This window comes from Pedobacter vanadiisoli, from assembly GCF_042684385.1.
Lineage (GTDB): Bacteria > Bacteroidota > Bacteroidia > Sphingobacteriales > Sphingobacteriaceae > Pedobacter > Pedobacter vanadiisoli.
In genome coordinates this window covers 230,687-346,029 of record NZ_JBHULL010000003.1, presented here as the reverse complement: position 1 = coordinate 346,029, position 115,343 = coordinate 230,687, and the positions used below count along the sequence as shown (strand labels likewise).

Genomic DNA, 115,343 nt, shown 5'->3' with positions numbered 1-115,343 from the left:
CGGTCTAACACCTCTTTTACTGTTTCTTCGTTGTTGTGATCGATAATTATGCTATAAGGATCAAGGCCATGTTCGAGGGCGATATCCATACTACGCTGCGTACCTTTTTTCTTATCGCGGTGTGGCGTATGTACCTGTACGGGCAAACCGGCTTCTTTGGCAAGTTCGAGCTGTAACCTGTAGTATTTCTCTTCAGCAGCGGTCTGGTCGTCAAAACCGATTTCGCCTATACCTACCACACCTTCTTTATAAATAAACAGGGGCAGGATCTCCATTACCTGCTCGGCAAGGCTTTCGTTATTGGCCTCTCTTGAATTAAGCCCAATGGTACAATAATGTTTAATACCGAACTGCGAGGAACGGAAACGCTCCCAACCAACCAAACTGCTGTAATAATCTCTGAAACTGTCCAAACCGGTACGTGGCTGCCCCAGCCAGAATGCAGGTTCTATTAACCCAACAACGCCGGCATCGGCCATGGCCTGATAATCGTCCGTAGTTCTGGAGGTCATGTGCACATGCGGATCAAAAAATTTCAGCCCTTTTACAGCGCTGATATCGAAAGCCTCTGGCTCCCCCATTGTTACTTTGTCTCTTGCTATTGAGCTACTACAACACATATCTTTATCTTAAATTTTATAGGTTAAATTGAATTCCAGTTTAAGCTTCCATCAGCCAGGGCCAATTTCAGTTCAGGAAAAGTATTGATAAAATCCTTTGCCTCTGGGTAATCTGATCCGGAAACGGCTAATGCAATGGCACGCTGTTCAGTCTGATCATAATGTTGCAGACCGGTCTTGAGGTCTTCAAAAATTTCGGCGTTGATAAATTTAGTCACCAGGCGCCACAACTGTGGATTTACCTCCCTGCCTGCAGCCCAGCGCTCTTTGGCATAATCTACCAGTGTTAAAGCCAGTTGAAGATTGGCACGCTCATCCAGGCCCACAATAAGTTCAATATTTTTTTCGGTGAAGAATGCCTTTAAAACAAGCTGGTTCCAGGCCGCCTCATCGAGGTTTGCCGCAGCGTATGGATTATTTTCCATAATGGCTTCGAGTACAGAACCAATATTGCTCCTGATCCCTTCAGCACAGCGCTTTACCCAAATTTCGGGATGAGCTAAAAATGGCAGTGCCGAATATAACGCTACAGCCTCGTTCACCTCAGCCGACAGAAATAAACGCTCAATGTTTGAAAATAACAGTTCTTTATCGCCCGGATTTAAATTAGACAGCAACCACACACGGCTAAACCTGTCTGTGGTCCAGTTACTGATGTAACCAAAGCCTGCTGTATCCAGCGCTTTTTGCTGATCTTCGGTAATTGCAACCGGCAATTTGCCTGTTTTACGGGGCAACATCACAAATACTTTGCCCAACTGTACCCATTGATCATGAGATTGTATAAAATCTTCCAGCCACTTATCTGCATCTGGGCTTATATTGTTTTTAACTACAGACCCCATTATTTCTTTTACCGCCTTCATATTACTACCGCTCATAGATAAAATTGCCTAAATGCACTTACGCGGTAATACCCGCAGAAACAAAATAATTGATCAGGAGCGCACCTGCAATAATCAACAGGCCAAAGAATTCGCGTGTTTGCTCAATGTAGGGCTTAGTTGCCTGCATGCTCTGCACCAGGCTTTCGCGCCTGTACTTGGTAATCCAATCGCGCACACCATCTTTTGCAAAGAAAAGGATAACCGCATAGATCAAGTAGAAAGCAGTTAAAAACAGGTAAGCAAAGGGATAAAATTTACCTGCTGCCGCTAATCCGCAGCATATTGCAGCACTTAAATAGATAGATACCCATAAAAAAGCATCATTATCGTTAAGGTTCACATAAGCAAAACCCAAAAATGAGATACAGAAAATAATGTTAAGAATAATTAAAAGCATTTTGAGTTATTTGATTTAAAATAAGCAAATCGATTACCCGATTTTTTCATCGAAAAACAAAGTTATTTAAACTGAATGCTTTTTTTGCTTAAAATATGTAAATTATATGCTGCTATAAATTTTTTATTTGATTAAAAACAGTCCTAAAAAAAACACATAAACAATTCATTTTCAAAAATTTAAACATAAAAAATGGCGATTTATTGTTCAGCAGGTACAAAACTATTTTTTCGCATCCACTCGTAGCAGCTTATAAACCAGCTATCTTTATTCTCTGCATCATAAATACCAAAGCCATGGCCACCCGTTTGCAGGATATGCATTTCACTTTTAACCTTTGCTTTTAGCAAGGCATCAAAAAACTGCAGGCTGTTTTTCACCGGGATTACATCATCGTCGGCTGCGTGAACCAAAAACGTTGGTGGCGTAACCTTACTTACAGACTTATTGGTGCTGTATAATCCCAGTATTTGTGGAGCAGGATTCTTTCCTATTAAATTTTCCCGGGTGCGTGGTATATCCGGATCATAAATAATAACCGGGTAAAGCAAAATCATAAAATCGGGCCGGAGCGGGGTATTTTCTTTATTATCGATTACTACCCTGTTTAACTGGGTGCCCGCCGTTGATACCAGATGACCGCCTGCCGATAGTCCCATCATTCCTATCCTGTTTGGATTTATATTCCATTCGCTGGCCCTCTGTCGTACCGTTTTAATCGCCGTTTGGGCATCCTGCAAGGGGCCGATTGTTTTGTCAATCATAATTCTATCGCTGGGCAGGCGGTATTTCACAACAAAGGCAGCTACCCCCAGCGCATTAAATGCCCTGGCTATTTCAATGCATTTTTTTGGTGCTAAAACAAAATAGCCACCACCGGCAAAAATGATTACAGCCGTTCCATTGGCTTTATTTTTAGCAGGGAGATAGGCCTGCATGGTGGGTATACTTACATTTTTAATCAAACCACTGCTATCAGTTTCTTCCCTATAATCAACAGGGGTTTTCTTTGAATTTGGCACCTGTGCCTGGTAAAGCGGAATGGTAAGATCCTGGGCATAACAAAATGACACCGATAAAATAGAAAAGAAAAAAATTAAAACACGGTTCATGTAAAAGGGCTTAGATTTATAACTGGATAAAATTAAGCCCTGCTTAACCGGAAACATGTGCAGAAATGCGCTATTTACCGATGCATTTTTCTGAACATTAAAGGTTGCAGACCATAAGCAGATTTAAAGGCCCTGCAAAAAGCACTCTCGTTTCCGAACCCGCTGCCCCAGGTTATTTCGTGAATGGGTTGATCTGTATTTTTAAGCAAATCGACAGCCTGTTTTAGTTTTATCCGGATCAGGTATTGGTGTGGCGTAACCTTAAATACAGATTTAAACTGCCTGATGAGCTGGGGAACTGATAAACAAGCCATACTGCTCAATAATTTTAAATCAGGCTTTTCCGTAAAAGTTGAATGGAGAAAATCTTTCGCAATACACAAGCGCCGGTAAATTTCGATTTTTGAGGATGGTTTTATGGCCTGCACCTCCGCTATTTTTTTTGTATCAGATTTGAGGGTACTGATCAGGTACCTGAGTAAAAAAAACAGCTGTTCTTCCGCACCATCATCGTAACCATTATTTTCGAGCTGGGAGATAAGCGTTAGCAGTTGCAACTGTAATTCCGGGGCGGTATCATTCAACGTCTGAAAAAACTCAGGTTGCTTGTTATTATTGTAAAATGGGTTGTCCAGTAATTCTGTTTCAGTTTTTAAGGTATCATCAAATACCCGGGCAGCAAAATCTTTCTGAAAAAAAACCGATAGCCCCCTTACTTTATCGTGGGTATCAATCTTGCACGAATAATTCTGTTCATCATTTAACATCAGGAACTGTCCCGGCCTGATGGCCAACCGGCGGTTATTTACCCCGTACCATTCCTCTCCTTTTAATATCGTTTTGAACGAAAGGCAACCTACATGGTCATTGCAAAAACTGTAACTGCTCAGCGTATTGAAAACAACATTATGGATTTTAAATCTCCCGAAATGAAGATCCTCATCAAAATCAGGACTGGAATGGTCTGGTAACGAAGTTAAATACATCTAATGATAATATTTGTATGGTTAAGGTTATCGCAGCATCATAACTGTTTCACTAAAATGATCATTTCTTTTTTAAGCAAAAACTGCTATGAATGATTTCCTGTTTCCTTCGTCATCCGCGTATACAAAATAAGCAGCAAGAAAGCTAAAATACTAAAAGTTGATTCAATAATTAACCACTTTGAACCGAAACTACCCAAAGGCCCATCTGCCCAAATGGTTACCAACCTTGAAATGGCATAAGCAGCCCAAAAGAGCAGCAGAAAAAAAAGTGCCTTCGCGATATCGTTCAACAAAAGGTAAACCAGTAAAAAGGCAATCAGTAAACCAATCCCTCCATATATCCCCCTTATAGAGCTTATGGCATCTGTATTAGGTAGCTGAGTAGATACTAAATTCATAGTGGCCTGTGGGTTCCAAAACGATAAGATACTTACATATGCCAAACTTAGGATCGAGAAACCGATGTAAGCCCGGCTACAGGCTTTAATCATTTTTTGTGCATTCATCATCAGTATTTTTAATGGTTAAAATGCAAAGGTGTTTGGTTTTTTATAATTAAATCTTGATCGAAGTCAAGTTTTTTTCAAACGCGACAAAGTTTCGGCGCTCATTCTCAGGTAATTTGCAATGTATTTAAGTGGAATCTGCTGAAAAAGCTGTGGACTTCTGCTCAAAACCCTGTTATAGCGTTCTATTGGTGAACTTGTTAAAATATCAATTTCACGTTCAAGTTGTTGCACAACAAGATTTTCTAAAATTTTGGTCCAAAAGAGCTGATTTTTTTCAACTTTCAAAAAATCATCGATTTGCTGCTTCGTTATCACCCTTATTACCGTTTTCTTAATGGCCTGGATAAAATAAGCTGAAGGTTTACCGGTTAAAAAAGAATCCATTGAAACAATTAAATTATCCTGGTAACCAAACCTGATCACCTGTTCTTCATCATTATCCAAAACATATAACCGTAAACTCCCGCTTTCGATATAATACACATTGGTATCAATATTTCCTTTTTCGCTTAAAAAACCGTTTCTGTTAATGGTAATGGTTTTCTCTAAAAGGTCAACAAATTCTTTCATTTTATTCTTCTATTTGGATACAATGTCTTTTTTACAGGCAATTTAAAACGCAGGGCTAGACTCTAATTTTCAAAAACAAGCTTCAAAATATTGGCCAGCACAGGGTTATGATCATCAGCACGCCAATTGATTAATATATCGGTTTTAAAGGGAAGCGGGATAAAGCGCAGTCCGGGGCTTTGATGGTGCATATAAGAATCGGGCAGAATGGCAATTCCCAAACCTTTGCGCACCAATGCGATAATTGTTGAGCCGAATTCTGAATGCAGAAATACATCCGGAACAAACTGGTACGATTTAAAAAGGGCCTGGATAATCTCGCTATAACTACTCCCCTCGTCTTTTGCAGGCAGGATGAATTTCTGCTGTTTTAAGCTTTCAGTTGATAAATCATCGAAACCTTTAAATGGATGATCTAACGGAACCACGAGCGCCAGATGATCAGAATATATCTTTTTTGACCTGATGCCCGGTTCGCTGTTGATATCGCGGGTAATGGCGAGATCTATTTTATAATTTTTCAGGAATTGCAGTTGATTTTCGTACAAAACCTGCACCAGCTTGATCTGCAGCTGTGGGAATGCTGCTGTAATCTTCGCTAAAAGATCAGGCATGAGCGATGCAGATATAGAATCAGGATGTGCAATGGTAACCGTTCCGCGCTCGCCCAGGTGAAGCTGTTTGGCAAACCGGTGGATGTATTCGATTTCATTTAACTCCACTTCCCATTTTTCTTTTAAAAATTTACCTGCAGGGGTGAGTTTTACATTCCGTTTATTACGTTCGAAAAGCTGTAAACCCAGCTCATTTTCGAGCGACTGTATCTGCCGGCTAAGGGCTGATTGTGTGATACTTACCTTCTCAGCCGTTTTCCAGTAATGAAGCTGCTCAGATAAGGCTAAAAAATACTTGATGCGCTGAAGATCCATTAATGCAAAATACGCATTAATAAATGAAATAATAGCATTTTAAATCATTTAATAACTCATTACATTCGCACCATGGAGCAGATCACAATCAAAAGGGTAAATATTACCGGTATCAAAAAACTTCAGGAAATTGGGATATCCACATTTTTTGAAGCTTTTTCCGAAGTAAATACAGAACAAAACATGAGCAATTACCTCGAAAACAGTTTTTCAGAACAAAAGCTGAAAAGCGAACTGAACAACAGCGATTCTCAATTTTATTTTGCCCTGGTAAATGGAAATGTGGTAGGCTATCTAAAAATCAATTTTGGCGAAGCACAAAATGAAAAAATGGACAACGCACTCGAAATCGAGCGGATTTATGTGCTAAAAACCTTCCACGGTAAAGGAGTGGCGCAAAGCCTCTATCAAAAAGCAATTGATATCGCTTACGAAATTCGGGTTGAAAATATCTGGTTAGGCGTTTGGGAACAAAATTACAGGGCTTTAAGGTTTTATGAGAAAAACGGTTTTACAGCCTTTGGCAAACATTCATTCTGGCTCGGTAACGACGAACAAACCGATCTGTTGATGAAAAAAGAGTTGACTAATACAAACGAATTAAAAGTATCATAATGGAAAAAAGAACACTTTTCCTGGTTTTACTCATCCTCGGTACTGCTTTTTGGGGCATTTCCTTTCCGGTTACCAAACTGGCCATTGGCCAGGGGCAGCCACTTTTATTTTTATGCTATCGCTTCTTTCTGGCCACATTGGTTTTATCGGCAGTTTTCTGGAAACATGTAAAGAAATTTCATACTACCGCTATAAAAGCAGGTGCAGGCCTGGCCATCCCCCTTGTGCTGGGCATTTACCTGCAGACCCTCGGCATTACGCATACTTCGGCATCTCAATGCTCATTTGTGGCAGGAATAACCGTGGTAATGATTCCGGTAATCAAACTTATTATTTACCGGAAAGCCGCAGCACTCAAAATATGGATCGCGGCATGCACTGCGCTTATTGGTCTTTTTATCATATCGGTTACCAACGCATTGAGTATTGGTATCGGCGACTTGTACACCATTATTGGTGCCTTTTGTTTCGCAATATATTTAATTCAGGTTGAAAAAGAATCGAAAGCCGGCAATATTGTACCCACCATTGTACCCATGTTTGCCACCTGCGCCATATTAACCTTTTTACTGGCCGCATTTCAGAACAATACGGTATGGATACCACAGCAGCAAACCTTTTGGCTGGGTATTATTTTCTGTGCCTTATTTTCGACAGCCTACATGTATACCATATCCAACATTGCCCAAAAATACATCAGTGCCGAAAGGGTATCGATCATTTATCTTTTCGAGCCGGTTTTTGGCGCCTTTGCAGCACATTTTATATTGGGAGAGGAAATTACATCAAGGTTATTAATTGGTGGCGGGATGATATTTTTGGCCACACTGATCGCTGAACTCAGGTGGAAAATGCCAAATCAAATCGCAATATCAAACCTGTCAAAGTGGAAAAAGGATCAAGGCTAATTTTTGAAGCCACCTAAATGATCAATATATTAGTGCAATGGAACCTATTGTACTGGACCGATCGCAGGCACGGAAAATCATTTTACAAGCAGCCGGACTTTCAAAGAAAGCGCAGTTCGGAATGGGAATCGACGCCGTTTACAAAGTAATTGACCATTTGGGCTATGTACAGTTAGATACCAACTATGTGGTAGAACGTGCCCACCATCATGCCTTGTTTGCACGCGTTCCCGATTATCAAACAGAATGGCTCGCGCAACTTACCGAACAGGGCGATATTTTTGAATACTTTACCGCTGATGCCGGCTTTATGCCTATGCACGATTTTCGCTTTTCCTTACCGGTTAAAAAGGCATTTGCAACACGCGATACTCCCTTAACGAAAAGAGAAGCTGACCTGATGAATCAGATTTTAGACCAGGTGGAACGTGATGGAGCCGTAAGGGTTGGAGATTTTGAGAACGACCGTGTAGAGGCAAGTTCGGGCTGGTGGGACTGGCGGCCGGCCAAAGTTGCACTGGAAAGGCTTTATCTGGAGGGTAAACTGGTGATCAGCCGGAACAGTGCTTTTCAGAAAGTTTATCACCTGCCATTAGATAGGGTACCTCAAGATATTGATCAGACCATGCCCACAGACGAAGCTTATGCAGGTTATATTATTAACCGTACACTCGGGGCTTTGGGAATTTGCTCTCTAAAAGAAATGGCATGGCGTTCGCGCCGTGTAAAAGGGAATCTGGTAAAAAAGGAGCTGGAGAAAATGATTCAGGCCGGCCAGGTTAAGCCTGTAATTGTTGATGGTGTAAAGGGCCCATTGTATATGCGTGCTGATACAAATCCTCATGTGCATATAGAAGACGATGTTTTCATTCTTTCCCCTTTCGATACGCTTAATGTATTCCGTTCGCGTTTAAAAGATTTCTTCGACTTCGATTACCAGATAGAATGTTTTGTTCCGGCCCCAAAGCGGAAATTTGGTTATTTTTCACTCCCCATCCTGGCAGGAGAAAAATTTATTGCCAGAATGGATGCCAAAGCAGATCGGAAACAAAAAATACTGATTATTCATAACCTCCATTTTGAGCCTGTTGAAATTGACGATAAAACCATTGATAAATTGGTATCCGAACTAAAAGCGTTTATCCTGTTTAACAAATGCAGGCACGTACAATTTAAAAAAACCAATCATAACAATTTGCTGGCATTGATTAGCAAAGAGTTTCATTAACCATAAACCCTATCCTGATTGCTCCCCCGAATGTTGGGGCAAGCTGTCAATCCCTCCCATCAATGGCCACTTTGGTTAGATGGCCGGGGCGGTGCAATTTAAAATCAATACCCCTTGTCACATTCATTTTTTTTGTGCGTCTATTTGATCACGGAATAGATTTTTTATCTAAATTAAACCTGTTGATAAGCCCTTGGCCCGATATGAAAAAAGCAATTATTACCGCGCTGTTTGCACTGATCAGTGCCGCCTGTTTTTCGCAAACGTTATCAAAAACAGATTTTATGGAAGACCTGGAGTTTCTAAAAAAAACCTTACCGGTTAAGCATACCAATCTTTTTGCCAAAATAGACAGTAACCAATTTAAAAATAAGGTCGATCAGGTATCCATCAGGTCGAACGGGTTTGACAGGAACCGCTTTATTGTCGAGCTCTTCAGGCTAACCAAATCCATTGGCGATGAGCATACTTTTATAGAAGTAAATTTCACCAAAGTTTTGCCTATCCAATTCGGGCTTTTTAAAGAGGGTTTATTCGTTGTAGGCATCGACCCGGCAAACAGCCCGGTATTGAACAGTAAATTAGAAAGCATAAACGGACACCCGGTTAACGACATATTGGCCCGTTTCAAAGAAATTATCCAGGATGAAAACCCTATGTATTTTAACGACCGGCTTTTGCAATACCTTAACAACCCGGTATTGTTAAATGGCTTAGCGCTGATCAGTAGCGATTCTACCGCAACATTTACCTTAAGCAACGCCGCTGGCCAGCTACAAAATATTAAGCTTAAAGCCGTTGCCGGCAAAGATGCCACAAAACTTAACCTGGCACAATCAGGCAATAACCTGCTCTCGCATAAAAAGAGCAGCAATTACTGGTTCGATTACCAAGCAGATACAAAAACCCTCTATTTTAATTATAGCGACTGTAGCGAACACGCATCCTATCCCTTTGCAAAATTTGCCGGAGAACTTTTCGCAGTGATCGACAAACAAAAACCCAATAAAATTATACTCGATCTGCGCAGCAACAGTGGAGGAAATTCTGCCATTTTAAATCCTTTCATTGAGAAAATAGCGGCCAGTTATTTAAATAAAAAAGGCAAATTTTATGTACTCATTGGCACGCATACTTTTTCATCAACCGTAATGAACGCCGTAAGGATCAAGAGAAATACCACTGCTATCCTGGTGGGTCAGCCCAGCAGTGGTAATATTAACGGGTATGGCGAAGTAAGGGGCTTTGCATTGCCAAAATCGAAGATTATTGTGGCCTATTCTACCCGGTACTGGGAAAACTGGAAAGGGAAAAAAGGTCCCTTAAAGCCCGATACCTATGTGGAGTATTCGATTAAAAACTATGTGAAAGGAAAAGATGAAGCCCTGGCGCAGGCAGATAAAAGCTTTGGGTTATTGAAACAATAATTTTTTAGTCTTTCCTTAACTTGGTATTTATCGGGTTTCAAAAACCAAAATCATGATCGCTTCCTCAGCGAATTTCATCATCCTATCCTCATCAAAGGCAAGACTGAATAATCGCGAGCTTATTATGTTATTAATCATTCCCATTTCTTAAATTTGATTAACATAAACCAAACCGATGGCGATTAATCCTTTTTCAAAACCACATAGTGCACAAAACGTTACCGATTACCCGAATAACAATACTTATTTTCTGGTTTGGAATTTCAGGGAAGAGGCCGGTCCGGTAACAATCAAATCAGTTTTTCAGGGCATATGTGCCCTGGTGATTAACCTTAACAATTCTGCATTAAACCGCTTTCCCGATTCAAAGGCCAGCTGCGTAATGGGCATAGGATACGATGCCTGGCTGCAGCTTGACCTGCCCCGGCCCCTGCCCAAAGAATTAAAGCGGTTTGAGCCGGTAACCGGCAGCAAACACTCGGCAGTAAGCACCAAAGGCGACCTGCACTTCCATATCAGGGCAGATAACAAAAGCCTTGCTTACGATATGGCTGCTGCCATTTCTGAATTGATGAGCCCTGTTGCCGATGGCGTAGTAGAGGTTCAGGGTTTTCGTTATTGGGATAGCAGGTCTGTTTTAGGGTTTGTAGATGGTACCGAAAATCCGCATGGTGCAGACCGCGATCGTTTTGCCATTATTGGCGGCGAAGATCCCTCCTACCAGGGCGGAAGCTACCTCTTCGTGCAACAATACATCCATAACCTCAGGGCCTGGAAATCGCTTCCGGTAGAAGAACAGGAAAAGGTAATTGGCCGCTCTAAAGAGCAGGATATTGAAATGAGCGACGAGCTAAAGCCCAAAAACGCGCATATTGCCCTGGCCAATGTTGGCGACGATTTTAAGGTGGTGAGAGATAATATGCCTTTCGGAAATGTGGCCACCAATGAGATGGGCACCTATTTTATCTGTTATGCCAGCACTTTCAGCACGGTAGAGAAAATGCTCAACAATATGTTTATTGGCAACCCGGAAGGAAATTACGACCGTATACTGGATTTTAGCACCGCGAAAACAGGTTCGCTGTTTTTTGCCCCGAGTTTGGAGCTGCTTGATGAATTTGGAGGTTGATGTAATGCCGGCCCGGCAAGGCTTTGTAAATATTAAGGGGAAAAGATTGATAATCGCTTTCAGCTATTTAATACCTATTCCACTGGTTATCACATTAATGTTTTCGGAAAGAACTGCTATTGTAATGTGAAAACATTAAACCAGGATCTTCCTGATGGGTTTCAGGTGATGGAAGAAAGTTAGCTTTCTCCAAAAGTTTAATCGAATGGTGGTTTTCTTGATGGGTAAACGCCACTATTTTTTGAAATTTCAACCACTGAAAAGCATAAGTGATCACTTCCTGGATGGCTTCTGTCATAATTCCTTGCTTTTGGAATTCTGGCATAAGCTCGTAGCCAATTTCGCCACTATTTTTTTCATCCGAAAAGTTAAAAAGGCAAATGGTCCCTACAAATGTTCTGGTTTTCGTTAGGGTAATGGCCCAATAAATGGAATTGTTTTTTTGAATATGCTCGTTAACCTTGTTGATAAAATTGGTTGCGTCTTCAATGGTCTTGCTCGGCTCTCTTGCAAGATATTTGTTGATTTCCGGATCAGAACGCAAAGCTAAAATATCCTGCTGGTCATCAGCTGACAACTGCCTAAGGGTAAGCCTTTCTGTTGTTAAAACGGGGAAAGGGGTAAAATTTCTTTTGATCATGCGGTTTGCTATTTTTCAGGTTGTTGGCATCACTAACTGGCTGCTCACTCAAATATAGTCGAAAGCCTGAGATTTATGAACCTATTACCCTGTTATTTACCTTTTGTACTGCTAAAAGGGAATAGGAATCGCACCAAAAAGTTAAATGGCTGCCGATTCCATTTTCAAAGTAACAGCCTATTCCGCTGTAAACCGGTTCCTGAAAGATACCTCCCTAATGAGCCGGACAAGATAGTTGCTCCAAAAATCACTTTATACTGACAAACTGCAATTGGCTGAGCAGAAATAAGAATTAGATTTGCTTTATGAAAGCGATCCTCCTGCACAAATTTGGCCAACCTGAAGAACTACAGTTTAGTGAGATAGAGAAACCCGTTATTAATAATGATCAGGTATTGATTAAGGTAATTGCTGCAGGTATAAACCCTGTTGATGCAAAAATCAGGTCGGGCTTACACCGGTCATCTAAAAGTTTACAGCTACCAGCCATTTTAGGAAAAGATGTAAGCGGCATAATTGAACAGGTAGGCAGTAATGCATCGGAATTTAAAATTGGTGATGAAATTTTCGGAATAGTAAATGGCAGTTACGCAGCATATACAACAGCAAGCCCTGAAACTATCGTAAAAAAACCAGCTCATATTTCATTCTATGAGGCAGCCGCTATACCGACTGCCGGATTAACGGCTTATCAGGCCGTTCACGAGCAATTAAAGATCAAATCGGGTCAAAAAGTATTAATACAGTCTGCTGCCGGGGGCGTTGGTCATCTGACTGTACAATTTGCTAAATTTGCCGGCGCTTATGTTTATGGAACGGCATCTGCTAAAAATGCTGCTTTCCTTTCGGAACTGGGTGTTGATGAAATCATCAATTATAAAGAACAGCAATTTGAAGAAATTGCTACTGAACTGGATGCAGTGATGGATACCATGGGCGGAGAAATACTTTACCGTGCCATCAAAATTGTTAAACCGGGTGGTAAGGTGGTATGCCTGCCTTCATCCACCAAAGACGATCCGATTGCCTTAAGGATGGCTGAAGAACGGAATATTGAATTAATATGGCCAATGATGCAGCCCAGCAAAGAACAATTGCAGTTATTTGCCACCTGGCTTGAAAAGGAAAAGTTAAGGGTTAAAGTAGAAAAAGTTTTTTCATTAAAAGATATTGTTAGCGCCCACAAGACCATTGAGTCACGCAGTGTTAATGGAAAAATTGTTGTCAAAGTATCCTAAGCTTGCTTCTACCTGGTGTATTGTATACAAGTATACCTAAAGCTCAATGTTTTCTAGATCTGTAAAAGCATTCCAATCCCGATCGCGATGTTGATAAAAAGTGTATACCAAGTAAAAAAATAGAAATTAACATCGAAATCAGGAAACATCACTGTAAAGTTATAGACGGATAAAACCTGCAAAAAATGTAATATTTTCCAGCAGTGTATCTTCAGATCAGAAGAGTTAAAGCATAATCTGCTAATCTCCTGTAATTGTAAAGTTTGACAGGGACTTTGAACAAGACTGAATAGCATACAAGGCCGGTTGTACCGATCAGTAGGAATACTTTCAATATTTAAAGCGCTCTTGATTGCTTATAGCACCTATAATTGAGGGTTTGGAGCGAAGGGGTTCATTTAAAAACCACATAAAAATTGTTCAGGTTCATAAACAGGATTTTGACCAGATTATGTTAGAACAAAAAAGCTGGCAGATGTGAAAGTAAGTACTTCTGATTTTTTACAGTTCTGTTTGGCCTTATAACCAGCCCGGCAATTTTTAAACCACAGGGCTTATTACAATTAACTTTTTATCGAATAAAAACTATACTACCTACCTGGAATTAGTTGTTTAAGCTGAATATCAAACTTATTTCTATATTCATTATGGCCTTCATCATAGTAGTTAATTAGAATTGAAAACTTCAATTCCTTATCAAGAAGAAAGCATGTACTACTATAACCTAATCTTGCAATGTCTAAACAACATTGTAGTGCAGATTTCGAATTAGTCAAATACATCCCACAATAATACACATCATCAGAGTATAAATAACAATAATCAGAATCTGCAGTTGAAAATGCTTTTGTCAATAACTCTGAATCAAAAACCGTAATATTATCCGGAAGAATTTCAGTTTGTTCTTGAATTTCCGGGAATACCTCCCTAACTCTGTTTATTAAGCTATCAGATTTCTCTAAATTAATGTACTCTGGATTGTCTAAGCCATTAGAAATAAACATGTCATCATATTGTTTTTGCAAAAACTTTCCTTTGGTTTTTCTTTTTAAGAAATCTAATCTGTTATTTATCATAATAATTTTATCAATATGCTTGGACTTGGGCTCGTGGTTAAATATAAGGCTAAGCCCTATCAATTTTCATCAAAATTCGATAATGTTTTATTAACTGTTAATGTGGTTTTTATTATCTTGGCACTCAAATTACATATCTCACTAATGCTTTCATTTCGTCGGTTTAATAATGCCCGCCCAAGCATTTTGCTCCATACATTTTGTTTATTCTTTTTATTGATATGCGGAGTGGCCTGCAAAAAAGCAGCAGTACCCATCCCTATCCCACCGGTTGTTGATAATCTCCCAAAGGCTAAGGACATAACCGCTGTAAGCATCGATCAGATTAACTTTATAGTATCTTATACCTTGGACTTCACTACCTCTGCAACCGGGGTTACCTATGCTACAGATTCTATTTCGCTGGTAAAAAATGCCGGTACCGATGTAAGTAGTTTCGTCAATAAATTATCATATCTGACAAAAATTGAGTTAAAGGCTTATCCTACCAACAATAAGGTTTGGTATCAGGTATATTTTTTTAACAGCAGTGGTACCAAGGTATATTCAAAAATTTATCGCCACGAATTCTCCCTCTGGCAGTTACAGAATAAATATATTGTAAACGGACTTGCCATTGATAATAACCACTCAAAAGACGGACTAGTTACTTATGACCAAACTCCTTACACAGGTTTAGACAATTCGTTAACCGTATCTATTTACCTGTCGGGCTATGATTATAAGGGCTACAAGGCAAAGATTAACGGCATTAATGCCCCTTAGGCAAATTTATAGACAGCTGGGGCGTTACTGAAATTAAAAAACTTGTGTTCGATGTGCCTGAAAATATTCCGATAGGTAATGCCAAATTTGAACTGTACAACTACAACAAGCTGGTATACAGTGCCGATGTTGTAGTAGTAAATGGTGGTTTATTAAGCAAGGTATTGCACCCCATAGGCAACAACCAGCGCGGCGATTATATTGTTCACAATAACGAACTTTACACTTATGTTAACAGATGGGTAGGATCTGGTACCGAACAACCACAATTTCATAAATGGTCGCCAGCTACCTATACCTGGACCAAACTTCCTAACCCGCCAGAAACCCGGTATTCTGAATACAATGGCGGCCAAAGCATAAATGGACTCATTTATTTTTGTCCGAATGTAAGAGATTATGGTAATAACTATCCCTTTTTATATGAAGAATGGCTATGGACATTTAACCCAGCTAATAATGTATGGAAAAAGACTATTCTATCTAGTAACAGCCCATCAAACCGAACAAAAATTGATGAAGAATTTTTAGGTTGTTTTGCCCATGGCGGCAAATTATATTGCCTTTTAAGCTATAAATCTTACGGCACTGATTATTACGAAATGCATGTTTATGATCCGGCAGATAACAGTTGGAAGAAGTTTATAGATTTACCAAACGACAAGGGCTCAATTACGGTTTACAAAACGGTTGTTAATAACGGCAAAGCTTATTTGTTGGTATCTAAGAGGGTGAGCTCGCCATATTCGGGTACAGTAACTAAAAATCAGTTCTTTGAAATGGATATGAATGCCAAAACTTTAATACCTAGGAACTGGATTACCGATCCAGGCAAAAACTGGGTTATTATTAATGATGATGAGTTTGCCGTTGCTGCGCCGAATTTAGCCAGTTACAGGGGAAAAATATATGTATATGGCGGAGGCAATACCATTTTTAGTTCTATTTATTCTTCTGTTTTTGCTGTTTATGATCCTGATACCAATACCTGGAGCAACGTAAGCGGTTATAGCTATTACACAGGTTGGGTAAGCAATAATTATGGTTACTTCGGAACAATAAACGACAAATTATATGTTGGCTTTGGTTACGACCGGCAGTACATTGAGTCTGCTGCGCTCTATAATGTAGTTATTAAATAGGCTTCTTTGTAACTTATTGATTAAATAATTGATAATAAGAACATATTCTGGTCTTAGCGAGACGCTAAGACCAGATGGGGATTACTCAACTCACCAAACTACATTCTCAGGTCTACGAGGCAATCAAAGCCAGGTTTCTTAAACTTGAACTCCTACAGAAGTAATAAAGCCCGGCAATTTTTAACCGCCGGGCTTTGTTATGTTAGTTACATTTCCGTCTTAGCGAGACGCTAAGACAAGTTAGGGATTTATGCCAGATCAGGAATTCTAGACTAAAATGGCTATTTATAGCAATGATTCTTCATTAATAAAAAAATCACTAATTAAATTATTTAGTCTATCATTTTTATAACGTTCAGAATTTTGTCTATTTATGATTACTATTCCACTATACTCTGTTTCTAAAATATCAAAACCATATTTCAGTCCATTTTTTGTAATAATTGTTAAATCAAAATAACCAAAGTTAGATTTTGTATTTACCTCACCATCAGCATGTTTAAGACTATTTATTTCACTGACAACTAATTTAAATTGGTCCTCATTTAAAGAAATACGCTGTCTTAAATATTTTTTATGCGTCTTATTTATGATTTCTATATTACTAACCTCACTCCCTTTTAGAGGAATTACTTTGATTTTAGTACAGGAAACATAGGTTGCAACAATTATAAATACAGCTATTAATCTAATTATCATGGTGTATAAAATTCTACTGCTTTACTCGGTATTAGTTTGGAATTTGAAAAATTATATGTAGATCCTGCTGGGAGAAATTTAGGTGATTGAGATATGCCAAAAGCCATGCCTTCATATAAAACCTTTGGGGAACTGAACGGATTAAGATGATATTTTCCATCAGCATATGATGTTATTTTTTGAAGTGATGTCACACCTACTCCTATAGTTGTACCTTGTGATTTACCTTCAAAAGAATATTTATTTAATGGAGTCTTACCAAAAATAACTCCTTCTGATATCCCAGCTGATGCGTCAATTCCAATATTTTTATCTGTATTTTCATATGCATGCCATCCTTTATCTTCGCCCTCTTTAATGTTAACAAACGACAAACTTTTTCCGAAACCAATACCCGCTGTAACATCACCTCCAATCGTAAATACTCTTGCATCTCCCAACTTCGGGTCTATTTTCCCGTCCAATAAAGATGCATCTATAGTTAATGGACCCGAAGGTTCTTTCCTAATTACATCGTTTGATGGAGCAGGTATTGAAGTATATATATTTACATTAACTTCTTTAGTCTTTATTATCATTAGTTTAGTATCATCCCTAGTGGATTGGTCTTTTCCCCAAATAATTATATCTTTTCCTTCCATCCCATCAGGATCTACAAACCTTATCGGATTATTAAAACCATAGTTATAAGATGAATACCTCCGCATCTTTTCTGCCAGCGGATCCACTACATTCCATCTGCCAATTATTGGATCATAGAGCCTTGCCCCATAATCATACTGCCCCAACTCTTCCTGCAACTCCTTACCATTGTAAAGGTACTTATTTGTATTCGAATTTGGAACGCCCATTTTCCTTAAACCAAAAGCATAATAGTCATCACGCTGTAGCACTTCCAGCTGGTTGGTTGTCGGGTTTTGGTAAAAGGTAACCCGAACGTTGCCTAAATGATCAGATAGGTTATACTCGTAACTGTAGCTGCTGCCGCTCTTACGGGCTAAGCCTTCTTCAGTCTGAATAAAATCGATGCTGTTGTTGGTATACTGGATACCATCTATATAATTAGTGGTGGTACCACCTGCCTGTTTTTGCAGTTTTTCGCCAGCAGCATTATAAGTATAGGTTAAATTCTGGCTTCCACTTACCGTTTGCGGCAGGTTAAGGAAGTTGTATCCCAGGGTGATGTCCTTCTGGCTATCGCTGGTGAGGTTGCCATTAGCATCGTAACCATAATTACTGTTGGTAAAACCACTGATGGCTGTCAACCTGTTGCCATTGTAACCGGTATAATTATTCGTACCAAAATTATCGCGGGTTAAACTGGTAATATTGCCCATTACATCGTAACTAATGGCCTCGCCCAGGTTGTTGCCTGCGGCGGCATTAGTTAAGCGGTTCAGCCTGTCGTATGTATAACTAAAGGTATTGGCCGTACCGTTGGTATAACCCTGGCCAGAGATATTGCCATTAAACTGAGGCAAGGTACCATCGTTGTATTTCAGTTCCATACTGAACTGATCGGAGGTACTATTCTTCATCCAGCCACGTTCGTTGTAGGCAAAGGTAGTGGCCTGGCTATCGTTGTGCAGGTTCTTTTTGCTCAGCTGCCCGATCTCATTGTACTCCAGGTGGCTCAATGCGATTTCCCCTTTATCGTTGATGTTCTCGAAAGTGGCGATCTTGCGGCCGGCATGGTCATACTCGTAGCGGTTGGCAATGGTGGTAACTACTCCACCTACCGTATGGGTACGCGTGCTTGCTTTCAGGCTGCCATCAAAATTCCAGGTATTGTCTACCACATCGGTACCATTCAGGTGGTTGTTGCTTTTGCTCTGCAGTATACGCCCTTCCAGGTCGTAATAGTTTACAGTAAGTAGCATCGTGCCTGTACCCAGGTTCTTTACTTTCGTGCCTGTCAGCAGGCCTTTAGTACGTGCTGCAGGACCCTGGCCTGTGCCGGGCTGGCCAAAGGTATTACCTACGAAATCATAATCGTCGTAGTAGTTCAGTACATAATAATCCCCGATACTACCCTGTGGAATGGCATCATTGCTGTAACCAATCTGTGCATTTGATGCATCAGGTTTTTCATAAGCAGCAGTTCCGTTTGCGATATCCTGAAAAGCCCCCCTATAATTGGTTCCCGACTGCCCGTTATGAAGATCATCAATATAACGCCCACTGATTACTATCCTGCCGAAAGCATCATATTTGGTAAAGTTCCATTCCTGTGGGCTTTTGTTTCGCTGGTTGGCATCCTGGCTCATCACCACCTGGTCGAGTTTGTTGTACACCATAAACTCCCAGCCCTTGCCCGGGATTTTCTTTTCTACCAGCCTTTTGCGTCCATCGTAATGGTAACCGTAGATAAACTGGTCGAAAACCGTTTGGCTTTCGTCAAAACTGTCCAGTGTGGCCTGCCCGTTTTCGTTCACTGCCGGTGGCAGTACATAACGCAGGTTACCCAAATCGTCATAAACGTAATAGGTACTCAGGCTTTTGTTATTGGTTTCCCATACCCGTTTCAGTACCACACGCCCTTCAAAATCCTTGAACTCATCGGTAGTACCGGTTTTTAAATCCGCAGGTACCCAGTTCTCATCCTTAAGAATGGTTTTATACAGTTTGCCCGGCTGGTAAACTCCGGCTGTTGCGCCATTGTCGGTACCGTTTATCGCCCACAGCTTTACCTCATTCTCGGCATTGGTGCCATAATCGCTTTTAAGCGTATGGCCGCTGTTAATTTGCCAGTCGGCACCAGGGGAACCCTGCTGCAATACACGGTTTAACGGAGAGGCTTCGAAAACCGTTTCAGCAAAGGGATAGGCGGTTGCTTTTACTCCTGCCGTAGGGCTGTTGTAAAAAGCCAGCTGATCAGCCAGTGCAGCTGTACGGAAACTGCCTGTAGTACCACCTTGCGCTGCATAAGGCTGGTACTTAAATTGTTCGCGGCCAAAGGCATCATAAGCCACAGGCTGTACAATATCTTTAAAACCCGGACTACCCTGTACCTGAACAGTCTGTAATGGCCTGCCCAGCCCATCAAAATACTGGATAGCCTGGTTTTCTTCGCATACATTGCGACTATTGCCCAGTGTGGCATCGGTTACCGGTTGTTTAAAAGTACGGGTAAGAATAAAATTCTGGTTGGTACTGGGGGTTGAAGACAACGGCTGGCAATTCACATAGCTCAAACCCGTGGTGAAAATCCGAACAGGCCCCATGGTATGGAAACCATCGGTCAGCGTGACGCTCGATGGTGCACTGATCTCGCTTTCGCCATTATACACAGACACCACTTTCTGGGCAGAAGAGCGGCCAGCAAGCAGCAGTAGCACTGCTGCAGCGGCACAGAAATATTTTAGATGTTGTTTCATGGAGCGCCTTAGTTTTTATAGTGGTAATCGGTCTGTTTTAAAATGTTACCGTTCTGGTCTTTTATTGCTTTCAAGCGCTGAAAAGTATCGTATTCGTAATAAGTCGTCATTCCCTTGGCATCGGTACTGCTGGTCATGCCAACCAATGGCTTGTAGGTATAACCGGTTATCGAAGCCTGAGGAAAAGACGACCTGAGTTGAGCCAGCAGGGCATTAACCTGGGCATCAGTTGGATTTGAAGCAGAAAGATTATCTACTGCTACCTGGCCTCCAAGCAGATTTACCACCGCCTGGTAATCACCATTTTTAATCTCTGCGATCATGTATCTACCTTTGTAACTCCATAGATAGACTGCATTGGTTCCCTGTACCGCTGATAGGTTCATTATATTTCCATAATGATCGTAATTATTGAAAGCAACCCGTTTTTCATACCTGCTGTCCATTTCGAAAGCAAACTGTCCTGGATTTTCAAAAGACATGCCAGAGGGCTTTCCTGAAAATTTAAAAGGGGCAGATCCAGAAATCCCGTTGGTATTCAATCTGTAGGTATTTCTCAAAAGTGCTTTCCCCCCGGGAAAATACTCATTGATTGACCCCCCGGCTATAGTTCTTCCAGAAGCGCCATCCACATAAGATACCTGTTCGATATTTACGGTAGTATTATTTTTCAGTTTCAGATCATCAATAAAGGGAGTACCAGCCGCATAATCGGCAGGATAGGTAAATGCAGAATAAACCGCCTTTCCGTCACTTCCAACCATTTTCTTTCGGGTCAGCTGGATATGCAAAGGATTATCGTAGTAATAAGACACAGAACTCACTACCGGTGGACCTGTACTGTTAAAAGTACTATCGGTTTCCGAGGTAAGATAGGACCAACTCGAATTTAGAAAATAATAGTCGGCCGCAAAGGTTGCAGGCCCACATGCAGTTGATGTACATGGGGGTGGGAAAAGAATGCCTATCTTCACACCTCTTATTGAAAATTCATTTGGTCCTTCACCAATAGTCTTTTTGTAGGTATTATCCTTTCTGGAAATCAGTTTCATCTTTTGTACCTGAGGATCGTAAGAATAGCTCTTAACAGTTTTGAGCAACCCATTCTGCCCATCGTTCATTATTCTGGGTGCAAAAGGGAACTTTACCCCCGTAATGTCAGGATCATTATACTCCTGGGTAGGCATGCCCTCATTGATATATTCATAACTTGTCATCCCATTGCCCTCTTTGGATGTATTGTAAACACTTACATAGTCATAAACTACGTTTCCACCCTGTATGGTACCCAGAGGGGCAACACTAGAAGAACTCTGTGTGTTGTACCTGCATTCCTGTGTTGAGGATTCTATAGATGAAGAATATCTCCAACTCTCATATTCCATTTTAGGCTGATAGATCAGTTTCCCACTAGAAACTGCGGGTGTAAGTTCGTGGGCATAAACATAGTTTTTACTAAACCCCATGCTACCGTTGCCAGGAACAAAATCTGTACGTTTTATCCTCAGTCCACCTGTTGGCTTATTCTCTGCCACCTGATTCAGTTTGTCATAAACCCAGTTGATCTGCACAAAATCGTCACTTAAATCAAATGGATCCGTCACATATGAAAACGTGAGTGTATAGTTGCCTGCTGGCAGGGTAGTATTAAAGGAAAGTGTGTTATTCGTACCAGTAAAAGTCTGCGAGTAACCGTTCGGTCCAGTAAGTGTTGCAAAATTACCGCCGCCGGTAATCTTCCATTTTGACTTGAAATCTCTGCCCGAAATAGGTATCTGAAAAGTAGTGACTGCATATTCCTGTGAAGATGGCATCGCATAATGGCTATTGCTTTCCACCGTACTCGAATTTCCGTAATAATGATAGGTATTAGCCTCCAGATCCAGCAAGGTATGGCCACCGGTAGGATAGATAATTTTTTTAAGCGACCCGGCCTTGATATATAACGGATTAGTTTCCCGGTCTGCCCCATCATAAAACCCCTTTGCAAGGTTCTTTGGAAGCAGTGTGGTATTCTCAATAGCCCCGTTGTAATAACCGCAATAGTCTTGGGCCAGACTCAGTCTGGCCGGCATCGGTGTCTGGTCATACTCAAGCCTGTAAGTTTCCTGCCCGTTTTTGGTCACGCTGTCCAGTTTTAGCCAATATTTCAACGAAGCATCCGTAGGGCTATCAGGAGAAGTGAAGTAACTATAGAACAGTTGATGGCGCTGCACATCCAATCCGCTTGAACTGATCAAAATCTCTGAAAGAGGTCTGTCGCCAGCCAGATCGAGTCGGTTGACGCTCGAATAATTGAAGTGCACATGTTGCCCATCTGAAACATAAATATCAGAAATCCTCTTACCGGCCACGTGAACCACACTTGTTGAGGTACAACGGGTATCAGTTGGACAATCAGAATTACCGGTAACCCGCACTGATCTGTTTTCAGATATTTGCCCCTTATAATCATAAATTTCGTCACTATAAACAAAATCAATCGTATCATTTGAGAGCGTTATTATCTTCGTAAGCACAGCCGTAAAGCTACTTTCAGGGAAGGAAGTACCTCCGCAGTTGCTGGTTAAGGTACTACTTGTTAACTCAAACTGTCCATATATGTAGGTGTTGCCTCTTTCATCAACTATTGTATAGGCATTCTGAGTTGTATTTGTGAATGAAGAAGGAGTTACCTTGATACATTGATAAGGCATTGTGTGGACATTTCTCTCCTGATCGAAAAAGAACTTTCCACTTTTCCCTGGCATTGAGAAATAAAAAAGATCAGGTTCGCTATCTATGAGGCCATCGGTAACACTTTTATTAAAATCGTATCTCGGATCTGATGTATAAACAGGTGTGGTTCCTAAACCAAAAAATGTCTTAATAAGACCAGTTTGAGGTGTTTTAGCTAAGGTATTTACCCAACCTATATTTGCTCCATAATCATTAACGCCGTTTATTGACTGGCTAACATTACCCATTCCGCTTAACGACCAGCCAAGCCCCGTATTGGGAGCAGGTTCATCAACCTTGATACCAGAAGAATGGTAATTCAGGCTAATAGGGATGCTTATATCCCGGAGCTTTATCTCATAAATGGGTATAGAAATATCGGGCACACCCGTATGCAATGATACCGGCATATCGATAAACTTATTGAACACAGAAACCTCAGGCCCTTGTGGAGTGAGTTTTGGCACAGGATCCGTTGACGTGGCCTGACCATATATACTGCCACAAAACACGACCATGCTAAAAAAAATTAAGAGTGAAATTCGGATATACATATAGAAAGAATATTAAATAAAATTCAATTTAAAATCTGGATCGAGATCGATGACTATCATCTACAAAAAACAACTTTGATTTAAAGATATTTAAGACTTTCGATCCGATGATAATAAGGACGAGAAAAGCCGAGAATAACCATTGCCCGGATATTACATATAGAGTCTATAGAAAGAATAGGAAGATTTAAGAAGAGGCGCATTTTCAGATAATTTATAAATCAAAGATATACTTAAATGTACAAACAATTAAAAAAAATTACATGAAAGGATTATTTTATTTGATATAACCAACACTTATTCGGTATTTGATAATTATTAAATAATACAGGCTAGGGTGATCAAAAACACTGATTTTAAACAAAAAAACCGCACTTTAAAATGTTCAAAGTGCGGTTGTACCCAGAAGCAGATTCGAACTGCCACGCCGTTGCCAGCGCCACCCCCTCAAGATGGTGCGTCTACCAATTTCGCCACCTGGGTTTATGCTGCAAATATATCATTTGAAATGAAAAAAAATGGGTATTTATAAAAATATTGAGATTTCGGATACATCTTTTTTACTTTTTAGACCATATGCTTATCATCCCGATAGCCATCGGGATAGATTCCTGCCCTGAACCACAATTAATTTTAGATTTCTGAAAAGTTTAAATCTCCAGTTTTAACCCGTCATAAGCCAGTCGGATGTGCTTGGGTAAATCTTTTTCTACCTCTGCGTGTTTGCCCAGGTTATGGCTGATGTGTGTAAGATAAGTCACTTCGGCACCGGCTTTTTCGGCAAAAGCAATGGCTTCGTCTAACGTGAAGTGCGAAATATGCGGCGCTTTCTGCAAAGCGTTAATGACCAAAATTTTAGAACCTTTTATTTTATCAAAACTTTCTTCTGATATGGTTTTAGCGTCGGTAATATAAGTAAAACTGCCTATCCTGTAACCCGTAATAGGAAGTAAATGGTGCATGATTTCAAAAGGAATAATGGTGCTTTCGCCAATTTTAAAATCTTCGCCATTGGTTACGGTATGAAGGTTAATCTGTGGTAAACCATGGTATTTAGTTTCGGCAAAAATGTAATAAAATTCCCTCTTAAGTGAGGCTTGTACCCTCTCTGTTGCATATACGTCAATTACCTTGTGCAAAAGGTAATTAAAGGGCCTGATATCGTCTAATCCGGCAATATGATCTTTATGTTCATGTGTAAACAAAACCGCATCCAGATCTTTTACCCCTTCACGCAGCAATTGATAACGGAAATCCGGACCGCTATCTACCACAATTGTTTTATCAGTGGTTTCTATTAAAATGGAAGTTCTTAAACGTTTGTCTTTTTTATCCGGCGATAAACAAACTTCACACCCACAAGCAATTACAGGAACGCCCTGCGATGTACCGGTACCTAAAAAAGTAACTTTCATCGGCTTAAATTTCCTTTCCTATACTTATAACTGCAGCGGTGTAACTTCATTAAAATAATTCGGTCTGTTGTAAGGATTGATAAAACTGCCTTTGTTTTTCTTCCAGCAGGTTTTCATCAGCGTTGGTCTGTTTCACCAAAGTAACCAACGCAGTTATTTTTCCTTCAAGGTTTGAAAATTTATTAACCACGATTACTTTATTATGTTCCAATAAACAAGAACCCGTTTTAAAGTTTCCTTTTTCGTAGCGCACCTTATAGCCCATTGCAAAAAGCAAGGCCTCTAGTTTCTCTAAAGTATGGTTTGTTAGTGGCAAAGACATTGGAACAAACTTAGATAAATCTGCGCAGCATTCATAAATCAGTTTGTAAAAAATATAGCTTTTTATGTTTTTGCTGTAGCCTTACCAAATAAAACATATTCAGTTATGGTTTTTCTTAAGTGAATTAAATTGCCTGAGGTGGTAATATGGAAGAAAAATGTAGTTATTAACGTGAGTTTTGGTATTAACTTCGCCATTGCGAACTGAAGAAGGGGGTTTACGAAGGAGTGAAACACCCACTAAGCGAGCTTGAATACTATTAAAACACTAAGCTACAGATGAAAAATCTTTTTGATGTTAAATTATATGATGGATTGCTTCGGCTCGCTCATATCCCGCCTCGCAATGACGGAATTACACACAACCACCTGATAATCAGAATCAAAACTTAATACGCCTTTAAAAAAATGCCTGGAGTGGTAGGAACAAAAAAAAGTTCAGCTGTTTCCAACTGAACCTTCCAAGTTTCATCCCGCCTAGGCGGTAATAACAATTATCTTAAATCTACCACCTCAACACCAGGATATTTTTTGGCATCGAAAGCAAAAGTAGTTTCTGGCACATTTACGTTAGGCGAGAAAGTTTTCACATTGTAAGTGTATTTGTTTCCGTTTTTATCAAACAATACCACGTTTGCAATCTGTTTAGCAGCTTTATCAATGCTTAAACGAACTTTGAAGATCGATTTTTTAGCATCAACAGGTGTTAAGTCGATCATTTCATAAGTTTTACCACCAACTTTCTCATCGCCGGTATAAACATATTTGAATCCTTTTTCGTAAACAGTGAAAATTTTAGCAGGATTAATGGCGTCGCCGCTGTTATCTACATTACTTACCTGCACTTCTTTGTCCTTTTTCAAATAAGTCCATTGGCTTTTACCATCACTAAACAGCTCCTGGTTGGTCATGGCCACTTTATATTTATTTGAGTTGGCTTTTACGTATAAAGTACCTTGCTGAGTTTCTTTTACTTTAGCTTTTGGATTATCCAAAGTGAAAGTAAAATCTGTTTTTACGATATTATACGATTTGTATTTTTTACTCACATCTGCTAAAATGGCTTTAGCTTTCGCATCAGTTTGAGCATAAGTTGAAGCGGTAAAAGCAACTACAACCATTAATGCTGAAATTAATTTCTTCATCTTTTCTTTTTTATTTTTCTTTGAAACGTTGGAGTGAATTATTGTTAAATGGTTTAATCTACTCCTGATTATCCATACCATTCAAGAATTGTTCCAAAGAATACTCATCGGGGTATAAAACTTCTCTGGCTTTACTTCCTTCAAACGGGCCAACAATACCTGCGGCCTCCAATTGGTCAATAATTCGCCCTGCCCTGTTGTAACCCAGTTTAAGTTTACGCTGTATCAATGAAGTTGAGCCCTGTTGATGCATCACAATAAGCCTTGCAGCATCCTCAAAGAACTTGTCGCGCTCGTTGGGGTCGAAATCGGCCTTGCTTCCCTCCCCTGCTTCATCTATATATTCTGGCAGCTGGTACGCATCGGCATAACCGCGCTGGTTACCGATATATTCTGAAATCCGGTCAACCTCGGGTGTATCAACGAAAGCACACTGTAGCCTGATTAAGTCGCTACCTGTAGATAAAAGCATATCGCCCCGACCTATTAACTGATCGGCACCGCCACTATCTAAAATGGTACGCGAATCGATTTTAGATAAAACCCTAAACGCTAACCTGGCCGGGAAATTGGCCTTAATGGTACCTGTAATAATATTTACGGATGGGCGCTGTGTAGCCAGAACCAAATGGATTCCGATTGCCCTGGCCAGCTGCGCCAAACGTGCTATCGGAGCCTCAACCTCTTTACCAGCTGTCATCATCAGGTCGGCAAACTCATCAACCACTAACACAATAAAAGGCAAAAAGCGGTGACCATTATTAGGGTTAAGCTTACGTTTGATAAATTTATCGTTGTATTCTTTTAAATTCCTTACCTGTGCATCTTTCAACAAATCGTAACGCTGATCCATTTCGATACAAAGTGAGTTTAAGGTATTGACCACCTTTTTGGTATCGGTAATAATGGCATCTGCCTCCCCAGGGAGTTTGGCTAAAAAGTGCCTTTCAATGCGGTTAAACAGGGTTAATTCTACCTTTTTCGGATCGACAAGTACAAATTTCAGCTGTGCCGGGTGTTTTTTAAACAACAGCGAAACCAAAATGGAATTAATACCAACTGATTTACCCTGCCCGGTTGCCCCAGCTACCAATAAGTGTGGCATTTTAGCCAAATCGGCAATAAAAACCTCGTTACTAATGGTTTTTCCGAGGGCAATTGGCAAATCCATGGTAGTCTGGCTCCATTTTTCAGTATTCAGGATGCTTCGCATAGGCACCATTTCAGGATGCTGGTTTGGCACCTCGATACCAATTGTACCTTTACCCGGCATTGGTGCAATAATACGTATGCCCAGCGCGGCCAATGAAAGCGCGATATCATCTTCTAAATTTTTAATTTTAGAAATCCTTACCCCCGGAGCAGGAATAATCTCGTAAAGGGTAACTGTAGGACCAATTGTAGCCTTAATCTTATCGATTTCGATATTATAATGATTAAGGGTTTCGACAATTTTATTCTTGTTGGCCTCCAGTTCTTCTGCATTAACTGAAATTTTATTGGTACCGTAATTTTCGAGCAAATCAACTGTAGGATACTTATAGCCTGATAAATCGAGCTTTTCATCATAATTACCAAACTGCTCAACCAGATCGTCTGATTTTTTCTCCTCTTCCGTTTTTTCGATGGTAAATGCAGGCTCTTTTTCGTCTTCTATTGGCGGCTCCACCACTAAAGGTGTAGCAGTTGCTGCTGCAGAAGCGATGGGCAGATTAGTAGCTAACGGTGATAATACAACAGGTGATACTTTTTCTTCCTCTTCTTTTTCTTCGAAACGGCTTGGCTGTAATATCACATTTTGTTGTTTACGCTCGTTATTTACCGGTTTATCCGATACGAGAGATTCAATTGACGATGAATGCTCATCGAAAGTCTTGTTTTTTATGGCTTGCTCCCTGATATCGTTTACATAATCGGGTGTTTCGTTATCCAGGTAAACCTCTTTTGCTTTACGTTCAGGGAATTTAAAATCGATGTTATAAGCAATGATCAAAATGGTTAATCCGGCAAATGCTATTAACCCGGCAACACCGGCAGCCCCAATTTGGGCACTTAACAATTTATTGCTCCAGTAACCAAACTCACCTTCCAGGTAATGTGGCGACTCTGACCAGAAACTGTGTGCAAAACCTAGGGTTAACGAAATAAAAAGTAAAAAGAAAAAGCTATAGCCCAGTGTTTTAGAAATAGAAAGGATTTTAACCTTAAACAATAAACGGTAGCCAATAATAAAAAAAGCCAGAACAAATAAAAAGGAAGCAATACCAAACCATTCGTAAATGAACTGATGTGATAACAATGCACCAAACTTACCCAACCAGTTTTGAACAACCGGGGTGGTAACTCCAGCAGTTTTTAACTCTTCGGATGTTTTAAACAGATTGCCCCAACCGCCATTTGCATCGATCACGTAACTCTGGTCATCCTGCCAGGTAAACAGGTACGATGTAAAGGCTATTAAAAAGTATAGGGATAAGATCACAAAAAACAGACCTACAATTTTAATTGCGCGGCCATCTGCCAGATCGAACCTTGGTAAAAATTCTCTTTTTTCTTTGGTCTGACGGCCCGATGAAGACCTGCCAGGTGCATTTTCAGCGCCTTTATCTCTGAATGTATTGGTTTTAAACTGGTTACCCCGTACCGACATTTTCTTTCCTAAATAATTTAATATAGAACAAACTTAGATAAAACTGAGCAGCATTAATAAAAAAAATAATCACAAATCGTGCCCATAAACAATTTTATATAATCTGCCTTAAATTAAATAAAAATATTCATCGGGCATTAAACCTTAAACAGAAATTATAGTCTATTATTTTAACAACACACAAGTTGTTACGTTTTGTCAAATGAAACGGATTTTGTTTTAGGTTTTATCCCGTTTTGCCTGGAGGGGCTAAACGGGATTTTTTTTAGTGTCCATAAATTATTTTTTTTATTAAATAAATCGTTCATTGTTGGTAATCCCTAATAATTACATTAATTAAGTTAGCTTTAGGCTCGGTATACTCGTAACGACACATTTACCTACACATATTGTCATCCTGGGGGATAATTTATTGTATAAAAATCAATATGATTGACAGCCCTCTCACGAGTCGTCATTTCGAGCGGAGTGCAACGCAGTCGAGAACCGCGAAGTGATCAGCGAAGCTAAATCTGTCTCTATAGCTTTCTCCATTTCGCTGCCGGCAAAATAGGCTGGCTCCAGTCGAAAGGACGATTCTTCTATAGGATCTGTCAATGGTAGCCTGTCGAAGTACCCTATTGATGACTTAATTGGTCAATATCATTTGAAAAGCAGGGTTCTATACACTTCGGTTACGATAGTCCCGCTATCGCTCCAAGTCCTCACTCATTTCTTCGCTCCGGGCTTTCCATTCTATCAGGTTTATTTAACCTGAGTCTGTAGTGCTTAGGGCTTAAATCTAATGGTTGCCAAGACAGTGGGTTTGCGTTACGGATTGTAAGGGTTCAGTACCGATCCTTCATCGGTACCGGAGCGAAGCGCAGCCCTGAAAAGCCCGGCCCTTTCCCGTTTTTCACGGGATTGGGTAACGCCCATATTATTTAATGGTTAACCAATGTTTAATGAACTCAGGTGAATAGCAGGTCTATATTATTTTGAAAAGCAGGGTTCTGTGCACTTCGGTTATAACAGTCCCGCTATCACTTCAAGTCCTCACTCGTACCTCGTTCCGGGCTTTTCGTTCTATCAGGTTTATTTTACTCAGGCCAGTAATGCTTAGGCTTTAAAATTAATTGCTGATTAAAAAAAATAGGTTTTGCGTTAGGGATTGTAAGGGTTCAGTACCGATCCTTCATCGGTACCGGAGCGAAGCGCAGCCCTGCAAAGCCTGCCCCCTTTCCCGTTTTTCACGGGATTGGGTAACGCCCAAATGAGTTAACAGCTTTCAGTTAGCAATTTTTGAACGGTTGCTCATTTTTTTTAGACATCACGTTTTTTTGACCTCTGAGGCCTTGGTAGATTGCCTTACACTAAATATATTTAGGTATTAAAGTTTACAATTTCTTAATTTTTGTTAATTTAAAGCGATTTTTGAAACAATATTATGAGCATAGCGCAACTCGAAGAGCAAATTGAGGCTGGAAATTTACAAGCAGTAAAAGAAATTTTAGTAGAAAATCCAAAATTGGCAAATTTGGATACTTCTCATCACATTTCGCCGTTATTATTGGCTTGTTACTACAAAAAGCAAGAAATAGCCGACTTAATAGCTGAGTTTACAGATCATTTAACCTTATTTGAAGCCTGTGCAGTTGGTAAATTCGATGCGGCTACCTTATCAATTTTTCAAAACCCGGAGCGCGTAAACGAATTTTCTGATGATGGATTTACACCATTGGGCCTAGCCTGCTATTTCGGGCATGAAGAATTAGCCCGTTTTTTGGTATTAAAAGGAGCAGATGTTAACCTGGCCTCAAAAAATGGTTTTAACGTATTTCCCATCCACTCGGCAGTTGCCGCCAATAATTTCAATATCACTAAAATGCTGTTAGATGCAGGTGCATACCCGAATGTTTGCCAGAAAGCAGGATTAGCACCTTTACACACTGCGGCACAATTGGGGAACATAGAATTGATTATTTTATTGCTGGAACATGGCGCAGAAGTATCTTTACGCATGGAAGGCGGAAAATTACCTGCAGATTTAGCCGCTGAAAAAGGTTTTAACGAAATTGCAGAGATTTTGAGAGACGATGATTAGTTAGCCTGGAGTCGTGAGTCTTTAGTCGAAAGTCTGATTTGTTAACCATTTTCCATCATCCATATTACCGCTTACATTATTCCCAGATCCTTAGCCGCATTCTTTTGATGTAAGTCCTGATATCGAGTACAACAGCTGCCAAAAAATAGAATAATATTGGAAAACCTACCGCTAAAAATGAAGAGTAAATAAAAAACAAACGAACCTTCGCTGTACTCATATTTAACTTGTTAGCCAAATAAGTAGAAACACCAAAACTCTGTTGTTCAAAATAGGTTATGATTCTTTGGAACATTTTAAGCTTATTTTAAAAATCTTAATAACAATACCACAAGATAAAATTATTGGAAACCGAATTCATAATTTGATTTCTTAACTCTAATTTAGGAATAATAATTGGTTATATTTTCAATAGCATAACGGTCTTAATTATCCCAGAACCAGTTTTTCAAAATCCTGTTTATCCTCATGTTTAATAAAAAGCGTTTGCTGCTCTTCCAGCCCCGAAAAATTCTCGACCAGTTCTGCTTTAAATCTATGGATATCAACATGTTTGTTTAAAATAACAGTCAGGGCATCGGCATTGCCCCTAACCTCAATAATCTGATCAGGATAGAGTTCTTTTAGCTCGTGAGGAAATTCCATAGTATAAAAACGGATTATAGGTTAGAAAGTTTTACCAGAAGTTAGAATCTGGTTAGGCCTGCTTTAAAATTTTAATTCCAATACCACAAGATAAGCATTTTTTCTCATTACAATATTGCTTTTTTAGCTGCAAAATTGCTTGCGAAGCAAACGCATGTCTGATTTTCACCCCTGCTCCCCTAAATTTATCAATAATTGCATTTTCTTCAGCCGGAAGGCTTTCGAGCAACTTTATGGCCCTGCTGATGTAAAAAGGAGTATCTGTATATTTACCATAAGCAAACAAAAATAAAGCAACCGTATTTAGCAGAATGTTATCTACCGAACCTTTACCGATCTGTATGTTTACACCGCTGGTTTCTTTTTTAAAATGATAATGTGTTTTCCAATAATCGTTTACAGGCAAATTTTCGAATAGGTTACGTAAATCATTAACTTCTTTAATCACCATAATTTTAGAAAAAAGATGATTTGCCTTTACAATCAGCGCGGCAAACTGTGCCAACCTAATTGTTGGAAAATTCTGTGGTCGCATACGCATAAATTTCCACACCGAAATTTCCATTGGCTCAATGCTATACTTCTTCCTGAGAAACGCGAATTCGGCTTTTAGCTTTTGGGGATATCCTTCATCAAACTGATCATTTAAAAATCCTGCCGCACCAAAAACAATGGCCTCAATTTGATGTGGGTTATCTTTATGTTTGGAATAGATATTCTGCGGAACTGCTTTTGTAATCAGTTCGAAAGGCAGTGCGTTAATTTTGAATCCAAAATTACGCGCCATAAAACGGTAGAAAGTCTCATCCCAATTGCCGTTTAGTTCGTTCAGGGTTTCAATAACTGCATTTGTTTTTTGCTCGAAACGCTCAATCAGGGTCCTGGCCAAAAAAGAATCAACTATTAATGAATCAACCGTTCCGATCTGGGCAATACAAGGAAAATCAGTAAGGGTAAGAAACAGGTTTTCGTATTTTTTAACCAGGTCAGGAGAAATGCGTTTTTTTAACTCGAGCACTGGCAATACGGTGCTGTCCATTCTTTTAATTTCGACATCATGTTCATAAACCACATGCAAAATCACATTCTCGTAAGCAGGGTCTTTCTGATGATTATGCTTTAGCCAATCTGACGATTTGAGGTGGATTTCTACATTGCCCGCCCAGGTGGTACCGTCGATTTCGATCTTCGCATGAAAAAAATCCGGTCCGGCGTTTTTATTGAGCAATCCCGGATTGATAACTTTTAAGCTTTCTCCCGCTACAGTTTGCAGCCCGTTATAATCAAACGACCTGAACTGCCATACATAATGAAGAAAATCTTCCGGAAAATTCATCCTTGAAGATAACGAATTTATTATTTCGCTACAACTAACTTATAAGTTTAAATCCTGTACTTCTTTGCAATAGTTATTAAAAACACAGGTAACCAAATAACGGTTCCCACTTTTTCAAATGCAAAATACCAGGTTGTTTTCTGACTAATATTAAAATGAATAGCCCACTACCGTGATGAGAAACAGCCTTCAGACCCCTGTAATGCTGCTTTTTCTCTATATTGCTTTCAATATTATCAATCAAGTAACACAATCTATAGCACTTTCACGGAAAGTAAAATAGTTTTCATAAAAAAGCATATATGTAGTTTTTTATACCAACCCTGCTTTAACCAAAATCTGTTCCATTTCCTGTTGCAGTTTTAAGGCTTCTTCCCTTGTCCTTTCGGCAAAATCTTCGCCCTGACCGGCGTAAATAATTCCTCTTGATGAGTTGATCAATAATCCGCATTGCGCATTTAACCCATATTTACATACTTCTTTCAAATCGCCCCCCTGCGCGCCAACACCAGGCACCAATAGGAAATGAGTTGGCGCCAGTTTACGTACATCGCCAAAAGCTGAACCACGGGTTGCACCTACCACATACATCATCTGCTCATCAGTTGCCCAGTTTTGTGAGGTTTTAATCACCTTCTCGAAAAGTTTATCGTCACCTATCTCCTGTAACTGAAAATCGGCATGACCACTGTTAGAAGTTAAAGCCAAGAGGATTACCCATTTACCCTTAAAATTTAAAAACGGCATGATCGAATCACTTCCCATATAAGGAGCTACCGTAACCGAATCAAAACTCATTTCTGATGATTCCGCATTAAAGAAAGTTTCGGCGTACATGGCAGAAGTATTACCGATATCGCCTCGTTTGGCATCGGCAATAGAAAAAATATCCTGTGGAATGTATTTCCAGGTTTCGATCAAAGTTTCCCAACCTTTTTTACCATAACACTCGTAAAAAGCGGTATTGGGTTTATAAGCCACACACAAATCGTGGGTTGCATCAATAATCTGTTTATTGAATTCCAAAACCGGATTTTCATATTTTAACAGGTGTTTTGGGATCTTATCTAATGAGGAATCCAATCCGACACATAAAAATGAACGTTTTTTTTGTATCTGCTCAAAAAGTTGTTGCTTTGTCATATATGGGCTTATTTGCTGCAAATATGAAGATTTTTAAGTTTTTTGAACGATAAAATAATACCCGCTTGAATTATTTTTATAAACATTTTAAACTTTTGCTTGCAGATTACGTTTCAAATACATAGAATTGCAACATAATTTCTCAACCGTTTATCTGAATATCCCAGAAAAATTTATCAAAATTTGTTTTTTGTTACCATTTTTTAGAAGCCAAAATTGCTTTTGTTCAGCTTATAAACAATTATGAAACACTTTGAACATTATCCCTAATGCACTCATTTATGTTTTATAGCCTAAGAACTTATACACAATAAAACCAGGCTTGCGCTAACACAAATATTTTTTAGGCCTGAGTAGATTTATAACAGAAAACATCCGTTATAAACAAATGAAAAATTTCTTGAAACATATATATTTAGAATGTTTAGTAAAACAGAATTAAATGATAAGCTCACAACAGAATTACGTGAGCTGGCAAAAAGCTATGGCATTGAAGGTGCCGACTCCCTAAGAAAAATCGACCTTGTTGAAGTACTGTTACACCAACAGGACATTATAAATGCCGCGAAATCCGGCGCTGACCCTTACAGCGAAATCGAACCCATTGTAAATACACCTGCTCCTAAAACCAAAGCTGCAAAAGCATCAAAAGCCGCGGCAGCAGCTTCAACAGCGGTGGCCGATCAGCCTGTTGCTGCCACAGCCGATAAACCGGTTAAAAAAAGAGCAAGGTTACCTAAAGATGAGACTGCAGTACCAATTGCAAGAAGAAAAGATACGGTAACGTTATTTGACGAAACTCAATATCAACAACAGCCAGAAAGGGTTATTGAAGCTGAAGAGAGTGTAAAACCTATATCGGCTTTAATAGAAGAAAGTGCAGAAGTACTTCCTGTTGCTCCAAAACAAAAACAAGAGCCAAAAGAAAAACAGGAAAAATCACAGCGCGATGAAAACCGCCAGCAAAAACAACCGGGCGGTGGCAACCACCACAAAAACGAAAACAGTTACTCTAACTTAGATTTCGATAACGTAATTACAAATGAAGGCGTTTTAGAAATTATGCCTGATGGCTACGGTTTCTTGCGTTCTGCAGATTACAACTACTTAACTTCTCCTGATGATATTTATGTATCTCAGTCTCAAATAAAACTTTTTGGATTAAAAACCGGCGATACCGTGAAAGGTAGTATCCGCCCACCAAAAGAAGGCGAAAAATATTTCCCATTGGTTCGCGTAGAAACCATTAATGGCAGAATTCCGGCTGAAGTTCGCGATCGCGTTCCTTTTGACTATTTAACTCCGCTTTTCCCAACCGAAAGATTAAACCTGTTTACGGATACGAATAATTATTCTACCCGTATTATGGATTTATTTACACCGATTGGTAAAGGACAGCGCGGTTTAATTGTTGCCCAGCCTAAAACGGGTAAAACCAATTTATTAAAAGAAGTGGCCAACGCAATTGCTAAAAACCACCCGGAAGTTTACCTGATTATCTTATTAATTGATGAGCGCCCGGAAGAGGTTACTGATATGGCGCGTAGCGTAAGGGCCGAGGTAATTGCCTCAACTTTTGACGAACCTGCTGAACGTCATGTTAAAATTGCCAATATAGTTTTAGAGAAATCGAAACGTTTGGTAGAAAGCGGACACGATGTAGTAATTCTTTTAGACTCGATTACACGTTTGGCCCGTGCATATAACACCACGGCACCGGCTTCGGGCAAAATATTATCAGGTGGTGTTGATGCCAACGCCCTGCATAAACCTAAACGTTTCTTCGGTGCGGCACGTAATATTGAAAACGGTGGTTCACTAACCATTTTAGCCACAGCATTAACTGATACAGGTTCTAAAATGGATGAGGTAATTTTCGAAGAATTTAAAGGAACCGGTAACATGGAGCTTCAGTTAGACCGTAAATTATCTAACAAACGTATTTTCCCTGCAATTGATATCACGGCATCAAGTACACGCCGCGACGATTTATTACACGACAGGGATACTTTACAGCGCGTATGGATTTTACGTAACCACCTTGCTGACATGAACAGTCAGGAGGCAATGGAATTTGTTCAATCTCAGATAAAAGGGACAAAAAGCAACGAAGAGTTCTTAATTTCGATGAACAGCTAAATTAAGGCTGAAAGGTAAAAGGCGTAAGGCTTAAGGCTTCCTATTTGGTGTCTTAAGTCTTACAGCTTTAAAGGTTTTATGCTAGATTTGCATCCAAAACCCTATACCTTAAACCCTACACCTTAAACCTTATGAAAAGGCATCTTCCTAATGCGATTACCTGTGCAAACCTTTTTTCTGGTTGTATTGGAATCGTTTTCGCGTTTAAAGGCAATTTAGAAACCGCAGCATATTTCGTTATTTTATCCGGAATATTCGATTTCTTTGATGGCATGGTAGCCCGTTTGTTAAATGTAAAATCGGCTATTGGGAAAGACCTCGATTCATTGGCTGATATGGTAAGTTTTGGATTTTTGCCGGGAGTACTGATGTTTCAATTGTTGAAATTAAGCGATTATCCTTCTGCCTATCTTCCCTATCTGGGCTTTTTAATTACCATTTTCTCGGCATTAAGATTGGCTAAGTTTAACAACGATGACCGCCAGACTGAAGATTTTATCGGCTTAAACACCCCAATGAACACCCTGTTTATCTGCTCGTTACCTTATATCGCAGCTGATTATCCTCAGGTAGTTTATTCAAGTATATTGCTCATTGGCATTACTGCCGTAACCTGTTTTCTGCTGGTAAGTGAAATCAGGATATTCTCTTTAAAATTCAGCAATCTTAGCTGGGCAAAAAACAGGATTAAATTTATCTTTCTTATTTTATCGGTTATACTGATTGCTTTTCTAAAATTTGCAGCAATACCCTTTGTTCTGGTATTGTATATTGCTTTATCTTTTCTTCATTTTAAGGGGGCAGCCTCCAATAATAAGATTTAGCTTTTTGCTACCTAAAGGATACGAGCCGGATGAACCTGCAATAAACTCGGTTAATTAAAGCTTTTTAACCTCAAGCGGGTCTTCAATATTCAGACAGATCGATAAAATTGTTTCTCCCAATACAGGATGTACCACATCAGGAGCAATCTCGGCTAAAGGTTCCATCACAAATTTCCTGTTTTGCATGTGTGGGTGAGGTACCTGAAGTTTATCAGGGATATCGATAATCTCATCGCCAAAAAGGATCAGATCGATATCAATTAACCTTTCGCCCCATTTGTCTTTTCTTACCCGGCCCAGTTCCTGCTCAATGCTTAACGCCTTGTCCAAAACTTCCAAAGCATTTAAATGCGTTTGCAAGGCCACTGCCTGGTTTAAAAACGCAGGCTGGTCGGTTTTGCCCCATGCAGCAGTTTCGTACAGTGATGAAACCGATGTTACCCTGCCTATTTTTTCGTCCAGCAGTTCAATAGCACGCTTTAAATTTTCTTCCCTGTCCCCTAAATTTCCACCCAGTAACAAATAAGCCGTACTGCACTCTAAAGCTTTATTAAGCATCATGTATTTTTATATCTTTACAGTACAAAATTAAAACATTTAAATGAGAGAATTCTTTAAGTATTTATTAGCCTCCATCCTGGGCTTTTTCGTATCGTTAATCATTGTATTTATTATCTGCCTGGTTGTTGTTTTTGGTTTAATTTCTTCTATTGATAGCGATAAGACAGTTACAGTATCTAATAATTCGGTATTATTTCTGAATTTAGACCAGGCTATAACCGAGCGTACGCCAAAAAATCCATTCGGAAGCCTGCCTATTGTTGGAAGTGAACAAAAAGACGGCATTGGTTTGAACGATTTTATCAAAGCCTTACAAAAAGCCAAAACAGACGATAATATTAAATGTATTTATCTCAACGTAAGCAGTCCGAATGCAGGTTATGCTACGTTGCGTGAAGTAAGAAACGCGCTGATCGATTTTAAAAAATCGCATAAAAAAATCATTGCCTACAGCGAAGTTTATACACAGGGTGCCTATTATATTGCTTCAGTGGCCGATAAAGTATACTTAAACCCGGAAGGCGCCTTAGAGTTTAAAGGTTTTAGCTCCGAACTGACCTTTTTTAAAGGTACTTTAGAAAAAGTTGGTGTAGAAATGCAGGTAATCCGCGTAGGAAACTATAAAAGTGCGGTTGAGCCCTTTATTTTAGATAAAATGAGCGATTATAACCGTAAACAGGTTACCGCTTACGTTGGTGGATTGTATAATACATTCCTTTCGGACATTGCACTGAGCAGAAACATCCAGAAAGATAGTCTTTATGCTATTGCCGATAACTATAAAGTTCAACAACCGCAGGATGCCGTAAATTTTAAAATGATTGATGCTTTAAAATATAAAGATGAGATTTTGGAAGAATTGAAAGGCTTATCGGGAAGAACCAGGGGTGAAAATATCCGCTCGGTTTCTATTAACGATTACGCAAAGAACAATACCGACACCGGTGAAGGAAAAGATAAGGTTGCCGTAATTTATGCCAACGGGGATATTAACGGAGGTGAAGGCTCTGATAACCAGATTGGTTCAGAACGAATCTCCAGGGCCATCAGAAAAGCCCGCTTAGATGACGATATCAAAGCGGTTGTACTCCGGGTAAATTCGCCAGGAGGCAGTGCATTGGCTTCAGATGTAATCTGGAGGGAAATCGTGTTAACCAAAAAAGAGAAACCGGTTATTGCATCTTTCGGTGATGTAGCCGCATCAGGCGGGTACTATATCGGCTGTGCTGCCGACAGCATCTTTGTTCAGCCCAATACCATTACCGGCTCCATTGGTGTGTTTGGTATTATCCCGAACTTTCAAAACTTAATGACCAATAAGCTGGGCATTACATTCGATGGTGTTAAAACCGGTAAATATGCAGATATTATGGCCACAAACCGCCCTATGACGGAAGGTGAAAGGTTTATTATCCAAAATGAATTAAATAGAATTTACAGTGGTTTTGTAAGCAGAGTGGCCGATGGCAGAAAGAAAAGCAAGGCTTATATAGACAGCATTGGCGGTGGCCATGTTTGGATCGGAACAGATGCTGTTCAGATTGGCCTCGCCGATAGGATCGGAAGTTTTAACGATGCCATTAAAGCAGCCGCTAAAAAAGCCAAATTAAAAAAATATAAGGTGGTAGAATACCCGGATGTAATTGATCCATGGAAATCGTTAATGGATGAAGGTACTGACAAGATTAAAACTTATTACACCAAACAGGAGCTGGGCGATAATTACTTCTTATACCAGCAAATGAAAAAGGTAATTGCCAGTTCAGGTATCCAGGCCAGAATGCCATTTGAAGCAGTAATTAAATAGTGATGTAAAAGGGAAAATGCATGATGGAATAATAGGATTTATTTAAAAAATTTGATGGTTTATCGTGAATAGCAATGGAGATTACCCCTATAAGCGATGAACCATCAAACTATAAACCCAATAACCATTCTACATTTTCCATGTTCCGTCTCTTCTATCTCGCTATTCAATCAATTTCCACTCCGGGTGTAAAGTAAGGTAAGTGGCATTAACCGGCACATTTACCGGATGTACCGTTAAAGAAATGCTTTTCCCTTTTAAAAATTCGAAACCGATCCCCTCTTTTTTGGCGTCATAAACCGTTACCGTGTCTTTATTTTCATTTAAATAGGTCGAAAGTTTTTGGATGTCTGGGAATTTCAGCTTAATATCTTTCAAAGTAGCACCAGTTGCCAAATCATCCTTTGTTTTAAACTTATTTGAGGTAATCCTGATCTGTTTTACATCCTTTACCTGCATACTGGTATCGCGATAAGAAGAATAAACAGCAATTTCATCCCGGTGTTTAGCCATCGGATCGCCACTGTACCAAATCCCCCAGGCCTTTCCCATCGCGGCATCTCCGGCGTCAGGTCTTCCAAGCTTTTGACCTACCTGTGCCATATCTTCGCCAAGGGCTATTTCGCCAACCGAACGGCCGGCTACAACCAAAAACCTTTCATCTGTGGTTTGTGCCACAGCAGAGGCCTTTCTTGTTACAGAATCAGCTTTATTTTCATCTGTTTTCTTTGGAGATTGACAAGCGAACAAACTTATACTTAATCCTAGTATGACTGTTTTAATAAATTTCATGGGTGTAAAACAACGCTTTAACAAAATTGTGTTCAGAAATTGATAAGCCTGATTAAAATTTGGGCCATTATTTCCTAATTTTATCCCTTATGGAAAACAAGACCATCGCCCGCACCTTGCGCCTTTTATCGCAGCTCATGGAACTTCATGAAGAAAATCCATTTAAGATTAAATCAGTTGCAAATGCCTATTTTAAAGTAGACAAACTGCCTTTCGCGTTAAAAGACAAACCCCTGGATGAGCTGGATAAAATTGAAGGCATTGGTAAAGGTTTGGCTTCCAAAATAATAGAACTTCTTCAAACCGGAGAATTACAGGAACTTAACGAAATACTCGAAAGAACACCTGAAGGCGTAGTTGAAATGCTGGCCATAAAAGGTATTGGTCCAAAAAAGATTTTCATTATTTGGCGAACGCTTGGGATAGAGAGCATTGGTGAACTCTATTACGCCTGTAACGAAAACCGCCTGATTGAAGCCAAGGGTTTCGGGTTGAAAACACAGGAAGAGATTAAAAATGCCATTGAATTTAAATTGGCTGCCAATGGCAGGTTTTTATATGCGCAGGTTGAAGGTTTTGCCAAAACGTTATTTACCCAACTTTCTGATTGGGCGGCAAATATTGATGGAAATGCACTTTTGGGCTTTGCTGGTCAATACCGCCGGGCATGCGAAATTATTGATGAACTTGAAATCGTAATAGGCACTGAAAATACTGATACCATAAAACAAAGTTTACCTGCTTTTGGAACACTTTCGCTCATCGAAGCAGAGAACTCCTTCATTTCTACCACTGAAGCTGGCCTCAGGATTAAAATCTATGTGGTAGAAAAATCATCTTTTTATTTGCAATGGTTCACATTAACCGGTAATACCGGACATGTTGAAAAAGTGCTGGCTTTAGCGGGTAACGGCCCTTTCGCAAATGAAGAAGAAATTTACACTAAGGCAGGATTGGCTTTTATCGACCCCGAACTGCGTGAAGATTTTGACGAAATTGAATTGGCCAAAGAAAATAAAATCCCAAAACTGATCCAATATGAAGATTTAAAAGGCAGTTTGCATAACCACTCTACCTGGAGCGATGGTGTACACACTTTAGAACAAATGGCCATATATTGCAAGGAGAACCTAAATCTTCAATATCTAGGAATCTGCGATCACTCTAAAACTGCAGTATATGCCAAGGGATTGAACGAACAGCGTGTTTTAGAGCAACACCTGGAAATAGACGAACTGAATAAAAAACTCGCGCCATTTAAAATTTTTAAAGGAATTGAAAGTGATATCCTGAGCGATGGTTCACTGGATTATCCTGAAGAGATTTTAAAAACCTTCGATTTTGTGGTGGCCTCGGTACACAGCAATTTACGCATGGACGAAGCCAAAGCAACGGCGCGTTTGTTAAAAGCCATCGAAAACCCATACACCACCATTTTGGGCCACCCTACCGGCCGTTTATTACTGAGCAGGGCTGGTTATCCGATTGATTATAAAAAAATTATCGATGCCTGTGCAGCCAACAGGGTAGTTATCGAAATCAATGCCAATCCCCTCCGTTTAGATCTAGACTGGCGCTGGCACCGGTATGCCCTCGAAAAAGGCGTTTTATTGTCGGTGAATCCCGATGCACACCGAACCGAGGGTTTCCACGACATGCATTATGGCATTTTAGTTGCCCGGAAAGGTGGCTTAAGTGCGGATAAATGTTTAAATGCTTTCTCTTTGGAAGAGATAACGGCTTATTTTGATAGCAAGAAGGGTTAGCAGTTAGCAAAAAACAGCGTTTATGTGATGTTGTTTTGAATTTTAACAAAAAATCTGTAACCCATTTTAATCTGCGCGATCGTTTAATCGGTGTAATCAAACTGTAAGAAATCTTTTAATATCTTTGCCCTATGATAAGTGAAATTGCCAACCGCATATTTAATGAAGTAATTACAGATTACCACAAATTTGACGACATTGACCATCCGGCTGAAAACCCATATGATGCCGAAAGTTTAGAGCATCTTTTTTATATTAAAAACTGGATCGATACCGCCCAGTGGCACATGGAAGATGTAGTACGTAATCCACAGATTGATCCTGTTGAAGGTTTGAGCTGGAAAAGACGCATCGATGCACAAAACCAGGTGCGTACCGATATGGTAGAGTTTATAGATGGCTATTTCTTAAATCTTTATAAAGACGTTAAGGCTTTACCTGATGCAAAAATCAATACTGAAAGTCCGGCGTGGGCAATTGACAGGCTTTCTATACTGGCATTAAAAATTTACCACATGCAGGAAGAAGCCGAACGTGAAAGCGCATCTGCTGAGCACCGTGCACAATGCCAAACTAAGCTTAACATACTGCTATCGCAGCGCGAAGATCTTTCAACCAGTATTGATGAGTTATTGGCCGATATTGAAGCCGGCAAAAAATACATGAAAGTATATAAACAAATGAAAATGTACAACGATCCGAGTTTAAATCCGGTATTGTATAACAAAGCATAAAGCCGAAAGCGAAATTCATGTCATCGAACCAAAAAATCATTGTTTTACGTTTTTCAGCAATGGGCGATGTAGCCATGGTGGCTTCGGTTTTACAGGAATTTTCAGAGCAAAACCCTGCAGTTGAGCTTATTATGGTAAGCAGGCCGGCTTTTAAACCGTTTTTTGATCATATTCCCCAACTCATCTTCCATCCCATACAGCCAAAAACAATCCATAAAGGAATAGTTGGTTTGTATAAACTTTACAGGGAGCTTTGCAACTACAAACCCAATGCCGTAGCAGATTTACACGATAATTTAAGAAGCAGGGCTATTGCTGCTTTTTTTCGTTTAGCGGGAACAAAAATAAGGCGGATAGATAAAGGAAGGGCCGAGAAAAAAGCATTAACACGCATCAACAAAAAGATTTTTAAACCCCTCAGAAAAACCGTTGAGCGTTATGCAGATGTTTTCCGCCAATTGGGTTTTAACATTACACTCAGCCATAAAATAAATAAGTCTCCCTTAGAGATTCCGGCAAAAGCACATCATTTGTTTACGAATAAAACTGCTAAAAAAGTAGGTATATCCCCTTTTGCACAGCACATTTATAAAGTATATGCTTTAGAAAAAATGGAGGAGGTAATTGCCTCATTAACAAGCCTGGGCTATGAGCTTTTTATATTTGGTGGAGGTGAAACAGAACAGGTAATTGCCGATAAATGGGCTAAAACCTACAAAACCACTTATAATTTAATTGGGACTTTTAACTTAACTGAAGAGCTTGCCATCATATCTAACCTGGATGTAATGTTGAGCATGGACTCGTCTGGTATGCATATGGCATCACTGGTTGGTGTTCCGGTGGTTTCGATATGGGGGCCAACCCATCCATATGCCGGCTTTCTGGGCTATGGGCAACAGGAAAGCGATTGCATCCAGATTGATCATCCGGCGAGGCCAAATTCTATTTATGGAAACAAACCTTGCCTCTGTGGTGTTGAAAACTGTATAGACTTAATTAAGCCGGAAACAATTGTAAATAAAATTAAAGAGAAACTAAATGGCTAAGCAGTTACTATTGGTCCGTCATGGAAAATCGGATTGGGGAAATTTAGATTTAAAAGATTTTGACCGCCCCTTAAATAAACGGGGGAAAGAAAATGCACCAGAAATGGCCGAAAGATTAATTAACCGTGGATTTAAATTCGATCTGATGGTGAGCAGTCCGGCAAAACGGGCTAAATCAACAGCGAAGTATTTTGCAGAGGCCTATAATATCGATCAGATCCAGTTCGAAGAATCTATTTATGAGGCCAATACTTCTGCTTTGCTTAAAGTGGTTAACTGCTTAAACGATTCGGCAGATAAAGTGGCAATGTTTGGTCATAATCCTGGTTTTACCGATTTTGCAAACGAGTTATGCGGCGCCGACATTTACAATATCCCAACTGCTGGTATGGTATTAATTTCTTTTCCTTTTGACTCCTGGCAAATGGTGAGCAAAGGAACCGGAGAACTGGTCTTTTTTGATTATCCAAAGAATAGTGATGAAGTTTAGATTTATTTTACTATTAACATTAAAGCTAACAGTTTAGTCATTTATTACGCAAATACAGTTTTACGTACGAATTGGTGCTAAAAAGGTTTTCCCGACAAGCACAACCCACAGTTAAACAAACCCGATGGGAACGAATGCCGATTTTTCTTCGGCAGTAGGGACAGCGGGACTGAATGGCCAAAGAACTACTGACAATCATTTCCAAAAAAATATCCCATCAATTTAAAATATCTTAAATCAGGCATGAATACCACGAATCAAATAATTTTATTACCTTTGACTACATAAAACGAAAATCTGGCAATAGACATTTCGGTGAATTCATAACCTCAACTCCTTTGGTTATTTCATAATTCGTATCGCCAGAAAAATTTACCCATTAATTTATCTGAACATGAGTTTTGACTATAATACTACACGTAGCCATCTAATTTTATCGGAGTATGGCCGTAACGTACAGAATATGGTAAAGTATATATGCGAATTACCAACCATTGAAGAACGTAATAAATATGCCCAGGCGGTAATAGACCTTATGGGATTTTTGCAACCACACTTACGTGATGTTGCCGATTTTAAACACAAGCTGTGGGATCACCTCCACATTATTTCGGGCTATAAAATCGATGTAGACAGCCCCTATCCAAAACCATTGGAAGAAAATGCCTTTATCAAACCGGAGCCATTGGCTTACCCTCAACAACGAATTACCTACAAACACTATGGTAAAACAGTTGAGAACCTGATTGAAAAAGCCATGCGCGAAGAAGATCCCGAAATTAAAAAGGCCATGGTGCAAAGCATTGCAAACTTTATGAAAATGGCCTACGTTACCTGGAATAAAGACAATGTGAGCGACGATACCATTATAAAAGACTTAAAATACCTTTCTGGCGGGTTATTATCGCTTGATGAAGGTGTTAATTTAGCCAAAGTTGAGTTTAGGGCTCAAAATTCGCGTCAAAACAATAATAATAACAATCGCGGCAGAAGCAACAACAATAACAACAACGGAAAAAACCGTCAAAATAACAACAATAACCGTCAACGTAACAACAACAATAAATCTAAATATTAATAACCATGCGTCATTCTGAACTTGGTTCAGAATCACTAAAATAGATGCTGAAATAAATTCAGCATGACGAAAGAGTTAGCAAAAGAAAAATATATGAACGCATTTGAAATAACAGGCGGAATTAAATTAAAAGGCGAAATTACCCCCCAGGGAGCCAAGAATGAGGCGTTACAGATTTTATCAGCTGTACTGCTTACCGAAAAGAAAATAACCATCAGCAATATTCCTGACATTAAGGATGTGAATAAACTGATTGAATTACTTGGTGATTTAGGGGTAACCATTGAGCGGATTAATAAAGATACCTATACTTTTGAAGCTAAAAATATTGATTTAAATTTCTTTGAATCGGATGCTTTTAAATCGAAAGGTGGTGGTTTACGCGGTTCGATTATGATTGTTGGCCCGCTGTTGGCCCGTTTTGGTAAAGCAGCAATCCCTAAACCAGGAGGGGATAAAATAGGGCGCAGAAGATTGGACACCCACTTTATCGGTTTTGAAAAATTAGGGGCCAAATTTGTTTATGACAATAAAAAAGCTTTCTTCAATGTTGATGCCACCAATTTACAGGGTGCCTATATCCTGTTGGATGAAGCATCTGTAACCGGAACGGCAAATATTGTAATGGCAGCGGTTTTGGCTAAGGGTACCACCACCATTTATAATGCAGCCTGCGAGCCTTATTTGCAGCAGCTTTGCAAAATGCTTAACCGCATGGGCGCTAAAATTTCGGGCATCGGCTCTAACCTTTTAACCATTGAGGGCGTTAAAGTTTTAGGTGGTACCGAGCATAGGATGTTGCCAGATATGATCGAAATCGGTTCTTTTATTGGGATGGCTGCCATGACGGAATCAGAAATCACCATTAAAAATGTTTGTTACGATGAGCTTGGTGTAATACCGGAAGTTTTCAAAAAACTGGGGATTAAATTAGAGCGTCGTGGCGATGATATCTATGTTCCTTCTCAAAAACATTACGAAATTGAAACTTTTATAGATGGTTCGATCTTAACCATAGCTGATGCTCCTTGGCCAGGTTTTACTCCTGACCTGCTGAGTATTGTTTTAGTAGTAGCCACACAAGCTAAAGGAAACGTGTTAATCCACCAGAAAATGTTCGAAAGCCGCTTATTTTTCGTGGATAAGCTGATTGATATGGGTGCGCAGATTATTCTTTGTGATCCGCACCGCGCTACGGTTAACGGCATTGATAAAAAATACAAACTTCGCGGGATTAGCATGACTTCTCCTGATATCAGGGCCGGTGTTTCCTTATTAATCGCAGCCTTATCAGCAGAAGGCAAATCGACCATTTATAACATCGAACAGATTGAACGCGGTTACCAGGATATCGATACCCGTTTACGTGCCTTGGGCGCGCAGATTAAGCGTGTAAATGCTGATGCGCCTAGTCATTAGCGGTTGAAGGTTTAGAGGCGGAAGGTAGAAGGTTTAAAAGCTGAAAAAGACCAAAGCTTAAAGACTAAAGCATAAAGCGAAACGCCAGCATAAAAATTAAGCTGGCGTTTTTATTTGTCACCATTGCGAGTATAAAGCAATCTCACGGTAAATTCGCAGGCTGAAAATCATCTTATCAGACTAATAGATATAAATAAAACGTCTGAGTGAAATATATTGGTATTTTTTTAGCCTTTCCCAGCAAAGTATGCCAATGGCACGATTAATAATATACCGATAATTAGCGGAATCCAGATTGGCTTGGCTCTGTATTTGGTATCCTTTCCTATACTTCTATTCCAAAAGAATTGATACATTATAATTACTCCCAACGCATTAATAATGAGAGAAATTCCCATTGACGGATGTGGAACAAATTCCATCAGATTAATTTGACCAAACGTAAATAACAATCCGAAAAAAATAGGTGTACCCCATCGTTTTCCAGCATTTTTCAGGTTAATTGCCAGCATTACAGAACCAAAAAGCACAGAAAAAAGAATTGAAAACACATAAATTGCCGTTTGAGAATAGTACTCCGGGGCATCAATATCTTTAACTACGTTTCTTTTCCAGCCTCTCAAACTGTCATAATTGGCACTCTCTTTTAACCTGATCTTCTCTTCTATCAACTCATCGATGCCTTCGGGTAATTCTGCATTTCTATTTTTTAATTCTGCAAGGGCTGCCCTTACTCCATCCGAAGTATGTTTATCTACGTGATCTAAATAATACCTTAATTGTTGATCTGTTTTAGTTGATAAGATTTCTTTGAGCGTTGTCATATTTATAAAAAGAATGGCCACAAGTTAACAACTTATGGCCATTCTAAAAATTTTACTGTTCAGCAATTTTACAGATCGAAAGCCTATCAGTCGGTATTACCTTGCTAATCGAGATTTAAGCGGTCGGGATTACAAATCCCGATCAACAATCAATAATTTACAAATCGTCATGCTGAATTTATTTTACAAGTAGAATAGCATTTCTAATTATCTTGTAGCTAGTGCGTGGTCAGCATCTTCCATGCGATAAGATCCTGAAACAAGTTTAGGAAGACGAGTGTGGAGCTTACAGCTTCCATCCCACATTTTCCACCTTACATCCCCCTACCCTGATATCGCATTAATAATATCATACTGAGTAATGATCTCGATCCTACCTGATTCATCTTCAACCAATACAGCAGAATTTTCTTTGTTAATCAATGAAGAAATTTTATCAATTGAGGTGTTCAAATCAACAAAAGGGAAAGTAGCGGTCATAATTTCTGAAATCGGTGCCGATTTTAAGCCAGGATTTTCGAGCAGTGCCGATAAAATATCACTTTCGGCAACCTTACCCACAATCATTCCCTGCTGGGTAACCGGAATTTGCGAAATATTCATCGATTTAATGGTATTGATCGCTTCCAATACCGTTTTTTGAGCATCTAAGGTTACTATTTCAGTGCTTTCCTTTTTAGCCAGGATTGATTTCGCTGTTAGTTTTTCATCTTGCAAGAACCCACGCTCGCGCAACCAGTCTTCATTGTACATTTTACCCATATAACGACTGCCGTGATCGTGAAAAATGACCACTACCACGTCTTCAGGCTTTAATTTATCTTTTAACTGAATTAAGCCGCCAATGGCAGCACCGGCAGAGTTGCCTACAAAAATCCCTTCTTTACGTGCAATATCGCGGGTCATTAATGCGGCATCTTTGTCAGTAACCTTTTCAAAGAGGTCGATTACATCAAAATTTACGTTTGCCGGAAGAAAATCCTCACCAATGCCTTCTGTGATATAAGGATAAATTTCATCCTTGTCAAATATGCCTGTTTCTTTATATTTTTTGAAAACCGAACCATAAGTATCAATTCCCCAAACCTTAATATTTGGATTTTTCTCTTTCAAATACTTCCCGGTTCCGGAAATGGTCCCGCCTGTACCAACACCCACCACCAAATGGGTAATTTTACCTTCTGTCTGTTCCCATATCTCAGGCCCGGTTTGTTCATAATGAGCCTGCGAGTTAGCTAAGTTATCATATTGATTAGGTTTCCATGAATTCGGAACCTCACGCTCTAAACGCGAAGAGACTGAATAATATGAACGGGGATCTTCGGGTTCAACGTTGGTCGGACAAACGATAACTTCCGCACCAAAGGCCCGTAAAGCATCTACCTTTTCTTTTGATTGTTTATCAGTTGTGGTAAAAATACATTTATAGCCTTTAATAATGGCTGCCATAGCCAAGCCCATACCTGTATTTCCTGATGTTCCTTCAATAATTGTTCCGCCTGGTTTTAACTTACCGCTCTTCTCGGCATCTTCGATCATTTTAACCGCCATACGGTCTTTAATTGAGTTACCTGGATTGGTCGTTTCTATTTTCGCCAGGATTGTTCCCGGAACTCCTTTTGTTATCGTATTTAATTTAACCAATGGCGTATTGCCAATGGTTTCTAAAATATTATTGTACCACATATTGCAAAATTAAGCAAAGGCATTAAGTATTTTATAAACTATATTTTATTTAAAACATAATTTTAAAAAATAAAAATTAAAAGAATTTAATTTCATAATCTATAACTATGATAGGCATTATAGATTGATTATTGGGCAAAATGCCATTTCAATAATAAGCCTGCGGTTCAGATCGGGTGCATCTGCATAGAGAAATCCGCGCATCAACACTGAACGTTTTCTCCTATGCCGTTGAAAAGGAAACATCCTGCGATAATTATGATTACATCAATTTATAAATTTTGCCCGGCAAAGAAACAATCATTCCCTGCATCTCTAATGTAAGGACCACAATAGCCAGTTTACTTTGTTGCATATTCAATTGAACACAAAGCTCATCTATAGACAGCTGACCGTTTTGCAATGCATCAACAACCCGTTGTTCGTTAGGGGTTAGACTAAGCTGCAAAGTAGTTTGCAGCTCTTTTTTCTTTTCTTTCACCTCGTCATCCCAACCCAGATAATAAATCAAATCGTGAGCATTATTTATTAATCCGGCCCTATTGGTCTTGATCAGGAAATTACAGCCTTCTGAAAAAACATCGTTGGTTCTACCTGGAAAGGCATATACATCTTTATGGTAAGAATTTGCAATTTCTGCAGTAATTAAGGCACCTCCTTTTATTGAGGCCTCAACAACAACGGTAGCATCTGCAATCCCCGCAATAATCCTGTTTCTTTGAGGAAAATTAGGCCTATCGGGATTGGTCAGGATTGGAAACTCAGTAAGTAGCCCCCCATTCAAAACCATTTTCTGAGCAACCGTTTTATGAATTTTTGGATACATTCGGTCTAATCCATGCCCAAGCACTCCAACGGTAGGAATATGATTTGCCAAACATTCTTTATGGGTTGTTACATCAATACCATAAGCCAGGCCACTAACGATCAGAACATTGTAAGGGGCTAAAACTTCGCACAGTTCTTTACAAAGGTTTTTTCCGTAACCTGTTGCATTTCTGGTCCCGACGATGCTGATGATACGCTGGTGGTTAAAGTCAACTGTACCCTTGGCATAAAGCAATATTGGCGAATCGACGCAATTCTTTAATCTTTTAGGATATTTTTCGTCTGAAAAAAACAATACTTCTATCCCGTGTTTTTCAATAAAATCCAATTCTTGCCTGGCCCTTAACAAAGCGTCGCTACTGCGGATGGCTTCAATTGTTTTCTCTCCAACACCCGGAATCTGCAAAAGCTGTTTTTTACCTGCCGAAAATATATCCTCGGCACTTCCACAATAAGCAAGAAGATTTTTGGCCGTTACAGGGCCAATAGATTTAATAAAAGTTAAGGCAATTTTATGTAGCGTGCTCATGGTCTGATAAGGTTAAATAAATGCGGGATGATTTATTTCCTTAAAGCAAGCTTAAAAATCGATATCGATTAAACTTTTTAATGGAATATGAATATTGTTTTTTAATTGTATATAACTCTCTGTTACTGCCCAAACCGTCGTATCGACACGTTTTGGCCCAATGGTAGTATTAAAAGTAATGACGGCTTTTGATTTAAATTCATTGCCCAGCCTTTGCGCTTTGTCGAGCTTGGTCTGCAGCTCACTGGAATGATCTTCCTTTGCATTAATGATATTCAAATAACTGATATGTTTTTTTTCTACAATTTCTATTGGCATGAGTCTCTTTAACGATTAATGTTTAACAAGCTTATCAATTTTTTATAAAAAAAGCAACCCTAACTTATTCGTTTTGTGTAATAATTATATAAAAAAGGCCAGATTCGAACTACAAATCTGGCCTTTTTGAAACTATATGAGCTAATTATTTAAATCTCGGCTTTCTGGTTTCAACCATCCCTTTAAATTCATGATCGAGCTTTTCGTTAGCGGCATCGATTTGTTGTCTGGCCATGCCCGAAGTGCTGCTAATCGTATTATCTTTAGCCAGTGCAGAGAAGTTGTTATTTGCAGAATAGTATAAAGCCTGGGCCAGCATTTTTTCTGATGGGTCGCCAAAATCTTTGGTTAAATCATCAGCAACATCTTTATCAACAGTCATGCCGGCAAAATAATCGCCTTGATCTAACTGGTTTTTGGTTTGAAACTGCGGAATATATAAATCGTTTTTATCAATACGTATAGAGAAGAAACCCACCGGTTTACCATAAGTGGTTTTACCAATTAATTTTACATCCACTACCGGTTTTAAATTATTGATTAATAACTCGCTGGCAGAAGCTGTACCACCGCTAACCAGAAAATAAACCCGGGTTAACCCGTTTAAACTACCACGTTTGGCAAAAGTTTCCTGGTTACCGGCAGCCATAGTAGGTTTATAAGAATAATCGAAATATGAATACAGCCTGGTTACACCATCATTGCCCTTGGCGTAAAATTTCTGGTTTTGTAAAATAGTAGCATTTCCATCCTGCATGGTTTTAGTCCAGTAGGTAGTGTACATAATTTTACCATTCTGGTTAGTTGGCGCAATTAAGTTTGTAAACAATTCAGAAGTAGCAACAGAACCACCACCGTTATACCTTAAATCGACCACCAGCTCGGTAACACCGTCGGTAGTAAATTTAGAAAAAGCAGCATCCAGCGCATTGGTAGCATTGGTGGTAAAACTGTTAAATACGATGTAACCCACTTTTTTTGTTCCAACGGTATAGGTGTTTTTATATAAAACAGGGTTAATATTATAACTGGCACGGTTAATTACAACATCCTGCGTAGTACCGTCTGGTTTTGCAAAAGTTAATGAAATGGATGGATTATTACCAAATATAGAAGCGTTTAAATTGGCAATATCGGTGCTGCTCGATCGGGAAGTACCACCACCATTTACTTTAATCAATTGGTAACCTCGCTTTAAGCCTTGTAAATCGGCCGGCGAGCCAGGGTAAACATATTTAACCCTTAGCAGGTCAGAGGAATCAAAATTAGCCGAAAAACCATAATCTTCACCATCTCCGCTAAGCTGGCTGGCTACAGATCCGTCATCAATAAAAGAATATTTATCTTTCCCCCCGGTACTGGCTAAAGCCTTAAATGCTGCAATAATGGCATTGTTAGAACTGTATTGTCTCGGGTTAAACGTATCGTAATTGGGCATGCCAGCATTCCAGAAATAGGTTTGTTTCGCATATAAAAAAATCGAATCTTTAGTTAGCAATGCCCGGTCGTTAGTTGGTGTTTGCAACAGGTTTGATTCTCCACTAATATTCGCATCAGGGTTGTTACTTGACTTTTTGCAAGATGTTGTAAGTCCAACCACAATAATTAAAGCACACCAAAATGCATTTTGCGGAATAAATTTTCTAAGCATATTTATTTGTAAATTTCTAATGAACCAATATACTGCAAATTAATTGATTTAGATTGTTGCTCATCAAATTTATTTGCACCAACAACTAACGCTTGGCTAACCAATAAATTGTTGTCGTTTAGTATGTTCTGAAAAATTTCTGCTTTAGATTGACCAAGTTCATCAACAAAATATACCCTAAGGTATTGTTCGAGTCCGTTCCACTCAGTTTGTTTAATTTTATTGAGCTGCTGTTCAGGATTACCAGCCGTTACAATGATTATTTGTTTACGATCGACCACAAGTTCCTGCATAAATTCGAGCATATTTTTATAAAGCAAAAGCTTTAAAGGCAAACGGGCATTTTGATGCAGGCGGTTGAAGTTATGCTCGTATTTGATATCAATACCGAACTGGCCCGCTGTTTTTTCAAAAAGCTTTTCTACCCCATTATTTTCGTACTCGGTACGCATAAACTCAAGGATGGATTGCGCACTTTTTTGCTCAGTGTATTCTATAAACTGGGCAAACAGGTAATAAACCTGCAGCAAATAATCTTTCTCAGGAAATAATACATCATCCAATTCAAAAATTACGATCTGCTTGTCTTTAACATATTGATTAGCATCCATATTAAATTGTAAAAAGTTTTAACTCATCATCGGCAACGTTGTATCCGAATACCCCGTTTAATTTTTCTTCGGTTCTGACAAAAATTTCCTTTCCACTCGCAAATACACATTCGCCAGCCACAAAAACAGCGAAATTTTGGAAAGTATTTTGTTCGTGATCCAGGTATTCTGCCATTAGACTGGCATCGGGCAATAAAACTTGGATGCCATATTCTCCAAAAAGCACCGCTGATTTAGCTATTGGTTCTACTTCATATTGATGTAGCGGGATAATGCAATCGATCCCCTCTGTAATACAAAAGTTTAATAAAATATGAGCGATACTGTCTTTATTTAATATCCCAAGCGACGAAAAGGCATAGTTTTCGGTAACTATCCCCGGCACGTCACCATAATCGGCCAGTAAAACAAAATGGCTTGGGAATGCTTTCATCAGCTTTAAGGCTTTTGCATTGTTTCCGCCGGTAATAAGTATTTTCAAAATTTAATGATTTGAATAAATAAGTTAATGAGTGATTGAATGACTTTTTCTGTTTCCTATAGTCATTTAATGCTTTAATCCTGACTTTTATACAATTAAACCATCTTTCATGCTCACCACGCGATCGCTGGTTTTTGCAAGGTGTTCATTGTGGGTAACAATTATAAAGGTTTGGTGGAAATTATCGCGCAAACTCACAAATAATTGGTGTAATCCTGCCGCATTTTCAGAGTCTAAATTTCCTGAAGGTTCATCGGCTAATATAATAGATGGATTATTGATCAGGGCCCTAGCAATAGCCACACGCTGCTGCTCTCCACCAGATAATTGATTAGGCTTGTGCTGTGCCCTATCTTTCAAACCAAAGAGATCTAAAAGTTCTAAAGCCCTGGTTTCAGCTTGTTTTTTACCCGTTTTCGCAATAAATGCAGGGATGCAAATGTTTTCGATTGCACTAAACTCAGGCAATAAATGATGAAACTGAAATACAAAACCAATATTCTGGTTCCTGAAAGCACTTAACAGGTCGCCGTTCAGTTTATTGATCGTGGTGCCCTTTAATTCGACTGTGCCATCATCTGGTTTATCCAATGTACCCAAAATATGCAGCAATGTACTTTTTCCGGCCCCTGACGGACCAATAATACTTACAATCTCCCCTTTTTGTACCTCAAAATTTACGCCTTTCAATATTTGCAGATTTCCGTACGATTTTCTTATTCCAGTGGCTTTTAGCATGGTTCAAATTTAGTAAAAAAGCTTAAAGACCAAAGCGGAAAGGCTAAAGCAGAAAGACTAAAGCACAAAGTAGAAAGACTAAAGACCAAAGCGGAAAGACCAAAGTAGAAAGACTAAAGTAGAAAGACTAAAGCATAAAGTAGAAAGGCTAAAGCTGTTTATCTCATCTTAATGCTTGATACCAATAAACCTTAAAAAAAATAAAATTTGCAATTATCATTTTCTTATTTAACTTTGAAAAACAAAGCACTTTTAAAATGAGCAATCAGGAAGAACAATTAAATGCCTTAAAAGATATCAGACAAATGATGGACAGGTCATCGAGATTTATTTCTCTGAGCGGTTTATCAGGCGTTTTCGCGGGTGTAATTGCTTTAATCGGCGCTTATTTTGCCCATGATGAAATTAATAAGTTTATTGATAAGCGTGGTTATAGTTATGGTGTTGATGGAGAAATGGACCTGGAATTTAACCTGATCAAACTGGGTATATTTGTTTTAATTATTGCTTTGGCCGGAGGAATTTTATTTACATACAGGAAAAGTCAGAAAAATAACCTACCCATCTGGGATAAAACTTCAAAATCACTTTTGGTTAACTTATTTATACCCTTGGCTGCCGGTGGCTTATTTATTATTGCTTTATTAATTAACCATCCGAACACCTATAGTATTATTGCGCCCAGCTGCCTCATTTTTTATGGCTTGGCACTGATCAATGCCAGTAAATTTACCTATAGCGATATCCGTTATTTAGGCTTTTGCGAAGTGGTACTAGGCTTAATCTGTATGTTTTATATAGGTTATGGCTTAATATTCTGGGCTTTTGGTTTTGGTGTTTTACACATTGTTTATGGTCTTTTAATGTATTTTAAATATGAGAGAGGTCAGTAAGGATGAAAAACCCGATAGCAGATTTAAATAAAATATTCGACAGCCGGATCAGGCTTGGCGTAATGTCAATGCTTGTAGTGAACGATGAAATTGGCTTTAACGACCTGAAACAGATGCTTGAACTGACCGATGGTAACCTGGCTTCACACCTGAATACTTTGGAACAGGCCGAGTTTATTAAGGTACACAAAGGTTTTATTGGCAGAAAAACCAGCACTACCTACTCTATTACTGCATTGGGCAAACAAGCTTTCAAAGCACATTTAGATGCACTTGAAAAAATGATTAGAAAGTTATAAACTATTTTTTTTGATTATTTACTTTGAAATTCAAAGCACTTTTAAGAATGAAATCATTTGAACTTTTACTTATTAAAATCGGGAAGAAAACCACACTGGTATCTTTTATAGGAGGAACCGCCTTATTCTTGGGCTTTTGCTTTTCCAGGGCAAGCTTTTTGATCGATTTTGGCTTTACATATCTTGTTACTGCCATTTTGATTAATCTATTCGTAATGCTTGCCCTAATTGTTTCCTGCTTCACTTATAAGTCGAACAGGGCATCTTCTGTATCAACCATATTTCTTCAACTCATCAATATCCCTATTGCCACCATGTATTTTTTAATTGTAATCACAATCACATCGTAAAATGAAAAATAAATCGAACCTCTTACTTCTTTCTGCCTTCTTAGGTGGTCTGCTGTTTACCTCTCTTTTTTGGGAAGAACGATTAGCTCTTAATTTACTGATCTATAGCGTTTACCTGTTGATCATTACTTTCATCAACCCCGATGTAGTAAAGAGCACCAAACTCAAAATCTATGGACTGGCTCACTTACTGGCTGCAGTGCTAGTGGTTATTAACAATTCCAATTTATCGGTGGCAACCTATTACATCAGTTTGTTGATATTTATAGGTTTTGCTCATCATCAACAGATCAGAACAGTTTTTACAGCCTTTGCAGCAGCAATATTACAGATCGTAACAGTACCATTTAATGCAATAAAACACTTAAGCCAAGTCAGCATCGGCAATGTGAGCCTTAGGCCCATTTTTACTTTGATTAAATATATTTTCATACCTATCATCATTGTAATCATATTTTCATGCCTGTATGCAGCTGCGAGTAATGTTTTTGCGCATTACGCAGAGACGATCTTAACCAACATCGGCGACTTTTTAGATCACATACTCCACTTCTTTTTTAAAGACTTGAGTTTTGGGCGCATCATGCATTTTTGCTTTGGATTGGTTTTAACAGGCGGTTTACTGCTTGCATTTTTTGATAAAGGCCTCGAAAAAGCAGAGCTGAAATGTAAAGAGCAATTGGTGCGGATCAGAAGAAGTGTAGGTCAGAAAACAATATGGTACAATATCGTACAAACATTTACCGGCAACCTGTTAACACGGAAAATGGCATTAAAAACTGAATATATCGTAGGTATTATTTCGTTTGCAGCACTTAACCTGTTATTACTTATGTTAAACACCATCGATATTACTACGCTATGGTTTGGCTACGAGCCTTCGGGTAATTTTTCGGGAGAACTGCATCAGGGCACAAATTCGTTGATCTTCAGCATTGTAATGGCCATGGCAGTAATACTCTATTATTTTAGGGGCAACTTAAACTTTTACCATAAAAGTAAAACGCTAAGGTTGTTGGCCTACGCCTGGATGTTTCAGAATTTTATACTGATCATATCGGTATTCATCCGTGACGGTTATTATATCGAATTTCATGGTTTAACACATAAAAGGATCGGCGTCCTGGTATTTGCCACCCTTTGTATCATTGGTTTGGCAACGGTTTATTTTAAAGTAGCCAAACAGAAAACGATATTTTATTTATTCAAAATGAACGGGAATATCTGGTTTGCACTGCTCCTTACCTTCAACATTGTTAATTGGGATATTTTTATTGTAAAATATAACCTGGCACACGAAACAGCTATTGCTTTAGATGCAGATTACCTACTCTCCCTATCCGAAAAAACACTCCCGACATTGGATAAAAACCGGAAAGCCTTATTATCACATTCTTTTGTTCCAAAAGGAGAGATCATTATCAGCTCAACCAACGATCAGATTTTAACCCGCCTGGATAACCGGATCGGTTATTTTAAGGAACGGTACAACAAATCAAGCTGGTTATCATGGAATTTACCCGATTGGAATACAGCTGAATATTTTGGATTGAATAAATAAACACAAAATGGAAAAAAGCATAAAATAACAGCAATGGCTTAGGCATTAATTGTCTTAGTTCCTTTTAAGCTATCAAAACCTTGTATAATTAACCTCTCCTCAATTCCAACTTCGGTTGAAGTTATTCTCCTGGTACAAATTGTACCGGGAGAATTAAATTTTAATTATTAATCAGTAAATTATATAAAATTATGAAAATTAGAGAAACATTAAATTCAGGCAAGTTCAGGATTATGGCTATTCTAATCTTAACTACAGGTATTTTGGCCATTCCTCTCATTGCCATGCAATTTACCCATGAAGTAAAGTGGAATTTAACCGATTTTATGGTAGCTGGCGCCCTGCTGTTAAGCACTGGTCTGGCCATAGAACTTGTTATCAGAAACTTAAAAACCGGCACCTTAAGAACCATAATATTACTGGTTATTCTATTGGTGCTATTCCTCATTTGGGCCGAGCTGGCTGTGGGGATCTTCGGTACCCCCTTTGCCGGTAGCTAGACTATTTTTTGCTGCTTTTCTTAAATCTGCCATTCTTGAGTTGCTTCCGTTTTGCTGATGGGAGCAACAAAAAGAAGCTTAACATTTCCGATTAACATAAAACGTTCATTTTCTGAAAAAATCGGCAAATGCTATTTGTTTAAAGGCTTTGAAATTGTAGCTTTGGGCAAATTTTGTAGCAAATGAACCCGATGCTGTTAAAACAATTGTTTTGACAGTAAAAGGCTCCATCTGACAGATAAAGAAAAAATATAAACAGATGAATATTCACGAATACCAGGGTAAACAAATATTAAAAAGTTTCGGTGTTAACGTTCAAGAAGGAATAGTTGCCGATACTCCTGAGCAAGCTGTTGAGGCCGCTAAAAAAATGAAAACCGATTATAACTCTGACTGGGTTGTAATTAAAGCGCAAATCCACGCTGGTGGTCGTGGTAAAGGTGGAGGTGTTAAATTGGCCAAAAACCTTGAAGAAGTTAAACAACGTGCTACCGATATCATCGGAATGCAACTGGTAACTCCTCAAACCGGACCAGAAGGTAAAAAAGTGAACAAAGTTTTAGTTGCTCAGGATGTTTACTATCCGGGTGCTTCTGAAACCAAAGAATTCTACATTTCAGTATTATTAGACCGCGCAAAAGGCCGCAACATCATTATGTATAGCACCGAGGGTGGTATGGATATTGAAGAAGTTGCTGAGCATACGCCACACCTGATCTTCAAAGAAGAAATCGATCCTAAAGTTGGCTTACAAGGTTTCCAGGCACGTAAAATTGCCTTTAACTTAGGTGTTAGCGGTAATGCGTTCAAAGAAATGGTAAAATTCGTTACTGCTTTATACAAAGCTTACGAAGCGACCGATTCTTCTATGTTCGAAATCAACCCGGTATTAAAAACTTCTGATGATAAAGTAATCGCAGTTGATGCTAAAGTAAATCTGGATGAGAATGGCTTATTCCGTCACCCGGATTATGCAGCTATGCGCGATGTTACTGAAGAGGATCCAATGGAAGTTGAAGCAAGTGCTTCTAACCTGAACTTTGTTAACCTTGATGGTAACGTAGGCTGTATGGTTAACGGTGCCGGTTTAGCAATGGCGACTATGGATATCATTAAATTAGCCGGTGGTGAACCTGCCAACTTCCTTGACGTGGGCGGAACTGCAAATGCACAAACGGTTAAAGCCGCTTTCAATATCATTTTGAAAGACCCTAACGTGAAAGCCATTTTAATCAACATTTTCGGTGGTATTGTACGTTGCGACCGTGTTGCTCAAGGTGTTATCGATGCTTACAAAGAAATCGGAAACATCCCTGTGCCAATTATCTGCCGTTTACAGGGTACAAATGCTGAAGAAGCTAAAAAATTAATTGATGAGTCTGGACTTAAAGTTTACTCTGCAATTGCTTTAAAAGAAGCAGCTGATTTAGTAACTAAAGTTTTGGCTGAACAAGCATAGGCTTAAGTTAAAAGTCGAAAGACCAAAGCAAAAAGCGTGTATCATATTTAAAACCTTTCAGTGCAAACTGGAAGGTTTTTTTATTCCCCTCTTTTCTAAATACAAGAAAAGTCGTTATCTCGACTGAAGCGCAGCGAAACGGAGAGATCTATCTCGACAGTTTTTTTGAAAATGAAAGGTCCAGTTTTTATGGCAGCCTCCTGCCCTGCTATCTCTTCAAGTCCTCACTTCGCTCCGGGCTTTCCGTTCTATCAGGTTTATTCAACAAAGGTTTGTGATTCTTTGGCTAATCAAAGTTTCCAGGTTCTAAAACCAGCGGGGTTATTCAGCGTAGGGTTTCAGAAAATCTGTTTGGCTTAAAACCTAACAACAATTAACTTAGGTGTACCAGGTGTCTAAGGTGGTCAATATTTTTTATAAGAAATATAAGATCCGTTGCTTCTTTTTAAACAACTACTGTCATGCTGAGGTAAGGCAACAAAATTTATGGTTGTTATCGAGAAATCGTCATCTCGACTGAAGCATGGCGAAACGGAGAGATCTATCTCGACAGTTTTTTTGAAAATGAAAGGTCCTGTTTTTATGGCAGCCTCCTGTCCTGCTATCTCTTCAAGTCCTCGCTCATGCTTCGCTCCGGGCTTTTCGTTCTATCAGGTTTATTTAACAAGGGCTTGTGGTTCTTGATGCCAGTAGAAACCTATCAGGTTTTAAAAATCTGATAGGTTTATTCAGTTCGGAATTCCAGGATATCTGCAGGCTGGCAATCTAAAACTGCACAAATTGCCTCTAAAGTCTCAAAACGGATCGCTTTTGCTTTACCTGTTTTTAAAATCGATAAATTAGACATGGTTATCCCTACCCGCTCGCTCAATTCGGTAAGCGACATTTTACGACGGGCAAGCATTACATCTAAATTTACGATTATAGGCATCTTGAATGGGTAAAATTAAAAATGTTTCAGTTAACTTAAATGGTTAAATCGTTTTCTTGTTTCAGTTTCCTTGAATACGAGAGCAGCTCATAAATTACAGTAAGAATGGCAATGAGCGAGATTACGTCTAAATTAATATGTCCTCCGGCCACCGGCTGATATTTAAATGCTTTATCCGTCAAATCTTCAACATAACCTTTAACCAGAAAAAAGCACAGAAATTTTAAAGCAAAAAATAAAATCGCACCTGCCCCTACAAATTGCCATAACCTGTTTTCAGTTAGGTTTTCAAGTTGTTTTGGCTTGTTGTAGGCTATAAATATAATTATGCCTCCAATAATGAGGTAAAAAGCGGCATAGGCTCCAACGCTATCAATTCCTTTATCTGATAAAATAACAGCCTGCTTTAAAGTCGGTTTAAATGAATAGGCACCCAATTGGCTATTGGTAAACTTAGCTTTGCCAATGATTTTTACTTGTTCTACGGCATTATTTTCAACTAGGTTAATGGAAAGTTGCCCGGCATTGTAATTACTTACAGCATCACTTAAATGATCGGCTAGAGATACCAGCGCAATAAAAATCAGGCTTACACCAGCATACCTGAAAATTTTTAAAAGCTTATTCATAAATGCGTTACAATAATAATGGATCAGAATAAATATTAGAGGGTATATCTTACTGACAGAAAATCGTGTTGCCTCCGGTAATCAAAAAATACAAACCTGTATTTCTTGATATAAAAACCCGGAAACGGAAAAACGTCATATTTATTCAATTATTTATGCTACAAGTATAAATTAAAATTATTATAAATCAAAATATATTTATTGTTTTACAATAATAAATAATTACAAAACAATAATTATAGTTAAGGAATGACAAATAATGCCAGGATTTTATTTGGAATGATTTTTGCTAGAACTAAAAGTATAAAAAACATGTGCAAACAGTAACATTTTCAGCATTTTATCCTTTCGGATTGCCATACAATTTCGTAACTTTGCACACTTCAATATTTAAAGAGCACACAAAACGTATAAATGAGACAACTCAAGATAACGCAATCCATTACCAACCGTGAAAGTCAGTCATTAGATAAATACCTACACGAAATTGGCAAAGTAGATTTAATAACGGCAGAAGAGGAAGTAATTTTAGCAAGGAAGATTCGTGAAGGTGATCAAGCTGCATTAGAGCGCTTAACTAAAACGAACTTGCGTTTCGTTGTATCTGTTGCAAAACAATATCAAAATCAGGGTTTAACTTTAGGAGACTTAATTAACGAGGGTAACCTGGGTTTAATTAAAGCAGCGAAACGTTTTGATGAGACCAAAGGTTTCAAATTCATTTCATATGCCGTTTGGTGGATTCGTCAGTCTATTTTGCAGGCAATTGCCGAGCAAAGCCGTATTGTTCGTTTACCTTTAAACCAGGTGGGTTCATTAAGCAAAATCAGTAAGGCTTTTTCTAAACTAGAGCAAGAATACGAACGTGAGCCTTCTCCGGAAGAACTGGCTGACATTTTAGAAACAACAGTGGATAAAATTTCAGACACACTGAGCAACTCAGGTCGTCACGTATCAATGGATGCCCCTTTTGTTCAAGGCGAAGAAAATACATTATTGGATGTACTTGAAAACCACGAGCCAAACACCGATAGCTCATTGATTAACGAATCACTATCAGAAGAAATTAAACGTTCTTTATCTACCTTAACGGAGAGAGAAAGAGAGATTATTGTTTTATTCTTCGGCCTGGGCTCCAATCACCCACTTTCTTTAGAAGAAATTGGTGAGAAATTTAATTTAACACGCGAGCGTGTACGCCAGATTAAAGATAAAGCCTTGCAACGCTTACGTCATACTTCAAGAAGCAAAATCTTAAAATCTTATTTAGGTTAAGAGATTGAATTTAATGAAACAAAAAAAGACCGGTTATTAGCCGGTCTTTTTTTGTTTTTATACAGCTCTTTTTTTCAGAAATAAAAGATCCTGAAACAAGTTCAGGATGACAGTTTTCCTATCTTAGAACAACAAGTGTTTAACCGTTAGGCCATTATTGATCAATTGCTTTAATGAATCAATACCGATACGTAAATGTGTTTCTACATATTTTTCGGTTACACTGCTATCGCTTTCTGCCGTTTTAACCCCCTCAGGGATCATCGGTTGATCTGAAACCAGAAGCAATGCCCCGGCAGGGATTTTATTGGCAAAAGCGGTAGTAAAAATGGTAGCGGTTTCCATATCTACTGCCATTGCACGTAATGTTTTCAAATATTTTTTAAATTCTTTATCGTGTTCCCAAACCCTACGGTTGGTGGTGTAACAGGTACCTGTCCAGTAATCTCTTCCATGATCGCGGATGGTGGTCGAAATTGCTTTTTGCAACGCGAAGGCCGGCAATGCTGGCACTTCTGCCGGCAGGTAATCGTTTGAGGTACCTTCTCCCCTAATGGCTGCAATCGGGAGGATTAAATCGCCTAATTGGTTTTTCTTTTTTAAACCGCCACATTTACCTAAAAAAAGTACAGCCTTAGGCTTAATAGCGGTTAATAAATCCATCATGGTTGCTGCCAACGGACTTCCCATACCAAAGTTGATAATGGTGATACCATTCGCGGTAACACTCTGCATAGGCTTATCAAGACCCATAATAGGTGCGTTATCATTCCACTCCGAAAACATGGAAACATATTTACTGAAATTGGTCAGCAGGATATAATCTCCAAACTGATCCAATGGCCGGCCGGTATAGCGCGGCAACCAGTTTTTTACAATTTCATCTTTAGATTTTAAACCTGTTTTAACAGGGCTTTCTACTTCCTTTATTTTTTTTGATTGCTCTACAACGGCTTCATCTTTTTTTATATCTTTTTCTTCATTCATATTCTTATTACTTTAAACATAGCGCTAAGCGCATGGCGTTAACAAATACTATATTACAAAAAATCCCTCCCGATTACGGGAAGGATTTGATTTTTTTTAAGCGGCCTTCAATTTTTTAAAGTCGGCCTTTTCAAATTTTTCTATCGCGTAATCGAGATTGATATGCAGTTCCTTGACATCCGTCTGCGTTGGTGTATCGAACATCGCATCCAGCATAATGGCCTCACAAATCGACCTTAAACCACGGGCACCCAGTTTATATTCCATTGCTTTATCCACAATGAAATCTAAAACATCTTCATCAAAAACAAGTTTCACATCTTCGTAAGCAAAAAGCTTAATGTATTGCTTAATCAACGAATTTTTAGGTGCGGTTAAAATGTTTCTTAAAGATTTTTTATCTAATGGGTTTAAATGGGAAAGAACAGGTATACGACCAATTAATTCCGGAATTAAACCAAAAGATTTCAGGTCCTGAGGTGTAATATACTTATAAAGATTTTTAAGATCTAATACGGTCTCATCTTTCTTTACTTTATAACCTACAGCCTGGGTCCTTAAACGGTTGGCAATTTTACGCTCTATACCATCAAAAGCACCGCCACAGATAAACAGGATATTGTTGGTATTTACCGGGATCATTTTCTGGTCCGGGTGCTTACGTCCACCCTGAGGCGGCACGTTTACTACCGTTCCTTCCAAAATCTTCAATAGCGCCTGCTGCACCCCCTCACCCGATACATCACGGGTAATAGAAGGATTATCGCTTTTGCGTGCCACTTTATCAACCTCATCAATATATACAATACCGCGTTCTGCAGCAGTTACATCATAATCTGCAGCCTGTAACAAACGGGTTAAAATACTTTCCACATCCTCACCAACATAACCTGCCTCTGTTAAAACAGTGGCATCGCAGATACAGAAAGGCACATGCAGGATTTTTGCAATCGTTTTGGCCAAAAGTGTTTTACCTGTACCAGTCTCGCCCACCAGCATGATATTGGATTTTTCGATCTCTATCTCGTCTTTATCAACTTTTTGATTTAAACGTTTGTAATGGTTATAAACGGCTACAGAAAGCACCTTTTTAGCATCATCCTGACCGATTACATACTGATCAAGATGTTGTTTAATTTCAAGAGGCTTTAATAAATTTATCGCCTCCTGAATATTTTTAGTCCCTTTGGTACCCAATTCCTGTGCAAGCAACTGATTGGCCTGGGTAACACATTTATCGCAGATAAATGCATCCATGCCTTCAATAAGCATTAAAGTTTCATGCTTGCCAGAATGGCAGAATGAGCAACGGGATTCTTTATTTTGTTTCGCCATTTTTATTTGCGTTTCTCGATAATACTTCATCAACCATACCAAAACCTTTTGCCTCTTCGGCAGTCATCCAGTAATCGCGGTCTGAAGCTTTCTCTACCCAATCGTAAGTCTGGCCAGAGTGCTCTGAAATAATATCGTATAATTCTTTTTTCAATTTCAACATTTCTCTCAGGTTGATCTCCATATCAGATGCCACACCTTGTGCACCTCCTGATGGCTGGTGAATCATTACCCTTGAGTGAGGTAAGGCAGCACGTTTTCCTTTTGCGCCTGCTACCAATAAAACTGCACCCATTGATGCGGCCATACCGGTACAAATAGTTGCTACATCAGGCTGAATATACTGCATGGTATCGTAAATACCTAAACCAGCATAAACAGAACCACCCGGCGAGTTAATATAGATCTGAATGTCTCTATCTGCATCTGCTGACTGCAAAAACAACAGCTGTGCCTGAATAATGTTTGCATTCTGATCGTAAATGGCATCACCCAAAAAGATAATGCGGTCCATCATTAACCTTGAAAAAACATCCATCTGCGCTACATTTAACTGGCGTTCTTCAATAATATATGGTGTCATGCTCTTAGGGTTCAAATTAGCCTGAGCAATAAATTTATCTACGTGTAAACCGCCAATCCCCTGATGTTTAACGGCAAATTTTCTGAATTCTTGTGAATCTATGTTCATGATTATAGAGTTTTTAGCAGAGGGCATAGAGTTTTGAGTTCCTGTTCCCCATAGTTTCGTGAATAATAAAAAACCAAAATATAAAAATATTTTAATTATGATGATCTAAACAAAGAGTATACCACATCAAAATCTATGACAATATAGCACTTTGCTATTTCAAGCTTTTAGAAAAGCTTGAAATCATCCTTGCTAAAATATCTAAATCTTCCAATAAATCTGCCAAATCCTTGTCAGAAACTAGTAATCTTAAATTTAACACCAGAAGAATATTGGCATTTTCGAAAATTGACCGATGTGCATAGTTTAAAAAACGTTTGAAATCGGCAGCAGAATTGGAACCGGAACCTTCTGCAATATTATTAGATACGCTAAGAGCAGCTCCTCGAAGCTGCTCTGCGAATCTAAACTTTTTTATTTTTTCTAATTTTCAGAGATATCAATTAATTTATTGCCTACTATCATAGCTCTCTGCCAAATTAGCAAGTCTTGAAATCTAAATTTTGCCATATAGCAAAATAAGATTTTATATTACGGTATCAAAAGCTCTTGGCGCTTTGCCCTATGCTTTTTTCTCTACCAAAGCCACAAACTTATCGTAATCAATATCTTTTTGCTCTAAAGTAACGATAGATTTGATCTGCTCGAAAGTTTTTAATGCTTTTACTTCTTCGAAAACGCGGTTTGCATTTTCTTTATCCTGTAAAAACTGAACCGCATACTGTGCCAATTGGTCTTCAGGAAGCGGGCTTGGGCTGTACATTCTGAACTGCGCGTCTAATTTAACTTTAGCAGCCTGAACTACGTCTTCGTATTTAATTTCGATGCTATTGTCTTTAATGATTTTGTTTTCAATCAAGGTCCATTTAAGGTTTTTAGCAAAATCATCATAACCTTCTGCCAATTCTTCGTCGGTTAATTTTTCGTTGGTTGCTTTTAACCAACGGCGTAAAAACTCATCTGGCAGTTCGAAGTTGTGTTTAGTTAACAATGCTTCATAAATATCGTTCGATAATTTACGCTCAGCATCCTGTTTAAACATACTTTCTACTTCTTCAGTAATTTTTGCCCTGAAACCTGCCTCGTCTGTAACCACACCTTCACCAAACAATTTATCGAAAAACTCCTGGTTTAAGTCTGATTCTTCTAAGCGGTTTACATTTTTAACATGAAGTTTAAAATCTGCTTTTAATTCAGCAGCCTGCTCTTCAGAAATATTTAGGGCTTTTGCAATTACCGCAGCATCTTCAAATGCTTTCTGGATATCGATAATCACTTCATCTTCTTTCTTTAAACCGATCAACGATTTAAGAACTTTTTTATCTTTTACCTGATCCAAACGGATGGTTGCAGTGCTGGTAATACCACCTTCAACAGCGGCACCATTTGCTACCTGTGTAAGATCGGCGTAAAGTACATCTCCATCAGCAGAAACTTCAGGATTTGTCATTTTACCATAGCTGCGGCGGATGTTTTTGATCCGGCTTTCTAAAGTTTCCTGATCAGCTTTAACCACATACTCGGTAAATTTATCTTTAGATGAAACGTTTACTTCAAAGGCAGGTGCTAAACCCAACTCATAATCAAACTCGAAATCATCTGTATTATCCCATTTAAATTCGCGTTCATCGTCAATTTTAGGAAGTGGCTGACCTAAAATTTCCAATTTTTGTTCTGTAATATAGTTAGAAAGGGTATCGTTCAACAAATTGTTAACCTCTTCTACCAGTATACTTTTGCCATACATCTTTTTAATGTGGGCAGGAGGAACCATTCCTTTACGGAAACCAGGTAATTGTGCTTTTTTAGCTTGATCTTTAATGGCTTTCTCTACTTTTCCAGTATAATCAGCAGGTGCGATCTTGATTTTTACAACAGCATTTAAGTTGCCGGTTTTTTCCTGTGTAATATTCATTTTTGTGAGATATGAGTATTGAGATGTACAATTAATTTGAGTATTGAGACATGAGACAAATGGCACATATCGCTCTAATCAAAACAGCACATCAATTTTTATTAATCAATGTTTTTAAAAACAAAACCGTTCCGATGTTTAAATCGGAACGGCCTTTATCTTGTTGTGCGGAAGAAGGGACTCGAACCCCCACGCCGTGAAGCGCCAGATCCTAAGTCTGGTGCGGCTACCAATTACGCCACTTCCGCAGTTAGGATGTTGTAAGGACTGCAAAGATAGAAACAAGATTTAATAATCAAAAGCCATTGGCTATATTTTATAGATTATTCTTTCAAAAAAATGCTAACTCACTAATTTTTAAGGAGAAAATTTTATATGATGATCAGAAAATCGATTAATAAAGGTGTTGGATTTGAAAACTCAATACTATTAGATTATCCGTAGAGACGCTATGCTTAACTCTACAGACAGGACGAGGAAGCACAGCGCAAGAACGCCAGTATTTAAAACACCAAACGTTCCTACGGAACGAAAACGCCAATTTTTTAATTGGCTACCAAAGATTCGTCCCACTGGGACGGTTAGTAAATTTTAAGGAGAGGCAAATACTAATCAAAAGCGCAATAGGCTGATTCCATAAAAAAAACCGTCCTGACTTATCAGAACGGTTTTAATTTTTGTGCGGAAGAAGGGACTCGAACCCCCACGCCGTGAAGCGCCAGATCCTAAGTCTGGTGCGGCTACCAATTACGCCACTTCCGCTGATTAGGATGTTTTAAGGACTGCAAAGATAGAAACTAAATTGAATAATCAAACCTTTGAAATATTTTGTAAAAAAAAAGTAGCTACAAGACAATTAAAAACACTACTTACACTGGCAAAACAAGCTCAGCAAAACGCATTTAGCAAATGATTATGCCACTTAAAATTTCACCAGTGTAACCTCAATCAACTCAAGACCACCTTCTAATGGATAGCCGGCAACCTTTTTGCCTTTTATAGTAACCTTTTTATCTAAATAGGTATCAAGATTTATACTTGCACTTTTTAAGGCATAGGTTTTATTATTATCTGCTTTTAATAAATGTGTACCGTATTGAAATGTAGTCATGCCTAATTTTTCAATTGTTCCACTTGCGGTAACGATACCGGAGTTCCCTCCGTTTTTCATTGAACTGCAACCGGAAATTACACATACAAACAGGGATAGTATTAATATTTTTCTCATCGGATTATGATTTTTTTAGTGATATGATAACGGAATGATTTAACCGTATGCTACAAATTATAAAAATTTGCCTTTAAAAGCTAATGATTTGCTTCTGAAACTCAAAAAAGTATTGAACAGCTTTAACCAACCTGCTCCCGTACCAGCTAAACATTTCACCATCAACCAGGATTACTTTAGCATTGGGCACCGCAGCTTGTATTTCTTCAATATGTTTTTCGGCAAAGGGGTAAGGTTCTGACGATAGCAGTATCAGTTCACAGCTTGTGTTACGCAGTTCTCCCAGTGTTATCTCAGGATAGCGTTTGCTTTCTACAACATTTGTCATACCATTCAGAAGCAGGATATCATCGATAAACGTATTTTTCCCAGCCACCATATAGGGTTTACGCCAGATCAAATAGGCCACTTTTTTATTTATGTGGTTCTGCAGCGCAAGCGTTTTCAGGTCGTTAAAGCCTGCCGAAATAAGGTGATTAAGGTAACCGGCTTCGGGTTCGCGATTGACTAAAGCCCCTATCTCATTGATGGTTTTCATCGCATCATCAAGCGTAAAAATATCGCTCATCCAAACAGGGAAATATGTGGCAAGTTCTTCAATATCGACCTGGTTATTTTCTTCTTTATTGCCAATAATGAGATCAGGTTTTAAATCTTTAATCAGGTCGATATTGAGTTTTTTCGTCCCTCCTACTTTGGTACGTGTTGCAAATTTATCTATCGGATGAATACAAAATTTGGTCAATCCGATAATTTCCTGATCCAGGCCTAAATCAAACAAAAGCTCCGTTTGTGAGGGGACTACAGAAATAATCCGTTTTGGCGGGAAATTGATTGTAATTTCTCTTCCTAGCTGATCCGTAAAGTTCTTTTGCACTGATTCTGATTTGTGAAACACAAATTTAGAAAAAACATGCCGTCAAAAGTTTTTTCATCCATTATTTTCTATACCACTGATTATTCCAAGTTGAAAAGCATGAATGGCCAGCCCAATAGAATTTTTAACCTGCATTTTTTCTAATAATTTGGCCCGGTACCCTTCTACCGTCCGTACGCTAAGATAAAGCTGGTCGGCAATTTTTTTGTTGGTAAATTCTTTGCAGATCAGCTTAATGATTTCAATTTCACGTTCAGAAAAATTAGAATCGATTGGTTTGGTCTCCTTCTTGGCCCTGCTTTTGGCAATAACGGTAGCCAATTTGGCAGAGGTAGTTTTGCAATAAAAATTATTCCCTATTGCTACTGCAGTAATGGCATCATAAATATCATTTTTATCGGCATTTTTAAGCAAGTATCCTCTTGCCCCTGCTTCTAACATTTCTACAATCAGATCTTCTTCGTCGAACATAGAGAGTGCAATAATGCCCAGATCGGGATTAAGTTTAATCATTTGTTTGGTTGCCTCAATGCCATCCATAACCGGCATTTTGATATCGGTTATCACTACATGGGGTTTCAGGTTTATGGTCAGTTTTACCAATTGCTCGCCATTACCGGCAGCGCCTACCAGTTCTATATTATCTTTATTGCCCAGCACCATGGCCAGTCCTTCCCTGAAAACCACATGATCATCGGCAATAATAATCCTGATTTTTTCTTCGTTCATCATTTTTTATCTCCTTTAACCGGAATTTCAAAAGTGTAGGTTACCCCTTTACCGTTATTTGATAAAGGCATTCTTACGGTACCTTTCATTACCTCTATACGACTTTGCAGGTTAAGCAGCCCCAGTCCGGAATTCTGCTTTACAACTTCCTGAAAATCAAAGCCAATACCATTATCGGTTGTCTGCAACCGCAATACACCATCATTTTCTTCCAAAACAATCATCAATAGATTTGCTTTTGCATGCTTAATGGTGTTATGTAGAATTTCCTGCACAATGCGGTACACATTAAGTTCTATATCGGCTGTTAAACGTTTATTCAGGTGATGTTTAAATATAATTTTAAGTGCTCCGTTCAGTTGTATACGGTTAATAAAATCCTGAATGGCCCATACCAATCCTTTTCTTTCCAGCATATATGGCATTAAATCCGTTGAGATTTCGCGCATCCGCTGAATAATGGTATCGATGTGTTTTCCTGATGAGCGGATCAGGTGCTGCATTTCATCGGTACCTCCATCCAGGTGGGCGATCTGGAATTTTACGGTTGAAAGCAATGGCCCTATTTCGTCGTGCAGATCAGACGCAATCCTTCGTCTTTCATTTTCCAGTGTTTTGATTTCAGCCAATATCCGGTCTTTTGATAAACGCCTGCTTTTCCGGTGCTGCATAATCATGGATACAATAAAATAAAGCATAATGAACCCAATAATTGCAGCAGCAATTAATACGGCATTATAAAATTCTTTTTCTTCGGTATCCATAACACGGCTAAGGCAAAAACCAGGTTGGCAAAAACATTGATAATCCGCTTAATATCAAATACATTTTCCTTAAAGATAATACTAGAACTCGAATTAAAATAAATGATTTCGATAAAAATATTGAAGGTAAAAAATACAATCAGGGCTACGCAGATCAGAAATCTCGAATCTTTTAAGATATTTCCCTCTACCAGGGTGATCAGCTTATTTAAGCCAGTGATAGACAGCATGACCAATATAAACGAGTACACAATACGGAAAAAGCCGCTATTATCTGACAGCTGGTGGAGGATAAAATAATCTACTGCCCATGTAGCGATAATGACGAAGGCTAAAACCTGTAAGATCCGTGATTTTTTGCTTAAAATAAGCCAGTTGCCAAATTGCCACAACAGCAACAACGAAGATAAAAGCAGGTAAACATTGATTACAAAGCAAGGATTAATGTGCTTCAGGATCAAAACAAATACGGTAATTTCAGTAAGGCTATCTAAAAAACAATAAAACAGGAAAGGCCTGAAGGTGGCGCCAATACTGCTCCACCTGAACAGGCCTATTACACAGGCCAGTAAAATAGACTGGGATAATATAAAGTTCTGGACTTGATGCATCTAATCTTTATTATATATATTCAGCTGGCCAAGGTGGTACACGTTGAGAATCGTCTAAACTATAGGTATCCAGGTTATCATCACTGTCTTGACTGGTATTGGCAGATAACGCCATTAATTTGGGCATCTTTTTACCAGGTCTGGAAACCGGGCCAATAATATCGTTCCCAAAACCGTCAACGGCTCTCAGCACCAGTACAACCTGCGAATGATCGTTCAGTCCAAAGTGTACCCTGAGTCCCTCGCAACCTCTCCTGCTTAGCAACTTTGAAACGCTTTTGATGTTAAACGTTTCAGAAAGCGGCAAAATGGCTACCCGCCTGTCTTCTTCCTGCAACTCTTTTGGAATAAGTGAACTGCGGTTTTTATGGAAGCTTTCGATATACCTGTTTGCCGTTTCGAGTGGGATAAAATGTGTCCGGGTCCTGAGGTCTTCGGCCACAAATTCTTTTGCGTAACGCTTTTTTTCCATTTTTTAGTTTGATTTAAGTTTTGATTTACCACTAAGTTAATAGGCCGCACAAGTTGAGACAATAGGTATAAATACTGTTTATTATGGGTAATTACACCTCGCATTTAAAGTAATAACACACTGAATAATAGCTACGGGGCCATCATAATTTTGATTTCAATTCTAGAAAATTTATTCACCAATTAATTCTTAACAAAATGAAAAAATTAACTCAGATCAGTTTATGGTGTGGCCTTATTATTGGCGCCCATACTGCAAAGGCACAGGTTAGCATTAAAGAAAACGGGATCTCCATTGCCCCCGGCACAAAAATATCCGCCCAGGATAGGGAGGCCGTAAACAACATTTTAAAGCAGTACGATGCATCGCTTTACCAGATCAGAAGCTATGATGCGAGTGGAAAAATGACGAGTAAAAAGGGTAACCTGGCCAGGATCCAGATTACGGATAAAATATCATCCGACCTGGTTAACGGAAAGGCGAACATGGTTGCAGCCGATATGACGGTACAGGCTGTACTCGACAACGCTACCGATCCTACGAGGGATATTAAGGTAATCAATTCGATGCCGGCTACAGAAAAAACCAGACAACGCTTAATTTCTCAATTAAAAGTGGTGCTTTCCAAATATCAATAATGGCAATTAAGCGCTATAGTAAGCAGCATCTGTACCAGACACAACAGGTATAAATACGGTTAAGAAAAGTAGTTCCACGCATTTAATTGCGTAATAATACACTAAAATCCGGAGCATTTACCGCCCTAACTTTGGTTTCAGATTCTAGAACAATCTAATAAACAATTTAATTTTTCACCTAAAACTTAATCAAAATGAAAACTTCTTTAAAAATTATTGCACTATTCGCATTCATCTTTTGCGCACAGCTTTCAAAAGCCCAGGTAACCATTGAAAAAAATGGAATTTCTATTGCTCCGGGCACAAAAATCTCTGCTGAAGACAAAACAGCCATGAACAACATTTTAAAACAGTACGACTCATCATTGTACAATGTAAAAAGTTATGGTTCCCGTGGAAAAGTCCTTGCCTCTACCGGTAAGTTAACCAACATCCAAACATCGGGCAAACTAACCGCAGCAGTTATTTCGGGCAGGGCCGGTAAAGCCAGTATGGTAGCATCCGACTGTACTTTACAAATTACTGTTTGTAACGGCAGTAATGGTACTTCAGCAAACAACGGTTCCAATGCCACAAAGGTAACCCAAGGCAGCAATGTACTTCAGCAAAGGTTAATTGCACAATTAACCACCGTACTTTCAAAGTACCAATAAATTATTCGGTTTCTGGCTTATTTGATTCTAGATAATAATAAGCCAGGAACTTTTTCAATTTTCAGCTTTTAATCAAAAAAACCGTTATGAAAACTCCTGTAAAAATTATTCTGGGCGCCGGGATGCTGATACATTACCTGCTCCTTTCTTTTATCAATATAGACACCACGCTCGATTGCATTGTGAACAACAAGGGCATTTTATTGGTTGAAATGGAACAATCAACCTATCAGCCAATCAAAAAGAAACTGGATTTAGTACTGGGAAAAACGGATTACCGATTTAACGATTACCTCAATTACTATCTGGCATATACCGGCACAGAAACAGGTTACGGTTTTTTTGCACCAAATGTGCCCACAAGTTATAAACTTGTTTTCGAATACACACTCAGGAACAAGCAGAAAATAACCATGATACCGCAAATAAACAGCCATGAACTCGGGCTCAGGCTTTGTAATTATTACGAAAGTATTGGCAAAACCGATATTGAAATCCTGAGAAACTCGCTCATCAGGTTTATGATGCAGGAGCAGATGAAGGGCCTGGAAAATGTAGTTTCTGCCAAAGCTATTTTTGGCCTCGTACTCACCCCTTCCTTGCACCATTACACCCAATCAAAAAATAATGTTTATCAATTTATGTATGCATATGAATATCATATCCAAAACAAATAAGATTTCAGATCATTTCTTATTTAAACCTTTACAAACCAATGTTTTTGCTTTCTTCAGGATAGCTGTAAGCATACACTGCCTTGTTTTTGTATTGAGTATTTATGCTGAAATGCATAAGTTTTTCGGGTTATCGGGTTTTTCGAACCGTGAGGTTACCGAAACTTTTATCCGGTTGAAATTTATTCCGCGGCTAAGCTGGTTTAGTGATATTTTTGGTGGTTTGTTTAGTTCTGACACCCAAATGCTTCATTTCGTTTTATTGATCCACCTGATCTTTATTATCATGCTGCTGTTTGGTCTCTTTACCCGGTTTTCTGCCATTATCACTTTATTTATCCACCTCTGTATCATACAATCCAACACCTTCTTTTTGTACGGAATGGATTATTTCACCACCATTTCCCTGTTCTTCTGCACTTTTATGCCGGTTACCGATTTTTCTTTGGACGAATTTCTGCTCAAACGTAAAACAGCCTCTCCGGAATTCAGAAGATTCTGTATACGGTTTATCCAGATACAGATGTGCTTTATTTATTTTTTTGGCGGCTTTCATAAAGCCATCGGTATAAACTGGTGGAATGGCGAAAGTATGTGGAAAGCTTTAACACGCCCGCCATTTAACAATTTTGATTTTTCATTTATGGCAAAGTACCCAATAGTATTTATGCTGATGGGCTGGGCTACCGTAGTGCACGAAATCCTTTACCCTTTTATGGTCTTTACCAGGTTTTTTAGAAAATATTGGGTACTGGCTATTATAACCATGCATCTTTGTATTGGTATTTTTATGGGGCTTTATCTGTTTGCCTCGATCATGATTATCTTAAATATTACTGCATTTTTGAACAAAGAGCTCGATGCAGTTTTGAGCAGCTTAAAGTTGTTCGCAACAAGAGCTTCCGGTAAAATAAAGCAGTTGCATTTTCCTGATCTTAAGTTCCCATTGCGGGTATTTAAGCATATCAAAAATTGACTGATGCGGCTTACCAGGGAAATAATTGCAGCACTTATTTCCCTGATAAACCAATTTTACTCCGATTTAACCCACCAGCACATCTTCTTTTACCACGCCATCGGCAATGTGCAGTATCCTGTTGCCATACTGTGCATTTTTTTCGGAATGGGTAACCTGGATAATGGTAATGCCATCTTCCTGATTCAGTTTTTTAAATAATTCCATAATTTCTTCGGCCTGTGCCGATTGCAGGTTCCCGGTTGGTTCGTCGGCCAGGATAATAGAGGGTTGTGCGGCCAGGGCCCTTGCAATACCTACCAATTGCTGTTGTCCGCCGGAGAGCTGGTTTGGAAACAGGTCTTTCTTAGCCACAATGTTAAAACGGTCTAACAGATCGGCAATTCTGCTCGCCCTTTCTGAACTTCCTACTTTTTTGTAAAGTAAGGGGGCCTCGATATTTTCGTAAACCGTCATCTCGTCGATCAAATGATAAGCCTGAAAAACAAAGCCTATGTGATTGCGGTAAAGTTCAATCCGCTTGCGTTCGTTTAACGAGGTTACGTCTTCACCCAAAAAATTATAAGAACCATAGGTTGGTTCCTCGAGCATCCCGATGATATTGAGCAGGGTCGATTTTCCGGCACCTGATGGCCCCATAATGGAAACAAACTCGCCCTGGTTTATCGTAGTGGTTACCAAGCGTAACACATAATTTTTAACACCTTTATTGGCGTAATACTTTTCGATGTTGTTAAGTTGTATCATATTTAAGGTTTAGGGCATAGGGTTTAAGGCTTAGGGTTTAAAGGCAGATTAACATTTAAACGCTTTACATTAAACTTAATGCTATTATTTGTATGTAAGGTTTAGGGCATAGGGCTTAAGGTATAGGGTTTGGGCGTGTCACCTTAAACCCTTTACCCTAAGCCTTCCACCTTTATTCGTATTTAAGTGCTTTTACCGGGTTTGCCAAAGCGGCCCTTCGGGCCTGTATACTTACAGTTAAAACAGCAATGATGATTGAAATCACAGTAGCCAGAAAGAATGGGTATAATGGCAAATCTATACGGTACGCAAAACCATTGAGCCATTTTTTCACCACAATATAGGCAACAGGCCAGCTGATCAGGTTTGCAATGATTACCAGAACCAAAAAGGTTTTATTTAAAAGATTAACAATCTGAACATTAGAGGCACCTAAAATTTTTCTCATGGCAATTTCTTTTGTACGGCGTTTGGCTACAAAAGTAGATAATGCGAACAAACCGAGCAGCGAAAGCGAAACGGAAACGGTACTGAATAGCATAATCATATTGATGAAACGCCTATTATTTTCGAGCACTTTATCAAAAGCACTATCCAAAGTGGTGTATTCCATCGGGAAATCGGGATAAGCATGTTTCCATTCGGCTTTTATTTTTTCGATAATGGCAGCACTTTTATCGCTGTTCAACCTTACAATCAGGTTATTGGTAGACGACGTACCACCCAAATGGGTTACTTTGTAAAGTGTTGGCAGTACTTCTTTATCAAAGCCCTCATTATGATAATTTTTAATTACACCAATAATCTGAAAATTAAGCGTTCTATCCTGGTCGATGATTTTATAACTTTTACCGACCGGATTTTTATCGATCAGCTTTGCTGCCGCTTCGTTAAGCACCACAGTATTAACGGTATCCTGCTTATGTTCTTTTGAAAAAACACGCCCTTTTAAAAGTTTTACACCCAAGGCTGAAAGTGCATCCATGCTTATGGTTACCGTGTTGAGTGAAATTTTATTGCCATTATATTCTATCTCCTCCGGAACGTTAAATGCATTTCCCATTACCTGGGTTGTGGTAGCTACATACTTTACGCCAGGAATGCGTTTGATCTTCTCGGCAAGGTTTTGATCGTAGCCTGACCGAATATTGATAAGATTGCTCCGTTCGAAACCTAAATCCTTATTATAGAGATAATTGGTTTGCAGGTGCATTACACTAATGGCGATAATAAAGGTTACCGAAATGATAAACTGGAAAACCACGAGTATATTGCGCAAAATAACGCCTTTTAAACTGCCACTGTAATTCCCTTTTAATACCGATGCAGGATTGTAGTTAGACAGTATCCAGGCAGGGTAAAAACCGGCCAGCAAAGTTACCAGTGTAAAAAGGCCCAATAGTTGCAAAAGCATATTGAAAAGATGTGGATTATGCCAAAAACTGAGCTCAACATGAAATTGGGTGTTGAATGAGGGCAATAATATCTCAATCAATATCACAGACAGGAACAGGGCAACCATACTCTGCAATGCGCATTCTAACAAAAACTGACCTATTAATTGCTGTTTGTAGGCGCCCATTACCTTTTTAACCCCTACTTCTTTAGCACGTTGAACGGATTGGGCTGTTGCCAGGTTAACAAAATTGATAATAGATACCAGCAGGAGAAATACACAGATGGCCATTACAGGCTTTAATTTTTCAAGCCAGCTTATCTCAAACGGGCGGTTGCCGTGAACCTGAGCGAGTGGAAGTGCTTTTAATTCGAGGTATTTACCCTGGGTGAAATAACTCTTATACTCGATTTTTAAGAGCGGAGCCGTTGATTTTTTGTAATCGACATAAACCTTTTTAAGGGTCTGGTTTAAAAGCTCAGGGTCGGCACCTTCATTTACCCGTACATAAACCTGGCAATAATTGCTATTACTTGGGTTATCAGGATCTTTATCCTTGTTTCCTGTACGCATAATGGCAGTAAAACCTGCGGTTTCGGGTGTTTTAGGATCTTCCACCACCCCGGTTACGGTTAAATCTGTACCTTCATCTCCCTGCCAGGCAACTACTTTGATCACTTTACCCAAAGCATTATCTTCGCCAAATAACTGTTTGGCCAGACTTTGTTTTAACACAACCGATTTCGGCGCACTCAATGCCTTACTTTCGTTTCCCTGCAAAAACTTATACTTAAAAACGCGGAAGAAACTGCTATCCGCATCTTTCATCCTGTTAACAGTAATGGGATCGGTCTTGCCCACCCTAACAGAATTACCAGTCCTAAAATCCCAATCTTGATCTACTTTCGTAACTGCAATTACCTGTGGAATCTTCTGGCGGATGAGATTCGCTACCCGGCTTTCATTCGATTCCTGCAGATGTTCCTTATTATCAGGTGTAAAAAAACTATGGCGTTCCCTGATCTGATAAACATTTTTAAGCGCCGGATCCCAGGTATCATAGCTTTCTTCATGGTTAATGTATAACAGCATTAACACAAAAGCCGTTAAGCCAATGGCCAAACCGCCGATATTGATGGCGGCATAAATTTTGTTTTTAAACAGGTTGCGCAGTGCAATTTTTAAATTCAGTTTAAACATACGGGTTAAGGTTTAAGGTATAAGGTTTAGGGCGTCGGCGCACTGACCTTACACCGCTATTCATATTTAAGTGCATCTATTGTATTGGCGTTTGCCGCTTTATAAGAGCGGAAGCTTACAGTAATGAGGGTAATCAGCATGGAAATAAACATGGCCATGGCAAATGGCCAAAGGCTTATATCAATGCGGTAGGCAAAGCCCGAAAGCCATTTTGAAACAAACAGGTAAGCCATTGGCCATGCTACCATATTTGCAATAAATACCATTAATAAAAACGATCCATTAAGCATTTTAACCAACTGTAAGGTAGACGCGCCCAAAACCTTACGGATGGCTACTTCTCTGGTGCGTTGCATGGCCACGAAAGAAATCAGACCGAACAAACCTATAAACGAGATGAAAATGATTACGCAGGCAAACACCTTAAACAATACTCCCATGATGTGTTCACTTTCATAGTAGCCTTTTATGCGATCATCAACAAACTCTGCATGATAAATATTGTCAGGGAAGGTGCTGTTCCATAAAGCTTCTATCTGGTTCATGGAAGACAGAAGCTGCTTACCTTCGAGCTTTATTGCAGCCTGCCAATATTGATTTCTACCTGCAGAAATGGCCAGACCTGATATTTCCTCTTTTAACGATTTATCATTATAATCCTTCACCACCCCTACAATGGGAATATTAATACCCGTGGCATTGATCATTTTACCAAGGGCATCTTCAGGGTTCATGATGCCTACCTTTTTAAGAAAGGTTTCGTTAACCACATAACCATTGGCTGTATCACTCTTCATAAAGACCTTCCCAGCAATAATTTTTAAATTGAAAAGCTTAAAATAATTTTCGTCGGCCTTACAGGTCCTTACCTCAAAATCTTTATTTTTCGTTCCATTAAAAGTAAAATTGGTAGAGTTTATATCCTGAGATAGTGGTGGCGACTGGCAGTAACTCAACAATTGTACACCAGGTATTTTTAAAACCCTTTCCTTAAAAATGTTATGCTTGTCTTGACTCGGCACTCCTACCATGACTACGGCTACAGAATTAAAACCCAGAGGTTTCTGCTGCAGGTAGTCCATTTGATTTACAATTACTATAGTGGTAATGATGAGTATAACGGTAATTGTAAACTGTACAATGACCAAAATTTTACGCAGACTTAAACTATTATTGTTCAGGGCGACTTTGTTTTTTATTGCCAATGCCGGATTGAAGCCCGATATGATCATAGCGGGGTAAAAACCTGCCAGAAAACCTACAAATACCACCAGTAAAAGCATAAACAAAAAAATGACCGGATGCCCAAATAAACTGAAACTGATCTGATTTTTAAAGATGTTCTGCATAGCAGGTATGGCCAGCTCGCTGATGATACAAGCAATTAATAGCGAAATTAAGACCAATACAACGGTTTCGGTTAAAAACTGTATAATAAGCTGCTTGCGCTTGCCCCCCATCACTTTACGTACGCCCACTTCTTTTGACCGGTTAACGGCTTGAGCCGTATTTAAATTGATAAAGTTGATACAGGCAGTACAGATCAAAAATAATCCGATAATGGCAAGACCATAAATCTGGCCTTTAGCAATTGTTGAGTTAGCGAAATTATCGTAGCGTTCATCAAAATGGATTTCTTTCAAAGCCTGAAGCCTGTTTACCTGGTTTCCTTCAATCTTTTTATCTTCATAATATTTTTTATTGAATCTCGCCATCGCTCCATCAAGATCCGATTTGTTCAGCCCTTTTTTAAGCAAAACATAACTGCTTAAACTGGAATTAATACAATCCCAACAATTTCGGCTAGTATAATAATTAAATAAATTCTGGTAGGCAATCACTATTTTAATGGGAAAGCTGCTGTTCTGCGGCATATCCTGAAACACCCCTGTAACACTTAAATGTATTTTGGCGCCTACCGTAATACTTTTACCTATTGCATTCTGTATGCTGCCAAAATATTTAATGGCCATTGCTTCTGAAAGCGTAACACTATTGGGCGATTTTAATGCTTCAGATGCTTTGCTATACTTCCATTTGATATTTATTACCTCAAAAAAATCGGGTTCGGCAAAATATAGGTCTTCGTGGCTTTTTAAAATTTCCCTGCCCATATTATCCTTAACATGTACGACATCACCCCATTTTGCAATTGCACCTATCTTTTCTATACCTGCTATTTCATTTCTGGCTGCAGCGGTAAAAGGTATCGGAACGCCCGCAGAGAAATCATCAAATGCCTTATATTTCCAATCGGTAACAACACGGTAAATCCGGTCAGCATTTTTATAACCTTCATCGAAACTAAGCTGAAAGCGGATAAAAATAAAAATGAGGATGCAACTGGCCATGCCGATCGATAAACCAAGTATATTGATCAAGGTATAACCTTTGTTTTTCCAAAGGTTTCGCCAGGCGATTTTTAAGTTTAATCTGAACATAGTTTTTATAGGTTTAGCGTAGCGTATGTGATGTTAGTCGTTTTAATTGCCAAGGGCCAAAAGTTATCCGTAATCTTATTCGTACTTCAAAGCATCAATTGTATTGGCAACCGCAGCCCTGTACGAGCGGATACTTACCGTAATGAGTGTTATCGTCATCGAGATGATCATCGCTGAAATAAAAGGCCATACATTCACATCGATACGGTAGCTGAAAGTAGCCAGCCATTTGGAAACAAACAGGTAAGCTAAAGGCCATGCAACCAAATTGGCTATAAAAACCATCAGCAGAAATGAACCGTTTAACATTTTAACCAGTTCGATGGTAGATGCTCCCAATACCTTCCGGATGGCTACTTCGCGGGTACGTTGAGTAGCCACGAAAGAGATCAATCCAAATAGACCGATAAAGGAAATAAAGATAATTACCCCTGCAAAAACCTTAAAAAGGGCTCCCATTATTTTTTCCGTCTGATAATAGCTGCTGATTTTATCGTCCATAAAATTAGATCCGTATACATACTCGGGCAATAACTTGTTCCAGGTTTTTTCTATCGCCTGCATAGCTGGCAGTATACTTTTGCGATCGAGCTTTATTGCAATAGTGGTATAAGATTCTTTGTCGCTATTTAAAATAATTGGCGAAATAGGCTCGTGCAGGCTTTTATTGTTAAAATCTTTAACCACACCAACAATAATTCCTGTTTTACCGCGTACCCTAATGGTTTTACCAATGGCTTCATTATAATTAACCACATTCAGTTTTTTCAACAGGGTTTCGTTCACCACAAAATCTTTAACGGTATCACTTTTAGCTAAACCCTTGCCCGCAATAATTTCTAAACCAAATGTTTTAAAATAATTTTCATCTCCGGTTTTGGTATTGGCCTGAAAATTTGCCTGAACGGTGCTATTATATTTAAAATTATATTCATCGTTAAAATCTGACGATGGGGCAGCACTACAATAGCTGCTCGATAATACCCCAGGGACTTTATTGAGCTGATCTTGCAGGGTATGGTAGCGGGTAATCGCCATGCTATCAGAAGGTACATCAATCAAAGCAACAGCCGTTGGCACAAAACCAAGTGGTTTCTCGCGCAGGTACCTCATCTGCCTCAGCACCACCAAAGTACCGATAATGAGCATAATGGTAATAGCAAACTGCACAACAACAAGGATTTTCCGTAAACTTAACCCCGCAGCATTTGCTGTAATTTTATTTTTTATGGCCAGCGCCGGACTATAGCCAGACATCACCATAGCAGGATAAAAGCCGGCCAGAAAGCTAACCACTATCACTAAAACAAGAATAAATACAAGTATAATAGGATGCTCGATAATGCTAAAAGAAATGTGATCTTTAAATAAACTTTGCATGCCTGGTAGTGCAACTTCGGTTAAAACACAGCCTAGCAACAATGACAGTACCGTTATGATTAGCGTTTCGGTTAAGAACTGAATAATTAATTGCCTGCGCAAGCTGCCCATTACCTTCCGTACACCTACTTCCTTACTCCTGCTTACTGCTTGGGCAGTGGCGAGGTTAATGAAGTTGATACAAGCAGTTAGCAATAAGAAAACACCGATAATAGCCAACCCATAGAGTTCTTTTTTGGAAATTACTTTGTTTGCAAAATTACCCAGTGCTTCGTTATAGTGAATATCCCTTAATGGCTGAAAACGGTGGCCTTCTTTTGAAATATTACCTTTCTGATAGTATTTGTTAATAAACTGCGGGATGCTTTTATTTACATCCTCGATAGAAACACCGTCTTTTAGCAGTACATAACACTCGGATGATGAGGAAACCGATGACCAATTGGTTAACGATGGTCCGGCCTGTTTTTCGAAAGTTTTGTAAGAAATGATAATTTTAAGAGGAAATGAACTGTTTTCGGGTGTTTTTTCTATAATCCCGGTTACTTTAAGTTCTAATTCGTTCTTAAAACTAATGCTTTGGCCAACGGCTTTATGCCAATCACCAAAAAGTTTATTGGCCATTTCATCAGATAAAACAACGGTATTGGGTTGACTTAATGATTGACGGGGATTTCCTTCCAGCCATTTGAAATTAAATATTTCGAAAAAATCAGGCTCTGCGTAATGTACATCCTCAGCAGTTTTGATGCCTTCTTTTCCCAACGCATCTTTTACCTTAATTATTCCTCCGCCGCCCTGAATAGCGGCAACTTTATCAAATTGTTGACGAAAATCGTTCCGCATAGCCGGAGGAAGCGGTTTAGCCGTACCAGGTGATTCGAAAAAGCTATCGGGAGCAGTCCAGCTGGTTATTACCCTGTAAATACGGCTTTCGTTTTTAAAATTCTCATCAAAACTGAGTTGATAACGGATAAAAATAAAAATGAGGATGCAACTGGCCATGCCGATTGATAAACCAAGTATATTGATCAGGGTATAACCTTTGTTTTTCCAAAGGTTTCGCCAGGCGATTTTTAAGTTTAATCTGAACATATTTTTGAGGTTGAGGGTTGAAAGGTTGAGGGGCTAGGCGGTTAAACTTTCTACCCTAATACCTTCGTCTTTCCCGTCTTTATTCGTATTTAAGTGCACCAACAGGATTTGCTTTAACAGCGCTGTTTGCCTGCAGGCTTACCGTAATAATGGTTAATAAAATAGTTAAACCGGCACTCATTGCAAATGGTAAAAGCGGTAGATCTATACGATAGGCAAAGGTTTCGAGCCACTTTTTTGTTAAAATATAAGCCAACGGGCATGAAATGACATTGGCAGTGACCACCATAGCGAAGAACGTGCTATTGATCAGCCTGAAAATCTGCAGATTGCTTGCACCCAGAATTTTCCTTACGGCAATTTCCTTGATCTTGCTGTTCGTAATGTATTTTGCAAAGGCAAACAGACCGAGCAGTGCAATAAAAATGGTAAGCAGCGCTGCGGCAAAAAATACCGACTGTAACTGTTCCTGTTTTTTAAACAAGCGACCATACATTTCATCCAAAAACTGGTAGCGAAAATTATCGCCATCCAATTTATTGATTTCAGGCCACTGCGATTTAAGCGTGCTCAATACTTCCGACATCTTACTTTCTTCTATCTTCAGCATAATTTCTGTTTTGGGGTTTCCACAGGGATCGTTTATCGAATAAATGGTAGGTTCAACGGTTTTTTCGAAACCTAGTGTTTTATAATCTTTTATTATTCCCACAATTTTATACTCTTTATTCTGACAGCCACTAATGGATTTACCTATCGGATGGGTTAAACCATATTTGGCTACAGCAGCTTCATTTAGTATAGCAGAATTTACAGTATCGGTTTTAAATTCCCTCGAAAAAGTCCTTCCTTCTTTAAGCCTGATGTTCAGTGTTTCGAAATAATCAAAGTCGACATCCGTAAAAGTCAGACTTTGTGCTTTGCCATCAACAGTATAACTGTTTTTACCTCCATCGGAACCGTCGGGCACCACGTTGGCTACTGTAACTGATTTTACCCCTGGGATTTTTGCTATCCTATTCCGTATCGGATCAAATTTATCGGGTGATGCGAAATAAGCAAGATTTTTAATGTACACTACCTGCTCAGGTTTAAAGCCAACATCCTGAGTACGCATATATTTTAACTGTGAACTGATGATTAACAAACCTGTAATAAAAATAACCGCAATACTGAATTGAAACACCAGTAAACCATTCTGCAGCCAAAAACTTTGTTTGCTCTTTTGAAAATTACCTTTTAACACAAGGGCAGGTTTAAAGCCGGATAAAACCATTGCCGGATACACACCTGCAATAAGGGTAATGAAAATCAAAATTAAGGGCAGTTGCCATAAAAGTGCGCTATTGGCGGTCCAAATGGAGAGATTTACCTTAAACAGGTTATTAAACCTTGGCAAAATAATTTCAGCTATAATCAGTCCTAAAACAGTGGCGACGAAACACTGGATAAGTATTTCGGTTAAAAACTGAAACGAAAGTTGAAAACGGTAGGCACCCATTACTTTTTTAACGCCAACCTCTTTGGCTCTTTTGGCGGCCTGAGCAATGCTAAGGTTGGTAAAATTGATACAGGCAATCACCAGAATCAAAATACCCAATACCGATAAAGCCACCAGTACCTTGTAGCCGGTGTCGGTACCTGCCTTTGGTTTTAGGTGCAGGTTTTTCAGGGGATCGAGAAATGTCGTAGTTCTTTTAAGAGTCTCATTATTAGGATCCTGACCAGCTTTTATCATTTCTCTTTTATAAATGGCATTCACTTTTGCCTCAAGTGCCTCGATATCCGTTCCAGGCCTTACCTGGATATAGGTATTATAGTTATTATACCCATACCCTTCCCCCAACCCCATCTCTTTTACTACCGAAACAGCATCGAAAGCAATATTGGAGTGAGGATCGGCGTAAACGCTACCGCTCAATTTAGCGGTCATGCCAGAAGACCTGCTGCCAAGACCGACTAGCTCTGGCGCACCAATTTTATTATTGGGAAAAAGGGTTTTATAATTTTCGTTGCTCAGGTAAAACAGGTTTTGGGTAGTACTTTCGGGTTTAACCAAACCGCTACTGAGTTTAATGTTAAACATTTTTGCTGCATCATAATCGAGGTACAAGCATTTACTCAAAAAAACCACACCATTTTTACTCGTAACGGGTATCTCGAAAAAGCTCATTTTCATGGTTCCAACCGAAAGCACTTCTGGAACCTCAGCTTTAATTGTTTTACCCAATGGCGGAGAGGTATAATTGGTTTTTAAATCAGGTAAATTCCTCCCGATGATGTAAATTTCGTTGTAATTAGGATTTGCCTTGTCGAAACCTGTTTCGAAAGTAAAATACATGGTAACCATAATGAACGCGGCCAGTGCAATGGCTAAACCACCAATATTTATTGCGGTGATTACCTTGTTCCGCCAGAGGTTACGGAGTGCGATTTTCAAATTTAATCTAAACATAAGGCTTAGGGTTTAGGGTGTAGAGTTTAAGGTCTGGGCGTATTAACCTTACGCCCTAAACCTTTTAGCCTTCCACCTTATTCATATTTAAGTGCATCTACAGCATTGGCTTTGGCTACTTTAAAAGTTTGCAGGCTAACCGTTAACAGGGCAATTATTACCGATGTTAACAACGCCAATAGAAAAGGCCATTGATTAACCGTAATTTTATAATCGTATTTCTCGAGCCATTTGGCAAGCATAATGTAAGCCACCGGTATAGCAATAATGTTGGAGATGATCACCAGTTTCATAAAGTCTTTGTTTAATAAGATCAGGATGTCTGAAAGATTGGCACCCAGTACTTTTCGGATACTGATCTCTTTACTACGCTGCTCGGCGGTGTAGAGCGCTAAACCCAGCAAACCAAGGCAGGAAATAAAAATAGCAAAGCCACCAAAAATGTTCGAAAGCGCACTGAGCAGCCGCTCACTGCGGAGTTTCTCTGCCATACCCTGACTCACCATTTTTACTTCAATCGGGTAGGCAGGATTTAAATTCTGACTGATTGCTTTAATTTTATCAATAGAGCCAGAGAGTGATCTTTTAGGATTAAGTTTAAGCAACAGCACCTTACTGGTTTTAACATTATAGTAGTAAACCGTTGGTTGTATTTTCGAAGCCAGCGATTCGTTAGAATAATCCTGTACCACACCTATAACTTTAAGTGGTGGATTATCGCCCCAGCGAATAATGGTACCAACAGGATTTTTTAATCCCATAATTTTAACAGCGCTTTGGTTAAGCAAAAGTGATGTTGAGGTATCAGCCGAAAATGTAGGTTCAAAATCCCTTCCCTCGATAATTTTCACACCTATAGTTTTGGCAAAATTGAAACCCGTACTTCGGTAATTGATGATGGATACATCATTTTTGGGTTTACCCGGCCATTCGATGTCGCCGGTGATCGAACCACCTTTGGTAAAAGAACCAGCGTATTCGGTTGCGGCTATTATTGCCCCGGCTCTTTCGAGTTCGTTTTTAAAAGTCTGCAATTTCTCCGGCTTTGTCCACTCGCCTTCCAGGTCTATCTGTGCCAATGCAGTTTCATCAAAACCCAAGGGTTTATTTTTAAGGTGCTGGATCTGGCTGTAAATTACAATGGCCGAAATAATCATACAGATAGAAAGAGTAAACTGCACCACTACTAAAGTTTTGCGGATAGATAAAGAACCTGTACTCCCTTTAAAACCTTTCAATACCTTTACAGGAATAAACGACGAGAGGTAAAATGCCGGATAACTGCCCGCAAGCAGTCCGGTAAACAATACCATAAACAGCAGTACTGCCCAAAATACAATCGAACTATAGTTTATATTGATCGAGATATCGAGCAGGTTGTTAAAATAAGGTAAGGTAACTTCGAGCAAGGTAAAAGCAATGAGCATGGCCAAAAACGACAACAGCAACGATTCAACCATAAATTGCCCCATGATGGTATTACGGGTAGATCCTAAGGCTTTACGGACACCGACTTCCCTGGCCCGTTTTTCTGATTTCGCTGTAGAAAGGTTCATGTAATTGATGCAGGCAATAAACAACACGCAAACGGCCAGAAATACAAACAACCTTAACTGATCTATTTTCCCTCCAACTGCTTTGCCGTTATCGAAATCATCGTATAAATGGAATTTGCTCAATGGGAAAAGAAAAGGCTCGTAAGTCATTTGTTTTAAATCGGGTTCTTTATTTACAATAAAGTGTTTTAAAGCTGCATTTGTAGCTTCCAATGAGGCATTATCTTTTAGCTGAAATAAGGTTAAACAGGTAATGGTACCCCAACCATATTCTTTTTCAGAAGGATTTTCCTGCTCCAAAAAAGCCCAGGGCTGAAGCAGATCGTACTGCATCGTCTGATTTTTAGGCAGGTCTTCGATAACAGCACTCACTTTTAAATTAACCCGGTTATCGTACTTAATAAGTTGCCCAACCGGATTTTCATCACCAAACAGTTTTTTAGCTGTTGATTGGCTGATCAGCACATCATTCGGTTCGCTTAATGCGGTGTTCGGATTACCATAAATAAATTTATGATCAAGGATTTTCAGGAAATCGGGATCAACGTTCATTCCCGATAATTTAAAATTGTGCTGGTTATGACTATAGAGTTTCTGGCCGTTATTCATCGATATCCGTGCAGCACTTTTAATACCTGGTAATGCTGAAACTCCGGCCTTGGCCAGTTTATTGGGCACCGCCATTGTGGTAGCCAGTTTGCCGTTAAATTTCAGATTCAACGCCGCAAAATATACCTTATCGGCATTTTTATAGTGCTTATCAAAGCTCCATTCGTAATATACATACAGTAGCAACATTAAACAACAGGCCATGCCGATTGCCAGGCCACCAACATTAATTAAAGTAAAGCCCTTGTTTTTCCAAAGGTTACGTAAAGCTATTTTTAGGTTTAATCTGAACATAAGGTGTAGGTTTAGGGTTTAAGGTATGGGGCTTTAGGTTCGGGCGCCTTAACCTTACGCCCTCAACCTTCTAACCTTTCACCTTATTCGTATTTAAGTGCATTAACAGGATTTGCATGAGCGGTTTTATAAGCCTGAAAACTAACAGTAATCAATGCAATCAATAATGTTCCCAGTCCGGCTAGTGGCATAATCCACCACGATATATTGGTATGGAATTCAAATTTCATCAGCCATTTGTTCATCAAAAAGTAGCTTAACGGAATTGCAATCACGATCGATACCAAAATCATCTTAACAAAAGAGAAAGATAACAACTGCATCAGGTTGAATAACGAAGCGCCCAATACCTTACGCACTCCAAACTCTTTTGTTCTTTGCTCTGCATTGTAAGCCACCAGGCCAAAAAGCCCCAAACAGGAAACAAAAATGGCCAGACCACCGAAAAGATTAGATAGGATACCCAGCGTTTTTTCGGCATTGTACTTTTCGGCATATATGTTGTTCAGGAAATTAATCTCGAGGGGATAAGCCGGGTTTAAAGCTTTGGTTATCCTGCTGATGGTTTCTATATTACGCTGAATACTGTTATTTTCGTTTAAACGCATGGTAATATTCCCCGTTTGTTTCTGATCAAAAAACACCACCATCGGGTTATTCGATTTGTAAGGAGAATCCCAAACATAATCGTCGAAAACACCTATGATATGGAATTTATCTCCAAAAATGGTAACGGTTCTGCCTACCGGATTTTTATATCCAAAAACCTTAACAGCTGAAGCACTTACCATCACAGCACTGGTATCGGATGCGAATTTTTCTGAAAAATCCCTGCCGCTGGTTAATTTGATGCCATTAGTTTTGATAAAATCGTAAGTGGTGATTACCTGGTTGAACAATTGGTTGTTGGTGGCCTTCAACATTCCCTCCCATTCGATACCTGCAAAATTACGGCCGTGATGTGATAAACTTACCGACGATTGGAACATTGAACTAACCGCTCCGGATTTCAGCAATTGTGTGCGCAACAGTTCATATTTGGTTTTGAGCTCGCCATCCTGTGGCATTTCTACGAGCGCATTTACATCAAATCCTACCGGCCTGTTTTTAATATACTGAATCTGTTTATAAATCACCAATGTGGAAATAATCAGGATGATGGCAAAACAGAACTGTCCCACTACCAAAACCTGTCTTAAACTAACAGAAAAGAGACCTTTTGATTTAATCTTCTTATTTAATGTTTGAATAGGATTAAAAGACGAAAGGTAAAAGGCAGGATAACTGCCGGCAATTAAACCTGTTGCCAGTACGATCCCTAAAATACCCATCCAGCTGCTGCCATTGAAATACGAGATGTCCAGTTTAATGTTCAACAGGTTGTTAAAAGCTGGCAAAAAGATTTCGAGAAGGGCAATGGCAAAAATCACCGCAATAAAAGTGAGCACCATCGATTCGGTTAAGAACTGAACAATCAGCGAGCTGCGGTTAGCACCAATGGTTTTTTTTATCCCTACTTCTTTTGCACGTTTTTCTGATTTGGCAGTTGCCATATTCATAAAATTGATGCAGGCAATCAACAGGATTCCGAAAGCCAGTCCAACAAACAGGTAAATCTGTTCTATTGCACCGCCAACACTTTTACCATCTTCAAATTTACCGTATAAGTGTAATTTGGCCAATGGAAACAATACCTGCGATTGCTGGTTATTGGTGTTATTCTTTTTTTCGATCTGATTTATTTTTTGGTTAACCAGGTTTAAATCTACACCGCTTTTTAACATCACAAGTGTGATAAAACTATAATTGCTCCAGTTAAGGTCTTTCGCGCCGCGGTCAATCGATTCGTATAAACTCCATGGCATTAAATAATCAAATTTATTTGAGCTGTTATCAGGCTGATCTTCAATCACCCCTGTAATATTCAGGTCAATCTGGTCTTTAAAACGCACAATCCTGTTCAGTACATCGGTGCTTCCGAACAATACTTTAGCAGTTGATTCGGTCACAATAACCGAATTTGGATGATTTAAAGCAGTATTGGCATTGCCCTGGATAAAATGATAATCGTACATTTTAAGAATGTCGGGTTCAGCGAATTTGGATTGGCGTTTGAATGCATTCTGTCCGTTGGCAATTAAATTTTTGCCGCCGTAATCCATTCTTGCCATATACCTGAGCTCTGGCAAACCCTGCTTAATTGCCGGGCCAAATGCCGTAGTTGATCCCTCAAATGTTCCTGAAATTTTGCCGTTATCGCCGGGAATATTGGTCATTGCGGTATAAACATCGGCCGAATTTTTGGCCTGTTTATCAAAGTTCCATTCGTACGTAACATACAACAGCAACGTTAAACAGGCAGCCAAACCGATGGCTAAGCCCACTACATTAATAAATGAGCTTACTTTGTTTTTCCAAAGGTTGCGCAGTGCGATTTTTAAGTTTAATCTAAACATTAGGTTTAAGGTTTAGGGTATAGGGTTTAGGGTTTTGGCGTATTAACCTTACGCCTTCTACCTTAACCCTTACACCATTATTCATATTTTAATGCATCTACCGGATTTGCCTTCGCCACCCTGGCTGATTGGATACTTACCGTAAGTATGGCAATGATGACCGAAAGACTAATTGCAACTATAAATGGTAAGGCAGTAACAGCAATGTGGTATTCGTATCCCGAAAGCCATTTGGTAATGATAATGTAGGCCAATGGGAATGCAATTACATTCGCTACAGCAACCAGTTTAATGAAATCTTTGTTCAATAAGGTAAGAATGTTGGCAGTACTGGCGCCCAAAACCTTGCGAATACTGATTTCTTTTTTTCGCTGCTCGGCCGTAAATAAAGCTAAACCGAGCAAACCCAGGCAGGAGATAAAAATGGCAAAACCACCGAACCAGTTTGATAGTGTGCCTAAAAGTTTTTCGTTCTGGAACTTAAATTCGAAATTTTCATTCACAAATTTAATTTCATTCGGAAAAGCAGGATTTAGTTTTTTTACAATTTCATTTATGGTATTCACGGATGAGCTAACATTGTTATGCTCATTTAACCTCATTATTATGGTGCTTGCTGCCTGCACGTTTTGTGCGATAATTAATGGTTTCGGGCGCTGATAAGGGGATTCCATTACATAATCTTTAACTACACCAACAATGGTTAAAGGCTGGTTCCAGCTGATCACTTTGCCAACAGGATTTTTCATGCCCATCACTTTAACTAATGCCTCGTTTACTAAAACATTTGCAGTATCTACCCTGTCTTTAGAGAAATCGCGACCAGCAAGAATTTCCATTCCTGTCGTTTTAGCCAAATCAACGGTCGTAAATCTATAGTTTACCAATATTTTTTCATTCTCGTCTTTACCTGGCCAGCTTACCCCATAGGTGTTATTACCACCGGCAGTTAACGATTGGCTGTATTCTGTAACGGCAGTTACGGCACCGGATTTTAGAAGTTCATCTTTAAGGATATTGCGTTTACCCGGATTGGCAAACTCGCCTTCAGCAGGAACCTGAATAAGGTTACCAACATTATAACCAATTGGTTTATTCTTGATAAAATTCAACTGCTGATAGATAACAGCTGTACAAACAATCAAACAAGCTGCAAATACAAATTGAAAAATGACTAAATACCTGCGAATGGATAAGGATGAACCACCAGAAAGCTTAAATCCCTTTAACACTTTAACCGGATCGAATGATGAAAGGTAAAAAGCCGGGTAGCTGCCTGCAATAATGCCGGTTAATAATGTTAATCCTAAAAATACTGCCCAGAATTTCCAATCAGCATAATCTATTTCTAACGAGATCCGCAACAGGTTATTGAAATAGGGTAAGCTTACTTCTATTAACACAAAAGCAACCAGCATACTGAACAGGGTAAGTAAAATCGATTCGAACATAAACTGACTAACCAGGCTATTCCTTGAGGAACCAATAGCTTTACGAACGCCAACTTCGCGGGCCCTTTTTTCTGATTTTGCAGTAGAAAGATTCATGAAATTAACGCAAGCAATCAACAGAATACAGAAAGCCAAAAGAAAAAATATCTTTAGCTGATCTATCCTACCGCCCACATTTTTGCCATTTTCGAACTTTTCGTATAAGTGCCATTTCGATAAAGGATGTAAAAAAGGCTCGCCATTCGAATCTTTTTCATTGGCTTTAATCATACCATGCATCTGATTATTAACCTGTTCGAAAAAAGAATTATCTTGCAGCTGAACAAATAAGATGCAGAAATTAGAACCCCAACCACTTGTTTTTGTCCAGGGGTTCAATGTTTCATATAACCTCCACGACATTATATAATCCAATTCGAGGCTACTGTTTTTAGGCCTGTCTTCAATTACACCCTCTACCTTTAAACTTAGGTTATTTTCGAGTTTTACGACCTTATTTAAGGGATCTTCATTACCAAAAAGATTTTTTGCCAGGCTTTTATTTAAAATTACTCCATTGGGACTTTTAAGAAAAGTGTTGGGATTACCTTTTAAAACCTTGTAATCAAACATTTTCAGAAAGTCTGGATCAGCAAACACAGCACTTTTCTTAAAATTATTCTGATGGTAAGAAAGCATTTTATATTCTGGATAAGATAATCTGCCAACTTTCGCAACACCCGGAACTTTAGTACGCACTTCGTTTTCCATTAAACCCGGTACCGCAAGAAAACTGAAAGTTTCTTTTGCCGTTTTCTGATTATTATAAACCAGGTAGGTTTTGTCATAATCTGTAAATTGTTTATCATAACCATACTCATAAGCAACATAGAGTAATAAAACCATGCAACTGGCCAGGCCAATGGCCAAGCCCCCAATATTAATTAGTGAGAAGAGCTTGTTTTTCCAAAGGTTACGCAGCGCGATTTTTAAGTTTAATCTGAACATCAGGTTTAAGGTTTAGGGTATAAGATTTAGGGGGTTGGCGTACTAACTTTACGCCTTCTACTACTAGGTCTTATACCTTATTCATATTTAAAGTATTAATTGGGTTTAAGACTTTGGCGTATTAACCTTACGCCTTTTAGCTTAAACCCTGGGCCTTATTCGTATTTTAGTGCATCAACTGGGTTTGCTTTTGCTACTTTAACAGACTGTATACTCACCGTAAGTATGGCAATGATAACCGACAAAGCAATAGCCATAATAAAAGGCAGTGCAGATATCGGGATGCGGTACTCGAAAGCTGAAAGCCATTTATTTACAATGATATATGCCAATGGAAATGCTACGAGGTTCGCAATCGCAACCAGTTTTATAAAATCTTTATTTAGCAGCACGAGGATATTGCCAGTGTGTGCCCCTAAAACTTTACGGATGCTGATTTCTTTTTTACGTTGCTCGGCCATAAAAAGCGCCAGGCCCAATAATCCTAAGCAAGAAATAAAAATGGCAAAACCACCAAACCAGTTGGAAAGTGTACCTAAAAGTTTTTCGTTCTGGAATTTCTCTTCAAATGAATCGCTTACAAACTTCCTGTCAACCGGAAAATTAGGCTCAATTCCCTGCACTATTTCATCAATTTTGGCCAGCGAACTACTGATATTTACCGAAGGGTTTAAACGCACTAAAATGTACGATGCGCCGCTCCTGCTGCTGGTATAAAATAACATAGGGGCTACACTTTGATAGGCAGATTCAACTACAAAATCTTTCATTACACCAACAACAGTTAAATCGGTACCCCAGAATTTAATTACGGTGCCCAACGGGTTTTTAAGTCGCATTACTTTTACTGCAGCCTCATTGAGGATAACCGAATTGGTATCGGCCGGGTATTTTGCTGAAAATTCCCTTCCGGCAATAAGTTCGGTACCAATAGTTTTGGTAAAATCGTAACCAATCCCCCTTTGGTTGAAAAGAATATCATCTTTTGGATTTTTTCCGGGCCATGAAACCGAGGTCGTGTTATTTCCACCTTCACTAATGCCGTGGCTAAAAGAACTTACATTGGTTGCTGCTCCCGATTTAACGAGCTGCTCGCTAAGCAGATTACGTTTACTTTCGGTATTTAAATTCCCCTGAACAGCAATCTGCACTAAATTTCCTTTATTATAACCAATAGGTTTGTTCTTGATATAATTAAGCTGCTGGTAAATTACCGTTGTACAAACGATGAGGCATACGGCAAACACAAACTGAAAAACTACCAGTACTTTTCGGATTGAAACAGATGAACCTACTTTAATGTTAAAACCTTTAAGCACTTTAACGGGCTCGAAAGAAGAAAGATAAAGTGCCGGATAACTACCTGCAACCAAACCGGTAAACACCATTAAGGCGAACAATACCGTCCAGAATTTCCAATCGTTGTACGCAATTACCAGGTTAATATTTAGCAGATTATTGAAATAAGATAAACTGATTTCGGCCAGCGCAAATGCCACAACAGTTGCCATTACGGCCAGTAAAACCGATTCGAGTAAGAATTGCGCAATGAGCGATTGCCGTGAAGATCCGATAGCTTTGCGCACGCCCACTTCTTTTGCCCTTTTCTCAGACCGTGCGGTAGATAAGTTCATAAAATTTACGCAGGCAATCAATAAGATACAGAAAGCCAGCATCAGGAAAATCCTCAACTGATCGATCTTACCACCGATAGATTTCCCGTTTTCGAAATCGCTGTACAGATGCCATTTATCCATCGGAAACAATAATGCCTTATTGCCGTTATCTTTCTGGTTGCGGGTGTAAATTCCTGTTATGGCTTCGTTGGCTTTATTGTAAGCATTGGTATTTTGCAGCTGTACAAGTGTTAAGCACATGTTATTGCCCCAGTTTTTATCTCTGGCCCAGGGCTCTCTCTTTTCAAATAACGACCAGGGCATCAAATAATCAAACTGAATGCTGTTGTTGGCCGGCACGTCTTCAATAACGGCTTCTACCTTTAATACATCCGTATTATCGAGTTTTACCGTTTTATTAATCGGGTCTTCATTTCCGAATAATTTTTCGGCGAAAGATTTGGTTAGAACAATAGTGTTCGTTTCCTTTAAAACCTTATCCGGGTTCCCTTTGATGAATTTATAATCAAGGATTTTAAGAAAAGAAGGATCGGTGAATATGGCCTGATCTTTCAGTTTTTTTTCCCCATAGGTGATTAAATAATTACTTGGATAGGTAGAATGCGAGGTATAAGCTACTCCCGGTATTTTTTCCCTTACTTCATCAGCCATAGCACCTGGGGTCCAGGCCCAGCTAAAAATTTTTCCGCTAGCTTCTGAATTGTTATAAACGACATAGTTTCTTTCATGATTGCTGAATTGCTTATCATAGCTCCACTCATAAGCAACATAAAGCAATAAAACCATACAACTGGCCAAACCAATGGCCAATCCTCCAATATTAATCAGCGAGAATACCTTGTTTTTCCAAAGGTTGCGTAAGGCTATTTTAAAGTTTAATTTGAACATATTTTTTATCGTTTATCGTTCGGCATTAAGTGATAAAACACTGATTAACGTACCGTGCAGGTTTTATTCTTTTAGCTATGAATATTTATCTTCTTGCGCCAGTCCAAAATCTCCCCATCCGGGGAAGATTATTGGCGGCTATCATTAACTAAACTAAAATCTTTTTATAAGGTGTGGAGTTTAGGCCTGAAGGTTTAAGGTGTGAATACTTTACCTTATACCCTAAGCCTTTTAACTTAAGCCTCTAAATCAGTTCTTCGTTCCGGCTTTTATTGATCTTCTCTGATATCACATGGCCATCTTTCAGGTTGATAATCCGATTCGAGAAACTCGCATCATGACTGGAGTGCGTAACCATTACAATCGTAGTACCGGTTTCGTTCAGCTCACAAAGCAGTTCCATTACTTCGTTACCATGCGAGCTATCCAAATTTCCGGTAGGCTCATCGGCCAGAACCAGTTTAGGTTTGGTTACCAATGCTCTTGCCACAGCTACGCGCTGCTGCTGCCCTCCTGATAACTGTTGAGGGAAATGTCCGCTCCGGTTTACGATGTTCATTCTTTCGATGATCTCGTTTACCAGTTTTTTGCGTTCTCCTGCAGCTATTTTATTGTAGATCAGGGGTAGTTCGATGTTTTCAAAAACGGTTAACTCATCAATCAGGTTAAAATTCTGGAAAACAAAACCCATATTTCTTTTACGGAAATTTGAGCGTTCCCTATCATTTAAGGTCAAAAGTTCCGTATCGATAAACTTGTAGCTCCCGCTTTCAGGCTTATCCAATAAACCCATTACATTTAGCAAGGTAGATTTTCCACAGCCAGATGGCCCCATGATGGAAACAAATTCGCCAGCGGCAACCTGAAGGTTTATTCCATTGAGGGCCGTTGTTTCTACTTCTTCAGTTTTGTAAACTTTTTCCAGATTTTCTATTTTAATCATCGTATCAAGTATTTTTATAGTAGTTAGTACTTAGTATCAGGTATCAAGACCCTGTTATATTATTAATTTTACAGCCATTTTTTTCGAAAAACTCCAAACTCCAAACTCCAAACTCCAAACTCCAAACTCCAAACTCCAAACTCCAAACGCTAACCTATTTATTAATGTTAACCTGATCGTATTGGTTAAACTGGTCGTATGAAGAGGTAATCACCTCATCTCCTTTTTGCAGCCCTTCCAATATTTCGTAATAGAGGTAATTTTTTCTGCCAATTTTTACGTTTTTCTTAATCGCTTTGCCGTTAGTTACCACAAATACCCATGAACCGCCTGTGCTTTGGAAAAACTGTCCCTGTGCCAAGAGCAACGATTTACTGTTATCTGATAAGGTCAGTTTGGTCTGTAATGATAAACCACGACGTAAACCTTCGGGCGCGGCACCTTTAAATACCATTTCTACCTGGAACTGGCCTGCAGTAACCTCCGGAATTACTTTGCTTACTGTTAAGTTATAGGTTTTACCGTTAAATTCGCAACTTGCCGTTTGCCCCTCTTTAACCCTGTTGATATAATATTCATCTACACCGGCCTGAAGTTTATATCCCTGTAAAACGTCGATTTTGCCGATCATTTCGTTAGCGTTATACGATTTACCAATTACTGGGTCGTAAGATGACAATTTACCCGAAACCGGTGCTTTAATCGTCATGTTTTCAATGTTTTTACGGATCATTTCCAAACTTTCATTCATCTGCCCCATCGATTGGTCTATCTGCGCCAGTTGCATTTTTCTGCTCTGGTTTTCTTGCTTAACCGCCTGACGAACAATTTTCAGTTTGCCCTGGAAATATTCAAAGTCCTGGCTCGATTTGTTAAATTCCTGTAACGTAATTACTTTTTTGGCAAAAAGTGAACTATCCAATCTGTATTGGCGTGTTGCCGTCCTTAAGCTGTTTTCTACATCTAAAACGTCCTGGTTTAATACCCTTTGGTTCTGCTCCAAATCTAACCTGGATTTACGCAACTGGTTAATCTGCTCAGTAGCCGCCGTTTGGCTCGAAGTGTAACTTAACATTGCGTTTGAGTTGGAGATTCTTAACAGAGGAGTGCCTTTAACAACTGAAGCACCGTTTTCGGTAAAAATTTGGGCAACCGTACCCCCTTCAGAAGAACTTACAATTACCGAAGTTAAGGGAACAACACTGGCATTTAGTAAAACCACGTCTTCAAAATCTCCGTATTCTACTTTACTGATCGTTAATTTATCGGCATCGGCACTATAAACCTTTTTAAGGGATAAAGTATAACCATAAATCACAACCGCTACAAAAGCAATCGCGCCACCAATAATTAACAGGGTTTTAGTGCTAAATCTTTTCTTCTCTATTTTCTTGTCCATGTGTTCGGTTGTAAATTCATTTTCTTTTATGCCAAGCTTGTGCCAAAAGACACAAATAAAAATAATAACCTTATAATCAATTACTTATATATTTTATTTATTTTAAGATGTTCATTATCGGACAGTTGATGTGCGAGAGCGGACAGTTTTATTACTTTTGCCTCTCCCCTTCGTCTCCTCTCCTGAATGAGAGGGGTCAAAGTGCAAAATTAGGTGCAGAAGACTTTTTACTAAAGACAGGATAAAATAATTATCTTCAACAGGTTAAGATTATTGATAAAGTATGGAGGAGTATAAAAGCAACCTAGAAAAACACCCAAATAGAATCATGGGTTCCAACCACAAAACACCAATTCCCTCTCCTTAAGGAAAGGGACAGCAAAAAAGAATAAATATATACTAACTTTTAACAGGGAGAGGTTATGCTTGACGCTACAGTTTTAATTATCGATGATGACGACGATATCCTGCTAAGTGCCCGTTTGTTTTTAAAGCAGCAGGTAAAGCAGGTAATTACCTGTAAATCGCCTAGGGAAATCAATATTCTATTGAGTAAAAATGAAGTGGACATCATTTTACTTGATATGAATTACCAAAAAGGCGCGAGTGACGGCCGTGAGGGTTTGTATTGGCTTGAACACATTTTATCGATCGATAAAGATCATATAGTAATCTTAATGACGGCTTTTGGAAATGTGGAACTTGCAGTTAAAGCGATCAAAAAAGGCGCTACAGATTTTATTTTGAAACCCTGGGAAAATGAAAAACTTTTCGCAACCATTTCTGCAGCATCCAAACTCCGTGAATCGACCCGAAAGGTAAAAAAACTCGAAAAAATACATTCTTCCCTTCAAAAAGATCTTACACGTGGCTTTGAGAATATTGTTGGCGAGGCCGATGGCATTAAACAGTTGCAGGTTACCTTGTTCAAAGTTGCACCAACAGACGCCAATGTGCTTATTTTAGGCGAAAACGGGACTGGGAAACAGGTTTTCGCACACGAAATCCACCGGAATTCGCAAAGGAAAAACCAGGTTTTTATGCATGTTGATTTAGGCTCCTTAAATGAAAATTTATTCGAAAGTGAGCTTTTCGGCTATACCAAAGGTGCTTTTACCGATGCCAAAGAGGATAAACCGGGCCGTTTCGAGCTGGCTGATGGCGGAACAATATTTTTGGACGAGATCGGAAATTTAAGCCTTCCCCTGCAGGCAAAACTCTTAAGCGTTCTACAGAACAGAACAGTGATCCGTTTGGGCGAAAGTAGAGAGCGTAAGGTAAATGTACGTTTAATCACCGCTACCAACATGCCTCTAAACGAAATGGTGGCTAAAAATACATTCCGGCAGGATTTACTTTTCCGCATCAATACCGTTGAACTCCTGTTGCCCCCATTAAGGAAACGCGGAACAGATATTTTACTTTTGGCCAATCATTTTATGCAGGTTTTTAGTTCAAAATACCATAAAGAAATTTGTAAATTAAGCCATAAAGCAGAAGATTTGCTTTTAACTTATAAATGGCCTGGCAATGTACGCGAATTGCAGCATGTTTTAGAGCGGGCAGTGATTATGAGTGATGGAAATGAGATTTCAGAAGAAGATTTACAATTGAGTCCGCAACGTTTTGCGCAGAACAACGCTATTCCTGATGAAATGGCCCTCGGGGATATGGAAAAAATGATGGTGCAGAAAGCAATTGACAAGCACAAAGGCAATATATCTAAAGCTGCAGCCGAACTGGGCTTAACAAGGGCTGCACTTTATAGAAGAATTGAAAAATTTGGAATCTAAGAGAGGTGGACGGCATAAGGTTTAAGGCGTAAGGTTAATCACCAAACAAAACCTTAAACCCTATACCTTAAACCCTAAACCTTAATTATGTTTTACCAGCGCTTTACCTTCCGCTTAATACTTCGCCTAGTGCTGATCAATCTGCTGGGCTACCTCTTGTTTTACCTGATCAAAAACACCCAGTTATGGTTTACTATTATGGGTGTTTCTTTAATTTTATTAGGGGCTATCATTTCCCTTTATTACTATATCAATCAGATCAGATCAGACATTAACCGTTTCATTTTGGCCGTAAAAACGCGCGATCATACCTTAAATTTCAAAAACAAGGCAACAAGTGGCAGTTTTCCGGAGCTTTACGAATCGTTCAGCGATATTTTAAAGGTAAATAAGCAAATCAGATTGGAGCATGAAGCCATGTTTCAGCTTATCAAAACCATTTTAGAGCAGGTTCCGGTCGGAGTTATTGTTGTTAACAATACAACGGAAGAACTAAATGAAGAAATTGCTTTTTTCAATCAGGCAGCTTCGAATCTTTTAGGAGTGCCGGCCTATAAATACTGGCATAGGTTAAAACAACATCTTCCGGCATTTGCGAAAGAAATCGATCAGATTTTAACTGGCGGAAAAAGATTCCTTGAATTAAAAATCCAGGATAAACTGATCCAGCTCTCTACCGAAGTTATCCCTTTAAACCTTTACGGAAAAAATTATACCATCATCAGTTTCCAAAACATCAAAGACGAAATTGAGCAGAAAGAAACTGAGGCATGGAACCGATTGATCGGTGTGATTTCGCACGAAATCCTGAATTCTATTACCCCTATCAGTTCATTATCGGATACGATCAATAAAATGGTAACCGATAAAAAGAACCTTACCGAGGATGAAATGGACGATCTGAAAACAGCCTTACAAACCATTCAGAGACGTTCGTCAGGGCTGCTGGATTTCGTGAAAGATTACCGTTTAATTGCCGAACTGCCAACACCAAACCTCCAAGCGCATACCATTGGCGAAATATTGAAGCATATTAAAGTTTTGATGCAGCCATTTGCCAAAGTTAAAAATGTGGTGTTGGATGTAGAACAGACTTCTTCAAAAATAACAATACACCTCGATTTAAAATTGATAGAACAGGTATTGATCAACCTGATAACCAACAGCATTTATGCTGTAGAAAACAAGGAATTGCCGCATATCAATGTCAATTACAGGTTGGAAAACACCAAACTCTATATTGATGTGAGCGATAACGGAAAAGGAATTTATGCCGACGACCTGGAGAAGATTTTTGTACCGTTTTATACCACCAGAAAAAACGGATCGGGTATCGGATTAACCATCAGCCGCAATATCATGAAAATGCACAAGGGTAGCATGGAGGTGGTTTCCACACCCAACGAGGGCACTACTTTTTCACTGGTATTCAATTACGTTTGATCATGTGAGTGTTTTTTGACATAAAAAATCAAACAAAACCCGTTTTGATATGCTTTTAATGTTGTAGATACATCATATCCAAGCATGAAGACAGTTATAATATCGAACAGGCTACCCGTTAAGATCATTGAAGAAAACGAGGAATACACATTTATACCGAGCGAAGGAGGACTTGCCACCGGACTTGGTGATGTTTATAAATCAGGCAATTCCATCTGGATCGGATGGCCCGGAATCGAGGTTCCCGAAGAACGGCAGGAAGAAGTTACACAGAAACTCTCTGAACTAAACCTCTACCCTGTTTTCCTTACCCAAAACGAAATCAATTTATATTATGAGGGTTTTTCCAACGAAGTATTATGGCCGGTATTTCACTATGTAGTTACCTATGCTCATTTTGAGCAAAGCTACTGGGACTGCTATAAATCGGTAAATGAAAAATTTGCAAAAAGTGCCATGCAGGTACTCCAAAGAAAAGATAAAATCTGGATCCAGGATTACCAATTGCTTCTTTTGCCCGGCATTTTAAGGCAAAAACTACCTGCTGCCACGATCGGCTTTTTTCAGCATATCCCTTTTCCCTCATACGAAATATTCAGGCTGATTCCCTGGCGCGAAGAATTACTTAACGGGTTGACCGGTGCCGATCTGATCGGTTTTCATACCTATGATGATGTACGCCATTTCATCAGCACGGCAACACGTTTGCTTCCGGTAAACTCTTCGTCGAATGTGCTCAATAATAATGAAAGGCAGATTGTTGTGGAGGCTTTCCCAATGGGTATTGACTTTAACAAGTTTTCGGGACTAACCGCCACAAAAGAGGTAAAAAAGGAAATCGATTATTTCAGGACAGGAAAAGAAAATATGAAAGTAATCCTTTCTATAGATCGTTTGGATTACAGTAAAGGGATTTTAGAACGTTTAAAGGCATTAGAGTTATTACTTCAGGTCCACCCGGAATATATCGGAAAAATAGAGCTTTTTATGATTGTAGTCCCTTCTCGCGATACCGTGCCACAATACAGCGACCTTAGGGATCAGATCGATCAGTTTGTTGGCAATTTAAATGCACGGTACCGCTCCATCAACTGGATTCCGGTAAATTATTTTTACCGTTCTTTCCCAATCGAAGTATTATCGGCGCTTTATGCTACTGCCGATATCTGCCTGGTTACTCCTATGCGTGATGGGATGAACCTGGTGAGCAAAGAATACATTGCCAGCAGGAACAATAATGATGGTGTACTTATTTTGAGCGAAATGGCCGGTGCTTCGAAAGAATTAACAGATGCGGTAATTGTTAACCCAAACAACCTTGGCGACATTATGGAAGCCATTGTAACTGCACTAAAAATGCCTATAGAAGAACAGCAGCAACGGATGAAAGCCATGCGCGCCATTGTAGAAAAATTTAATGTGAAACATTGGGTAAACAATTTTATTTTAAGATTAAACGAAGTGAAAGATTCTCAAAAATCGCTATTGACCAAACATGCGGTAAACGCCATTAACGAAGTAATAGCCGCTAAATATGCTAAAACAACTGACCGGGTATTGTTTCTGGATTACGATGGCACCCTGGTAGATTTTACCGGAAATATTGACGATGCTTCTCCGGATGCAGAACTTTACGACCTGATCGAAAACCTTACCATTGATAATGCCAATAAAGTAGTAATCATCAGCGGAAGGAGACATGAAACCCTCGAACAATGGTTCGGACATTTAAAGGTAGATCTGATTGCCGAACATGGCGCCTGGCAGAAATCGCATGGCGATAAATGGAACAGTTTGCCGCTCCTAACCGACCAATGGAAACAGGAAATTAAAACTTTACTGGAAACCTATACCGACCGGACACCGGGATCGTTCATTGAGGAAAAAAGTTATTCTTTAGTTTGGCATTACCGTAAGGCGGAAGAAGGATTGGGCGAGCTAAGGGCAAATGAGATCATCAGCCACATGAAAATACTTGCTGCCGATAAAGGCCTGCAATTGATGCCAGGCAACAAGGTAATCGAGTTTAAGAACATGGAAGTAAACAAAGGAAAAGCCGCTTTAAACTGGCTGTATGATAAACACCCTGATTTTATACTGGCATTGGGCGACGATCATACCGACGAAGATATTTTCAGGGCCATGCCGGAAGAAGCTTTTACAATTAAGGTTGGCAACAACATTTCTGAAGCCAAGTATTACCTGAACGATTTTAAGGAAGTAAGGAAACTGCTTTGGAGTTTGGTTAAAGAAGAGTTTGTGGAGCGGGGATAGTTTTTGCGTTCATCGTTATCTCGAGCGGAGTGCAACGTAGTCGAGAGATCTATCGGTATAAATCAGTGTGGATAGATCTCTCCATTCCACTGCGTTCCAGTCGAGATGACGGCGCTTTTTGAGTCCTTTAGTTGGTCGGGATTTACAATCCCGACCCTCGAACTGTGGATTTATAATCCACCATTATCACAAAAATATCGGCCTGTCCAGTTTAATCGCAATGCGGTAAGCAGCATTCATTAAACCTACATGACTATAAGCCTGCGGGAAATTACCCCATTGGCTACCGGTCTTAGCATCTACATCTTCGCTGAATAAAAGCAGATGATTGCAATATTTAATGATGTTTTCAAATTCCTTAATGGCTTCGTCTGTTCTGCCTACACAGGCTAATGCTTCTACATACCAGAAAGCACAGATTAAAAATGTGGTTTTCGGTTTCCCAAAATCATCGGCATGCAGGTAACGGTAAAACAATCCATCTTCCGTTTTCAATTCTTTTTCCAAAGCAATTAAATGATTTTTGGCCCGGTCTGAAGCCGGATCAAGGTAATTCATCATAATCAATTGCAATGTACTAGCATCTAAATGCGGACTTCCAACCGCATTGGTATATACTTTTCTTTCCGGATCGTAGCAGGCTTCTATATGGAGTGAAGCTTTATCAATCAATACCTGTGCACGCTTTTCAAAATCTTTGTTACCAATTGTTTTAGCCATTTTTAAAGCAGCCTGCGCCCCTGCCCATTGAAACAAGTTGCTGTAACAATGCACATTGGCAATATTTCTGAATTCCCAGATGCCTGCATCTTTTTCGTCAATGGTCCGTTCAATTTTAGACAGCACACTTTCTATCCATTTTACCGAATCGCTACGTTCAGAAAATACAAAACGGTGATCGGTATAAAGTGGCAGCATGGAAATTAAAACCTGCCCATAAATATCATTCTGAATGTGTTCGTAAGCCTGATTCCCAACCCTGATCGGTTGTTCACCCTTATAACCTTCTAAATGATCTAAAGTATGTTCTGTAATTTCCCTTTCTCCGGCAATCCCATACAAGGGCTGATAACGTGTATCTTCTGCATGAGAGATATCAGAGAGGTAATTAAAATACTTCTCCATTTCCTCAAAATGCCCGATGTGGTTTAACGAGGTTAGTACATAATGCGAATCCCTCAGCCAGCAATAACGGTAATCCCAGTTTCGTGTACTTCCCGGCGATTCGGGCAAACTTGTGGTACTGGCCGCAATGATTGCGCCTGTATCTTCGTATTGATGGATTTTCAAAACCAGCGCCGAGCGGATCACAAACGGTTGATAAAACCCGGCAATTGAAGAGTGTTTAATCCATAACCTCCAATAAGCAGTTGTTTCTCGTAAAAAGTTTTCGGCTGTACTTACTATTGGTGCTTCAAGGTTCTGTCCGTAAGTCATGATGAGGTATTTAGCCTCATTCAATACGAATGCCTTTTCATCGAGAATATAGGTAATTGATACATTGGCACTTAAACGGATGTTTTCATCACAACCAAGATAATCGATATGGTTACTACCCCTTACCGGTTTCATTTTGCCTTTTCCATAATCGCAAACTGGTTCGCATTTTATTGTAACACGCGGACTACCCTCTAAAGGTTCAATTTTTCTAATGAACATTAAAGGTTTAAAATAGCGTTCGTAAAGATGAAAACGTGGTGCAAAATCGGTTACCCGGTATTTTCCGTCTTCAGCTGTAATTTCTGTCCTTAAAACATTGGTATTTTCAACATAATATTGTGTTGAAGTAAAATCACCCTGCGGCAGGATAGAAAATTCTCCACCTTTTTCTTGATCCAGTAAACTTCCAAAAATAAAAGAGCTATCGAAACGTGGCCAGCAAAGCCATGATATATCAGTATTCTTATTTACGTGCGCAATGAAAGCGCAGTTTCCTATAATTCCTGTTTGATAAAGGTGTTGTTCTGCCATAAGCTATTTTTTGTTTATTTACAAACAAGCTTAGCAGGAAAATGTTGGGCAGAAAACGAAAAAAGGCCTAAAAGAAAAAGACCTTACACGTTTTTGAAACCTGTAAGGCCTGGAAAGATTCTTCGCTTCGCTCAGAATGACCGTATATCTAAATTACTGTTCCACTTGGTACAACAGCCCCTTTTTTAATCACCACAATACCATCTTTAACAGCATAAAGTTCAAAATCTCCATCCTCTAAATGGTCGCCGCCATTAATTTTTACATCATTACCAATGCGGCAGTTTTTATCAATAATGGCATTATTGATAAAACAACGATCGCCGATACCGATCAGTGAATTTCCTTTACTTGTTTCATCCTGTATCTCTTCCAGCGTCTGGTACCTATCGCTGCCCATAATGTAAGCGTTAGTAATTACGGTATCCTTACCTATTCTCGACCTGATACCCAAAACGGCATGTTCTACCTTACTCGCCTGGATAATACATCCTTCAGCAATAATGGTTTTATCCAAAGTGGTTCCTGAAATTTTTGATGGGGGCAGCATCCTCGCCCTGGTAAAAATGGCATGATTGCTATCAAACATATTAAATTTAGGGATTTCATCTGTTAAGCCTAAATTGGCTTCAAAGAAAGATGAAATGTTACCAATATCAGTCCAGTAGCCTTCGTATTGGAAGCTTAATACCCTGCTTTGCGTAATGGCCCTTGGTAAAATTTCCTTACCAAAATCCTTTTCATCTTCGTTTTCGTTTAAGATGTTGATGAGATATTCGCGGTTAAAAACATAAATACCCATCGATGCGAGGAAATTACGTCCTTCGGCCTGCATTTCTTCGCCGGTATCCGAAATCCATTCTTCCAAACCTGTTTTAGGTTTTTCAATAAAAGAGGTGATCATGTTTTCATCATCAGCCTTTAAAATCCCAAAATCAGTGGCATCTTTTGCGGTTACCGGAATAGTAGCAATAGTTATTTCTGCATTCGCCTCGATGTGTTTTTCGATCATATCTTTAAAATCCATTTGGTAAAGCTGATCGCCTGATAAGATTAAAATATAGTCGAATTCGTGTGAAACGATGTGGTGCATACACTGACGAACTGCATCTGCAGTACCCTGAAACCAACCGGTATTCTGCACAGTTTGTTCGGCCGCCAGAATATCAACAAAAGCAGTACTGAAGTGGCTAAAGTGATAGGTATTTTTAATGTGTTTGTTTAGGGACGCCGAATTAAACTGGGTTAACACAAACATGCGGTGGATACCCGAATTGAGGCAGTTCGAAATTGGAATATCTACCAAACGGTATTTACCTGCAATGGGAACTGCCGGTTTAGAACGTGTTTGTGTTAGTGGCGATAATCTAGAGCCCTGGCCACCGCCAAGGATAACGCCTAAAACTTTGTCAGTCATGTTTAAGCTTATTTTAAATTTTGGTATAATTCTATATAATTCAAGGCTGCCCTGTCCCATGAATGATCAATTTTCATCATGGTTTTTCTTACAGCTTTAAAAGCTTTTTTATCATTGTAAAATTCAACTGCACGGTTAATCGAGTACGTAACGTCCCAAATGCTGGTCTGATCATGGCAGATCCCGAAACCACCGTCGCCAATATCAATCACCGTATCCCTCAATCCGCCAACCCTGCGCACAATCGGTACCGTTCCGTAACGTAAGGCATAAAGCTGGTTCAAGCCGCACGGCTCAACCCTCGATGGCATGATCAGGAAATCTGCACCGGCATACATTTCGTGCGATACCTGTTCGTTATAACCGATGTAAACGTTATATCTTCCTCCAAAAATGTCTTTTAGCTGGTTTAACCGGCCTTCAACCCAATGATCGCCTGATCCTAATACCAGGATATTGATGTTGTCGCCATGTTGTTCTAAAGCGGTATAAAAAATATCTGGTAGAATATCAGCTCCTTTTTCATCAACCAATCTACCGATAAAAGTAAACAGGGGTTTAGAAGGATCTAATTGAAAAACATTGCAGAGGGCTGTTTTGTTTGCCAGTTTTCCTGCATCTACCGTTTTTATACTGTAATTTTTGCTCAGCATCGTGTCGGTTTCCGGGTTCCACACCTCGTTATCAATGCCGTTCAAAATCCCTACAGATTTCCAGCGTTCCTGCCTCAACAAGCTTTCCAGTCCGCGGGCATTGCCCATCATTTCTTCCAGGTAGGTTGGCGAAACCGTAGTTACTTTCCAGGCACATTTAATGGCCGAAGCCAAAGGATTTATGGCATCATCCCAGCCCAGCAAGCCACCTTTCCATAAATCGAATGCAGGCAGGTAATATAATTTATCCCAGCCAAACTGCCCCTGGTATTGTGCATTATGAATGGTTAAAACAGTTGGAACACTACTGATCGGCCTGTATTTTATACAATTTGACACCATGAAAGGTACTAAGCCGGTATGGTGATCGTGACAGTGGATTACATCCGGACGGTGTTCCCATTGTACAATCCAATCGAGTGTAGCAACCTGGAAAGCAAAAAAACGCTCGGTATCATCGTGATAGCCATATACATTGGGCCGGTCTGTTAAACCCTGAATATGGATAACATATAAATCAAATCCCAGTTTATTCGTTTTCTCTTTTAAAATGCGGTATTGAAAATGGTGGTTGCCATAGTTTCCCCAGGCATCGTAAGTCACTTCGAATTCGCTTTCGCGGATAAATTTTGTGTCGTATGCAGGTACAACAACTTTAGCAATGTGGCCAAGTTTATTCTGATATTTTGGTAGGGCCCCTACTACATCGGCTAAACCACCCACTTTTGCAACAGGGTAACACTCGGCGCTTATATGTATAATTTCCATCAACTATTTGGTGTAGATAACCCAAGTAAGTTACTAATTGTTTTGAGCTTTGCAAATAATGTAAATTATATTTTTAGTTGATTATTTTAGGTTTATACTAAAGCTTTTTATCAGTGTAAGTTAGCTTAAACAAGCATTGAGTTTTAAGAAGAAATCGTCATCTCGACTGTAGCAATGCGAAATGGAGAGATCTGATTTATAAATTTAAATCATCTGCGGTGATCATCTTAAATCTGCGGGAATGTGTCTTGCCTTTGTTTTCCCGCTGATTGCGCAAGAAAAATCGTCATCTCGACTGTAGCAACGCGGAATGGAGAGATCTAATTCATAACTTAATTCGCTTTTTTTATTTGAAAGTGGAAGCTCAGTGCTCTGTGGCGGCAGGCAGTCCTGCTTTCCGTTGCAAGTCCTCGCTATACTCCGGGCTTTTCACTGCAATCAGGCTTAAAAACAAAGTGGGCGGGTTTTAAGAAACATAAATTCATCTGCGGTAATCATCTTAAATCAGCGGGAATGTGTCTCGTCTTTAGTTTCCCTGTGATCTTCGCAAGAAAAAATCGTCATCTCGACTGTAGCAACGCGAAATGGAGAGATCTGATTTATAAATTTAAATCATCTTAAATCTACAGGAATGTGTCTTGCCTTTGGTTTCCCGCTGATTGCGCAGATATGCGCAGAGGTTTTTGCTATAAAGACCCTGAAACAAGTTCAGGGTAACGGGCCGGTAATTTTAAATGCACAGTAGTAAAACAAAAAAAACCGCTTAAATCCATAAGCGGTTTTTTAACAACAAAACAAATATATTTTTGGTTTAAAAATATCTAGTACTCTTCGGCGATGATTTCGTAAAAATCGCGGATCGGTTGAAACTGAGGATGAAGTGAAACCACATCGCCAAAAACCAACAGCGCAGGCGCATCAATTTTTTTATCTTCAACAATTTCGGCTATGGTATCTACGATACCAACAGCAATTTTTTCCTGTGGAGTAGATCCATTTTGAATTACAGCTACGGGCAACAGGTTTTTATGTTCAGCCTGGAAAATAGCGGCAATTTCTTTTACTTTTTCAATTCCGTTTAAAACCACGATTGTAGCCTTTGTTTTCGCAGCAATGTATAAATCTTCAGAAATTTCGCCTTTACTATTTGTTCCGGTTACAGCCCAGAAACTTTCGCTAAGGTCTTTATAAATCATCGGGATCTTTTGCAAACTAGGTGCACCGGTGGCACTAGAAATACCCGGAATAATCTCAGTCGGAATGCTATATGATTCTGCTGCATCAATTTCCTCATAACCTTTTGCAAAGAAAAAAGGATCGCCACTTTTTAAACGTACAACATGGCCATAGTTTAAAGCATAATCAATAATCAGCTTGTTAACGGCATCCTGCGAAAATGATTCATCATCTGAGCGTTTTCCTACATAAACTTTCGGAATACCATCTGGCGCATGACACAATAAAGCTTCGTTCACATTTGCATCGTACAAAACAACATCCGCTGTTTTTAATGCTTTAACCCCTTTTAAACTAAATAAATCCGGATCGCCAGGACCAGCACCTATTAAAGTAATTTTTGGTTCAATGTTCGCTTTTTCTACTTTATTCAAAATCATAACAGAAAGTTTATGCTCGTTATACGTTTGTTTAATTATACAAATATATAAAGTCTATAGAAATTGTAGTAATTTATTTTGAAATATTTTTTTCTTTCCCCAGAATAATGTGATACCCACTTAAAATAAGTCCAGGATAAGGGTTACGGGGATGAAAAAGAAAACATCTTATTGATTAGTTCCGTGCCTCCGTGGCAAAGTAATTAGGCATATGAATTAAAATTCAAAATAGCGGCACGTGACGACACGTACCACGGCGGGGACACGCTAATACTCTAGGACATTTATTTACAATTCACTTCTGCAAAAGTAAATTTACCCGCTTCGTAATTAATGGGCTTTCCTTTAACAAAATACGATCTGCCTAAGGTAGTTTCAATCTGCCCAACCCCCATAATAAGTTTACCATCTTTCTTTAAAAAGGCCAATGGATTGGTAAATACCTTTGTGGTATCTTTACCTGTGTTAAACCGGTAATCAACCAGTAAAGTATCACCATTAAACTTACCGTCTATTTTACCATTATTTTCAGGTTTATCGGCATATTTAACCAATAATGAACCGGTTACCTTACCAGAAGCTAAAGTTTTAACAATCAAGGCCGCGCTGTCTTTTTCATATGCCGCTGCATAACAAGCTTCTTTAACTACCGAATCGGTTTTGGTTTTCGAATTTGTACCGCTTTTATTTTGGTTACAGGCATAGGCAAACGGAAGAGCCGCCAGAACGAGGTAAATGAGATTTCGTTTCATATCAGGAGTTTTAGCATTTCAATTTATAACACTAATATACCAATATGATGAATACTTTGAGGCATTTCCATAACAGAAAAACCATTACATCAGGATAAAATTCTCAGGAGTTAAGGCTGACGGCAAATCACTTTCATCGAGCATATCCCGCATATCAATTTCTATCGTTCTGGAAATATTAGTGATCGGGACATCATTGGCGCTTCCTTCAAAAGGGTTGGTAGAACTTTCACCAACAATATCCAGTGAGTTAAAAACCCAGGTTAACAAAATGGCAAATGGAATATTTAACCAAATAGAATATCCCTCAATTAAAGTGCCGTTGCCCAGTTTATTAAATTCGTTAAGCAGTCCGTAGGGTACCAAAAAAACAAATAAATTCAGCATAATGGTAGCAATGGAAGAAAAATGACGTGGATAGGGAAAATTCTTAATGCGTTCTGCTTTACCCTGATTATCGTAAAAGCTGGTAATGGCATTTTGTAAAGATTGCAGTTGCAGTTCGCTCAAAATTCCCTCGGCAACCAGCTTATTGATGTGGGCAGATTGCAGTGCCATTAATTGTGTTGCCTTATTCTTCTTACTCAAAATGTATTTTAGCTCATTCGCAGAAAGATATCCGGCCAGGCTATCTTCCAAACTATCTATTTTCTCTGAAACCCTGTATAGCCTTGCATATTCGATATTACGCGGATCATTGGAGTTTTCCCAGGCTCTTGGCTCCCTTAATTGGAAGCGTAAGGCGGTTAACCAGGCAAAATGGCGGTAAAAAATGGTTTGAATATCTGTTTTTTTATCATGAACGGCCAGATAATCGCGCACCATTACACCAAATGCCCTGCTCGAGTTAATAATGGCACCATAAATTTGCCGGGCTTCCCAGAGGCGGGCATAACTGGCGTTATTTTTAAAACTGATAATAAATGACACCGCAGTACCCAAAAGCGCCACCGGCACCCAGGAAATGGAAAGAAATGTAAAATTGCAATAATGATAAAGTACGGTAGGAATAATGGCCAGAATAGTTAAACGATAAATATCGCGCCTGGTCCAGACTATAAATTCGAAAAAAGTATATTTTTTTCCTGCATGCATAAGTTAAGCGGTTATAAAGCGACAGTAAGTTAAACTAAGATATAAAAATTATCAGAGCTGCTAAATTCCACCTAAATTAGCTGTGTGTAAAAGAAAAACAGGGCTATTGTTGCCAATGCCCCGCTGAAATTGCTTTCACACTATACCTTCCGGCATAGCGTTTTCATCTTATATTTGGTTGTGGTTTTGCCGGATAATTATAACATTGATCCACCTCACATCTTCCCTTCTATATTTATTTTATTCTACTGCAGCCCTGAACATCAATGCGCCAACAGTTAAATTGGTACGGGTATCGACCAAAATGGCAGAACCGTTTGAACGGTTATCGTCGTATAAATCAAAAGCTAAAGCATCAGCGGTTTTCACAATCACGCGGCCAATATCATTAAGCTTAAACTCTTCTGCAGCATGTTTTTCCAACGTGTTGATGTCTACCCTATGCAAAATTTCGCTGATTTTACATTTAGTAACCTTGCTATTATGTTGAATGTTATACATAATGGAGGTATCTAAGGCCCGGGTATCCATCCAGCAAAGATCAGCTTCAATCAGTTTTGTTTCCTGTGGCAGAGCCGATGCATTTACGATGGTATCGCCGCGGCTGATATCTACATCATCTTTTAAGTGAATAATAACCGATTGACCAGCGTGCGTAGCATCAAGTGCTTCGTCGAAAAACTCAATCTTCTCAATAACAGAGCTTGCCCCTGAAGGCAGAACTGTCACTTTATCATTTAAATTAAAGGTTCCGCTCAACACCCGGCCGGCATAACCACGGTAATCGTGCAGTTCTTCTGTTTGCGGACGAACCACCCATTGTACGGGCATACGCGCCAGTAGCGATTGATCTAAGTGATCGGTATCTACCTTTTCTAAGAAATGTAACAAGCTTTCACCTTCATACCAATCCATGTTTTCAGATACCTGTACCACATTATCTCCTTTCAATGCACTCACCGGAATATAGGTTACATCGGCCAGTTTTAACTGCTCGGCAAGGACTTTGTATTTCTCGATGATTGAACTGTAAACAGTTTCGCTGTAATCAACCATATCCATTTTGTTGATACACACTACTACGTGTTTAATGCCCAGTAAAGAGACGATGTAGGAATGGCGGATGGTCTGTTCTACTACACCATTGCGGGCATCGATTAAAATAATGGCCAAATTGGCTGTAGATGCCCCCGTGACCATGTTCCTGGTATACTGAATATGACCAGGTGTATCAGCAATGATAAATTTGCGCTTTTCTGTCTGAAAGTATTTGTAGGCTACATCAATGGTAATGCCTTGCTCTCGCTCTGCCCTCAAACCATCGGTAAGAATGGCTAAATCTATTGTTCCATCGTCATTTTTGCGATTAGAGCGCTGTAAAGCTTCTAATTGATCGGCTAAAATAGAATCTGTATCGTATAACAAACGGCCTATTAAGGTACTTTTACCATCATCTACGCTGCCTGCTGTGAAAAATTTTAATATGTTCATGTTTTTTAGATTTGAGATATGAGACAATAGATTTGAGAGATCAGATAGGCGCAAGATTCTCACATATTAATACTCATATCTTCTTTAAATAATAGATATCAGACGGATGCAAGGTTCTCAAATCTCACATCCCAAGGTCCAAATCGCTCTTAAAATTTTAATATGTTTATTTTTTGGTTTAAGATAATAGATTGAGATTTTAGACGGTTGCAAAGTTCTCAAATCTCACATCTAAATACTCAAATCTCCCTTAAAAATACCCTCCCTTTTTCCTGTCTTCCATTGCCGCCTCAGAAACTTTATCGTCCATACGGGCGCCACGCTCTGAAATTTTTGAAGCACTGATTTCAGCAATAATATCATCAATCAAAAATGCCTCTGATTCTACCGCTGCTGTACAGGACATATCGCCAACCGTACGGAAACGTACCTGCTTACGTTCAACAACATCTTCATCATCCATATTTAAAAACGGCGATGCAGCCATCAATTGGCCATTACGTGTAATGCAATCACGTTCGTGCGAGAAATAAATACTTGGCAGTTCTATTTTTTCCCTGCGGATATAGTTCCAAACGTCTAATTCTGTCCAGTTACTGATTGGGAATACACGTATATTTTCTCCCTTGTGGATCTTTCCGTTATAAATGTTCCAAAGTTCAGGGCGCTGGCGTTTCGGATCCCACTGGCCAAATTCATCCCTTACAGAGAAAATACGTTCTTTTGCTCTCGCTTTTTCTTCATCTCTGCGTGCACCACCAATACAGGCATCGAAACCATACTTCGCAATGGTATCAAGCAAGGTTACGGTCTGCAATGCATTCCTACTTGCATTTTTACCGGTCTGCTCTACTACCTTACCCTGATCTATAGATTCCTGTACGGAGCCAATAATTAATTTTTCGCCAATTCTTTCTACCATTTTGTCACGGTAAATAATGGTTTCTTCAAAATTATGTCCGGTATCTATGTGTACCAGGGGAAAAGGAAATTTCCCCGGGCGAAAAGCTTTTTCTGCTAAACGAACTAATGTAATCGAATCCTTTCCCCCCGAAAATAACAGTGCAGGTTTTTCAAACTGCCCCGCTACCTCACGTAAAATGTGAATAGCCTCAGCCTCCAGTTCGTCTAAATAATCAAAATTATATGTACTCATTACAAAATATTGGAATGTTTAAAAACTGAATGTTGGAATCTTCCGATCATTCAATATTATATTTGTTGTTGTTTTGTTAAAAATTGTTGGAAGGTTTTAAAGATGAAAAGTTGCCGTGCATTCGCTCAAATGCACAGTTCCCATTACCCATCTTTCCTATTCCATCTTACATCTTCCGTTAAGTGGTCGCGTGTAAGCCGCATTCTTTTTTACTCTGGTCTTCCCACCACCATCTTCCTGCCCTGAAATCTTCTCCAGGCTGTACTGCCCTGGTACATGGCGCACATCCGATGCTCGGAAAACCTTTATCATGCAAGGTATTGTAAACAATGTTATTTTCTTTAATGAAGGTTTTCACATCCTCTAGTGTCCAATCGAATATGGGGTGAAATTTAACCAATTGATTTCCTTCATCCCATTCTACATCGTGCATATCCTCACGGTTGGCACTCTGATCTGCCCTGATGCCCGTTATCCAGATTTCGTTCCCTTTTAATGCTCTTTTTAAGGGTTCAATTTTACGGATGTAACAGCATTCCTTTCTGTTTTCTACAGATTCGTAAAAGCTGTTCGGCCCTTTAACATTCACCATATCCTGCAAGAGCTCGTTTTGCGGGTAATAGGCATGAATGGGTTTATTGTAGATTTCGAGGGTCCGGTTCCAAACGTAATACGTTTCCGGGAACAAACGTCCGGTTTCCAAGGTAAAAACTTTGATGGGAATGTTATTGGCAAAAATCAAATGGGTAATCACCTGGTCTTCCCAGCCAAAGCTGGTCGAAAATATGATACGGCCGGCATATTGTTTTGCCAAAAACTTCAATTTATCAATTGTACTCAAACCTGCCAGCGCTGCTTTTATCTCTTCTAGGTTCTCCATCACTAAATTAATTTTAAAATAAACATAATTACACTGCGCAAACTCACAAGCATTACAATAA

97 protein-coding genes and 3 tRNA genes (2 of these 100 running past the window's edge) are annotated in these 115,343 nt (G+C 39.1%); 32 read left to right on the top strand and 68 right to left on the bottom strand.

Annotated features, from left to right (window positions below; translation table 11 throughout):
• The 8 genes from ACFSR6_RS02585 to ACFSR6_RS02550 form a co-directional block, all read right to left on the bottom strand.
• Positions 1 to 581 carry the 5' portion of a TatD family hydrolase gene (locus tag ACFSR6_RS02585; protein WP_379074522.1) on the bottom strand. It extends 361 nt beyond the left edge of the window, so the window shows 581 of its 942 coding nt (coding positions 1–581); the start codon lies at positions 579 to 581; its stop codon lies beyond the left edge, outside the window.
• 62 nt (positions 582 to 643) lie between these two features.
• Entirely contained in the window at positions 644 to 1,501 is an 858-nt protein-coding gene (locus ACFSR6_RS02580; protein WP_379074519.1) for an EboA domain-containing protein, read from the bottom strand.
• Between the two features lie 22 nt (positions 1,502 to 1,523).
• Positions 1,524 to 1,904, bottom strand: a complete 381-nt coding sequence (locus tag ACFSR6_RS02575) for a transmembrane 220 family protein (protein ID WP_167293666.1) — start codon at positions 1,902 to 1,904, stop codon at positions 1,524 to 1,526.
• Between the two features lie 200 nt (positions 1,905 to 2,104).
• A complete protein-coding gene (locus tag ACFSR6_RS02570; RefSeq protein WP_379074515.1) occupies positions 2,105 to 3,016 on the bottom strand; it encodes an alpha/beta hydrolase in 912 nt (303 codons plus the stop codon).
• 74 nt (positions 3,017 to 3,090) lie between these two features.
• On the bottom strand, positions 3,091 to 4,002 hold the full coding sequence (locus ACFSR6_RS02565) for a helix-turn-helix domain-containing protein (RefSeq protein WP_379074513.1): 912 nt from the start codon (positions 4,000 to 4,002) through the stop codon (positions 3,091 to 3,093).
• Between the two features lie 86 nt (positions 4,003 to 4,088).
• The gene (locus ACFSR6_RS02560) at positions 4,089 to 4,514 is read right to left on the bottom strand and encodes a DUF4345 domain-containing protein (RefSeq protein ID WP_379074510.1); all 426 of its coding nucleotides are present in this window, start codon (positions 4,512 to 4,514) and stop codon (positions 4,089 to 4,091) included.
• A gap of 63 nt (positions 4,515 to 4,577) precedes the next feature.
• Complete coding sequence (locus ACFSR6_RS02555) at positions 4,578 to 5,084, bottom strand: Crp/Fnr family transcriptional regulator (protein WP_379074507.1); 507 nt, start codon at positions 5,082 to 5,084, stop codon at positions 4,578 to 4,580.
• Positions 5,085 to 5,146: 62 nt separating this feature from the next.
• Complete coding sequence (locus tag ACFSR6_RS02550) at positions 5,147 to 6,013, bottom strand: LysR family transcriptional regulator (RefSeq protein ID WP_379074504.1); 867 nt, start codon at positions 6,011 to 6,013, stop codon at positions 5,147 to 5,149.
• Positions 6,014 to 6,085: 72 nt separating this feature from the next.
• On the opposite strand from ACFSR6_RS02550, the gene ACFSR6_RS02545 reads away from it, so the two are divergent.
• The 5 genes from ACFSR6_RS02545 to ACFSR6_RS02525 all read left to right on the top strand — a co-directional run bounded on the left by ACFSR6_RS02545 (position 6,086) and on the right by ACFSR6_RS02525 (position 11,320).
• Positions 6,086 to 6,628, top strand: coding sequence for a GNAT family N-acetyltransferase (locus ACFSR6_RS02545; protein ID WP_379074501.1), 543 nt, complete (start codon positions 6,086 to 6,088; stop codon positions 6,626 to 6,628).
• A complete protein-coding gene (locus ACFSR6_RS02540; protein ID WP_379074498.1) occupies positions 6,628 to 7,536 on the top strand; it encodes a DMT family transporter in 909 nt (302 codons plus the stop codon). The genes ACFSR6_RS02545 and ACFSR6_RS02540 overlap by 1 nt, the downstream gene beginning before the upstream one ends.
• A gap of 37 nt (positions 7,537 to 7,573) precedes the next feature.
• Positions 7,574 to 8,764 carry a winged helix-turn-helix domain-containing protein gene (locus tag ACFSR6_RS02535; RefSeq protein WP_379074495.1) on the top strand — a complete coding sequence of 397 codons (1,191 nt, stop codon included), beginning with the start codon at positions 7,574 to 7,576 and terminating at the stop codon, positions 8,762 to 8,764.
• Between the two features lie 203 nt (positions 8,765 to 8,967).
• Entirely contained in the window at positions 8,968 to 10,191 is a 1,224-nt protein-coding gene (locus ACFSR6_RS02530; RefSeq protein WP_379074492.1) for a S41 family peptidase, read from the top strand.
• A gap of 175 nt (positions 10,192 to 10,366) precedes the next feature.
• Complete coding sequence (locus ACFSR6_RS02525; protein ID WP_379074489.1) at positions 10,367 to 11,320, top strand: Dyp-type peroxidase; 954 nt, start codon at positions 10,367 to 10,369, stop codon at positions 11,318 to 11,320.
• 94 nt (positions 11,321 to 11,414) lie between these two features.
• Here the strand turns inward: ACFSR6_RS02525 and ACFSR6_RS02520 are convergent, their stop codons facing one another.
• Complete coding sequence (locus ACFSR6_RS02520) at positions 11,415 to 11,960, bottom strand: GNAT family N-acetyltransferase (protein ID WP_379074486.1); 546 nt, start codon at positions 11,958 to 11,960, stop codon at positions 11,415 to 11,417.
• A gap of 305 nt (positions 11,961 to 12,265) precedes the next feature.
• Here ACFSR6_RS02520 and ACFSR6_RS02515 point away from each other — a divergent pair, with 305 nt between their 5' ends.
• Entirely contained in the window at positions 12,266 to 13,198 is a 933-nt protein-coding gene (locus tag ACFSR6_RS02515; RefSeq protein ID WP_379074483.1) for an NADP-dependent oxidoreductase, read from the top strand.
• Positions 13,199 to 13,788: 590 nt separating this feature from the next.
• On the opposite strand, the gene ACFSR6_RS02510 is transcribed toward ACFSR6_RS02515, so the two are convergent.
• Entirely contained in the window at positions 13,789 to 14,274 is a 486-nt protein-coding gene (locus ACFSR6_RS02510; protein WP_379074480.1) for a hypothetical protein, read from the bottom strand.
• A gap of 144 nt (positions 14,275 to 14,418) precedes the next feature.
• Here ACFSR6_RS02510 and ACFSR6_RS02505 point away from each other — a divergent pair, with 144 nt between their 5' ends.
• Both ACFSR6_RS02505 and ACFSR6_RS02500 read left to right on the top strand, forming a co-directional pair.
• Positions 14,419 to 15,039 (top strand): hypothetical protein, encoded by a 621-nt coding sequence (locus tag ACFSR6_RS02505; protein ID WP_379074477.1) that lies wholly within the window; start codon positions 14,419 to 14,421, stop codon positions 15,037 to 15,039.
• A 53-nt stretch (positions 15,040 to 15,092) separates the two neighbouring features.
• Entirely contained in the window at positions 15,093 to 16,181 is a 1,089-nt protein-coding gene (locus ACFSR6_RS02500; RefSeq protein WP_379074474.1) for a Kelch repeat-containing protein, read from the top strand.
• A 285-nt stretch (positions 16,182 to 16,466) separates the two neighbouring features.
• On the opposite strand, the gene ACFSR6_RS02495 is transcribed toward ACFSR6_RS02500, so the two are convergent.
• From ACFSR6_RS02495 to ACFSR6_RS02460, 8 genes are all read right to left on the bottom strand, one after another.
• Positions 16,467 to 16,880, bottom strand: a complete 414-nt coding sequence (locus ACFSR6_RS02495) for a hypothetical protein (protein ID WP_379074472.1) — start codon at positions 16,878 to 16,880, stop codon at positions 16,467 to 16,469.
• On the bottom strand, positions 16,877 to 20,257 hold the full coding sequence (locus ACFSR6_RS02490; RefSeq protein ID WP_379074469.1) for a DUF6443 domain-containing protein: 3,381 nt from the start codon (positions 20,255 to 20,257) through the stop codon (positions 16,877 to 16,879). The genes ACFSR6_RS02495 and ACFSR6_RS02490 overlap by 4 nt, the downstream gene beginning before the upstream one ends.
• Positions 20,258 to 20,265: 8 nt before the next feature.
• Positions 20,266 to 23,493 (bottom strand): hypothetical protein, encoded by a 3,228-nt coding sequence (locus ACFSR6_RS02485; RefSeq protein ID WP_379074466.1) that lies wholly within the window; start codon positions 23,491 to 23,493, stop codon positions 20,266 to 20,268.
• Between the two features lie 435 nt (positions 23,494 to 23,928).
• Positions 23,929 to 24,012, bottom strand: a tRNA-Leu gene (locus ACFSR6_RS02480).
• A gap of 167 nt (positions 24,013 to 24,179) precedes the next feature.
• A complete protein-coding gene (locus ACFSR6_RS02475) occupies positions 24,180 to 24,944 on the bottom strand; it encodes an MBL fold metallo-hydrolase (protein WP_379074463.1) in 765 nt (254 codons plus the stop codon).
• A gap of 49 nt (positions 24,945 to 24,993) precedes the next feature.
• Positions 24,994 to 25,266: a hypothetical protein gene (locus ACFSR6_RS02470; RefSeq protein WP_379074460.1), complete on the bottom strand. Its 273-nt coding sequence runs from the start codon at positions 25,264 to 25,266 to the stop codon at positions 24,994 to 24,996.
• Positions 25,267 to 25,759: 493 nt separating this feature from the next.
• Positions 25,760 to 26,410, bottom strand: a complete 651-nt coding sequence (locus tag ACFSR6_RS02465) for a LolA family protein (RefSeq protein ID WP_379074457.1) — start codon at positions 26,408 to 26,410, stop codon at positions 25,760 to 25,762.
• Positions 26,411 to 26,468: 58 nt separating this feature from the next.
• Positions 26,469 to 29,060, bottom strand: coding sequence for an FtsK/SpoIIIE family DNA translocase (locus ACFSR6_RS02460; RefSeq protein ID WP_379074455.1), 2,592 nt, complete (start codon positions 29,058 to 29,060; stop codon positions 26,469 to 26,471).
• Between the two features lie 1,426 nt (positions 29,061 to 30,486).
• Here ACFSR6_RS02460 and ACFSR6_RS02455 point away from each other — a divergent pair.
• On the top strand, positions 30,487 to 31,143 hold the full coding sequence (locus tag ACFSR6_RS02455) for an ankyrin repeat domain-containing protein (protein ID WP_379074452.1): 657 nt from the start codon (positions 30,487 to 30,489) through the stop codon (positions 31,141 to 31,143).
• A gap of 76 nt (positions 31,144 to 31,219) precedes the next feature.
• Here the strand turns inward: ACFSR6_RS02455 and ACFSR6_RS02450 are convergent, their stop codons facing one another.
• The 4 genes from ACFSR6_RS02450 to pyrF all read right to left on the bottom strand — a co-directional run bounded on the left by ACFSR6_RS02450 (position 31,220) and on the right by pyrF (position 34,267).
• Positions 31,220 to 31,438: a PspC domain-containing protein gene (locus ACFSR6_RS02450; RefSeq protein WP_183763703.1), complete on the bottom strand. Its 219-nt coding sequence runs from the start codon at positions 31,436 to 31,438 to the stop codon at positions 31,220 to 31,222.
• 134 nt (positions 31,439 to 31,572) lie between these two features.
• Entirely contained in the window at positions 31,573 to 31,788 is a 216-nt protein-coding gene (locus ACFSR6_RS02445) for a hypothetical protein (RefSeq protein WP_379074449.1), read from the bottom strand.
• Positions 31,789 to 31,840: 52 nt separating this feature from the next.
• Entirely contained in the window at positions 31,841 to 33,124 is a 1,284-nt protein-coding gene (locus ACFSR6_RS02440; protein WP_379074446.1) for a DUF2851 family protein, read from the bottom strand.
• Between the two features lie 312 nt (positions 33,125 to 33,436).
• Complete coding sequence (pyrF, locus tag ACFSR6_RS02435; protein WP_379074443.1) at positions 33,437 to 34,267, bottom strand: orotidine-5'-phosphate decarboxylase; 831 nt, start codon at positions 34,265 to 34,267, stop codon at positions 33,437 to 33,439.
• A gap of 420 nt (positions 34,268 to 34,687) precedes the next feature.
• Here pyrF and rho point away from each other — a divergent pair, with 420 nt between their 5' ends.
• Complete coding sequence (rho, locus tag ACFSR6_RS02430; RefSeq protein ID WP_379074440.1) at positions 34,688 to 36,406, top strand: transcription termination factor Rho; 1,719 nt, start codon at positions 34,688 to 34,690, stop codon at positions 36,404 to 36,406.
• Positions 36,407 to 36,537: 131 nt separating this feature from the next.
• A complete protein-coding gene (gene pssA, locus ACFSR6_RS02425) occupies positions 36,538 to 37,230 on the top strand; it encodes a CDP-diacylglycerol--serine O-phosphatidyltransferase (protein WP_379074437.1) in 693 nt (230 codons plus the stop codon).
• 54 nt (positions 37,231 to 37,284) lie between these two features.
• Here pssA and folK read toward each other — a convergent pair whose 3' ends face one another.
• The gene (folK, locus tag ACFSR6_RS02420; RefSeq protein WP_379074434.1) at positions 37,285 to 37,791 is read right to left on the bottom strand and encodes a 2-amino-4-hydroxy-6-hydroxymethyldihydropteridine diphosphokinase; all 507 of its coding nucleotides are present in this window, start codon (positions 37,789 to 37,791) and stop codon (positions 37,285 to 37,287) included.
• 40 nt (positions 37,792 to 37,831) lie between these two features.
• Here folK and sppA point away from each other — a divergent pair, with 40 nt between their 5' ends.
• The gene (gene sppA, locus ACFSR6_RS02415) at positions 37,832 to 39,598 is read left to right on the top strand and encodes a signal peptide peptidase SppA (RefSeq protein WP_379074432.1); all 1,767 of its coding nucleotides are present in this window, start codon (positions 37,832 to 37,834) and stop codon (positions 39,596 to 39,598) included.
• 162 nt (positions 39,599 to 39,760) lie between these two features.
• Here sppA and ACFSR6_RS02410 read toward each other — a convergent pair whose 3' ends face one another.
• Entirely contained in the window at positions 39,761 to 40,390 is a 630-nt protein-coding gene (locus tag ACFSR6_RS02410; RefSeq protein WP_379074429.1) for a hypothetical protein, read from the bottom strand.
• An 89-nt stretch (positions 40,391 to 40,479) separates the two neighbouring features.
• On the opposite strand from ACFSR6_RS02410, the gene ACFSR6_RS02405 reads away from it, so the two are divergent.
• The 6 genes from ACFSR6_RS02405 (at position 40,480) to murA (ending at position 46,926) form a co-directional block, all read left to right on the top strand.
• Positions 40,480 to 42,156 carry a helix-hairpin-helix domain-containing protein gene (locus ACFSR6_RS02405; RefSeq protein WP_379074426.1) on the top strand — a complete coding sequence of 559 codons (1,677 nt, stop codon included), beginning with the start codon at positions 40,480 to 40,482 and terminating at the stop codon, positions 42,154 to 42,156.
• Positions 42,157 to 42,287: 131 nt separating this feature from the next.
• Positions 42,288 to 42,890 (top strand): DUF4254 domain-containing protein, encoded by a 603-nt coding sequence (locus ACFSR6_RS02400; RefSeq protein WP_379074425.1) that lies wholly within the window; start codon positions 42,288 to 42,290, stop codon positions 42,888 to 42,890.
• A gap of 17 nt (positions 42,891 to 42,907) precedes the next feature.
• Positions 42,908 to 43,939, top strand: coding sequence for a glycosyltransferase family 9 protein (locus ACFSR6_RS02395; RefSeq protein WP_379074422.1), 1,032 nt, complete (start codon positions 42,908 to 42,910; stop codon positions 43,937 to 43,939).
• A complete protein-coding gene (locus ACFSR6_RS02390) occupies positions 43,932 to 44,429 on the top strand; it encodes a SixA phosphatase family protein (RefSeq protein ID WP_379074420.1) in 498 nt (165 codons plus the stop codon). The genes ACFSR6_RS02395 and ACFSR6_RS02390 overlap by 8 nt, the downstream gene beginning before the upstream one ends.
• A 394-nt stretch (positions 44,430 to 44,823) precedes the next feature.
• Positions 44,824 to 45,507, top strand: coding sequence for a DUF4290 domain-containing protein (locus ACFSR6_RS02385; RefSeq protein WP_379074418.1), 684 nt, complete (start codon positions 44,824 to 44,826; stop codon positions 45,505 to 45,507).
• Between the two features lie 93 nt (positions 45,508 to 45,600).
• Entirely contained in the window at positions 45,601 to 46,926 is a 1,326-nt protein-coding gene (gene murA / locus ACFSR6_RS02380) for a UDP-N-acetylglucosamine 1-carboxyvinyltransferase (RefSeq protein WP_379075032.1), read from the top strand.
• A 227-nt stretch (positions 46,927 to 47,153) separates the two neighbouring features.
• Here murA and ACFSR6_RS02375 read toward each other — a convergent pair whose 3' ends face one another.
• From ACFSR6_RS02375 to ACFSR6_RS02340, 8 genes are all read right to left on the bottom strand, one after another.
• Positions 47,154 to 47,750 carry a hypothetical protein gene (locus ACFSR6_RS02375; protein WP_379074415.1) on the bottom strand — a complete coding sequence of 199 codons (597 nt, stop codon included), beginning with the start codon at positions 47,748 to 47,750 and terminating at the stop codon, positions 47,154 to 47,156.
• 324 nt (positions 47,751 to 48,074) lie between these two features.
• The gene (locus ACFSR6_RS02370) at positions 48,075 to 49,436 is read right to left on the bottom strand and encodes a pyridoxal-phosphate dependent enzyme (protein ID WP_379074413.1); all 1,362 of its coding nucleotides are present in this window, start codon (positions 49,434 to 49,436) and stop codon (positions 48,075 to 48,077) included.
• Between the two features lie 262 nt (positions 49,437 to 49,698).
• Positions 49,699 to 50,793 carry a DNA-processing protein DprA gene (gene dprA, locus ACFSR6_RS02365; protein WP_379074410.1) on the bottom strand — a complete coding sequence of 365 codons (1,095 nt, stop codon included), beginning with the start codon at positions 50,791 to 50,793 and terminating at the stop codon, positions 49,699 to 49,701.
• Positions 50,794 to 50,844: 51 nt separating this feature from the next.
• Positions 50,845 to 51,111 (bottom strand): hypothetical protein, encoded by a 267-nt coding sequence (locus ACFSR6_RS02360; RefSeq protein WP_379074407.1) that lies wholly within the window; start codon positions 51,109 to 51,111, stop codon positions 50,845 to 50,847.
• Positions 51,112 to 51,256: 145 nt separating this feature from the next.
• Complete coding sequence (locus tag ACFSR6_RS02355) at positions 51,257 to 52,762, bottom strand: S41 family peptidase (RefSeq protein WP_379074404.1); 1,506 nt, start codon at positions 52,760 to 52,762, stop codon at positions 51,257 to 51,259.
• A gap of 2 nt (positions 52,763 to 52,764) precedes the next feature.
• The gene (locus ACFSR6_RS02350) at positions 52,765 to 53,373 is read right to left on the bottom strand and encodes an HAD family hydrolase (protein WP_379074401.1); all 609 of its coding nucleotides are present in this window, start codon (positions 53,371 to 53,373) and stop codon (positions 52,765 to 52,767) included.
• 1 nt (position 53,374) lies between these two features.
• Positions 53,375 to 53,854, bottom strand: coding sequence for an ATP-grasp domain-containing protein (locus ACFSR6_RS02345; RefSeq protein ID WP_379074399.1), 480 nt, complete (start codon positions 53,852 to 53,854; stop codon positions 53,375 to 53,377).
• A gap of 87 nt (positions 53,855 to 53,941) precedes the next feature.
• Positions 53,942 to 54,592 carry an ABC transporter ATP-binding protein gene (locus ACFSR6_RS02340; RefSeq protein ID WP_379074396.1) on the bottom strand — a complete coding sequence of 217 codons (651 nt, stop codon included), beginning with the start codon at positions 54,590 to 54,592 and terminating at the stop codon, positions 53,942 to 53,944.
• Between the two features lie 257 nt (positions 54,593 to 54,849).
• Here ACFSR6_RS02340 and ACFSR6_RS02335 point away from each other — a divergent pair, with 257 nt between their 5' ends.
• From ACFSR6_RS02335 to sucC, 6 genes are all read left to right on the top strand, one after another.
• A complete protein-coding gene (locus tag ACFSR6_RS02335) occupies positions 54,850 to 55,485 on the top strand; it encodes a hypothetical protein (protein WP_379074393.1) in 636 nt (211 codons plus the stop codon).
• Positions 55,486 to 55,487: 2 nt separating this feature from the next.
• Complete coding sequence (locus tag ACFSR6_RS02330; protein WP_379074390.1) at positions 55,488 to 55,784, top strand: winged helix-turn-helix domain-containing protein; 297 nt, start codon at positions 55,488 to 55,490, stop codon at positions 55,782 to 55,784.
• A gap of 47 nt (positions 55,785 to 55,831) precedes the next feature.
• A complete protein-coding gene (locus ACFSR6_RS02325) occupies positions 55,832 to 56,134 on the top strand; it encodes a hypothetical protein (protein WP_379074388.1) in 303 nt (100 codons plus the stop codon).
• 1 nt (position 56,135) lies between these two features.
• Positions 56,136 to 57,695, top strand: coding sequence for a DUF4153 domain-containing protein (locus tag ACFSR6_RS02320; RefSeq protein WP_379074386.1), 1,560 nt, complete (start codon positions 56,136 to 56,138; stop codon positions 57,693 to 57,695).
• 191 nt (positions 57,696 to 57,886) lie between these two features.
• The gene (locus ACFSR6_RS02315) at positions 57,887 to 58,195 is read left to right on the top strand and encodes a hypothetical protein (RefSeq protein WP_379074383.1); all 309 of its coding nucleotides are present in this window, start codon (positions 57,887 to 57,889) and stop codon (positions 58,193 to 58,195) included.
• Between the two features lie 259 nt (positions 58,196 to 58,454).
• Positions 58,455 to 59,654, top strand: coding sequence for an ADP-forming succinate--CoA ligase subunit beta (gene sucC / locus ACFSR6_RS02310; RefSeq protein ID WP_379074380.1), 1,200 nt, complete (start codon positions 58,455 to 58,457; stop codon positions 59,652 to 59,654).
• A 724-nt stretch (positions 59,655 to 60,378) separates the two neighbouring features.
• Here the strand turns inward: sucC and ACFSR6_RS02305 are convergent.
• Both ACFSR6_RS02305 and ACFSR6_RS02300 read right to left on the bottom strand, forming a co-directional pair.
• Positions 60,379 to 60,585 carry a helix-turn-helix domain-containing protein gene (locus ACFSR6_RS02305; RefSeq protein WP_379074377.1) on the bottom strand — a complete coding sequence of 69 codons (207 nt, stop codon included), beginning with the start codon at positions 60,583 to 60,585 and terminating at the stop codon, positions 60,379 to 60,381.
• Positions 60,586 to 60,620: 35 nt separating this feature from the next.
• Entirely contained in the window at positions 60,621 to 61,214 is a 594-nt protein-coding gene (locus ACFSR6_RS02300; protein WP_379074374.1) for a hypothetical protein, read from the bottom strand.
• A gap of 414 nt (positions 61,215 to 61,628) precedes the next feature.
• On the opposite strand from ACFSR6_RS02300, the gene ACFSR6_RS02295 reads away from it, so the two are divergent.
• Positions 61,629 to 62,489 carry a sigma-70 family RNA polymerase sigma factor gene (locus tag ACFSR6_RS02295; protein ID WP_010601359.1) on the top strand — a complete coding sequence of 287 codons (861 nt, stop codon included), beginning with the start codon at positions 61,629 to 61,631 and terminating at the stop codon, positions 62,487 to 62,489.
• Between the two features lie 123 nt (positions 62,490 to 62,612).
• On the opposite strand, the gene ACFSR6_RS02290 is transcribed toward ACFSR6_RS02295, so the two are convergent.
• The 13 genes from ACFSR6_RS02290 to ACFSR6_RS02230 all read right to left on the bottom strand — a co-directional run bounded on the left by ACFSR6_RS02290 (position 62,613) and on the right by ACFSR6_RS02230 (position 72,098).
• Positions 62,613 to 63,476, bottom strand: coding sequence for an AMP nucleosidase (locus ACFSR6_RS02290; RefSeq protein ID WP_379074371.1), 864 nt, complete (start codon positions 63,474 to 63,476; stop codon positions 62,613 to 62,615).
• A 96-nt stretch (positions 63,477 to 63,572) separates the two neighbouring features.
• Positions 63,573 to 64,811, bottom strand: coding sequence for an ATP-dependent Clp protease ATP-binding subunit ClpX (clpX, locus tag ACFSR6_RS02285; protein ID WP_456238598.1), 1,239 nt, complete (start codon positions 64,809 to 64,811; stop codon positions 63,573 to 63,575).
• Positions 64,795 to 65,502 (bottom strand): ATP-dependent Clp endopeptidase proteolytic subunit ClpP, encoded by a 708-nt coding sequence (gene clpP / locus ACFSR6_RS02280; protein WP_183763615.1) that lies wholly within the window; start codon positions 65,500 to 65,502, stop codon positions 64,795 to 64,797. The genes clpX and clpP overlap by 17 nt, the downstream gene beginning before the upstream one ends.
• A gap of 154 nt (positions 65,503 to 65,656) precedes the next feature.
• Positions 65,657 to 65,920, bottom strand: coding sequence for a four helix bundle protein (locus ACFSR6_RS02275; RefSeq protein WP_379075029.1), 264 nt, complete (start codon positions 65,918 to 65,920; stop codon positions 65,657 to 65,659).
• Positions 65,921 to 66,064: 144 nt separating this feature from the next.
• Positions 66,065 to 67,417, bottom strand: a complete 1,353-nt coding sequence (gene tig, locus ACFSR6_RS02270; RefSeq protein ID WP_379074365.1) for a trigger factor — start codon at positions 67,415 to 67,417, stop codon at positions 66,065 to 66,067.
• Between the two features lie 166 nt (positions 67,418 to 67,583).
• Positions 67,584 to 67,665: transfer RNA gene (locus ACFSR6_RS02265), tRNA-Leu, on the bottom strand.
• Between the two features lie 432 nt (positions 67,666 to 68,097).
• Positions 68,098 to 68,179 (bottom strand) — tRNA-Leu (locus ACFSR6_RS02260).
• A 160-nt stretch (positions 68,180 to 68,339) separates the two neighbouring features.
• Positions 68,340 to 68,645, bottom strand: a complete 306-nt coding sequence (locus ACFSR6_RS02255; protein WP_379074362.1) for a hypothetical protein — start codon at positions 68,643 to 68,645, stop codon at positions 68,340 to 68,342.
• A 73-nt stretch (positions 68,646 to 68,718) separates the two neighbouring features.
• Positions 68,719 to 69,522 (bottom strand): ABC transporter substrate-binding protein, encoded by an 804-nt coding sequence (locus ACFSR6_RS02250; RefSeq protein WP_379074359.1) that lies wholly within the window; start codon positions 69,520 to 69,522, stop codon positions 68,719 to 68,721.
• 54 nt (positions 69,523 to 69,576) lie between these two features.
• Positions 69,577 to 70,254 carry a response regulator gene (locus tag ACFSR6_RS02245; protein WP_379074356.1) on the bottom strand — a complete coding sequence of 226 codons (678 nt, stop codon included), beginning with the start codon at positions 70,252 to 70,254 and terminating at the stop codon, positions 69,577 to 69,579.
• Complete coding sequence (locus ACFSR6_RS02240) at positions 70,251 to 71,015, bottom strand: sensor histidine kinase (RefSeq protein WP_379074353.1); 765 nt, start codon at positions 71,013 to 71,015, stop codon at positions 70,251 to 70,253. The genes ACFSR6_RS02245 and ACFSR6_RS02240 overlap by 4 nt, the downstream gene beginning before the upstream one ends.
• Complete coding sequence (locus ACFSR6_RS02235) at positions 70,976 to 71,626, bottom strand: hypothetical protein (RefSeq protein WP_379074350.1); 651 nt, start codon at positions 71,624 to 71,626, stop codon at positions 70,976 to 70,978. Before ACFSR6_RS02235 ends, ACFSR6_RS02240 begins: the two co-directional genes overlap by 40 nt.
• Positions 71,627 to 71,636: 10 nt before the next feature.
• Entirely contained in the window at positions 71,637 to 72,098 is a 462-nt protein-coding gene (locus tag ACFSR6_RS02230; RefSeq protein ID WP_379074347.1) for a hypothetical protein, read from the bottom strand.
• A gap of 197 nt (positions 72,099 to 72,295) precedes the next feature.
• On the opposite strand from ACFSR6_RS02230, the gene ACFSR6_RS02225 reads away from it, so the two are divergent.
• The 4 genes from ACFSR6_RS02225 (at position 72,296) to ACFSR6_RS02210 (ending at position 75,039) form a co-directional block, all read left to right on the top strand.
• Entirely contained in the window at positions 72,296 to 72,736 is a 441-nt protein-coding gene (locus tag ACFSR6_RS02225) for a hypothetical protein (RefSeq protein ID WP_379074344.1), read from the top strand.
• Positions 72,737 to 72,930: 194 nt separating this feature from the next.
• Positions 72,931 to 73,389 carry a hypothetical protein gene (locus tag ACFSR6_RS02220; protein ID WP_379074341.1) on the top strand — a complete coding sequence of 153 codons (459 nt, stop codon included), beginning with the start codon at positions 72,931 to 72,933 and terminating at the stop codon, positions 73,387 to 73,389.
• Between the two features lie 86 nt (positions 73,390 to 73,475).
• Positions 73,476 to 74,066: a hypothetical protein gene (locus tag ACFSR6_RS02215; protein ID WP_379074339.1), complete on the top strand. Its 591-nt coding sequence runs from the start codon at positions 73,476 to 73,478 to the stop codon at positions 74,064 to 74,066.
• The gene (locus ACFSR6_RS02210; RefSeq protein ID WP_379074336.1) at positions 74,041 to 75,039 is read left to right on the top strand and encodes an HTTM domain-containing protein; all 999 of its coding nucleotides are present in this window, start codon (positions 74,041 to 74,043) and stop codon (positions 75,037 to 75,039) included. The genes ACFSR6_RS02215 and ACFSR6_RS02210 overlap by 26 nt, the downstream gene beginning before the upstream one ends.
• 66 nt (positions 75,040 to 75,105) lie before the next feature.
• On the opposite strand, the gene ACFSR6_RS02205 is transcribed toward ACFSR6_RS02210, so the two are convergent.
• The 11 genes from ACFSR6_RS02205 to ACFSR6_RS02155 all read right to left on the bottom strand — a co-directional run bounded on the left by ACFSR6_RS02205 (position 75,106) and on the right by ACFSR6_RS02155 (position 97,973).
• Entirely contained in the window at positions 75,106 to 75,786 is a 681-nt protein-coding gene (locus tag ACFSR6_RS02205) for an ABC transporter ATP-binding protein (RefSeq protein ID WP_379074333.1), read from the bottom strand.
• 172 nt (positions 75,787 to 75,958) lie between these two features.
• Positions 75,959 to 78,382 carry an ABC transporter permease gene (locus ACFSR6_RS02200; protein ID WP_379074330.1) on the bottom strand — a complete coding sequence of 808 codons (2,424 nt, stop codon included), beginning with the start codon at positions 78,380 to 78,382 and terminating at the stop codon, positions 75,959 to 75,961.
• Between the two features lie 56 nt (positions 78,383 to 78,438).
• Complete coding sequence (locus tag ACFSR6_RS02195) at positions 78,439 to 80,823, bottom strand: ABC transporter permease (RefSeq protein ID WP_379074327.1); 2,385 nt, start codon at positions 80,821 to 80,823, stop codon at positions 78,439 to 78,441.
• A gap of 75 nt (positions 80,824 to 80,898) precedes the next feature.
• Positions 80,899 to 83,298 (bottom strand): ABC transporter permease, encoded by a 2,400-nt coding sequence (locus tag ACFSR6_RS02190; RefSeq protein ID WP_379074324.1) that lies wholly within the window; start codon positions 83,296 to 83,298, stop codon positions 80,899 to 80,901.
• Positions 83,299 to 83,377: 79 nt separating this feature from the next.
• Entirely contained in the window at positions 83,378 to 85,753 is a 2,376-nt protein-coding gene (locus tag ACFSR6_RS02185) for an ABC transporter permease (protein WP_379074321.1), read from the bottom strand.
• Between the two features lie 77 nt (positions 85,754 to 85,830).
• Positions 85,831 to 88,212: an ABC transporter permease gene (locus tag ACFSR6_RS02180; protein WP_379074318.1), complete on the bottom strand. Its 2,382-nt coding sequence runs from the start codon at positions 88,210 to 88,212 to the stop codon at positions 85,831 to 85,833.
• 83 nt (positions 88,213 to 88,295) lie between these two features.
• Positions 88,296 to 90,668: an ABC transporter permease gene (locus tag ACFSR6_RS02175; protein WP_379074316.1), complete on the bottom strand. Its 2,373-nt coding sequence runs from the start codon at positions 90,666 to 90,668 to the stop codon at positions 88,296 to 88,298.
• A 77-nt stretch (positions 90,669 to 90,745) separates the two neighbouring features.
• Positions 90,746 to 93,106, bottom strand: coding sequence for an ABC transporter permease (locus ACFSR6_RS02170; protein WP_379074313.1), 2,361 nt, complete (start codon positions 93,104 to 93,106; stop codon positions 90,746 to 90,748).
• 155 nt (positions 93,107 to 93,261) lie between these two features.
• Positions 93,262 to 95,631 carry an ABC transporter permease gene (locus ACFSR6_RS02165; protein ID WP_379074310.1) on the bottom strand — a complete coding sequence of 790 codons (2,370 nt, stop codon included), beginning with the start codon at positions 95,629 to 95,631 and terminating at the stop codon, positions 93,262 to 93,264.
• A gap of 244 nt (positions 95,632 to 95,875) precedes the next feature.
• Positions 95,876 to 96,574, bottom strand: coding sequence for an ABC transporter ATP-binding protein (locus ACFSR6_RS02160; RefSeq protein WP_183763559.1), 699 nt, complete (start codon positions 96,572 to 96,574; stop codon positions 95,876 to 95,878).
• Between the two features lie 154 nt (positions 96,575 to 96,728).
• On the bottom strand, positions 96,729 to 97,973 hold the full coding sequence (locus tag ACFSR6_RS02155; protein WP_379074307.1) for an efflux RND transporter periplasmic adaptor subunit: 1,245 nt from the start codon (positions 97,971 to 97,973) through the stop codon (positions 96,729 to 96,731).
• A gap of 422 nt (positions 97,974 to 98,395) precedes the next feature.
• Here ACFSR6_RS02155 and ACFSR6_RS02150 point away from each other — a divergent pair, with 422 nt between their 5' ends.
• The 3 genes from ACFSR6_RS02150 to ACFSR6_RS02140 all read left to right on the top strand — a co-directional run bounded on the left by ACFSR6_RS02150 (position 98,396) and on the right by ACFSR6_RS02140 (position 103,483).
• Complete coding sequence (locus ACFSR6_RS02150) at positions 98,396 to 99,766, top strand: sigma-54-dependent transcriptional regulator (RefSeq protein WP_379074304.1); 1,371 nt, start codon at positions 98,396 to 98,398, stop codon at positions 99,764 to 99,766.
• Positions 99,767 to 99,853: 87 nt separating this feature from the next.
• Positions 99,854 to 101,209: a sensor histidine kinase gene (locus ACFSR6_RS02145; RefSeq protein WP_379074301.1), complete on the top strand. Its 1,356-nt coding sequence runs from the start codon at positions 99,854 to 99,856 to the stop codon at positions 101,207 to 101,209.
• Between the two features lie 84 nt (positions 101,210 to 101,293).
• Positions 101,294 to 103,483, top strand: coding sequence for a bifunctional alpha,alpha-trehalose-phosphate synthase (UDP-forming)/trehalose-phosphatase (locus tag ACFSR6_RS02140; protein WP_379074298.1), 2,190 nt, complete (start codon positions 101,294 to 101,296; stop codon positions 103,481 to 103,483).
• Positions 103,484 to 103,669: 186 nt separating this feature from the next.
• Here the strand turns inward: ACFSR6_RS02140 and ACFSR6_RS02135 are convergent, their stop codons facing one another.
• The 10 genes from ACFSR6_RS02135 to ACFSR6_RS02090 all read right to left on the bottom strand — a co-directional run.
• Positions 103,670 to 105,454 (bottom strand): glycoside hydrolase family 15 protein, encoded by a 1,785-nt coding sequence (locus ACFSR6_RS02135; protein ID WP_379074295.1) that lies wholly within the window; start codon positions 105,452 to 105,454, stop codon positions 103,670 to 103,672.
• A 148-nt stretch (positions 105,455 to 105,602) separates the two neighbouring features.
• Positions 105,603 to 106,871 carry a glucose-1-phosphate adenylyltransferase gene (locus ACFSR6_RS02130; RefSeq protein ID WP_379074292.1) on the bottom strand — a complete coding sequence of 423 codons (1,269 nt, stop codon included), beginning with the start codon at positions 106,869 to 106,871 and terminating at the stop codon, positions 105,603 to 105,605.
• 8 nt (positions 106,872 to 106,879) lie between these two features.
• Positions 106,880 to 108,292 carry a glycogen synthase gene (locus ACFSR6_RS02125; protein ID WP_379074290.1) on the bottom strand — a complete coding sequence of 471 codons (1,413 nt, stop codon included), beginning with the start codon at positions 108,290 to 108,292 and terminating at the stop codon, positions 106,880 to 106,882.
• Positions 108,293 to 109,113: 821 nt separating this feature from the next.
• Complete coding sequence (gene cobA / locus ACFSR6_RS02120; protein ID WP_183763538.1) at positions 109,114 to 109,908, bottom strand: uroporphyrinogen-III C-methyltransferase; 795 nt, start codon at positions 109,906 to 109,908, stop codon at positions 109,114 to 109,116.
• A 284-nt stretch (positions 109,909 to 110,192) separates the two neighbouring features.
• Positions 110,193 to 110,660 (bottom strand): hypothetical protein, encoded by a 468-nt coding sequence (locus ACFSR6_RS02115; RefSeq protein ID WP_379074286.1) that lies wholly within the window; start codon positions 110,658 to 110,660, stop codon positions 110,193 to 110,195.
• An 84-nt stretch (positions 110,661 to 110,744) separates the two neighbouring features.
• Positions 110,745 to 111,755, bottom strand: coding sequence for a bestrophin family protein (locus ACFSR6_RS02110; protein ID WP_379074283.1), 1,011 nt, complete (start codon positions 111,753 to 111,755; stop codon positions 110,745 to 110,747).
• A gap of 240 nt (positions 111,756 to 111,995) precedes the next feature.
• Positions 111,996 to 113,246, bottom strand: coding sequence for a sulfate adenylyltransferase subunit 1 (locus ACFSR6_RS02105; RefSeq protein WP_379074280.1), 1,251 nt, complete (start codon positions 113,244 to 113,246; stop codon positions 111,996 to 111,998).
• 250 nt (positions 113,247 to 113,496) lie between these two features.
• On the bottom strand, positions 113,497 to 114,402 hold the full coding sequence (cysD, locus tag ACFSR6_RS02100; protein ID WP_379074277.1) for a sulfate adenylyltransferase subunit CysD: 906 nt from the start codon (positions 114,400 to 114,402) through the stop codon (positions 113,497 to 113,499).
• Between the two features lie 178 nt (positions 114,403 to 114,580).
• The gene (locus ACFSR6_RS02095; protein ID WP_379074274.1) at positions 114,581 to 115,282 is read right to left on the bottom strand and encodes a phosphoadenylyl-sulfate reductase; all 702 of its coding nucleotides are present in this window, start codon (positions 115,280 to 115,282) and stop codon (positions 114,581 to 114,583) included.
• 2 nt (positions 115,283 to 115,284) lie between these two features.
• Positions 115,285 to 115,343: the 3' end of a TSUP family transporter gene (locus ACFSR6_RS02090; protein ID WP_379074271.1), read on the bottom strand. The gene runs 1,453 nt beyond the window's last position; 59 of the gene's 1,512 nt are visible here — the last part of the coding sequence; its start codon lies off the right edge, out of view; it ends in the stop codon at positions 115,285 to 115,287.

What these genes read in the sequence shown, in the direction of transcription:
- ACFSR6_RS02515 (WP_379074483.1), top strand. Translation starts at nt 12,266, where the DNA reads ATGAAAGCGATCCTCCTGCACAAATTTGGCCAACCTGAAGAACTACAG.
- ACFSR6_RS02550 (WP_379074504.1), bottom strand. Translation starts at nt 6,013, where the DNA reads ATGGATCTTCAGCGCATCAAGTATTTTTTAGCCTTATCTGAGCAGCTT.
- ACFSR6_RS02520 (WP_379074486.1), bottom strand. Translation starts at nt 11,960, where the DNA reads ATGATCAAAAGAAATTTTACCCCTTTCCCCGTTTTAACAACAGAAAGG.
- ACFSR6_RS02330 (WP_379074390.1), top strand. Translation starts at nt 55,488, where the DNA reads ATGAAAAACCCGATAGCAGATTTAAATAAAATATTCGACAGCCGGATC.
- pssA (WP_379074437.1), top strand. Translation starts at nt 36,538, where the DNA reads ATGAAAAGGCATCTTCCTAATGCGATTACCTGTGCAAACCTTTTTTCT.
- ACFSR6_RS02555 (WP_379074507.1), bottom strand. Translation starts at nt 5,084, where the DNA reads ATGAAAGAATTTGTTGACCTTTTAGAGAAAACCATTACCATTAACAGA.
- ACFSR6_RS02460 (WP_379074455.1), bottom strand. Translation starts at nt 29,060, where the DNA reads ATGTCGGTACGGGGTAACCAGTTTAAAACCAATACATTCAGAGATAAA.
- clpX (WP_456238598.1), bottom strand. Translation starts at nt 64,811, where the DNA reads ATGGCGAAACAAAATAAAGAATCCCGTTGCTCATTCTGCCATTCTGGC.
- rho (WP_379074440.1), top strand. Translation starts at nt 34,688, where the DNA reads ATGTTTAGTAAAACAGAATTAAATGATAAGCTCACAACAGAATTACGT.
- ACFSR6_RS02155 (WP_379074307.1), bottom strand. Translation starts at nt 97,973, where the DNA reads ATGGACAAGAAAATAGAGAAGAAAAGATTTAGCACTAAAACCCTGTTA.
- ACFSR6_RS02125 (WP_379074290.1), bottom strand. Translation starts at nt 108,292, where the DNA reads ATGGAAATTATACATATAAGCGCCGAGTGTTACCCTGTTGCAAAAGTG.
- ACFSR6_RS02485 (WP_379074466.1), bottom strand. Translation starts at nt 23,493, where the DNA reads ATGGTCGTGTTTTGTGGCAGTATATATGGTCAGGCCACGTCAACGGAT.
- ACFSR6_RS02130 (WP_379074292.1), bottom strand. Translation starts at nt 106,871, where the DNA reads ATGACTGACAAAGTTTTAGGCGTTATCCTTGGCGGTGGCCAGGGCTCT.
- folK (WP_379074434.1), bottom strand. Translation starts at nt 37,791, where the DNA reads ATGATGCTTAATAAAGCTTTAGAGTGCAGTACGGCTTATTTGTTACTG.
- ACFSR6_RS02115 (WP_379074286.1), bottom strand. Translation starts at nt 110,660, where the DNA reads ATGAAACGAAATCTCATTTACCTCGTTCTGGCGGCTCTTCCGTTTGCC.
- ACFSR6_RS02175 (WP_379074316.1), bottom strand. Translation starts at nt 90,668, where the DNA reads ATGTTTAGATTAAACTTAAAAATCGCACTGCGCAACCTTTGGAAAAAC.
- ACFSR6_RS02510 (WP_379074480.1), bottom strand. Translation starts at nt 14,274, where the DNA reads ATGATAAATAACAGATTAGATTTCTTAAAAAGAAAAACCAAAGGAAAG.
- ACFSR6_RS02340 (WP_379074396.1), bottom strand. Translation starts at nt 54,592, where the DNA reads ATGCTAAAAGCCACTGGAATAAGAAAATCGTACGGAAATCTGCAAATA.
- ACFSR6_RS02495 (WP_379074472.1), bottom strand. Translation starts at nt 16,880, where the DNA reads ATGATAATTAGATTAATAGCTGTATTTATAATTGTTGCAACCTATGTT.
- ACFSR6_RS02180 (WP_379074318.1), bottom strand. Translation starts at nt 88,212, where the DNA reads ATGTTCAGATTAAACCTAAAAATAGCTTTACGTAACCTTTGGAAAAAC.
- ACFSR6_RS02465 (WP_379074457.1), bottom strand. Translation starts at nt 26,410, where the DNA reads ATGAAGAAATTAATTTCAGCATTAATGGTTGTAGTTGCTTTTACCGCT.
- ACFSR6_RS02170 (WP_379074313.1), bottom strand. Translation starts at nt 93,106, where the DNA reads ATGTTCAGATTAAACTTAAAAATCGCGCTGCGTAACCTTTGGAAAAAC.
- ACFSR6_RS02545 (WP_379074501.1), top strand. Translation starts at nt 6,086, where the DNA reads ATGGAGCAGATCACAATCAAAAGGGTAAATATTACCGGTATCAAAAAA.
- ACFSR6_RS02400 (WP_379074425.1), top strand. Translation starts at nt 42,288, where the DNA reads ATGATAAGTGAAATTGCCAACCGCATATTTAATGAAGTAATTACAGAT.
- dprA (WP_379074410.1), bottom strand. Translation starts at nt 50,793, where the DNA reads ATGAGCACGCTACATAAAATTGCCTTAACTTTTATTAAATCTATTGGC.
- ACFSR6_RS02350 (WP_379074401.1), bottom strand. Translation starts at nt 53,373, where the DNA reads ATGGATGCTAATCAATATGTTAAAGACAAGCAGATCGTAATTTTTGAA.
- ACFSR6_RS02320 (WP_379074386.1), top strand. Translation starts at nt 56,136, where the DNA reads ATGAAAAATAAATCGAACCTCTTACTTCTTTCTGCCTTCTTAGGTGGT.
- ACFSR6_RS02450 (WP_183763703.1), bottom strand. Translation starts at nt 31,438, where the DNA reads ATGTTCCAAAGAATCATAACCTATTTTGAACAACAGAGTTTTGGTGTT.
- ACFSR6_RS02455 (WP_379074452.1), top strand. Translation starts at nt 30,487, where the DNA reads ATGAGCATAGCGCAACTCGAAGAGCAAATTGAGGCTGGAAATTTACAA.
- ACFSR6_RS02290 (WP_379074371.1), bottom strand. Translation starts at nt 63,476, where the DNA reads ATGAATGAAGAAAAAGATATAAAAAAAGATGAAGCCGTTGTAGAGCAA.
- ACFSR6_RS02325 (WP_379074388.1), top strand. Translation starts at nt 55,832, where the DNA reads ATGAAATCATTTGAACTTTTACTTATTAAAATCGGGAAGAAAACCACA.
- murA (WP_379075032.1), top strand. Translation starts at nt 45,601, where the DNA reads ATGAACGCATTTGAAATAACAGGCGGAATTAAATTAAAAGGCGAAATT.
- ACFSR6_RS02220 (WP_379074341.1), top strand. Translation starts at nt 72,931, where the DNA reads ATGAAAACTTCTTTAAAAATTATTGCACTATTCGCATTCATCTTTTGC.
- ACFSR6_RS02390 (WP_379074420.1), top strand. Translation starts at nt 43,932, where the DNA reads ATGGCTAAGCAGTTACTATTGGTCCGTCATGGAAAATCGGATTGGGGA.
- ACFSR6_RS02360 (WP_379074407.1), bottom strand. Translation starts at nt 51,111, where the DNA reads ATGCCAATAGAAATTGTAGAAAAAAAACATATCAGTTATTTGAATATC.
- ACFSR6_RS02560 (WP_379074510.1), bottom strand. Translation starts at nt 4,514, where the DNA reads ATGATGAATGCACAAAAAATGATTAAAGCCTGTAGCCGGGCTTACATC.
- ACFSR6_RS02395 (WP_379074422.1), top strand. Translation starts at nt 42,908, where the DNA reads ATGTCATCGAACCAAAAAATCATTGTTTTACGTTTTTCAGCAATGGGC.
- ACFSR6_RS02145 (WP_379074301.1), top strand. Translation starts at nt 99,854, where the DNA reads ATGTTTTACCAGCGCTTTACCTTCCGCTTAATACTTCGCCTAGTGCTG.
- ACFSR6_RS02190 (WP_379074324.1), bottom strand. Translation starts at nt 83,298, where the DNA reads ATGTTCAGATTAAACTTAAAAATCGCCTGGCGAAACCTTTGGAAAAAC.
- cysD (WP_379074277.1), bottom strand. Translation starts at nt 114,402, where the DNA reads ATGAGTACATATAATTTTGATTATTTAGACGAACTGGAGGCTGAGGCT.
- ACFSR6_RS02110 (WP_379074283.1), bottom strand. Translation starts at nt 111,755, where the DNA reads ATGCATGCAGGAAAAAAATATACTTTTTTCGAATTTATAGTCTGGACC.
- ACFSR6_RS02185 (WP_379074321.1), bottom strand. Translation starts at nt 85,753, where the DNA reads ATGTTTAGATTAAATTTGAAAATCGCACTCCGTAACCTCTGGCGGAAC.
- ACFSR6_RS02215 (WP_379074339.1), top strand. Translation starts at nt 73,476, where the DNA reads ATGAAAACTCCTGTAAAAATTATTCTGGGCGCCGGGATGCTGATACAT.
- ACFSR6_RS02235 (WP_379074350.1), bottom strand. Translation starts at nt 71,626, where the DNA reads ATGCATCAAGTCCAGAACTTTATATTATCCCAGTCTATTTTACTGGCC.
- ACFSR6_RS02255 (WP_379074362.1), bottom strand. Translation starts at nt 68,645, where the DNA reads ATGAGAAAAATATTAATACTATCCCTGTTTGTATGTGTAATTTCCGGT.
- ACFSR6_RS02535 (WP_379074495.1), top strand. Translation starts at nt 7,574, where the DNA reads ATGGAACCTATTGTACTGGACCGATCGCAGGCACGGAAAATCATTTTA.
- ACFSR6_RS02410 (WP_379074429.1), bottom strand. Translation starts at nt 40,390, where the DNA reads ATGAAATTTATTAAAACAGTCATACTAGGATTAAGTATAAGTTTGTTC.
- ACFSR6_RS02240 (WP_379074353.1), bottom strand. Translation starts at nt 71,015, where the DNA reads ATGGATACCGAAGAAAAAGAATTTTATAATGCCGTATTAATTGCTGCT.
- sppA (WP_379074432.1), top strand. Translation starts at nt 37,832, where the DNA reads ATGAGAGAATTCTTTAAGTATTTATTAGCCTCCATCCTGGGCTTTTTC.
- ACFSR6_RS02300 (WP_379074374.1), bottom strand. Translation starts at nt 61,214, where the DNA reads ATGAATAAGCTTTTAAAAATTTTCAGGTATGCTGGTGTAAGCCTGATT.
- ACFSR6_RS02135 (WP_379074295.1), bottom strand. Translation starts at nt 105,454, where the DNA reads ATGGCAGAACAACACCTTTATCAAACAGGAATTATAGGAAACTGCGCT.
- pyrF (WP_379074443.1), bottom strand. Translation starts at nt 34,267, where the DNA reads ATGACAAAGCAACAACTTTTTGAGCAGATACAAAAAAAACGTTCATTT.
- ACFSR6_RS02315 (WP_379074383.1), top strand. Translation starts at nt 57,887, where the DNA reads ATGAAAATTAGAGAAACATTAAATTCAGGCAAGTTCAGGATTATGGCT.
- ACFSR6_RS02530 (WP_379074492.1), top strand. Translation starts at nt 8,968, where the DNA reads ATGAAAAAAGCAATTATTACCGCGCTGTTTGCACTGATCAGTGCCGCC.
- ACFSR6_RS02160 (WP_183763559.1), bottom strand. Translation starts at nt 96,574, where the DNA reads ATGATTAAAATAGAAAATCTGGAAAAAGTTTACAAAACTGAAGAAGTA.
- ACFSR6_RS02305 (WP_379074377.1), bottom strand. Translation starts at nt 60,585, where the DNA reads ATGCCTATAATCGTAAATTTAGATGTAATGCTTGCCCGTCGTAAAATG.
- ACFSR6_RS02195 (WP_379074327.1), bottom strand. Translation starts at nt 80,823, where the DNA reads ATGTTCAGATTAAACTTAAAAATCGCCTGGCGAAACCTTTGGAAAAAC.
- ACFSR6_RS02375 (WP_379074415.1), bottom strand. Translation starts at nt 47,750, where the DNA reads ATGACAACGCTCAAAGAAATCTTATCAACTAAAACAGATCAACAATTA.
- ACFSR6_RS02225 (WP_379074344.1), top strand. Translation starts at nt 72,296, where the DNA reads ATGAAAAAATTAACTCAGATCAGTTTATGGTGTGGCCTTATTATTGGC.
- ACFSR6_RS02370 (WP_379074413.1), bottom strand. Translation starts at nt 49,436, where the DNA reads ATGTGGTACAATAATATTTTAGAAACCATTGGCAATACGCCATTGGTT.
- ACFSR6_RS02105 (WP_379074280.1), bottom strand. Translation starts at nt 113,246, where the DNA reads ATGAACATATTAAAATTTTTCACAGCAGGCAGCGTAGATGATGGTAAA.
- tig (WP_379074365.1), bottom strand. Translation starts at nt 67,417, where the DNA reads ATGAATATTACACAGGAAAAAACCGGCAACTTAAATGCTGTTGTAAAA.
- ACFSR6_RS02540 (WP_379074498.1), top strand. Translation starts at nt 6,628, where the DNA reads ATGGAAAAAAGAACACTTTTCCTGGTTTTACTCATCCTCGGTACTGCT.
- ACFSR6_RS02245 (WP_379074356.1), bottom strand. Translation starts at nt 70,254, where the DNA reads ATGATGAACGAAGAAAAAATCAGGATTATTATTGCCGATGATCATGTG.
- ACFSR6_RS02490 (WP_379074469.1), bottom strand. Translation starts at nt 20,257, where the DNA reads ATGAAACAACATCTAAAATATTTCTGTGCCGCTGCAGCAGTGCTACTG.
- ACFSR6_RS02570 (WP_379074515.1), bottom strand. Translation starts at nt 3,016, where the DNA reads ATGAACCGTGTTTTAATTTTTTTCTTTTCTATTTTATCGGTGTCATTT.
- ACFSR6_RS02335 (WP_379074393.1), top strand. Translation starts at nt 54,850, where the DNA reads ATGAGCAATCAGGAAGAACAATTAAATGCCTTAAAAGATATCAGACAA.
- ACFSR6_RS02210 (WP_379074336.1), top strand. Translation starts at nt 74,041, where the DNA reads ATGAATATCATATCCAAAACAAATAAGATTTCAGATCATTTCTTATTT.
- ACFSR6_RS02165 (WP_379074310.1), bottom strand. Translation starts at nt 95,631, where the DNA reads ATGTTCAAATTAAACTTTAAAATAGCCTTACGCAACCTTTGGAAAAAC.
- ACFSR6_RS02230 (WP_379074347.1), bottom strand. Translation starts at nt 72,098, where the DNA reads ATGGAAAAAAAGCGTTACGCAAAAGAATTTGTGGCCGAAGACCTCAGG.
- ACFSR6_RS02580 (WP_379074519.1), bottom strand. Translation starts at nt 1,501, where the DNA reads ATGAGCGGTAGTAATATGAAGGCGGTAAAAGAAATAATGGGGTCTGTA.
- ACFSR6_RS02445 (WP_379074449.1), bottom strand. Translation starts at nt 31,788, where the DNA reads ATGGAATTTCCTCACGAGCTAAAAGAACTCTATCCTGATCAGATTATT.
- ACFSR6_RS02405 (WP_379074426.1), top strand. Translation starts at nt 40,480, where the DNA reads ATGGAAAACAAGACCATCGCCCGCACCTTGCGCCTTTTATCGCAGCTC.
- ACFSR6_RS02205 (WP_379074333.1), bottom strand. Translation starts at nt 75,786, where the DNA reads ATGATACAACTTAACAACATCGAAAAGTATTACGCCAATAAAGGTGTT.
- ACFSR6_RS02140 (WP_379074298.1), top strand. Translation starts at nt 101,294, where the DNA reads ATGAAGACAGTTATAATATCGAACAGGCTACCCGTTAAGATCATTGAA.
- ACFSR6_RS02475 (WP_379074463.1), bottom strand. Translation starts at nt 24,944, where the DNA reads ATGAAAGTTACTTTTTTAGGTACCGGTACATCGCAGGGCGTTCCTGTA.
- clpP (WP_183763615.1), bottom strand. Translation starts at nt 65,502, where the DNA reads ATGAACATAGATTCACAAGAATTCAGAAAATTTGCCGTTAAACATCAG.
- ACFSR6_RS02150 (WP_379074304.1), top strand. Translation starts at nt 98,396, where the DNA reads ATGCTTGACGCTACAGTTTTAATTATCGATGATGACGACGATATCCTG.
- cobA (WP_183763538.1), bottom strand. Translation starts at nt 109,908, where the DNA reads ATGATTTTGAATAAAGTAGAAAAAGCGAACATTGAACCAAAAATTACT.
- sucC (WP_379074380.1), top strand. Translation starts at nt 58,455, where the DNA reads ATGAATATTCACGAATACCAGGGTAAACAAATATTAAAAAGTTTCGGT.
- ACFSR6_RS02355 (WP_379074404.1), bottom strand. Translation starts at nt 52,762, where the DNA reads ATGCTTAGAAAATTTATTCCGCAAAATGCATTTTGGTGTGCTTTAATT.
- ACFSR6_RS02470 (WP_379074460.1), bottom strand. Translation starts at nt 25,266, where the DNA reads ATGTCTTTGCCACTAACAAACCATACTTTAGAGAAACTAGAGGCCTTG.
- ACFSR6_RS02505 (WP_379074477.1), top strand. Translation starts at nt 14,419, where the DNA reads ATGCTTTCATTTCGTCGGTTTAATAATGCCCGCCCAAGCATTTTGCTC.
- ACFSR6_RS02525 (WP_379074489.1), top strand. Translation starts at nt 10,367, where the DNA reads ATGGCGATTAATCCTTTTTCAAAACCACATAGTGCACAAAACGTTACC.
- ACFSR6_RS02295 (WP_010601359.1), top strand. Translation starts at nt 61,629, where the DNA reads ATGAGACAACTCAAGATAACGCAATCCATTACCAACCGTGAAAGTCAG.
- ACFSR6_RS02440 (WP_379074446.1), bottom strand. Translation starts at nt 33,124, where the DNA reads ATGAATTTTCCGGAAGATTTTCTTCATTATGTATGGCAGTTCAGGTCG.
- ACFSR6_RS02095 (WP_379074274.1), bottom strand. Translation starts at nt 115,282, where the DNA reads ATGGAGAACCTAGAAGAGATAAAAGCAGCGCTGGCAGGTTTGAGTACA.
- ACFSR6_RS02565 (WP_379074513.1), bottom strand. Translation starts at nt 4,002, where the DNA reads ATGTATTTAACTTCGTTACCAGACCATTCCAGTCCTGATTTTGATGAG.
- ACFSR6_RS02200 (WP_379074330.1), bottom strand. Translation starts at nt 78,382, where the DNA reads ATGTTTAAACTGAATTTAAAAATTGCACTGCGCAACCTGTTTAAAAAC.
- ACFSR6_RS02385 (WP_379074418.1), top strand. Translation starts at nt 44,824, where the DNA reads ATGAGTTTTGACTATAATACTACACGTAGCCATCTAATTTTATCGGAG.
- ACFSR6_RS02575 (WP_167293666.1), bottom strand. Translation starts at nt 1,904, where the DNA reads ATGCTTTTAATTATTCTTAACATTATTTTCTGTATCTCATTTTTGGGT.